Source organism: Bacillota bacterium, assembly GCA_023511485.1.
Lineage (GTDB): Bacteria > Actinomycetota > Aquicultoria > Aquicultorales > Aquicultoraceae > CADDYS01.
This window is the reverse complement of the sequence record JAIMBH010000003.1, coordinates 1-111452: the sequence shown is the minus strand read 5'-3', so window position 1 is coordinate 111452 and position 111452 is coordinate 1. Positions and strand designations below refer to the sequence as shown.

Here is a 111452-nt window from a genome sequence, read left to right as displayed (position 1 = left end):
ACCGGCGCGAGCACAAACATCAAAGCCGATTATGATAGCGATTCCCCATACGCCGGCCACCAAACCTCAAGCGAGGGTACGCAGACCATAGGCTGGAAGCCTCCGCCAAGCGGCAAGAAATACAACGCACACATGAAGATACCATGCATGGTATGCCATGACTCGCACGGTTCAAGTAAAGGCAACTATAAGATGCTTGCGGATGGCCTTTATGCGTATGCAACAAGCCCAACCGGAGGCAACTGGGCTGACCCAAATGAGAACGGTAAAATTGACCCCGGTGCTGAGGCATGCCTGGTTTGCCATCCAAAGAGTACAGAAACAAACCGAAATAGTATAATAGCGGGCATAAAGATGCCTTATCTACCGGTAGGCGGCTCAGTTAACCACGATACCGTAACTGGCTGTGACTGCCATAATACCCATAATCCGCAGCCCCCAAATGCTACCGAGTCAGTTGGGGGAACAGCGTGCGAAAGCTGCCATGCCAATATACTGAATTCAATGCAGAGCAGCTCTGGCTACCATCACTACGTAATTACTGCTGAGGCAGTGTATCCGACAGAGAGCCCGGCGGGCAATAATTACATGCTGCAGCCTGGGACACGCTCGTGCTTAATGTGTCATGTCGATCATGACATGTTCAGGCCGGATCTTAACTCAAACGGCAACCGAGCAAGAAACCTCCGTGCCGAGATTCAAACAGCGCCGTCAAAGAACGATATTAATTCCTACATGGCGACCGATTTTGACAACAACGCAATGCGTGGCGGCATATGCTTATCATGCCACGCCGCGGCAAGCTTTACTAAAGATACAAATGGTCAGACCGGCGGTAGCACAACAACACAGCTCTTAAACAAAAACGATTACAATGCGTCCGCGCACAACTACCAAGCCAGCTCCACATTTACTAAAGACACCTCAGCATTTAAGGGCAACTGCGTAAAGTGCCACAACGACACAACCAATAAACTGTATCAGAGCACCACACCCAAGTTTGCTAATCATAATTCAAACTTTAAGAGCTTACTAACAGATAACGGTACTGCAGGCGGCGGAACAGGAATCCCTACCGCCGAAGCAGCAGATATAGATAATTCCGGCCTTGAGGAAAACTTCTGCTACCTGTGCCATAGCGGTACCGGAGCCGGCGGCAACGATATCTACGGGCAGCTGATGAGTGGCAAAGCCAAGAACATCAAGGACCAGTTTGCAAAGGCTTATCGGCATCCGGTTGAAACGCCGGGTAAACATACTTCGGATGAGTTTGAGAAAGCAGCCCCGGGTTGGATGCCGGCAAACAATCGGCATGCAGAATGCGAGGACTGCCATAATCCGCATGCCGCAAAGGCCGGAGACCGCGCGGTTGGCGACCCAGCCAACGGCAACAAAGCTGGTCCAGCTATAGCCGGAATCTGGGGCGTCTCGGTTACCGATTGGGCAACTGGCGCTTTCGCAAAAACACCTTCAGTCACATTTGAGTATGAGCTTTGCCTTAAATGCCACTCCAGTTATGCTTGGGGTACAGGGCCGGCTCCCGCAACGACATGGCCAAACGGTGCAGCCGGTGCCACGCAGGCCGACCCGGTTCAGGATTTCAATCCAGGTAACCTAGGCTACCACCCGGTGGCAGCAACCGGGAAAACCGCGCCAACGGGCGGCGGTGCTACTAAGCTGCCGTTGACTTTTATAGCGCCGTATGCATGGAACTCACTCATCACTTGTAGTGATTGCCATGGTGACGACGGCTGGATTTCTAATGGCAGCGTAGCGTCCGGCCCGCATGGATCTAATTCTCGCTACATGCTTCGCCGGTACTATAACTCAGCGCAGGGTGTTTGGACAAGCAACTTCTGTTACGAATGCCATGACTACAAAGTATACGGCTTCCAGCAGCTGGGTCCAAATATAGATATCTATTCTGCTCCTATGGACCCATACAAGAGCTATTCACGCGTTGATCACCCACTTACAAGCAAAATGGCAAACGGAAGCTTAAATATGTTCAGGCTCAACCAGGATGAGTCTTCTGGACCGATGTGCTTTAACTGCCACGGAGCCTACGGCGGCACTATCCAGAACATGAGGCTTGGCGGTATTCACGGTTCCAACCAAGGTGTCGGCACTTACGGTACATCACCGATCGGCCAGCGATTGATGAACGGCTCTAATGTAATCGGATATACTGCACCATCAACAACATTATCGGGCAGCTGCTGGACTTCCGGCACAGCATCTAATCCGTCGTTATCAGATTGCACGCAGCACAGCAGCGGTGTTAGCATTAGTAACAGTAATTGGGATTACTAACGGAAGGACTATTTAAAAATCGATGATAAAAGCCAAACAGATCTTTACAACGATCTGGCGTTTTTTAACATCAAGGTTTCTGGCAATAGTATTGATGGCCGTAGCGGCATTTGCTATGGCCATCGCCAGTATAATCCCCCAGCAAGGGCGTGCACTACCGGAAGACATAATGCAGTGGGAAAAAGGGCCCGCTTTTTTAGTAAAGGCCGTAGAGCTTACGGGTCTTAACAACCTCTACTCATCAACATGGTTCTACGATATCTTCGGATTTATCATCGCTTCAATCCTTTACTGTACCACCCGGCGTATGTATCGCGAGGTCAAAGAGCACCGGCATCAGAGGGGTCTCTGGCCGTCGGTGTTTTTCCATATCAGCTTTATCATTATATTTGCCGGTGGTCTCGTCTCGTTTCAAACGAGGCAGACGGGCGCGGTTATCATCACCGAGGGAGACACTTATACCGGGGATATATATAGCCTTAACAACCGTGACTATCTCTATTTAAAAGAAAAACCGTACCTTTTTGACCCAACGCGGGAAATATCCATAACGCTTGAGGGTTTCAAAGTGACCCGGGATTCAAACGGTAAAGCCGTTGATTATGCAGCCAGTGTTTATGCCATCGATGGTCAAAACGAGAAGGAAACCGCTGTGCGGATAAACCAACCCCTGTCATTATCTGATGGAGAAAACCTCACGCTGCAAAATTACGGCCTGGCACCCCTTCTTCGTGTAATTGATAACAAAACCGGAGACGTGGTTGGCGAACAACACTATAAACTCCCCTCAAATATTGGTAAGCCTGAAAAAACTCCATACCGGCTGCCCTACACAGATATTAATATCCAGGCGGTGTTTTATCCAGACGTCGTCAAGGATGGATCAGGCTATGCGACTAAATCCCAGGAACCTAAAAACCCCGCCTTTTATATCCGGGTAACCGATGGCTATGGCAAGGAACAAATCAAGGGCCTGCTAAAGATGGGCGGTACCCTTAAAGGAGAGCATATCTCAATCACCCTGAAAGATATAAAATACTGGGTCAAATTTGGTGTGGTAAGAGACAAGGGTATCGGGATAGTCTATACAGGCTTTGCTCTGGCCACGCTAAGCATCATCTGGCGAATGCTCCCCCTCCTTTTAAGGGGAATGAAGGGTGGTGCCATGGAAGAGCCATTATCTTAATTAGATAACTTCTGCATTCAAATTTTAATTTTTAATTCCTTACTTATCTCCTATAATTGTAAACCCCTACCCACCAATGGTTTTACAATCCCTCAACCTTACATCCACCCTCTTAGTAGTTGTAAAACTGCCTGTTGATTGCTAAACTTCATAGTGGAAGAATGTGGATTGTGGCAAAGCTATTAGTAAGATTAGTAGATTATTCATAGAAACAACTTACCGAATACAGGTATCATTATGAAGCTCCCTGAATGGCCATCCAGCCGGTTTAGATATATTAGCTATATATTATTGATTCTTGTAGCTACAGCGGCAATATGCATCCTGCCACAGGCGGCGCTCGCGGCGCAGCTAACGGTTATTTCCGAGCCGGTTGCTCGGGGTTCGGTTACTACAAACGCATCGTCGGGACAGACCTATATACCGATGCAGGCGATCACCCTTATGGCGGACAGCGGAAGCATAACAGTGACTGCTATTCAAATTGCTGAATACGGTGATGGGGTCGCCAGCACAAATATAGCAAACGTCTGGATTTACAAAGAGACGAATTCAAGGGCTGGCTTCCAAAGCCCTAACGCCCCGGACATAACCCCGGATACTCTGGTAGCCACATCACCCGGGACGTTCCAATCCGGTGAAGAGACGACGACTTTTAGCTTTACCGTAAGTCAAACTGTAACAACTGAACCTTCAGTTTACTACATCGTCTATAAAATCAAGAATTCGGCAACGGTCGGCACAACGGTCGGCTCGCGGCTTGAAAACGAGAGTGCGATATTAGTATCCGGCGGCGATACCGTAGCGGCTTTCTCTAACCTGCAATCAAGGCTTCTGCCGATCGTCTCATCGCCGCACGGTACGTTTTCCACAACAAGCAACTTATGCCAGGTATGCCACACTGTTCATCTTGCCCCCGATTTTTCAAACGAAACGACGCTGTCGGCGGGCACCACTTTTATGATCTTAAACCGGTCTTATTTGAAGGACCCCGATACCGTAAACAACTACTCGCATACCGCATATAACTACCTGTGCGAGGCGTGCCATAACGGTACCGGCGCAAGCACGGATATCAAAGCAGACTATGACGATTCTTACTCGCCAGAGACAGCGGGCCACCTGACAAAACATGCGAGCACCTACGATGAGAGTACATCAAGTGGAACGTGGTCCCCACCCCCTGCCGGGAAGCATTACAACGCTGGTGTAAAAATACCCTGTTCAATCTGCCACGATGTTCATGTTTCAAACAAGGGCAACTCTAAAATGCTTGCAGACGGTCTCTACGATTATCAAACAAAGCCTGTTGCGCAGGGCGGTGGCGGTTGGACTGACCCTAATGGCGACGGCAAGATAACTGCCGGCACTGATGAGGTTTGCCTGGTCTGCCATGCAAGGCCAACCGAGTCAAACCGTAACAGCATCGTCATGGGAATAAAACTCTCGATTAACGTTACAAGCCCAAACCACGATACAAGAACAGGGTGCACTAAATGCCATAAGCCTCACACACCTTACGGCGAATCAAAAGGGGGCTTGGCATGCGGGGGATGCCATGATAGCATATATAACCCTATGCATGGGCAAACATCAAGCTATCACCACTATATGGCATCGGCAAGCACGGGCCATCCAACGGATAGCCCAGCAGGCTCTAACTATGATCTAGCTGACGGCAAGCGTACATGCCTTATGTGTCATGTAGACCATGACTATTTTAGAAGCGATATTAATGCAAATAACACAACCGGCAGGTCGCGAAATTTACGCGCTGCGATTCAAACGCCCCCCGTCAAAACGGATTTAAGCACCTACCTTGCAACGGACTTTGATAATTCGCAAACCTACGGCGGAATATGTATGTCCTGCCACAGCCAGGCTTCTTTTGAGAAGGATAGAACAAACCAGAAGGACGACAACAGCACTTCGACCCCGGTTCTCAACAAAGCCGGTTACAATAGCTCAACCCATAATTACACAACAGGTGTAACATCGAGTTACCCAAAGGATAGCTCGACTTATACCGGAAATTGCGTTAAGTGCCACAACGATTCGATGACTAAAGATTTTCAAACAAGCACATTAAAGTTTACGACCCATGACTCTACCTACAGGTATATCTTAACCAACAACGGTACTGCAAGCGGCGGAACAGGCAGCCCGACTGCATCAGCGGTCGAATCGACTTATAACTCGCTTGAGGAAAACTTCTGCTATGTATGCCATAGCGGCGGCACAGAATCTGGAGATGATATTTACGGCAAGAACATGAGCGCGAATGCCAAGAATGTATACGAGCAGTTTACGACAAGTAGCATCGTCTCAAAACATCCCATCGCATCCGCAGCCGGAAAACATTTTGCAGACGAGGCGTCTTCAACTACTTACAACTGGAACATGGGCACCAACCGCCATGTTGAGTGCACAGACTGCCATAATCCGCATGCCGCGCAGGCCGGCGTGCATAGCGTGCGCTCAAGTACAATCGGGGCGGCACTAATTGGCGTATGGGGTGTATCAGTTAACTACTCAGGCGTGAGTAACTTTACAAACCCTTCAACTTCCACCGCGTACTCTAGGGTAGTGCTCACATCAACAAGCGAAGAATGGCAGCTTTGTTTTAAGTGCCACTCCAACTATGCTTACGGAACTACTGTACCCAGTCTGCCAAGCGGCGGAACACAGACAAACATACCCAAGGAGTTTAACCCAGGGAACGCCAGCCTTCACGGCGTAACTGGGGCAAGCAAGATACTGTCGACGGTACCAAACAGCAGCTTCAATAACGGCTGGACCACCTCAAGCCGCATGACCTGCACAGATTGCCATACCGCATCATCGATGATAACCCGTGGGCCACATGGCTCAACTAACAAATGGTTGCTAAAGGCAAAATACAACCCAGATGAAAATACCTTATCCAACCTCGATATTTCAGGCCAAGGTGCGAACGGAAGCTTTGCGCTCTGCTTCTTATGCCACGCATGGAATACGTATGCTGGCAACGGCTCTGCCAACAGCACCGGCTATACGGACGGATACATGAATCTGCATGTAATGTATGAGCATAAATATGGAACCTCATATACAATTGACGGTTCGACCCACATTGTAACGTGCACGACTTGCCATAGCCGTATACCTCATGGCATGAACAAGGAGCACCTTATCGCTACTGCGGGATACCAAGCAGGTGCGCCAGGCCAACCTTACTGGAACGGCCAATGGGGTGCCGCATCCAGACCCCAAATAAACCGATTTATCCACCCAAGCAACCATTTATACTCAGAGAACAATTGCGGAACAAACTCAGGTTCCCCTAGCGGTGATTACGGGTGTGGCGAATGGGTCCATGACAACATACTTTCAAATTAATTGGCAAACACCGGTCTCTTTGACTTGCTAATCCCGCACTGTTAGACTTAAAGCGGAAGAAAGCGGGGATGAACACCGTTGGCTCAATTCCTCAACAGTACCTGGAGACTTACCCTATCAAGAAAGCTTGCCGTATGGCTCCTCGGCTTTCTCGGAGTGCTTGTTATTATCTCGCGCTTTATCCCACAGCACTATGGCGGTAACTTAAGCGTCTACTTAAGCTGGAAGGCATCGCATCCCTTCTGGGCTCTACTATTTGAAAAAATAGGCCTGACAAACATCTATACCTCATGGCTGTTTATCTTTCTGTGCTCAGCACTTTTTATAAACACTACCGCCTGCACACTTCAACGGACGTACAATTTACTTTCTGCACGCAAAAAGGAGTGCAGTATTGGGCTTGACAGCCTTAAGGCTTCAAAAACGTATTTTAAGATCGACCTAATTGACGCAGAGCCACAGGCTGCAGAAGATAAAATCACCGCACTTCTTAAGAAGCGTCTTTTTAGAGTAAAACGGTTAGAGTCAACTGCCGGCACAGCTCTTATTGCAATTCGGGGCCGCTTTGCCGAGTGGTTTAGTCCGCTTTTCCATTTTGCCCTGATCCTGATATTCCTTGGCGGCGCAATAACCGGTTTGACCCGCTTCTCAGGCATTCTTGAGCTTACCGAAAGCCAGATAGCAATTGAGGACAGTGCAAACTATATCAAAATATTTGAGAAGGGGCCTCTTTTTAATAATGCACACCGGAGTTTTGAAATCAAACTTGTCAGGTTTACACCGGTATACCTATCAACCGGTGAGCCAAAAAACTTCTACAGCACCATTGCTTTCAGCAACGGCTGGGAGAGAACTGACACCGACATATGGGTTAGCAAACCGGGTTCCTATCAAGGTGTATTAATATACCAAGGGCAGATAAACGGCATATCCGCTCTCCTTTCATTATCGAATACCAAAGGTGAACCAATTTCTTCATCATTTTTCCTTTTTGATAAACCTAAAGAGATCGGAAAACCGCTTGTTGCAAAGCACGATATTTCGGACGCTGGGGTTTCATTTGAAGGCAGACTCCTGCCTAACCCTGCCTGGAGAAAAGAAGGCAGCGGGGCTGCTTGGAAGATAAGAAACCCGGCGCTCGACCTTAAAATCCTCAAAGACAAAAGAACCCTCTACCATGGCCGGCTCTTACTTGGACAAACCGCCGAATTTGAAGGGTACCGACTAACATTCGAGGATGCTAAATACTGGTCAAGCTATAACATCGTGATAGATAAAGGCCGGCCAATCATCTTTGCCGGTTTCTGGCTCGGCCTTATCTCTCTGGGGTTACTATCTCTCTTGAACGAGAAAAGAATCTCAATTATCATACAGACTGGTGATAAACCAACGATACATGTTGCCGGCAATTCCAACAAGTACAAGGCCAGTTTTAGGGAAGAGCTTGTGTCTTTTGCTGCTGACCTAAAATCGGCATTAGGGGTCGTTAAAGAGTGATAAACGCAGAAGCAATTCTATTCTGGTTCGCAGTGGCTGCATATGTCTGCGCCACCTCGCTATACGGCATCGCCATCGCTTTTAAGCGCGGAAGACTTGTGCTCCCGGCAACGCTTATAACCGCATTAGGGCTTATCCCCCATTCTGCATCGCTTATCCTTCGCTGGATAAGGCTTGGCCATGGGCCATACCTACTCAAATATGAGGTCTGGGTATCTGACGCCTGGATAATCGTCGCCTTTTTTTTGATATCCCAGCTGGTCTACCCAAGAATCCGAGCAGCTGGCCTCATTGTTGCGCCGGTAGCTCTCCTGGTAATGGGCGCGGCAGTCACGTTTCCGGATTCGAGGGGCTACTTCCCGCCGACGTTTGATAGCCTATGGCTGGTCGTCCACGTTACCTTTGCAAAACTTTCATTTGGCTCGTTTATCATCGCAAGTGCGCTTGCAGCATTTTACCTGGTAAAGAGAAGGCTTGAAGCGGCTGGCTCAGCGGCAGGATTCTTCGACCGATTACCGCCGCTCGGCGTAATGGACGACCTGATTTACCGCTTTACCATCTTCGGTTTTTTTATGCTTGCGGTAATGATCATCGCCGGCTCATTTTGGGCCAACAAATCATGGGGTCGCTACTGGGGATGGGACCCTGTTGAAACCTGGTCGCTTTTCACCTGGATTGTCTACGGCGTGTACCTGCACTTAAGAAGAACCCTCGGCTGGCACGGGCAGAGGGCTGCTATGTTTTCACTTGCCGCAATAATCTTTGTAGCTGTTGCATATTTCGGAATTCCCTATCTGCCAGGCACAATTCACACCGAGTTCGGGAGGTAGCCATGCGTTATAGAAATCTACCCATCATGGTTATCTTGCTATTTGCCCTTGTGGTTGGTTTTGTATTTACACTTACAGGCTGTGGCAATAAACACGAGAGAGCACTCGAAAATGCAGTCCAAACATACAACCGTCTTATCCCCGTTGCCTTTGAATCTAAAGACCTTAAGAACCTATCCAGCATCGTCTCGCCAACCGAATATCACCGCATAGAGAGCTATATCGAGTATCAGGAACAGCAAGGAAAGCCAATTCGGGCAAAGCTTGAGCGACTAGAATTTGTAGAGAGCAAGTCAAAAAAGGATAAGGGCTATGTCAAAACACGCGAGTGGTGGCTCTACAGATATGAAGACGACCAAGATTCGGGCCAAAGTCCGCTAAAGATATATTATGAGGTGCGCTATGAGCTTGTAAGAAATAAGAAGTGGCTCATCGATAAACTAAATGTCACCAGGTCGGAGACCCCCTTAAACAAGAAATTTAACGGGCGCTATATCTCTTTTTCATACCCTGAAAACTTCGAGCCCGTCTCTCCTAAAAAATCCGGTTACCAAACCGGCGGCAACCTGGAATTTGTAACGCTTACCGACCCGGACAGAAAAGAAACAGAGATCGTGGTAGTTGTAAGCCCCAACAATACGGGACTGGAAGCTGATTATAAAGTTCTCAGCAATGAGATAAAACAACAATACGGGGAGCTTTATCCTGGGACCAAAGTCACCGGAACTGATGTTGTAAAGGTCAAAGGCAAAAAATGGCTAAAAGTTAACATGAGTTACACATTTGGTGAAAAAACCGGTATAAAAAAAGTACAATATGCCCACATCGGCAAATCCCGAATTTACTGGCTTACATTTTCAACCGCCCCCGAGGGACACGAAGACAGCTCCGGGATGCCCGAATCTATCATGAAAACAGTTACCCTTAAATAGCCCGCAACAAAACATAAGCCGCACCTCTTTATAGAATCCAGGCATTTGATTACCTTTTGCTGCCCGCATATAATCATATAAGCACGAAAAATTGCGGGGTGATTTTGCTGGAGTTTAAGCTCAACCAATCCTCTAAAAAGGTCCTACTGGTAACCCCGCCTTACCATTGCGGTGTGCTGGAATCCGCCGGGGTCTGGCTTCCGCTACCCTTTGTTTATATAGCCGGTGCTCTAAGAAAGGCAGGCTATGAACCTTCCATCCACGATGCAATGAGTCGCTTTGACGATTACAATGCTATCAGGGAGCGTATTGAGGCCGAGAAGCCTGCTGCGGTATGTTCAACCGCATATACAGCAACCGTGATCGACGCCATCCAGGTATTAAAGCTTGCTAAAAATATCGACTCCAGAATTATAACTATTCTGGGCGGTGTTCACCCGACCTTTTGCTGGGATGAGATACTAACCAATGATGCAGATGCGGTTGATTTTATTGTGCGCGGCGAGGGTGAGGAGACGCTGCCCGAGCTTCTTGCCGCTGCCTTTGCAAAAGGCAATCCTACTAAAGTGGCCGGCATCGCTTATGTGGAAAACGGCCGGCCGGTGGCAACACCCCCGCGCCCGTTTATCCGCGACCTTGACTCGCTTTCAGGAGCGTGGGATTTGCTGGACTGGCCACTTTACACTTTCCGTACAAAAGATAACTCCACTCTTGCCGTTATGCAAACATCCAGGGGATGTACTCAAGCCTGCACGTTTTGCTCGCAGCAGCTTTTCTGGGCACGCAAGTGGCGCGCCCGAAGCCCGCAAAGTGTTGTTGCCGAGCTTGAGTTCTTGCGCGATAGCTTTGGGGTTGATGTTGCGATGATAACCGACGAGGTGCCGACGCTAAACCGCGCAAGGTGGGAGCGCATCCTTAACCTTATAATAGAGCGAAATGTCGGAGTTGACATTCTGATGGAGACACGCGCCGATGACATCCTTCGCGACGAGGCAATAATGGACAAATACAGACGTGCTGGAATCAGTCATATATACGTCGGTGTGGAATCAGGCTCCCAGGAAACCCTTGACCGATGGAATAAAAATATAAAAGCCGAGCAATCCCGCCGGGCAATTGAGCTTATCAACAAAGCCGATATAATATCTGAAACTGCCTTTGTCCTGGGAATGCCGGAGGAAACTTCGAATTCCATTGCCAATACCGTTAGTCTTGCCAAACACTATAATCCCGACCTTGCCTTTTTTCTGGCGATTGCCCCCTGGCCTTACTCTAACCTCTACCCAGAAGTAAAAGAGCATATTGTGACACAGGATTATCGCAAGTATAACCTCGTTGAGCCGGTCGTCAAGCCTTTGGCAATGAATCTTGATGAGTTCTCGGCTGCACTAATGCAAGCCTTTCGTGAGTTCTATATAGATAAGCTAAAGCAATTGGATTTGCTATCGCCTTTCAAACGCAACTATATGGTCAAAGTTACCAGGCTTCTTACAGAGCACTCTTATCTTAAAGAGCAGATGAAAGGCCTTGGCGAGATGCCCCCTGAGGCTTTAGCTACAATCCTGACCAGCGAAATTCCCGATGTCCGTCTTGAAAACTATGAGACGATGGATTATAGTTGCCGCAGGCCGTAGAAAGCAGCCAACACCGAAGCTTTTTAGGGAGCTTGGTTATGACTGGAATTGAAACAGTGTTTTTCTGGATAACAGTTATTTTACTTGCCATAGCATCGAGCTTATTTGCAGGCGGCATATCCTTTAGGAGGACTCGCCCGATCGGGGTGGCCTACTGGCTAACCGTAGCGGCCGCAGCAGCCCTCACTATCGCAATTATTTCGCGAACGTTAGCGGTCGGGCATCTTCCGTTAACCAGTAAGTATGAGGGTTCGCTAACCACCCCCTGGCTAATGATATTGATTTACGTATGGCTGCAGTTTAAGATTAAAAACCTGCGTCCGTTCGGTGTCGCAATTGCCCCAATCGCCCTTATAATTCTTGGCGCCGGCGTCATGTCTGGCCCCAAGATCGGCCCGCTGACTCCACAGCTTAGAAGCATCTGGTTGTATGCACATGCAACTTTTTCGCAACTTACCGTAGTATCGATGCTTGTAGCTTTTGGTCTGGCAGTTCTCTACCTTTTTAAAGAAAGAGGGCTTCGTGCGGGATACGGTGCGGGCACTTCCGGATTAAACAAGCTTCCAGCACCCGAGGTTCTGGACGACTTGAGTTTTCGCTTTATCATTTTTGGCTATATAACGTCAACTATAATGATAATTACCGGCTCTATCTGGGCCAATCATCTATGGGGAAGCTATTGGAACTGGGACCCAATAGAAACCTGGTCGCTCATTAGCTGGCTTATTTATGGGATCTACCTGCATACCAGGTTTTCTTATGGATGGAAGGGACGCCGTGCCTCCTGGTTTGCTATAATAGCTACTATAAGTATTATCATTAATTTTTGGGGCGTCGCCTACTTAACACAAACATTTCATATCCTAAGCAGGCTCAGTTAGGGGGAAATTTATTTGTCAGTCGCCTTTTGTAGCCCGAAAAGCTACTGGGGCGAGAAAATTGCCCGCATTAAAAACCCAATAATCAAAAAGTACTTTCCCTTTTTCCTGGTTGCCGGCGTCGCTTTGGCCGTGGCTCTGACAGCCTACTATATCTATTATCCGACAGCCAGCCAGGTTCAGCTTCCAAAGAAATACTCAGATAGCTATATTTCTTTCAGCCATCCCAGAAGCTGGATGCAGGTAAAACCAGAAGAGGCCGGGTATAAAGCTGGAGATAGCAAGGTTTTGAAAGTTTTTACCGATGGGCTCAGGAAAACTTTCCTGGTCTACGTCGTTAAAGAAAACAATTTTAAAGCCCCTCTGGATTACAAGGCGGTCGAAAAGGAGATACGCAGCAGCTACGAAACCTTATACCCCGGAACAAAAATTGTATCCACTAGGCCGTATAAGATCGATGGCAAGAACGGCCTTGAAATAAGCATGGAATACAAGGTGAAAAACAGCGTCTTCAATAAGACCCAATATGTTACATCGACCAGTAGTTACGTATATTGGATAACCATCACCTCCACCACCGAAAAGACTGATACCAACCGGGAAATTATGTACCGGATTCTGGATACTGTGAAGCTAAAACCGCATTAAAAGGCCAATGATTGTTTGCTAATACCCATAGAAATTGCACATTTCCCAGATAGTTGTTCGTTTATTAGCTCGTTGCAGTGCTTGATTGGTTACCTTTTATTATGATAAAATTTACTAACAGGAGCGTTTTAAGGATTCATCAAGGGTTTTTTGTACAAGCTAATACATTTGACAGGCTCATAAAGGTATATGCAGGAAGTCATCCTGTTGAAGTAGATTAAAGTTCATCCTCACAGCAGTAATGCATAGCGCAACCATAATCCGCTATCCAATGCTTGACCTGCAAATAAGCTTGTTAGTATAATGTAAATAACTGGCAAAGCTAATTTTTTACAAAACTAACGCTTAATTTTCACAAACAGCATCGTCCAGAAGCTAGGAAAAGAAGGTTGGTATGGGCTTTACGAAAAAAGGATTGATTTTTTCTCTTTTAGCTCTAGTTATTCTATTGCTGGCACCGGCCGCAGTCTTTGCCGCCGGTTATAACGATCCGCTTCAATACACAGTGGCAAACGGTTACCCGCAAGGCCCACATGGGGGTTACACTACTACAACAAATAAATGTAAAGAGTGCCATGCAGTTCACCTGGCAACTGGTTCATATGTGTTGACCAGATCTAATACCGCAAGCGAAGCGTGTGATTTCTGCCATAACCCCAGCACAGGACTCGCCACTAAAAAAGTGAGCATGAATGCGAATGGGCACGGCATCAACGCAGGTGCACCCGAGCCGCTCGTAGCTCCGGATGATACTACCCCTACCGCATTTTCCATATCACAGAGTAATTGGGGTTGTGACAGCTGCCATTCAGTGCATAATAATAGCGTTGTAATACTTGCGGATGTCGGAACATCTAAGCTCTTAAAAGCCGATCCAAATCCAGGTAAGAACTACCTTTTCTATAATCCAAGCCTGATCGATACATCAACGCGTCAGACACCGCAAAAGCTTGCCGCGTGGTGCTCAGCCTGCCACAATGCAAACTTGGGCTCTCACAAAACTAGCAAGCAGGCCTGGACGGGCACAACAGCCATAACAGCTTACAGCCACGACTCGTCCGAAACTTCAACGTCGCTCGACGGAAGTGGGTTTGCGCTGGACGTGAACCCTAAAGATGAAATAAACAAAGGGCCTAATTGCAGGCAATGCCATCCCGCAGAAGGCGGCAGTTTCCCGCACAGCGGTGCGGCACCGAGCATGCTGGTATCAGGAGCAAGCCAAAGCGGTACGGATAAAAACTATCTGGATGCAGCATGCATAAACTGCCACAACACAGCGGCATTGCCGTAACGTAAGAACTGCCGTAACGCAGCAAGGGGATTTATGAATCAGTAAAATAATTAGTCATAAAGTAATGCCTCTAAAACGAGGCATTACTTTATTAAGGCATACCGGCGTTCTCTTTTGGAGAAGTTTTTGGAGCTGGTAGCTCTCTTTGTAGCCCATATCCTGCCGTATCCGTATGGCAAATGAGGCAAAAATCTGGCTTGTGGCAGCCGGAGCACCATGCCGGCGATGCCTTTACCGCTTCTTTGTGTCCCTTTACCCAATCATCGCCATGAGGCGAGTCCTGGTGGCATTTTCCGCATATCGCCTCGTCATGGCACTCAAAGCAGAGCTTTTTTTCGGTAAAAGCTTCAAGTGCGTGGGATTTTTTGGTCCAATCCTCAGAGTGAGGCAGCTGGAGTGTATGGCACTCCAGGCAGCTACTTGCCAGGTGGCAATTCTTACACGATATCTTATCCGGTAAGCTGACCATCGGATATTCGTCACGGTTAAGACTTTGCTTAGCTCCCCCTCTATCGGTATGACATGTGCTACAATTAGCCGAAGCCTTCTTCTCATTGTGGCAGTCGACACAGCGGCTCATTCCAAAGTCATCGAGCTGTCTTTTCTCTACATGAAAAAGCCCCTTGGAAAAGTGGCAGTCGATACATCTGTAGCCAGCATCAAGCGGCTCCTTATGCTTCATCCTTATCGTTCTGCTAACAACAACCGATTTTAAAACATCCGAGTGGCAGGTTAAGCATGCCTCGTTTGATACTTGCGCCGAGACCACATTCCCCCAAAGACCTGCCTTAGAAGCAAGCATGTCGACAAGCTCTAGTTTACCGGTGAAAGCGGCGACTATGCCTGGCTGCTGGTGACATGATACACACCTTACCTTTTTATGAACCGTAGAAGTAGATTTTTCGTAGGCAGCCTTCATTTCATGACAGCTCGTGCAGAAATCCGTCTTTGCCGAGTAAGCCGAGAAAACGCCCAGCAAGAAAATTACCGCTGTACCCAGTACCAAAATAGCAATTAATCTTTTCCTGATCTGTAACCTTAGCTCTTTCACTTCAACCGGTTTAGGAGTCTGCTTAACCGGGCGAACAAATATTATCGCTACGAGAACAAGGATAATAAATATCAGCAAGATACCTAAGCCAACAAGAATAGGAACCTCTCTCATATGCAGCTCAGGTTGTCTTATTACAGCTATTATATGCTGTAGGAGTTCGCTAAAGCTTGGTTGCCTCACTTTTTCTTCCCTATAACCTCGTTCTTGTGCACATGCTGGTCATGGCAGCGCTGGCAATCCTTTTCAAAGTGACATGACAGGCATACATTCTTGCCGGAAACTTCCACTTCCCATTTATGTACGACAATAAATGTCTGCGGGTGGGGCATTTTTATGCGATGGCACTGCATACAAAATTTCTCTTGTTTATGGCAGACACGGCAGTCACCCGGATTTTCCTTTGCATCCTCACCGTGGATATATGCCCAACCCTCAGGATGCGGAACTGTTGAGTGGCACCGCTGGCAATCCTTTTCAAGGTGGCAACTCTTGCATAAATAGAGACTTCTGGAGCCGTGAATTTTTTGCCAATTATCGCCGTGGGCGATGCCCCAAGTCCGATAGGGCTCCATGCCAAGCCATACTTTTCCTAAATGGCAGGTCTGACACCTTGACGAGGCCTCCCTGTCGTTGTGGCAACCGCTGCATTTTTCCATTAAAGAGATGCTCTTCTTGCCCGTTTTGTTTTGATGTGCCACCAGTTCATGGCACTCGGTACAGCGGATATCTGCGTCAATTACCTCGCGATGGCTCATCATGACTTTAAATCTAGTGACAATCCCGCGCCTTAAATCTTTGTGGCAGGTAAGGCACGCATCATTATCAACGTTTGCCGTAATAGGCTTCTTGTAGTTACCGGTTAAGTAACTAAAGATCATACCGGCCTGCTCTAGTTTCTGGATAGGCATGGCCGTAAGGTACGACTTCTTGTGGCAAGCTGTGCATTTAACGCTGCTGTGGCTTGAGGCGCTAAGTTCTTTTGCAGCAACCCTCATAGGATGGCATGCTTGACAGAACACCGGGTGCGACGATACCGATGAAAAGAATAGCAGCACTAAAAAAACAAGCAGCGCAAAAATCGGAACAGGCAATCTATATATCTTGGTTATGCCTAACTTCCTTAGTAAATCCCGTGAAACAAGCAGCAGGATTACGGTTAAAACAAGGGATAAACAAAGGGCAGCGATAACCAAGTGTGTATCGTTTATCTTTGTCAGCAATGCCATCAAGGATTTAGGCAATGTCACTTTATAAAATACCACCAATTTTATAATTAAGAATCCATTAAGAATCCAGAAGCCGGGTATCAGGAGTCGGAGTAACTGTTTATGTGGTTTGTTCCAGCCGCCGAATTCTGTATGCGGGCCCAAAAATCGGCCTATTTTTAAGCGCAAACAGGTAACGGTTCTAGACAATTTAATAGTATAATTCAATGAGTTACATAAAGCTAGACTGCAGATTTTATCAGGCTATATCCAGGTTACCGGGGGTTGGCTCGTATCCTGCCTCTGGCTTCTAGTTTCTTGCATCTGATATAATATGTACGCTATGAAGCAAATTAAGCCATGTTTGGGGGTATCGCGTTGGCCAGGCGTACAACCGATCAAGAAGATAATTTTTTAGACAACCCTTCAGATGACTTCCTAGATAGGTTCTCCAACAATTCTCTGGAGAAGTTTTTGCAAAAACTCCCCAGGATAGGTGATAAGACAAAAAGAGTCCTCATAATTGCAGCCTCTGCTATCCTTGCTATTTTAGTAATCGCCCTCGCCACATATTTTTTGCCCAAGGGTTCTACAAACAGCCATACAAGTCATAAGGCTAAAAGGAATTTAACAAGCGAATCAGAAATAGTCGCCGCATACAACAAGGGCAAATATAAAGATATTGTGCCCGGTTTGGAGAAGCTTGTTGAGGCCGATGGGAACAACTTAAAGCTGCGCGAGATGTTAGCCTCTGTGTATCTTCTGACCGGAGACAATAAAAAAGCTTACGACCAGTATCAGGCAATCTTAAAAATCAAGCCGGATGACGCGGAAACTCTTTACAAAACAGGTGTATTGCTTGAGCACACAAACAGAGAAAAAGAGGGCATCACTTACCTTATCCGGGCTACACAGGCGGCACCGAATGTGGTTCTTTTCCACATAGAGCTCGCACGCGCTTATACAAAGGCCAAACTATATGCCGATGCGGTCAATGAGTGGAAGAATGTGCTTAAACTGCTTCCGCCTGCCGATAAAACTAGAGCCAATGTACTAGCTGAAATGGCGGGTATCTATATAGGACAAAACGACTTTGCACAGGCTAAGGAGATTATCGCAACCGGTCTTGCTATAGACCCTGATAATCAAACCCTAAGAATGCTTGAGACAAAGATCGGTGGGCAGATCCAAACACCGCAGAGACGGAGCTGATCCGGTGCAGGTTAGAACCGCTTTGCCGGCCAACAGAATAACCAGTATATTTTCAATTGCAGTAAAACTAAAACTTATTATCCTACCTGCAACTTTTATCCTGGCATTACTTCTTTTACCTTCTACTGCACTTGCCGATCAAATCATGCTAAATGGTAACTTTGAAAAGAATCTCTCTGGGTGGAAGCTGACAAAGGCCTATCAAGGAATAAGTGTAGGTCGGGATATTTCTGGCTACAGCGATAGTGGTAGCCTGCGCTTTTCCACTGCAGGAAGAAGAGGCAAGGGTGAAGCTTATTTGACTAAGCGCACTGCCCTTCTAGTTACGGCAGGAAGCAGAGCTAAAGTCGAGTTTGCGTTTAAGAAAAACTGGTTCGGCATCACACCACTTAAACAAAAAGCCTATGTTAACCTTATTAAGCCAGATGGCACAGCGGTCAACATCTGGACTGACGAATGGGTATCCAACGACAATGTCTGGACAGTTCAATCGCTTGATATAACTCAATATATAGACCAAACGGGAATCTACGCGATACGTACCGGTGCGGCTGCTGAAAACGGCAACATGCCCGACGCGCAGACTCTAGTCTGGTTCGATAATGTAAGCTTTGATGTTCTTACTCTTGATAGTAAACCGCACACTGTGATCCTCAACCCAACCGGGATAGGCAATATTTCTGGCGACTCCTGCTCCATCAGCGGCATCGCTCAAGATGACCTCGGAGTTGGCTCGGTCGAGGTGGCCATTTTAAGAACTTATGATAACACCTGGTGGAACGGTAGCAGCTGGGTTAAAGATGAAGTATGGAATCCGGCATCTATAATTTCTGGTGCAGGAAGCCCGTCTGCCACCTGGAGTTATCCCTGGTCGCTTCCAACAAGTGATGGCCAGGGATTTCAAATCTTTGCTCGTGCAACCGATGTTACTGGGAACCGTGAGGTAATGGGCGCCCAGGATGCGATTGCAGTCGATAATGTTTGCCCGATCGGCAATATTTACATCGAAAATGCTGCAGCTTATACCAATAAAAAAGAGGTAAATGTCAATATCGACATAACCGGTGCAACCCAGATGCGTTTTAGTCCTGATGATGGTAAAACCTGGACCAATTGGGAGCCCTTTGCACCGGTTAAGACCGTCACCCTGCCTGGGGGTGACGGAGAAAAAATAGTGAGCGCCCAGTTTAAAGACGATACCCAAAACACCTATCGCGCTTCGGATAGTATCACGCTTGATACAAAACCGCCGGTTACTAAGCACATTTTTCCCTCTCCTAACGCGACAAAAGTGCTACCGGGCTCAAGCATAGGCGTTGTTTTTTATGAGGCAATGGATTCCTCTAGCTTTAAAAATGACGGCACAAAACAGGGGTCAACTTTCTATATCATGCAGAGTTCAAGATGGATTGCGGCAGACCTATCTTATGATGCAAAATCAAAGACCGCAAAGCTCGTTCCAAGAGAGAGGCTAGATGAAGGAACTAACTATAGAGTCTATCTAACTAAAGGAATCAAAGACATAGCTGGAAACTCCTTGGCTGCCAGCTATTCGTGGGAATTTACGACATCTGGCTCATATAAGGCGACATTTAAAGGTTCGGTTGGCAAATCAGGAGGAACGCTCGGTGGTGGCAACCTTTCAGTCTCTATAGAGATACCTGAGGGAGCGCTATCCCAAGACACCGAGATAACTATCGATGAGCTAAGAGAGGACCAAGAGGTACCGAGCACAAACGGGCTGATAAGATATAGTCCGGTTTATAAGTTTATCCCAAAAGATTTGACTTTTAGCGTTCCCGTAATGCTTACCATGAAATATCGCCGGGATGAGATGCCAGACCCAACCACCCTGCGCCTCGTATTTTATAACGAGCAGGAGAAAAAGTGGAAGCCCATTGGCAACGCACGTATCGATCTAGTTAATAATCAGATAATGGCTCCGGTAACTAATCTCACAATGGTCACCATTATTGCGGCCAACGACCTTGTCGCCCCGACAACAGCAATCCTTACCCCAACCGGTGCCAGCGATATTTCAGGATCATCATGCACGATCTATGGTTTCTCAAACGATAACGCAGGAGTAGTAAGCGTGGAGGTTTCAATCGTCGACAAATCTAACAACACCTACTGGAACGGTGGAGAATGGCAGAGTGAGGAGACCTGGGTCAAAGCAGATATAACCAAGGGCAAAGGCAGTAAAGAAGCAACTTGGTCTTACCACTGGGTTTTTGCTCAGAAGAAGCGCGGCAACTACGAGATAAGAGCACAGGCCACAGATAACGGTGGCAACGTCGAAGCAAGCCCAGTGGTTATTCCGGTCAGGGTCGTTGATTAAGGTCAAAAGGCTAATGATAGCAGAATCCGCCTTGGATCCGGCCAGAGACCCCACAGATATTCGACCGAAAAATTATCTCTAAATATTTTACAAATATCCGTCAAGTTGTTTTATAATATCCTTAAGTAAGTAGCACTAAATTCTGGAGCAAGTGCCAAAGCAACCATATAACACAGGCAGGAGCAGCCAATGGATAAAAAGTCCAGCAGGGTTGATTTTTGGCTCACCTTAGTATTGGTTATAGCAATAATTTTGGGTGCAGGCCTATTTATTGGCTTGCAAACAGATATTTCCCCTGGATTAACCAACCTAGTAACCAGTCCGTTTATATACCTACCGACATCAATTATTCTTGTAGCCCTTATTAGCTGGGCATTTACCCGCAGTGTTATGAGAAGAAAACTTGCCAGGGAGCAAAAGGAAATCGCCAAGAAAACGATAAGAAAAACATTTGAGATACTTCGGGTGACAAGCCGCACGCTGGATAATATCGATCTAAAGGCCGGGGCGATACTTACTGGCGGAACAAGTCCCCACCTGGATAGAGCCCTTGCGCACGAGTTCATGCAAAATGTGCGCAACCAGGTCGTCGAGATATACAACAGCCTGAGCATCTGCATCGAAGACTGGGAGGACATACTTGCCGAAGAGTTCGCCGAAATTGAAAGAAGAGAGCGGCAAATCGAAAAAGTTGGCATCGAGCAGGCTAAGAAGGCTAAGAAGTTAAAAGAGTTAGAACGAGATCCGTTTGAGCGCGATAAAGAGGTTGCTGCCGTAAAGGCCGATCTTCTAAGACTGGCCGAAAAGAAACGCATGTACCAGGCTGAGCTCCTAAGTGAGGCAAAAAGATTGGTTGGCGCCCCTATCACTAAAACAACTGATATCGCAAAACCAGTACCAGCACATGCTAGTTTTGAGCAGCTAATAAAACCGCCAGTTTACCTTGATGATTTTGAAACCGATGAGGTACCTGCTAAAAGAATCCAGAAGCTTTAAATTTTAAGTTTAAACTTCCAACCCCACGCCTGGGTCGGCACAGTTATCTCCAATTCAGCCAACCTTTTTTACCTTTCGCGGTCGATTAGTTTGCGTGTAGGTCGCAACGACACCCCCGCCTGCTTCTTCCTTTGCTAAGAATAAAGCCTCGCGAGCGCATTGAATAAGTCCTTCAGCATCGCTTGCATCGGCTGGGTATGTTGCAATGCCAATTGATATGCTAAGGTTAATAACTTTTCCATCTTTGGTTTTAAAGTCATGCCTTTTTAGCTCACCTTGAATTCTCTCAGCAAACTCAAGCGCATCGAGCTCATCAGTATCGGTAAGTATCAGGGCAATCTCATCTCCCCCATAGCGGTAGGCAAAGTCGGTGTCGCGAAGCATCCCTTTGATGATGTCGGATATTTTAGCAAGCGCACGGTTCCCAAACTGATAGCCGTTGATCTCATTAAACTGCCTAAATCCGTCTATATCAAGCATAAGCAGCGAAATAAGCTGCATATTACGCCTTGCCCTTGCTATATCCTTAACCAAATCCTGGTTGAATTTTCTGAAGCTGCCAAGCGATGTAGTTTGATCCACAAGACTTAACCTGCGAGCCGCTTTATAGAGACCATCGACGTCTCGGCCAATCCAAAGCCAGCCAATTACGGCGACAAGAAACAGTGGTAGGAAAAGTGCAAGCTGCTTTAGCAGCTCTTTTAAGGCCTGCGTGCGAACCATCACCTCTTCAAAGCACACTGCGACAGTCCACGGGGTGAGCCTGGTCTTGCGGAAGCTCATCACCCGAATAATTCCGTCGGGCCCAGGTCCGGTAATTGTGCCAGGCGCATTAGTTATGCGTGTAAAGCCTGCATAGCATTTCCCAACCCAACGGTTGGGCTCAATAGTGCGTGCGATAACAGTTCCATTTTGATCGAACACCGAAACTTCCGAGCCCTTTGCGGTCTTTATTGTAACTATCCTATCCTGCAAATGCGAAAGGTCGAATGCGACTGCGACAAACCCAATTCTTTTGTTATCTGTCCCAAAAACTGGATAGGTTATGTGAATGACTGGCTGTTTACTTAGCACAGCATACATAAAATCGCCGAAGGCCAAGCCACTTGCGCTGATGGCACGTTTATAGTACGCTGTTTGCTTTACGCTGGCGATGATTTGCCCGTCGGGTTTAGAGTAGGTGTGAGCAGCAGCGCGGATATTGCCATCCATATCGACAAAGATGATGTTTTTGTAATAGGGATATTTTTGGGCTATATCGCTAAACCACCGCTTCATCTCATTAAAGTCCTGCTCTCTTGCAGCATGGCTTCTAGATATAGCTACCAGCAGATCCTCGGTTGCCAGAACTAGCTCGTCGACATTGTTTGCCACCTCCAATGCGCTTCGGACATTGCCTGCCATTTTCTCCTGCATAAGCTGGTTGTAGCTCCTATAAGCCTGGTAAAGCGAGAAAACCACAAAAGGAATAAGCATCACAGCAAGAAGCAGCAGCAATCGCGGGCGCAGGCTGTAATCAAATGGGTTAGCTTTTGTTCTGGCACTATCACCCCTAAATATACCCATACCCGTATTATAATATATAGGAGCATAAATGAGCTATTTAGTAGGAATTTTTAGGCAGGAGCTAAGAAGCCACCAAGCACTAAATTTGAACCTAAGATACAACAAAGAGACCTGCCAGAATGCGGGTCTCTTTGTTCATCATGGCAATCCTTCCCCTAAAAGGAATAACTGTTAGTGATTGACTCCAATGCCGGTGTGGCACCTCAAGCAGACGCCATCGATTGCATCTTCGGTAACTGGTGTCGTAAGGTCATCAACAATATTGCCAGCATCGTCCATATCAGATTTCCAAACTCCAAGTAGCTTAATGGAGTTCGCCTGACCGGAGTGCGGGAAGTCGGAATTTACGGCTGGGTCATCATGATAGGCGTTGTAAGAAGTTGGACCAAAGTGGCATCTATTACAAGCAAGGCCAATAGGCATGTCATTTCGGTGACAACTGTAACATTGCCCTGGGCCACTTCCATCGTTGTTACCGGTAAATGGAACAGGATGGGTTCTATCGGCATGGCTCTTGTAGCCAAGCTCTTCAGTGGTAAGGGGTTTCCAATAGCCGATGTTTAAGTTATGGCAATCAGCACACCATGGAGATAGCGTGTACTGGTTGACTGTTTGTGGTCTATCTGTTTCCAGTGTAAGCTGGGTGCTGCCCACAAAAGCCGTGTAAATAGTATTCGGGGCACTTGGATCGCTTGAGCCACTCTCCACATCGTGACCGGTATTCGCAGGCGTCATGGTCTCTTGGGGCACGCTAATAACGTCGTCTACATCCCAGTAACCAGCTGTATTCGTAGTTTCACCCGGCTTAACAGAACCAGATGGCATGAGCCTCAGTAGCTTGTAACCTTCAACCCGGGTCGTTGGGTTGTTGAAGTCGGTTGGTCTCCATACCAAGTTCTCGGCATTATGTGGTTGATGGCAGTTTATACAGCTAAGTGCCAGGGGCCCAACCCTGTCATAACCTGCTTCACCGGTACTGGCAGCAACATGGCCATGGTGCTTTGCAAATCGGTACATCTCATTCTTGGCAGGGTCATAAGCACGAACCTGAACGCTCTCCGCTAGTTGATTGCCATTCTCGTCAACAGTAACGAGCGTTATGGTCTCAAGCCACTGATCGATTGAGCTGTCTGGAATGGTTGAGCCTGCACCGATGGTATGACCATTGGTGGCCTGCTTGCCGGCAGCGTTAAGGTCATAGACAATGTACGATGAGTGGGCGGAACCCCCGATATGGCAGTAATCGCAGGCATCGTCTTGGGTATCTGCCCTTAATAGGAAGTATGCTCCTTCAGTGCGGTGGACAGCATGGCAAACATTGCACTTATCGGTCGTGGTGTCGTAACCACCGTGCGGGTTATCATAGTCTCCTGTAAACTCGGTATTATTAAACGCTTTGTAACCACCCTCAGTTTTGGCAGTAGAATCCTGCAGGTCTTTGTAGGTCCAAACAGATGCGCCATCGCCTCCAATGACAGATGGGGTAGCAGCAAGTGCCGTGCCTGCAAATGCGAATACAAATAGAGCAGCAATGGCTACAACAAAAGCTTTTTTCACCCTCTCACCTCCCTTTACCTTAAAATGCAAAAAGCTATACGGTTCTGCAATTTACTACCCACTAAGTCTCTTTGGTTAACAACATATTTGGTTAATTTAAATACGATTTGCAGTTAACTAATAGCGGGGAAAGGCTATGCAGATTCAAAGTTTTTAGCCAGCTAATGCATGCTTGGCGGCAGCCTCATGTGAGATTTTGGATTGAGCAGAAGTAGATGCGATTTAGTCGGTAATCAGTTTTTCTATTTCCGATTCTCGGCAAAAAAGCCGGTCAAGAAACCGGCTTTTTATGTGGCCAGGGACGGAATCGAACCGCCGACACGGGGATTTTCAGTCCCCTGCTCTACCTACTGAGCTACCTGGCCATCATTTTCCCAGGCTAGAACCCCTATCCTGGTATGTTTATTACACAGATGCCATTTTAGCACACGGGTATTATAAATGGAATAGCTGGTCGCATGCGTCCTTACATTATAACATAACTTCAAAATTGATATAATCCTTCTCTTATTTCAATGGTGCGGTCAGATCAAACCGTTTGATCCAAAAGTCTCTTCATTAAAGACATCCCCGAGGCGTAGCGTTACCTAGCTTACTTGGTCTAGCGCAATAGTCTTGCCTTCAGGAGCATCAAAGAATATGACCGCAGACCTTTCCGCACCTGGTTGCGTTATCCCCGAAACGTCTCCCCGGGTTTCAAATATATCGGCCTCTATCTGCATACTGTCTATTGCAACAGTCCCTAAATCAGGATAAAGACTTAGTGGGTCACTGGCTTGGTTCCTGGCATTTATACCCTGTGCTAACCGAATTAAGTGCATAGCTCTTAAGATTCTAACTAAGTCCTCAAAGACTGTTTACCCGTACCCTTACCTTTCATGGGGGCCACTCCACCTACTTAAGCTACTTGGCCATTTTATGCAAATTTAGCAGCTCAAAGAGCAACTTCAATAGACGAAGGGAGGGAAATCGTGGGAAAACTGATCTGCAAACCCAAAACCATCACCCCAGAAGCGCACAGCCTTAAGAGTCTCTCATCTTGACTAAATCCTGCTATTATATAATCAGCTTGAAGTTTTATGGAGTTTTATGAGCATAGCCATCGCATTTATTGTGCAGAATTATAATAAGTATAGCTTTGCTGCCTTGGCAGGTGCGCTTGAAAGCATGCCAAAAACCAAGGATATGCCGATTTATTTCCTGCCTGGCAAGGATGTGGATAGGCTCGCCCAGGAGGTCAAAAGAGCCGCCACCAAATATGATACGCTTGCAGTTTGCTTCTCGTTTGCGACAACCAACATCGTCGAGGTTTATAAAACGCTTGCCAAATTAAGAGCAAACCTGGATAGCAACCAAGTCATTTATATTGCAGGAGGTCCACATGCCACCGGAGACCCTACTGAGACGCTTCAGCTTGGCTTCGATATCGCGGTAATAGGCGAAGCCGAGGAGACCTTCCCAGAGCTCATCTGCGCGCTCTCAGACGGCTTAGATTGGCGGCAAATAAAAGGGATAGCCTACACCGACCATGACGGCAGGTTTATGAGGACCGGAAAGAGGCGCCCGATCGATTTGAACCGCTTTGCACCGTTTTCAACCAAACATAACAAGCTCTCGCCCATTGAGATAAGCCGGGGCTGCCCACATGCATGCCGGTTCTGCCAGACGTCATTCATCTTTGGCGGCAAGATGCGCCACCGTAAGCTCGGGGAAATACTCAAATACATCTCTTTGAGCAAAGCCAACGGGACACGAGATTTTAGGTTTATTTCGCCAAACTCGCTTGCCTTCGGCTCTAATGATGGCAAAACGGTAAACCTCGCTGCAATAGAGGAACTTCTAGTAGAGGCCTCTAAAATCACAGGTAAGAAACATCTCTTCTTTGGTTCTTTCCCCTCAGAGGTAAGGCCAGAGGCTGTCTCAAAGGATGCGCTAAACCTCATCACCACCTACACGGCGACTAAACAGCTTGTCGTCGGAGCACAAACGGGAAGCCAGCGCATGTTAGATAAGTTACACCGAGAGCACACGGTGGAAGACGTCTACCGTGCGGTAGAGCTTATCCTTGCCTGCGGGCTTGATGTAAGCGTAGACTTTATCTTTGGCCTGCCCGGCGAGACAAAAGCCGACCGGGAATCCTCGATTAAGATGATTGATAATCTCACAGATATGGGGGCTAAAATCCACAGCCACACGTTTATTCCGCTTCCAGGAACGCCCCTTAGCAATGCTAAGACCGGAATTGTGGACAAGGAACTTAGCCGCTACCTAAGCAGACTTGCAAACAAAGGTCTGCAATTTGGGCAATGGCATACACAGCAAAGATTAGCCAAAGAAGCATTCATATTTAGAGCTAAAAGTGGCACTCAGTCTACCACCAACCCCGTAATCCGTAACTTGCAGTAGTTTTATTGGGCCGTTTCCCCCGGCCTAGGTTCTTTTCCGCTTTTGCCCACAGCACGCCTTACTATCTCTTGCTGCTCTTCTTTCGCAAGTTTCTCGGCCTCGCGCTCTTCTTTTATCCTTTTTTCTATATCCTCGGGTGTTTCTGGTATCTTTCTTTTCGGCCTTGCCATATCAATCAACTCCTGATATTAGTCGATAATAATTAAGTACCCGCGTAAGGCGGATTGAAAAATGCAGTTTGAAGATTGAAAAGCAGGGTGTTTACCCATGTGCGTAGTATAATGATAATGTAGCGCAGGGCTTTAGCCCTGCTATTTAGCAGCCCCTTTGACTTCGCTCAGGGCAGGCTCTAAAGGACGCACTACAATTTTGGTTTCAATAAAGCGGTGGTAAAAATTAAAGTAAGGCCGTCTATTATCTTAATAAGAAATCGTAAAGTCCTCTTGATGAGATACCGCTACGGCAAGGCAGATGTCTATGGTATCCCCGGGGGCGGTGTTGCTGACGGCGAGATGCTTACCGATACGTTGAAGCGCGAACTCGACGAAGAGCTTGGCGTAGCAATCAACATTGGCAAGCTTATCTGCCTGGTTGAGACGCCGTCCGCCGGCAAGGTAGCGCACACGCTTCACTGCGTGTTTGTTGGCGAGATCTTAGATGGGACGCCGAAGATAAACGCCGAGCACACCACCGCGAATTCCGTTGAGTGGGTGGACGAGTCGTCACTTGAGAACATGGTTCTTTATCCACCGATAAGTGATGTAGTAAAAGAGGCTTTAAGCGGAACTATAAGCGCAAAATACTTAGGTTTGCGCAAAAGGCAATGGTTTTAGTCGAGATCGCCGCCCTCTTCCCGCAGCTTTCTCGATTTTTCTGCAAGGAGCTGACGTGTTTCTTCTCGTTTCTCCTCAAGTTTTTTAGCGATCTCAGGGTTAAAGACCGATAGGATCTCGCAGGCAAGGTATGCCGCGTTTACTGCTCCATCGATGGCAACTGTCGCAACCGGAATACCTGGTGGCATCTGTACCGTTGAGTAAAGCGCGTCGACGCCCTCCAAAGCGCCTGACTTTAGTGGCACCCCTATTACGGGCAAGGTGGTATGAGAAGCAATGACTCCAGCCAGGTGGGCAGCCATTCCTGCGCCGGCAATAATCACAGCAAGGCCACGCTGCCGGGCAGTCCTTGCATACTCGGCGGTTTTATCCGGCAGACGGTGGGCAGATAAGATATCCATCTCGTAAGAGATACCCATATCTGCTAATACTTTAGCGGCTTTTTCCATAACCGGAAGGTCGCTGTCGCTTCCCATTATGATCCCAACCAGCGGCCCCTGCTTAGCCATTTACTATCACCCCAACCTATATGATTAGAGCACTATAATACCATAATCGGCCTAAATTTAAAGCTAGATTAGCGGAAGACTCGACAGCCTATGCCTTTTACATGGAACTAGCTCTAAAAGAAGATTAGCCCTATCTTTATACAACGCCTACACGCACCAATGCCGTTTAACTAGGATAATTATCCTAAAAGGTTAGGTTTATATAATATAACTGAAATTAAACAGCCCTCACCTCTTAAACTTTGCCCTCGATAACTCAATCGATTTTCGGCTTTTTATTTTCAATTCTTGGCAATAAAATAAGCCAGCTTTGAGCTGGCTTATTTCGCTGCGGGAGCGACGGGATTCGAACCCGCGATCACCGGCGTGACAGGCCGGCATGTTAAACCGCTACACTACGCCCCCAAAAACTAACAGAATTATACAGAGTTTCGATATGGTTTTCAACGTTTCTGCGTGTAAAAGCGCATATTTGGTGGGAGTTAGTGGATTTGAACCACTGACCCCCTGCTTGTAAGGCAGGTGCTCTCCCGCTGAGCTAAACTCCCATTTTGTGCCCCTATAGGAGGAATAACGTAAAGTAATTCCTCCTGGGCGCACTCCGCTTTGCTTCGTGCCCCCAGGGGAATTCGAATCCCCGCCGCAGCCTTGAAAGGGCTGTGTCCTAGGCCTCTAGACGATGGGGGCATGGTGAGCCGTGAAGGATTCGAACCTTCGACACCCGGATTAAAAGTCCGGTGCTCTGCCAGCTGAGCTAACGGCCCACGTTGCCAATTTACAGGCGTAAACAAAAATATTGTAGCGGAAACAACGGCGTTACCGCTACAGCATCTGATATGATACTACAGCTAAACCACGATGTCAATGCAAAAACGACCTGCTAAGACTGCTTACAACCGGCCAATCCATCATTGCGGAAAGTGAAACGACAAAGCAATCCGCGGATTAACCCCAACTGCGAAGATTGCTTCGCTTTGTCTGTAGTTATATCTATAAGCAAGCCCTTCTACGGAATTTATCCTGAGCGAAGCTGAAGGACCCAGGCGGGCTCTGGTACTGCGCACATTTAACAATAGTTCACCGGTCGATGGTTCTTAAATTCGGTATTTACTAGTGCCTAAAATGGCGTTTTCCGGTAAAGACCAGGGGGATACCATGCTCATTGGCGGCGGCGATGACCTCGTCATCGCGGATCGACCCACCCGGCTCGACGATTGCCGCCGCACCGGCTTCAACTGCTGCGTCCAGGCCATCCCTAAACGGGAAAAAGGCGTCGGATGCTACGACCGCCCCCTTGACCTTATCTCCGCCTTTGTGCGCTCCAAGCCAGGTAGAATCCACACGGCTCATCTGACCCGCACCAACACCTACTGTTGCCTGGTCTTTGACGTAAATAATGGCATTTGACTTAACGTGTTTTGCGACCTTCCAGGCAAAAGCCATGTCTTTCCATTGAGCTTCGGTTGGCTTAGCCTCACTTACAACGCGCCAATTGGCTATCGGCTCTTCGATATTGTCAAAATCCTGAATGAGGACACCGCCGTTTACACGCCTCAGGTCGTAATCAAAGTAATCGGTCTTGGTTATACCGCCGGTATCAATTAAGCGAAGATCAGCTTTTTTGGTCAAAATATCGAGTGCTTCTTGGTCGTAGCCTGGTGCGATAACAACCTCGATAAAAATCTTGGCCATCTCTTCCGCGGTAGCTTTATCCACCATCTGGTTTAGAGCAACGATGCCGCCAAATGCCGATACCGTATCGCACTCGTAGGCTTTAACATACGCCTCAGTGAGGTCACGCCCGAGAGCGCAACCGCACGGGTTGTTATGTTTTATAATGGCGCAAGCTGGCTCATCAAACTCGGTGACCAGCATCCAGGCTGAGTTCATATCGAGAATATTGTTGTACGAGAGCTCTTTGCCATGAATCTGCTTGAAGTTAACCAGAGTATCAGCCGGTGCCCCTGCTTGACGGTAGTAAGCTGCCCTCTGGTGCGGGTTCTCGCCATAGCGGGTATCCATGATTTTCTCAAAAGTATAAGTAACTAGCTCCGGAAAAGCGGTCTCAGCATCCTGCTTAAAGAGCCACTGTGCAATAGTTGAATCATACATCGCGGTGTGCTTAAAAGCATCTTTACAAAGCGCAAAGCGAGTGTTGCGGGAAAGCGCACCGTCGTTAGCACGCATCTCATCTAATATCTTTGCATACCAGCCCGATTCTACAACAACCGCGACCCCCTCAAAGTTCTTGGCGGCCGCACGAATCATTGTCGGCCCCCCAATATCGATGTTTTCAATTGCCTCATCCAGCGTGACGTTGGGTTTGGCGATAGTTTGCGCGAAGGGATAAAGATTTACGCAAACGAGATCTATTGGGTTGATGCCTGCCTCTTTGATTTGTCTCATGTGCTCTTCTTTCCGACGATCAGCTAGGATTCCGCCGGCAATCTTCGGATGAAGTGTCTTTACGCGACCCTCCATCATCTCAGGAAACCCCGTATAGTCGGATACCTCAACAACCTCTATCCCTGCATCCCTTAGGGCCTTAGCAGTGCCGCCGGTCGAGAGAATCTCCACGCCAAACTCTTTAAGACCTTTTGCGAACTCCACCACGCCGGTTTTATCGGATACGCTTATTATCGCCCGCTGGATTTTGATTTTATCTATCATGCACCGCCTCCATGTTAATTTAGCTCACAGCTGTAGACAGTAAATACACAGCCCTAATTATACATTATTATCTGCTACTATTTAAGCAAACAGTAAAATTTTTAGCGGCTAATCTGTAATAATTGAAATAAAAAGTGGAGCCTACCAAACTCCACCCTCAAGTCGATCTTTTGATTCGTCCTTTAAAAATCAAAAACTACCAATTAAAATCTAGACTGCTTTCTTAATAATGACCACAGACCACTTACGGGGCCTTGCCAGGTGTTTTGGCTGGTAACGCGGTCTTGCTGTTTTGTTTCGGATGTCAGGCTCAATAATTGCCTTCTTAATCTGCATCAACCTGCTAACAACGGCAAACACTCCAAGCGCCATGAGCAGGCTCCCCAGGTTAAAGACATCCCTAAATGGCAGCAATGAGATTTTGCTAGCTTGGTTAGATATTGCCAAATTAAGACTATCGGCTGCTGTAGCATAACCTATTTGACTTAGCTCAAAGCTACCATCTGCCATGATGGTGAAAAAGTTGAGCATCAGACCGGCTGCAATTATGCGCATGCCCGCGATCTGCCAATTAAGAATTAAAAATGCGGCTACCAGGAAATAGGTAAAGATATGCGCAGCTACAGCAAGCCTTGGTGATGCTGCCTCAAAGCGAAAACCTGAAATAACCAGGACCAGTTTAACAACAAAAGCTATAAGGATTAGTATGCCGTAATTAAACCTTACTTCTGAGATATTTCTCAACCTGCCGCCTCTTATGTATCCAATTGCCAGCGATAGTACAATAAAGATTAGCAGTAACATTGTTGCGTCTCCTTCACCAGTGTCCTTTTATTCTTTTTCGTCAAAATCTTGCCACGCTTTAACAAATGTTTCGCAAGCCCGCAAAACTTTGGAATATAGGTCACTTCGCCCTGATTGTTTATGGTCTGCTGGTTGAAGGAGTGCTTTTTTGTTTTAATGAGGTGAGGGCAGTACCGGCTTTAGGGAATATAAAATATCTACGGCGACTTGGTTGGGAGTAAAATGGGGGGATACGTTAGAATAATCATAGCGGCGATCATCTGGGGGTCTTTAGGGACCATTGTGCGCCTCATCGATCTTCCTGTCCCGGTAATGGTCTTCTACCGCACCTTTTTTGCCGCAATATCCGTCCTCGTCCTCATTGCGGGCCAAAGAAAGATAGAGAGGCTTGCAGTCGGCAAAAACATATACCTGCTTTTCTGCATAGGAGCACTTCTTGCCCTTAACTGGACATCTTTTTTCTATAGCGTCAGGCTAACCTCGATTGCAAATGCGGTCCTTATAACCTATACCGCCCCAATCTATGTCGCATTGCTTGCGCCTGTTATATTAAAAGAGAAGGTCGAGAGAATCACGATCGTAACCCTTTTAATTTCAGTAATCGGCATGGTGCTTATCGCATCTCCGGCCGCAATGGGCTTTGGCATGAGAGACCTAGCCGGAATTGCATGGGCTTTTGTCAGTGCCATAAGTTATGCAGTGCTGGTTATCCTCGCAAAACCGCTTACCGCAAGAATAAACATTCTTTCGATGATCTTTTTTGAAGAGACGTTTTGCGCCCTCATACTTAGCCCATCGCTCTTTCTTTTCAAGTTCTCCGTAAGTCCACCTACAATGCTTATCCTATTTGTGTTGGGTGCGTTTCACACTGCCCTCGCCGCAGCCCTGTATTTAAGTGGGCTGCGCACAGTCAAAGCCCAACAAGCCGGTATATTCACCTACCTAGACCCGGTAAGTGCAGTCTTTTTTGCCGCCGTTATTCTGGGCGAACTGCCTAGTCTGACCACAATAGCTGGAGGTCTTTTGATTATCGTCTCGGGTTTGATCCTGGTACTAGTAACCAGGCGGCGCATAGAGGCCGAGATTGTATCGGAATAAGTTTGGCCAGAAATTCGGTAGCGAAATTTACCAATAACAACGGCTATAGATAAAATATAAATGGCGTAAATAATGCTGGGTTAAATTTAAAGTTATGCTTTAACCAGCTTAACAGCACAAACCTTAAGCTCAGGTATTTTTGCAATCGGATCTATAGCCGTATTTGTAAGCTCATTTGCAGATGACAGAGCATAATGAAACGGCATAAAGATGACACCCTGGCGAATATCATCAGTTACAACAGCCCTTGCTACTATGCGGCCACGCCTGCTGGCAACCGTAATTTTCTCGCCATCTACCACACCGTAATTCTTAGCATCAACCGAATTTATCTGAACATAGTTTTCCGGCGCTAGTGCATTAAGCCCTTCCGACTTTCCGGTCATCGTACGCGTATGATACTGCCAGGGGTTTCTTCCCGTGGTTAAAACCAGGGGAAATTCTTCATCCGGCTCCTCCGCTGGCGGGCGATAGCGAGTCGGAGTAAAGAGCCCCTTGCCCCTGAAAAAGTTCTCGGTATGAAGCATTCTCGTTCCGGGATGACCCTCTGTCGGGCAGGGCCATTGTAATCCGCCTAGTAGATCCAGCCGCTGATATGTAATTCCGCCATAAGTCGGCGTAAGTTCACGTATCTCAGACATTATCTCCTCAACAGAGCTATATCTCATAGGATATCTCAGGGCAAGGGCAATTTCACAGATTATCTGCCAATCGGCCTTGGCTTCTCCCGGTGGCTCAGTTGCTTTCCTAACCCTTTGAACCCTGCGCTCAGTGTTTGTAAACGTGCCATCTTTTTCGGCAAAAGACGCCCCAGGAAGCACGACGTCCGCGTACTTGGCAGTCTCAGTTAAGAAAATATCCTGGACAACCAGGAAGTCCAGCTTCTGAAGTGCTTCAATTACATGCTTGGTGTCTGGATCAGATACAACCGGATTTTCACCCATTATATAGATTGCTTTGATCTTTCCTTCCAGCGCTCCTCTTGAGATTTCTGTAAGCGTTAGACCAGGCTCAACAGGGAGCTCAACGCCCCATCGTTCTGCAAACTCTTTGCGCGCTTTTTCGTTGTCCACCCTGCGATAGCCGGTAAACACATCGGGAAGCGCTCCCATATCACAGGCTCCCTGAACGTTGTTTTGTCCCCTCAAGGGGTTAACACCAGAGCCACGACGTCCAACATTTCCGGTCATCATTGCAAGATTTGCAATTGCAAGCACATTATCGGTGCCTGACGTATGCTGTGTTATCCCCATAGTGTAGAATATCGCGGCTCTACCTTCCCCGGCATAAAGTCTTGCGGCAGCTCTTATGTCCTGCGCAGGAACACCGGTAATTTTTTCGACATCCTCGGGCCTGCACTCGGGAAGAATTGCTTTTAGGTCCTCAAATCCTTCAGTTCTCTGTGCAATAAAGCTCTCATCAATAAGGTCCTCTTCAAGAATTACATTCATCATCGCGTTAAGCAGAGCAACATCGGTACCCGGTTTTGGGCTAAGCCACACATCTGCGAACTCTACCAGCTTTGTTCGCCTGGGATCTATAACAATAAGGCGTGCCTTATATTCGGTTACCGCCCGCATTATGTGATAGCCAATAATCGGATGGGCATCAGTAGTATTAGATCCGATAACGAGGATTACCTTTGCATCCTCAATATCTTCGATTGACATGGTCATTGCTCCAGTTCCGAATGCCTTGGCCAGACCGGCCACAGTCGGGGAGTGTCACAACCTTGCGCAATGGTCAACATTATTTGTGCCGATTACGGCACGCATAAATTTCTGAAAGAGGTAGTTCTCCTCGTTGGTACACCTTGCGGATGCCAGCCCGGCAATTGAATCAGGTCCATGAGCCTCTTTTATCTCAAAAAGCCTGCTTGCAACTAGATTTATTGCCTCATCCCAAGATGCCTCAACAAATTGCCCGTCTTTCTTAATAAGCGGCTTTTTAAGCCTATCCGGATGGTTAATAAATTTAAAGCCAAAGCGAGCCTTCGCACAGAGGTTTCCTTCATTTACACCGCGGCCCGACTTGCTGGTAACCCTAAAGACCTTGCCAGCGCCGTCTATATTTAGCTCAAGCTGGCAGCCCACACCACAGTAGCCGCAAGTGGTCTCAACTACTTTAGGGGGCCAGAAGTACTCCCGGGTAAAATCCTGCCTGTTTGCAATCATGGCAGCTGTTGGACATACAGACAGGCACTGTCCGCACGCTTCGCAGCTTGTTTCAAGAAGCGGTACGCCGCCAGCTGTCGTGATCTCATCGTTTATCTCATCATGGACAAGCGCATCGGCCTGCACAACCTCACCGCAGATACTTACGCAATTCAGGCAGCGTATACACTTGTTCATATCTCTTAGAATCACCGGATGGTGGTCATCCACCTTAAAATGCCGCATGGATTCTCCATCCAGGTTGGGTTCGATCTCATACTCAACTGCAAGTTTTCTTAAGTGGCACTGGTTTTGTTTAATACAGCCACACTCCATGCAGCGCATCGCTTCTTCGATAGCTTGCTCATCAGAGTATCCCAGCTCCACCTCTTTAAAGTTATTTCTCTCAGTTAGAGGGATAGTTGGCATGGGAACGCGCATCTTCTCTTCTCTCGGCAATAAGTCGTCCCGCGTAACACCGCTCTTTACAGCGCTAAACGGTTTGTCGGGACCCAGCTTTATCTTTTCACCGTTTAAGTACTGGTTGATAGCAATAGCAGCTTTTCTTCCGGCAGCTATAGCATCGATTGCTGCTCTTGGCCCGGTTACCGCATCACCTCCAGCAAACACGCCTTCTACGTTCGTTTGCATAGTAGAAGAGTCAATTGCTATTCGCTTTCGCTCACTCAGGAGCCCGTCAAGAGAGTTCCCATCGATGGCTTGACCAACCGCAGCAATGACCATGTCGACATCGATGACGAATTCGCTTCCTTCAATCGGCTCAGGCCGCCTCCTCCCGGAATTGTCCGGCTTGCCCAAAGCCATACGGATGCATTTAAGCCCTTCTACCCGGCCGTTTCCCAATACCTCAACCGGACTAGCAAGCAGCGTTAGCTTTACCCCCTCGCGCTCAGCTTCCTCTATCTCTATATCATGTGCGGGCATTTCCTCGCGGGAGCGGCGGTATATCAAATTGACTTCTTTGGCTCCCAGTCGAAGCGCGCTTCTTGCGGTATCGATTGCGGTATTGCCGCCCCCTATAACTGCAACCCGCTCGCCAACCTTAAGTTTCTCGCCAAGTCCAATATTTTTTAAAAAGTCGACTCCGCTTAGAACACCCTGGGTATCTTCCCCGTGGACCCCCAAGCTTACACCCTTCTGAGCGCCGATTCCTAAAAATACCGCATCATAACTACGCTTTAAGTCCTCAATGGTGAAATTCCGACCTAGTGATTGGTTGGTTTTTACCTCAACCCCTAAATCGATAATCGTCGAGATCTCCCTATCAAGGACATCCTTGGGCAGCCTGTATGCAGGGATGCCATACCGAAGCATTCCGCCAAGCTTCGGCATGAGCTCAAAAATGGTCACCTTATGTCCTTCAATGGTCAGGTAATAAGCGGCCGATAGACCCGCAGGACCTCCGCCTACCACCGCAACTTTTTTGCCTGACGGGGGCTTTATCTCGGGTCTGAATCTATCATTGGATAGTATATCTTTATCAGCAACAAATCGCTTTAAAAAGCATATGGATACTTTCTCATCGATTAAGGCCCTGCGGCAACTATCTTCACAAGGCCTGGTGCAAATCCGCCCAATAACCGAAGGCATTGGGTTGGTCTGCTTGATGAGCCTTACTGCATCACGATATCTCCTCTGGACGATCAAGCCGATGTATGCCTGCGCATCCGTTCCAGCAGGACACGCCAGGGTGCACGGAGCTATACAGTCTGCCCAGTGGTCTGCAAAAATCTCATTCAGCCTTTTCTTTCTGCGTTCAATTATAGTATCGCTTTTGGTCTTTACATGCATGCCATCGACAACCCTGGTCATGCAGGCTTTTTGAACCACGTTATCTATCTCAACCAAACAAAGGCCGCAACCGCCCGTCGGTTTCAACCGTGGGTCATGACACAGATATGGTATATGTATCCCGTTTTCCAGCGCAGCCGCAAGCACCGTCTGCCCACGGCGGGCTGCAACACAGATATTGTCTATTTGCAGCTGAATATACGACATTCAATCCTCCTACCGATTTCTTGATTTCCAAAAAGCCGCTTATTGTAGACCATCGGCATGAATAATCTCCGGTGAAAATATTTAAATTATCTTATTAAGCCTTAACTAAAATATCGTCTAAGTAAGACGCCGCATAGAGCATTTCGTTCTTGAGCACCTCGATGGTCTTTGCAACTGCCATCAAGTCTTTGTCGAGCGAATCGGCTATCGCTGCAGTTAAGCCAGCAGCCCCCAGCATGGTTAAAAATGTGTAGCCAAAGCGGCTGTGAAGCTCTTTCGGTGTGCCATTGTAAATATTGCTCAAACCTACAACCGATTTCATTGGAGGGTCATTTAGAACCTGGAAACTGCGGATAGTCTCGACGACTTCCATGGCATCCTGTTGTGCAACGCCTATCGGTAAAACCAGCGGGTCGAGATAGATCCTATCAAGAGCTACGCCGTGCTCCATTGCTTTCATCATGATCGTCGCTGCGTTTTCGAGACGCTCATTGTGATCACGCGGAATACCGGCCGATGTCATAGTAAGGGCGATAATATCTGCGTCAAAAGTTGCAGCCATTGGCATGTACTGGTCCAGTACATCCGGGTCGGCGTTGGTTGAATTAATCATCGGCTTGTGCTTGGTCACGGCTTTGAGCCCAGCCTCCATGGCGACGATGTTTTTGGTATCGAGGCAGAGCTGAATGCTGTCATCGACAACTTCCTCGACGGTTTTGACAAGCCATTCCATCATTTCCGGACCATCTTTGGTCCCTGGTCCCAGGTTAAGGTCAAGCGCTTTTGCGCCGCCCTGAACTTGTGCGAGCGCGAGGTCCTGTATCGGCTGCGCATTGCGCTCCCGCATGGCCGGACCGATTGTCTTTGACATGATGTTAATTTTCTCAGCGATTATAAGCATTCTTTGTTTCCTCCTGTTCAGATACCAGAAACCAGAACGTGCAAAGCACCTTCAGAGACCTGATAAACAGTGGCCTCTAATTTCTGATTTCTAAGCCTTACATAAACTTTAGAAGCTAGCTTTTAATTCTTTCTGCCGTCTCTTCAAAAAGTACCTGGTCAAGATTTTCCTTGATTCTTGCGATATCGTCGACAAATGATTTATCTATATCAAACGGCGACCTTCCATCCAAATCGGCAAGTCTGATCGTGTCCCGCTCGGCGACTGTACCGATTATCGGAAGTTCTGGCAGATAAGTTTTCAACCGCTCTTCCTCATCCTGGCTGTGTAGTTTGTTTAAGATTAAAAACACCTTTTTTATGGACAAATCTTTTGCCAGTTTCTCGATTGCCTTTGCGGTCTGCACGCTTCGCTGGCCCGGTTCGATAACAACCAAGAGGGCATCTACTGACTCAGCAGTGCCTCGGCCTAGGTGCTCAATTCCGGCCTCCATATCAAGGATAACCGCTTCGTTTCGCCTTACGATGACGTGTTTAAGAAGCGCCCGCAAAAGCGTGCTCTCGGGGCAAATACAGCCGCTACCACCCTTTTCAATAGTGCCCAAAACAAGAAGTTTAATCCCATTGACGTCAATGCTTAAGCTATCGGGTATATCATCGACCCTTGGGTTTAGCTTAAAATATCCGCCAATTGTTCCAGGCTGTGCTCCAGTTCGCTCCGCAATAAGCTCATTCATCCTGGCAATCGGGGTAATCCCCATCGCCAGCTCTGGGTCTACGCCTAAAGCCGCCGCAAGATTTGCATCCGGGTCGGCATCGATTGCAATTACTTTATATCCTTCTTTGGCAAGAAACCTTGCTAATCCAGCTGCTATAGTCGTCTTACCGACGCCACCCTTGCCGGTTATAGCTATTTTCAATCTTAATCATCCTAACTTACTAATATTGGTAGTTCGAGTTTAGCGTAGTGCAGCCCTTTAGAGACCGGCGGCCTCTAAAATATCGGGCACCTTATCTTCCGCTCCAATCGCCATGACATGCACTCCGGCGCAAACCTCTTTTAGCTCGCGGATTTGTCGCCCAGCAATCTCGATTCCCTTTTCAAGCGGCTTCTCCGCACTTGCTAGCTCCTGGATCAAATCGTCAGGAACGGAGATGCCTGCTACAAATTTATTCAGGTACTTGGCCATGCCGGCTGATTTAAGCAATAAGATTCCGGCTAGGATTGGCACGTTATATTTACTTGCGCGCTCCATAAAGGAGTGGAACTTCTTCAAGTCGTAGACTGCCTGGGTCTGGAAGAACTTTGCGCCAGCCTCGACCTTTTTCTCAAACTTGGCCAACTGGGGCTCAAGTGGATTTGCCTCCGGTGTCACGATCGCTCCAGCAAAGAAATCAGTCTTCCCCTGAAGCTCGTTTCCGGCCATATCGAAGCCTTCGTTTAGGCGTTTAATCACCTGCAAAAGCTGAACTGACTCGAGGTCAAAAACCGGCTTTGCGTCCTTATGGTCCCCAAGCATCGTGTGGTCCCCAGTTAAAGCAAGCACATTTTTTACACCGAAGACGGCCGCTCCAAGCAGGTCAGATTGCAGTCCTAAGCGGTTACGGTCACGGCAGGTCATCTGAAAAATCGGCTCGACGCCAAGCTCAAGCAGGACCTTAGTAACAGCAATAGTCGAGACGCGCATGACCGCACTTTGATTATCGGTTACATTTAATGCATGCACTTTATCTTTTAGCACCTTTACATGGTGAACCATCTCTGATATGTCGGTACCCTTAGGTGGGCCAACCTCAGCTGTTACAACAAATTCTCCGCTTGCTAGAGCTTCTTTAAATCCCATCTCAATCGCCTGCCTTGCGCAAATCCATAGAGCGGATGTTGCCTGCCTTGGCAAAATCCTTTGGGGTTATGATTTGCTTGAATTGCTCAATATTTCCTTGTTTCTCAAGCGCGTTGTAGATTAAAACCCAAGCGCAGTCTTTGTCTTTGCTTATCTCGCACTTGCCATTGTTGGTGCCGCCGCAGGGCCCGTTGAGCAGGCCTTTAGCGCAGCGTGCGATTGGGCAGATGCCTCCAGTTAGATGGAGGATACAATCTCCACAGGCCTTGCACTGCTCAGTATAATATCCAAACTCCTCATTAAAGCCGATGAATTGGGTATTTACTCCGGGCAGCACAGGCTTCTCGGGAAAACTTCTCGCAACACCCTGAATACCTGCACCACACGCCAAAGACACGATCGCCTGGTAGCTATCGACATCTTTCAGCTCATCGATATATTCGAAATCGCACTGGCGAAGGATCGTCTGCTCACCTACTTCGATTTCTCTTCCCTCGACTTTTCTTGCCAGGCGAAGCGCGGTCGCCATAAGTTTGACTTCACGCTCACCCCCGGTCAAGCAAACGGTTGTGCAAGTCCCACACCCGACCATGAGTATCCGGTCGTACTTATCAGTCATCGCCTTTATCTCGTCCAGACTTTTTGGTTCTGCAACAATCATATCTTCTAAACTCCTTTACTTGCTCGGAGTCAGCTGTTTACTTAATGGGCTTGGACCCAGCTCTTCTATTTTATCTTTAAACTCGTTGACTGCCCTTGTAAGGTCATCGGCTGAGCCTTTTGTGACCTTGGCAAGCTCGAGCCGGTCTGCACCGAGACCTATCTCATTTAACGTATCTTTAACACGAGCAACCCTAATCTTTGGCCAATCAATACCTTTATTGTGCCTGCATTTTTCATCCGGGCACGCGGCGACGAGCACACCATCTGCCCCCGCCTCAAAGGCAGCTAAAATATGCGCCGTATCAATACGGTTGTTACACAACATGCTTACCTGGTTTACTCCAGCCGGAACTTGAGTTCTTAGCCTCTCAGGATTTAAAACCTCTGGCACCGAGTACTGGCATGTAAACACGGTGATAAAGGGCTCATCAAGGCTTCTTGACGCCCGGGTCATAATACCTGTCGACTCGTTTAGCTTAATATCTATGGCCAGTGCAGGGCACTCGGCAGCGCATATGCCGCAGGCCTGGCAGTTTTCAAGCGCAAAGTTTGCAACCCTTGCTTCTCTGACATACGGCGCACCATACGGGCAGACACGAACGCATGTCAAGCATGCTGCGCATTTCTCCTCGATAAGCTGCGCACCCGCTCCGCAGTTCATACAACGGCGTGCCTCATACATCGCCGTTTTCTGGTCGAAGCCAAACTCCACTTCATTAAAGTTCTTGATGCGCTCTTTTGCGTCGGCAAGCTCGGCTGCTGTACGTGGCAGCTTGGTCACTATCTCGGCAACTTCACCCGGCATCTGGCCAATAGCTTTTGGCTCGCTTATATGTAGCGCAGACACCTTGCCGGTATCTAGATACTTTGCTATAGCAGTTGCTGCCCTGTGCCCACTTTTCATAGCAGCAACTGCTGCTCCGGGGCCGGTTACGACCTCGCCGCAGGCAAAGACACCCTCCACGTTAGTCTGCATTGTCATTGGGTTAAACGCGATGCGGCCGCGCTCATCTATCGCAAGCTCGGTTCCCGTAAAGCCCGATGTGTCCGCGCCTTGGCCGATTGCAAAAATCACATTATCGGCTTCTGTCTCGGTAAGTTCGCATTCGTCAAACTTTGGGTTAAACATACCGTTTTCAAAAACTGAGAGGCATTTCTTAAAAACCATGCCGGCAACTTTTCCATCCTTGACTTTGATCTCCTTCGGGCCCCAGGAAGGATATATCTGTATCCCTTCATCTATTGATTCTTCAATCTCCCAGGGAGAAGCCGGCATTTCCTCATCGCTCTCCAGGCAGAACATCTTGACCTCTTCGGCACCTATCCTTCTTGCGGAGCGAGCAACATCAGTTGCAACGTTTCCGCCACCGATAACTATTACTCGCCTGCCAATCGTGGCATTATCGTCAAAGTTAACCATCTTTAAAAAAGGAAGTGCAAGAAGAACTCCTTGAGCGTCAGCTCCAGGGATAGGTAGGCTGCGGCTAACCGAGAGACCGATCGCTATAAGAACCGCATCATAATCCTTTATGAGATCGGAAAAGGCGATATCTTTTCCGATCTCGGTGTTCGTCTTTATCTCAACCCCTAAAGATTGAATAGCCGCAACGTCCCAGGCAACGATATCTTTAGGCAGTCTATATTTGGGAACACCAGTGTAGATGGCGCCTCCGCAGGCATCGTTTTTCTCAAAGATAGTTACGTCAAAGCCGTCCTTTGCCAAATCATAAGCCGCGGTGAGCCCACTTGGCCCCCCACCGATTATTGCGACCCTTTTCCCTTTTGTTTTTGGGATGGGATCGGGATGTGGTAGGTCCATGCAGACATCGGCAGCAAATCTTTTTATCGAGCGGATTGAGACTGCCGAGTCAACTTTATTTCTGCGGCACTCTCCCTCGCAGGGGTGATTGCAAATCCTGCCCAGCGAGCCGGGAAGAGTACACCTCTCGCGCACTGTCTCAAGCGCTTCTTTAAATCTACCCTGTCCAACCAAACTAACGTAGGACTGGATGTCGGCATTAACCGGACACGCGACTACGCAGGGAGGCTTCACTGGGGCCTCCAGCACCCATCTCTCGAATTTTTCAGCCTGAGAAATAGAATCTTTGTCCTTCATGGAAACTTCCTTGTTCCTAAGTCCATTCATGGTTTAGCATTTATGGTTTATAGTTTAAAGTAGCTAAGCTCTATAGAGCGCTTTTAGTGCCAATGTTCCAACGTGCTACAGTGCCAAGGTCAATAAATAAAGACATTGGCACTTTGGCATATCTAGACCCTAAAACGGAGCTTCAGATATTGTAAAACTATAGACCAACATATATGGCTTTGGTTTCTAAACACCAACTGGCTGGTAATTTTTGAGGAAGCTTGCGACATCGCTTGCTTCGCGTGGGCCAACCGTTACTTTCCAGTCTCCCAGTTCATCCTCTAGCTCGCCAGATAGCTGCGCGACATAGCCCGGGATAACAACCTCACGGTGCTTTACCTTCTGCTCAATGTCGCTCTTTTTAATAAATGCAGCAATGCGCTCAGGCACAAACTTTCCGGCTGCCCAAGCAGTAAGCACTGATAATCCCTCAACATCAACTACACCAAGCCAGGCCGGTTGCTTGCTCCCTTCAACTTCTGAGGAGAGGATAAAGTAGGTAAGCGAGAAATTCGTTGTAACAAGAACCGGCGAGTTTTCATCTGGTGAGTTAACCGGATAGAACCCTTGTTCGACCTGCATCGGCCTCTGTGGGTCGGTGTATATGTTCTGCCTCAACACGAAAAGCGGATAGGCCTTCTCGGCAGATAGGTCGCGCATGACGATAAGGCCACCGTACTTCATGACGTAGACCGCTGCGTGTACCGCCTCCATCATGTCGTCCTCTGTCTCTTCCGCCGGTACGGTGATCGTTGGATAACCATATGGGCGAAGTTTCTTCTTAAGCGCCGCCCTTCTTAAGTAAATAAGGTTCTCAAACGTCTCTTTAAGCGTACGGGTGCCCGGATCGATAACAAGGTCCTTAACACCTGCCGCATCTAACTTAGTCGTAAGCTCACCTAGAGCATCAAGAGACGAAGCCTTAACAGCAAGTGGAGCCTGATACTTCTTAGCTAGCTCGGCAAAAGCATCAGCATTCTCCTCGGTTGCCGCATAGATAAGCGGCTTGGACGCACCGGCAACCTCAAGCGCCTTTTCCATCGCCCCGGCATCCTGGGCCATTAAAATAAGCGGAAGATCAGTTGCTGCCTGCACCTTGGTTACAAGGCTGGCAAACTTCGCCGCATCACCGGATGCATTTTTAACGGCTACAAGATTTGCCTTCAGAACCTGCCCAACACGCTCCCACTGGGTACTTGCCAGCGCCGAGATTTTGGCCATGGCCTCACCCTCATCCATTGTATCATCGATGAGCAGGGCAAAGCCCGGTGCGTTAAAGAACGTTTTCTCATGGCGGAAAAGCACTAGCTCCTCACCAACTTTTATCGCGCTCTCACCGGTTCCGATGGTAACTCCCCTCATCGGAGGAGCCGAAGCAGATGACAAAGCGGCTTTTGCCTCATCTGTAACATCCGGGCAAGCATCAAGTGTTGCTCCGCCAGCGGCAAGTTTCATGGCAAATGCTAGGCATGTTGGCACCCCGCATTTGCCACAGTTTGTCTTAGGTAATTGCTTGAAAATATCTAAGCCTGTTAAAGCCACATTAACACCTCCAAATTAGCTCTGTGCTCTGAGCTGCTAGGAACTTTTTTCTGTAGCACGGCCGCACAGCAGCACGGAGTAACTTAATTATATTACATCAGCGGATCCATCTGCATAGCTGGATGGTTTACGCTCTTTAAGAATACTGCTAGCTCTTCCATTGTTGTTGCAACCGTCTCGTCTCCAATTTTATCAATAAAGTCTGGGTCGCCTATTCTCTCACATTGTTTCTCAAGAAGCGGCCTGAGCTGCTCTTTCATATCTTTTGGCAACCAGACAAGCCGGGCAAATCCGCCGTCTGCAGAGACGAATTTCTCACTTGTAACATAGTATTTTCCGATTCCCATCAAGCCTGGGGTCTGGACACCTCCGCCAACAAGACCAGCCATTGTTGAGAACGGCATTCCAAACGGCGTCATGCCCGCATAATCGCGGTTTACAACCATGAATCCGCTCCTAATGTCCCCGGTCTCCATGTCCATTAGCGGCAGGTGAGCAACAATTGCCTCAAAGCATCCGCAGGAGGTCATCGGGTTCTCCATGATACTATAGGCAAATAGCCTCTCGACATTGCCCTGCGTAGCCTTGGCAAGATACTCATTAATACCCTGCCACTCGCCTTTTTCTTCGCTAAGGAGCGCGCCTTTTTCGACCGGCTGGTTTGGGCCAGTAGGATTGATCTCATAAGACGCTTTGCCATCAAGCCAGTTATAGGCTCCGCAAAGTCCAAGCCTCTGCGGCGAGATGATACAGACATGCTTCGGCGCAAACGACTGGCAAAGCGTGCAGGAGTAGAAGACATCGACTGAATTGTCAGTTAGTCCTGCTACACGCTCATCACGCTCTGCGTAAGCTGCTCTTGCCTCTGGCATGAGCTCAGTTACCTTATCCTGATCGGTAATTATCTTTACCTGAACCTTATCAACAATCGCCGGGAAATCCGACATTAATTTGGCGTGGAAGATCTTTCCGAAATCGGCAAGCGAGAAGCCCTTCTCAACAGCTTTCTTTCCAATGCGGATCCACGCGGTGTCTCTCTGTCCGATATGCATGACGCCTTCGGCTCCGTTTACCATATGGTGAAGCTGCCTCTCAAGAATCGGCTCGAAGTCTTTTTGCATCTTGCGTCCTGCCACCTCAACGATGACTGCAAGCGGCAGCCTTGATTTCTCCGGCATGTCGGCGATTTGCGGTCCAATGACTTCAATCTTGCCGTCCTCGACCTCTTCCATATCCTTCATTGAGAGAAACTCAAAGCAGTCTGTCTTCGAGCCACCAAATTCAATATAGAGATCGTCTTTGCGAATACGCTCGCCCTCAAATGCCGGGCTATAGGCGACTGGGATATCGATTTTATCGACTTTGATCTTAAGACCACGGACCTCAATTGCCTTCTGAGCAATTTTGTCAATCGGAATATTTGAGACCACATGCTCATACGTGCAAACACCGGTCGGCAAGATCTGCGGAATATCGGTGTTTGCAATTGCCGGGAAGCCGTAGTTAATGGCGCCGGCGGCCGCCGCGTACTTAATTGGGTCAACCTCACCAAGCGCGATGACAAAGGCGAACACGCGATTCTTGTTGTATCTTAAGATACGAGAGTAGTCGCCTGGCTGAACACCGCCAAATGACATCGCGGCTCTCGTTGCAAAACCAAGCGAATAGATCTGGCCGTAGACATGCGGGTCAAATGGGACAAGCCTTGTTTCCCAGCCAAGCTGCACGCCTTCTTCAGCAAGCTGGTCGGCAATGCACTTGCCGTCAGTTGAGCCTGCCATAAAGACGTAAAGGTTTTTACCCTGAAGCTCGCGGGCAAGGGCAACTGCCTCCTCGTTTGTAGGTGCTGCTCCGACAACTGCGGCAAAGCCAGGTGCGGAGCCGTCTACAAACTCAACGCCGCGGGCGCGCATGATAACATCGTCTGCCGCACCGAGGTATAGATCGGTTACCGGTGGGTCGCCAATGCCTGCATAACGAAGAGCCATAATTATCTCTGCGCCAAATAGCGTTGCTATACCAGCATCAAGCGTGTTGCCTAAATACGGCAGCCATAGCTTATCCGCCGGCTCTTCAGGGAGCAGGTCCTTTGCTATCTTTATGATTTTCTCCATATCGGAGACTTTCTCTACTTTTTCTCCAGTTAGGCCATAGATAACTGGCAGAAAGTATCCGGTGTTTGGAAACGCAACTTCTTGGTTTGGCCCTTTGGTATCAATTGCCTCTCTAACCTTGGCTTCGGCCAGGTTAACCGTCTCGTGTGCGCCCCTGATGGCAGCTGTTGCAATGATCTTAGACACTTAACTCCCTCCTCATTTCCATATCGAAGAGGACTCTTTCTTGCTGCGTATCGATGCCTAAAGCCTTTCTCTTCTTCTGGATGTGCTCCATAGACGCCTTAAAGATCTCCTCTTTGTCCTTGATAAAGTAGAACCCTGCACCAAACTTCTCCTCGTAGCCTTCGGTAATCAGCCGTGTAGTCTCTTTGCTTGCGCCTACCGGTGAGCCGACGCCTCCAAAAATAACTGTTGCGCCGCTCGCAACCGCATAAACTGCTATCGTCAAGGCCTTCTCGGAATACCACTCTGGGGCAAGGCCAATTGCCGGCAGGTCGCTTATGTCTTCACCAAGACCGCCTTCATTTACAATCTCAGTAAGAATGGTTAGAACTCTTGAGTTATCAACGCATGAACCAAGGTGTAGGACAGGTGGGATACCAACGGCCTCACAAATTTCCCTAAGCCCTGGTCCGGCTTCCTCCATCATCTCAGGCTGCATGTAGCCGTGCTTTCCAGCAGCAATTCCGGCGCAACCGGTCATAACTACCAACACATCATTTTTAATGAACTCTTTGACCAGGTACATGATATTTTCATCATGTACTGTCCTTGGATTATTACAGCCAACAATTGCTGCTGCACCCTGGATGCGTCCGGAAATTATTGCATCATTCAAAGGTCTAAATGATGCGCGGAACTTGCCACCCAGCATATAGCGGATGTACTCATGGCTAAATCCAGCAACAAGCGGGTTTTTGTATTTCGGAATGTGTATCTCACCCTTGCGATTTGCAAAGTTGTCAACCGCCATTTTAATGATGCTGCGGGCATTTTCTTCCGCATTGTGTTCCTCAAACTGCATATGCGTAGCACCGGTAATCCTCATGCGCTCATTTGTTGTAATGAGCTTGGTATGATGCCTTGCCGCAGCAGCCTCTAAGCCCTGGAAGACGCACTGCACATCGACAACCATTGCATCTACTACGCCGGTCTCGATAGCAAGCTCTGCCTGCAATACGTTTCCGGCCGGATTAACGCCTCGGCGCATCAGAACCTCGTTTGCGGTGCAGCAAATACCACCGAGGTTGATTCCTTTGGCGCCTTTTGACTCGGCGTATTTTATCATCTCAGGATCGGTTGCCGCATCAACAATTTTCTCGGAAAGAAGCGGCTCGTGTCCATGAACAATGATATTTACCTCATCTTCTTTTAAAACACCTAAGTTTGCCTCCGCTGTTAGAGGCTTCGGTGTGCCGAACATGATATCTTGCAGGTGGGTTGCCAGCATCGAGCCGCCCCAGCCATCGGCCAGACATGCCCGCACCAGGTGAGTCGTTATATGCTCAGCATCCTGGTCGTTTCCGGCATGCGAGCTATGCATTAACTCAACAACTTCACGGTCGACCCCGCGTGGGAAGACGTTGTATTTCTCCCAGATCTCCTGGCGCTTCTTGGGAGCATATTTTACAAACATTAGCGGTTCATCATCTTGCTTGCCAAACTCGTTGAGAGCTTTTTCGCCAACATCGATGGCAATTTCTTGAATGGACCTGCCTTCAGTTTGAACTCCCATGAATTCAGCTACTTGATACAGTTTATCTATGTCTTTGATCTTATAGCCCGGTGCCTCGCCTTTGGCTGCCGCGAGGAACGTCTTCGCGACGCTTCTTCCGTGGTCGGAGTGTGATGCCGAGCCAACCGCGACCTGGCGGGCAAAGTTGCGTGCGGTAACCGTTGCAAGGGTTGCTCCGCAAACCCCCCGTTTCTCTTTACCATCCTTGGTAGTTCCCAAACGGCAAGGACCCATGGCGCATACGCGGCAGCAGCTCCCCTCAACGCCAAAATTGCAGGGCTTCATCTCATCAGCCCGGCTAAACATGGTAGAGATACCTTCAGCCCGCGCAAGCATCTCCAACGCTGCCGGGTCGATACTTCTCTTTCTCTCCTCTGCCATAATCTCTCCTTCGTTCGATCTAGTGATCTTGAGGCCGATTTCGACCGGCCACATCGTCCCCTACATTAATTCACGCCGAATTCGGATAAGGTCTGCTTAACAAGCCTAACCGATTCAGGATGCCTCATAATGAGGATATCTGCTCCTGCTACAAGCAGGCTTACCGCGGTAATTGTCTCCCAGAGGATGCCTCTTTTTGCTGGGTCTCCCCACTCTGGGGCCTCCTCCTGGCTAATCTTGGCCTCTTTGGTCTTCCAGACCTCTTTGCCCATGTTGGCGATGATCGGCATCTGCATCATCGCATCGTTTTGCTGCAGGGCAGCAAGCCTATCTCTCTCGATAACCGAGTAGGCATACTCAAGACCGTAGCCAAGAGCACCTACCGCTGGGTCGATAAGAATCTTCTCAGCATTAAGGCCAAGGTTTGTTATAAGAATGTTTAGCTGCTTTGCCATGTTGACATCGATTGGGGTCTCACCGGCTACAACCTGGTTAAAGCCCATTGCTGCAGCTGCAACGCTCTTATAGTTATCCTCAACAGCCGGACCGATGACAATATTTTGACCCTGGGCAACCTCAGCCACTTTCTTTAAAACCTCACTATCTTTGTCTGCGTTTCCGCTCCCGTAAACAATTAGCGGGATAGAGATGGCATCGAGTACCGCTTTTACGGTCTCTGCCGCCTCATCAGCACTCTTGTCTGCGCCGTTAGGGTCGGTGCTTGCAAGTTGCAGGCAGATAAGGTCTGCGCCAAATTCGTCCTGGCACTTTTTGGCCCAGGCTACCGGGTCGCTCCAAACATCGCCAAGCACATCTTTTAAGGCAACCGCCCACTCCTGCGGCTCGGTATCATACACTTCCATTGCAATCAGTGGACGACGGGGCATGCTGCCCTCGAAATTATAAAAGTTAAGCGTATTCTGACCGCCGGCTACAACTTGGTTGTCACCGACACCGATTGTAACTTCTCTAATCTTCCCGCTATATTGCTCAGTCGGCGCTTGAAAGGCCATTCATATTCCTCCTTTAGCTGCTAGCATTTGGTCCAATAATTACATTGCCTAAGGTTATTCAATTCCCCGGTCCCGGGACCCAGGTCCCTGGACCCTTAAACTTGAACCGCAATACCCGCCCTCTTTTTTGCGGATTGCACGGTATTATACATAAGCATTGCAATTGTCATCGGCCCAACACCGCCCGGAACCGGTGTGATAGCCGATGCTTTCTCCCTTACGCCGTCGAAGTCGACATCCCCGACAAGTTTTCCACTATCCAAGCGGTTTACTCCAACATCGATGACAACAACGCCATCTTTTACCATATCAGCAGTAACCGTGTTCGGTCTGCCAGTTGCAACAACCAAAACGTCAGCTCTCCTTGTTACTTCTGCAAGGTCCCTGGTTTTGGAATGTGCAATGGTAACTGTAGCGCTCTCCGCCAAAAGCATTAGTGCAATCGGCTTGCCGACGATATTGCTCCTTCCGACTACGACAGCTTCTTTGCCAGCAAGCTCTACTCCGGTCCTCTTGATAAGCTCCATTATACCGGCTGGAGTACATGGCCTAAAGCCTGGAAGACCGATGACCATCTTGCCAACGCTTACCGGATGGAAGCCGTCAACATCCTTCTCCGGAGCGATCGTCTCAATGACCCTATTCTCATTAATGTGGCTTGGCAGCGGTAGCTGGACCAAAACGCCATCTATATCCGGGTCATCATTAAGATTTCTTACTAAACCAAGCAGCTCTTCTTCGCTCACCTCAGCGGGTAGAGTGTGCTTTTGCGAAAATATCCCTAGCTCAGCGCAGGCCTTTTCCTTTTGCCCAACGTAAACTTTAGAAGCCGGATCTTCACCAACCAAAACAACCGCCAAACCGGGTGTTATATTGCTTGTCTTTTGCAGTTTTGCAACCTCTTGAGCAAGCTCAGCCTTTATCTGGGAGGATATTTCCTTCCCATCGATTAAACTACCTGCCAATTGCACATTCCTCCTTGTCCTATTTGTTAGGCTACATACTTAATGATCATTTCATTGACGGCCTTTACCGAAGGAGCATCGTCCGGCATCAAGATAGCGGGTTTCCGTTGCCAGCTAAAATCAACAACAGTGTTATCGGCCGGTACAACACCGGCTAACTCAAGGCCGTATTTTTCCGCTTCGCTTTTAAGGACTTCGGGCAGCTCTCCATTTACACGATTGATAACCAGACCGACCTTTCTCACATCGATCTTTAAATCCCAAGCAAGATCCCGAATTCTTGCTGCAGTCATGATACTGATGGGATTGGGCTCAGATACTACAAGTAGAAGATCGATCTTTTGAGTTGTCCTTCTGCTTAAATGCTCCATTCCCGCTTCATTATCTATTACAACATATGGGTAATTCTTCGCCAATACCTCCATGTAGCGACGAAGCAAGTTGTTCGCATAGCAGTAGCAACCTGGGCCTTCCGGGCGGCCCATAACCAAAAGGTCAAAACCTTCGGATTCAATTAGAGAATCTTGCAGTTCGTACTCCATGTATTGCTCTTTAGTCATGCCAGCAGGCATATCTTCAATGCTTACTCTTTGTTTCATATCTTCTCTGACTTCACCAATGGTCTTTTCAACCTCAACCCCAAGTTGCTCATTTAAGTTGACGTTCGCATCTGCATCAACTGCAAAGACAGGGGTTTTTCCCTGCTTTAAGAGATTTCTGATTATAAGGCTCGATATGGTAGTTTTCCCCGTACCACCCTTGCCAGCTATGGCAATTGTAAAACTCAATTCGTATACCTCCCGGGCTAAAAAGCCCTTTATAATTTCTATACGCTAACTTATATAGGGGCTTTAACCCTATTTTCTGTGCTAACCTGCCAATGTGCTGCAGTGCCAAAGCCTAATAATGAGACATATGATAATATATTGGCACCTTAGAACTTTAGCGCATCTAGATTTTTTCACCTTCTCACTATCTTCTATGCGCTTAAGCTTGCCTTCATCCGCCTCATAACTGATGGGAATGAGTCACGGTTGGTATGCGGCAAGAAAAGAGCCGAGACATAGTGATCCATAAAGCTGGAATTCGTACTCAAGTCCATATAGGTCATTTTTCGGGCAATATCGACCGCAATATCTTTTGCTTCTCTTGAGAGAAGAATAAGACGCGCACCCAAAAGCGACCCGTTACCGACATACATGACCTTTTCGCTTTCGATCTCGGGCAAGAGACCAATGGTTATTGACTGGTCGATCTCTATATAGCGGCCAAAGCCACCAGCGATTAGAATTTCCTCAATAGCCTCAACCGGCATCTGCATTGACTCAAGCAAAGTCGTGATGCCGGCGTAAATCGCACCCTTGGTGCGAATCAGGTTGTCGAGGTCGGCCTCTGTAATAACGATATCCTTCTTGATGGCTGTATCAGACGCCCAGGCGAGCACGTACTCAGCCTGGCCGTCAATCTCTCTGATTCTGATTCTGGGATGATTTATTTCAGTGTTAAAGCGGCCCTTCTCGTTTATAATGCCGGTCAAGAAAAGCTCGGCTACCGCATCAATTAACCCTGAGCCGCAGATTCCTTTTGGCTTTGTCTGCCCGATGGTCAGGATCATGGGCTCGAGTGTTTTAGGGTTGATACGAACCTGCTCGATCGCACCCTTGGTAGCGCGCATTCCGTGCTTGATGGAGCCACCCTCAAATGCAGGGCCGGCAGAGCACGAGCAGCTCAAGAGCCAATCGGCATTTCCGAGCGCCATCTCACCATTTGTTCCAACATCTATATAAAGTGTCAATTTGTCAGTCTTAAATACGCCTGAGGCAAGAAGCCCAGCGGTAATATCGCCGCCGACGTAGCTTGCCTTGCTTGGCACGGTGTAAACTCGGGCACCAGCCGGCATCTTTAGACCCAAATCGGTTGCCTCAATAACAGGCGTAAAAGTTACAGTCGGTATGTAGGGTTCCTCGCGGATATATTTGGGTGAGATGCCTAAGAAGATGTGCGTCATCGTGGTATTGCCAGCGGCTACCATGTAGACGATATCTTCAAGTTCAACACCTGACTTCTCAATTACCCTCTCGATAAGCTTGTTTATAGTCCCAACAACAAGCTCTTGAAGCTTTTGTAAACCATCTTTCTTTAATGAGTATACAATTCGGCTTATGATATCCTCGCCCGCACTTACCTGCGCATTATATTCAGATGCCTTGGCCTTTGTTTCACCAGTCGCAAGGTCAACCAGCTCGACATAGATACTCGTTGTCCCGATATCAACGGCAAGCCCATAATGCTTGTCTGAGCGATTTCCTTTGTCCAGCTTAATTAACCTGTCGCACTCACCGCCACCCGGTGAGAGAATGGTTGCAGTGACCTTCCAATCTGCTTCGCGCAATAGTGAACCCATCTGCCTTAAAACCGAGATATCGATATTAAAATCAAGAACTCCGTACTGCAGAGCAAGCTCGCGCCTAAGCCTTTCAAGGTCGCTTATGTTGTCTTCAAGATTCGGCGGCGTAATCTCTACATAGTATCTTCTCGTTGCCGGGTTTATCGTAAACTCACCAAATAAATCGGTAAGATTTTTTGCAGATAAAAATCCCGCACTCGATACGGTTTCAAGCTCACGCTCAAGGGCCGCCTTGGAGTCACCCATCTGGGACTCGATCGGGATACGGACCTCGATGTCTTCCTTAACCGTAGCGGTACAGGCTAAAACGTAGCCCTGGGCGATATCAGCATCTGATAGCTTTGCGGTATGGCGCGCATCAACCGAGCCCTGCTCGACTATAACTCGACACTTGCCGCAAGTGCTGCTTCCGCCGCATGATGCATTAACGTGAACGCCGGCCAGCATAGCTGCCCGGAGCACATTTTCACCACTTTCTACTTCCACTACCCTGTTGTCGGGATAGAAATGAACCTTTGGCATTAGATCAAACCATCTTTCTATGTATTTAGCTGTCAGCTATCAGCTTTCAGGTATCAGCAATTAAAAAGCTGATAGCTGATCGCTGACAGCTGACGCTTTAAAGCTTCTAAAAGAGCCCTGTCACCTCACCGGTTGCCGTATCGACATCGATCCTGCGGTATGCCGGGTCGGATGCAGTGCCCGGCATCAAGCTAATGTCTCCTGCCATCGGGCACAGGAACTTAGCACCGCTATAGACCAAAACATCGCGAATCGGAAGCGTCCAGCCTTTCGGCACCCCTTTAAGTGTGGGGTCATGAGATAGCGATAGATGCGTTTTTACCATCATCGTCTGATAATCCGCAAACTGCGGGTCAGACTCGAACCTCTTTGCTTTGGCCTCAGCGGCAGGTGACCAGGACACGCCGTCGGCACCATAGACTTCTTTTGCTATCATCTCAACGCGTTCCCTTAGTGGCATCTCAAGCGGATAGAGCGGCTTGTAATTAGACGGCTCGTTTGCCGCATCCATAACGGTCTCTGCCAGGTCTGCTGCACCTTCGCCACCATACATCCAGTGGTGAGATACCGCTGCGCGAACACCCATCTCCTCGCAGAGCTTCTTGACAAGGTCGTGCTCAGCTTTAGTGTCGGTGTAGAAAGCGTTTATTGCTACGACCGGCACAATACCGGATTTTTTGACCACACCAATCATATGACGCAAGTTCTCAAAGCCCTTCTCAACTAGACCGAGGTTCTCTTTAGTATATTCCTCAGGAAGCGGGCGTCCTGGAGCAACCGCCGGGCCTCCACCGTGCATCTTAAGCGCCCTGATCGTTGCAACGATAACCGAGACGTTTGGAATATTACCGGAGAGACGGCACTTTACATTCCAGAACTTCTCAAAACCGATATCGGCGGCAAAACCGGACTCGGTGATGGTGTAATCGAATAGTTTAAGAGCCAGACGGTCAGAAATGATCGAGTTCTGACCGATAGCAATGTTAGCAAATGGACCGGCATGGATAAGAACCGGCTGACCCTCAACTGAATAGCAAAGCGTCGGGTTTATTGTGTTTCTCATCCAGGCGGTCATGGCCCCAGCAACATCCAGATCAGAGGTTGTAATCGGTTTGCCAGTCCTATCATAAGCCACAGTAATATTTCCAATGCGCTCACGCATATCAGCAAGATCTCGAGACACGGCAAGAATCGCCATTAGCTCCGAAGAAACGGCGATCCCGAATTTTGATTCCATCGGATAGCCGTCTTTCTTGCCGCCTAAACCGATAACTATTTTTCGTAGCGCCTGTGCGCAAAAATCAATAATCCAGCCCATTTCAACATTTTTCGGGTCGATATCAAGGCGGCGCAGGCCTCTCTTTGCAAGCTCTTCATCGGTATAATTGGCCTCGTGCTGCATCCTGGAGGTTAAAGCGACCATAGCCAAATTGTGTGCGTTCATAATATCGTTTATGTCGCCGGTGAGGCCAAGTGAGAACTCGGTCATCGGGATAAGGAGTGCATTTCCGCCTCCAGCTGCGGTTCCTTTAACATTCATGGTAGGTCCGCCCGAGGGCTGGCGCAGAGCGCCACCAACATTTTTACCTAAATAGCCAAAGCCCTGAACAAGGCCCATGGAAACAGTTGTTTTCCCCTCGCCAAGTGGAGTTGGCGTGATAGCGGTAACCTCGATATACTTGCCGTCCGGCTTATCTTTCAGACGATTCATGATCTTAATGAAATCAAGCTTAGGCGTCCTGCCGTGCGGAATCATCTCGTCCTTCTCGATACCAAGCTTGTCAATCCACTCATCGGGGCTCGGCAAAAATTTCATTGCCTCTTGAGCTATCTGCCAGTCCTTATACTTGGTCGGATCCATTGACCTAGGATCGTAAGTTGTTTTAGTTCCCATGAAACCTCCTTGTAACCCTTGCAAATATCAATCACTATAGACTAAAACACTCCAGCCTACCGGCTGAATGTTGATGGAATACTGGGTTTTACATCAACTGTAAGTCATTACCAATATTACCTTGCCAAAACTCCTCGTCAAGATAAAAATAACAGACTTTCTTCTTGGCTTATTATATATGTTTCGTTACTTTAATAACTACTGCCTCTTGAGCCTTTTGAAAGGCTCTCTTTATAACAAAAAATTCAGGAGTCAGGAGTCAAAATCCAGAAGAATTTTTTTTTTGCCTTTTTCCTCTGGCTCCGGGCTTCTGGCTCCTGAATTCTACATATAACCGCCAGTTTATGCTGTATGAACCATGCTATCCAAAGCTAATTAAACGGACCGGTAGTAGCTAATACCTATTGTTAAGTTTTTAGCTTATTTAAAGAATTACAGCAACTTAAAAGACGTAAACGGTCTTGGTAGAACCGTCAACGTTTAAAAAATAGCACTAAACGGCACTTAAACTTGATAACTTTTCACTATATATAGCGGGGTTTAAGGCTATATGCCCAACATAGCTTTCAGCTTCTGACCCCTGCGTCGGCTGACCGGGATCTCGTTGTTCTGGTTGCACCGCACCTTTAACACATAGCTGCGACCATACATCGGCACGATCTCTATTACGTGACGCAGATTTACGATATAGCCACGATGAACCCTTAAGAAGGACTTGCTCTGGAGACGCTCCTCAAGAGTTTTCAAAGTAAACCGGGTGATATATGTACTATCTACCGTATGGACAAATACTATATCATTGCGGCTCGATATATACACTATATCTTTTATTGGAAGAAGCAAGGTCTTGCCTCTACTCTCAACTGGTATCCTATCTATATCAATCAGCGACTTCTCGATAGTCTGCTCCGGCTTAGAAGTAATGGCCTGCTGTGAGCTAAGGAGTTTTTCAACCTTGGTGACGGCACGGGCCAGCCTATCCTCATCTATAGGTTTTACCAGGTAATCCACCGCATCCAGCTCAAAAGCCTTGACTGCGTGCTCGCTATAAGCGGTAACAAATACAACAGCCGGCATATTTGGCAGCTGCTTTAGTGCTGCAACCACCTCAAGGCCGGATAGCCCAGGCATCTGGATATCCATAAATATAAGGTCGTAGTTGAGCGCCTTGATAAGTTCCATAGCCTCGGTCGCATTGGTAGCTTCGCCGATCACCTGGACATTCGGTATCTTATCAAGTAAATATCTTAATTCCAAACGGGCCGGAGCCTCATCGTCGACTATTAAGGTTTTAAGCGTCATTTTCTTCCTTGCTCCTTGAGATCGGAATCTTTATATACACTCTGGTTCCAGCACCTTCGGTGCTTTCAAGTTTAACCTGGTATTCCTCACCATAGAGACTTTTCAGCCTTTCATTTATATTGCTTAAACCTATGCCACTACCTTTACCATAACCAAATTTTAACACTTGGTCTAGCTCTTCTTCAGAAATTCCGCAACCATTATCGACAACTGTAATATACATGTCATCGCCATTTAGCCTTGCAATAATCTTTATCTCAAGGGGGCGATCTTCACAAAAACCATGTTTTACCGCATTTTCAACGAGCGGCTGAACTGTAAGAGCAGGTAAAATGCAGCTTTGCGCATCGTTATCGATGTAAAATTCTATATCAAGTCGATCGCCAAACCTGGCCTTTTCAAGGACAAGGTAAAGAGAAACATAATCCAGTTCCTGAGCCAACGTGATAAAGCCATCCTTCCACTCAAGCGTCTTTCTGAAAAAGTCAGCAAATTGCACGAGAAGCTTGCGCGCCTTTTGGGGGTCGGTCCTAATAAAAGCCGTAATCGTATTTAATGTATTAAATAAAAAATGCGGATTTATCTGCGCCTGAAGTGCCCTTAACTCCGCCTTGTAAAGCATCTCCGCCTGCCGGTCAAGCTCTGAGAGCTCTATTTGGGTGCTAAGAAGCTGGGCCAGGCCTTCAGCCACAGCGATTCTGCTCTCGGTAAGCTTTTTTGGATTGTCGTAGTAAAATTTGAGCGTGCCTACCGCTTTTCCTCTCTTCTCAAGGGGAACGACAATTGCGGCTTTCAGCCTGCAGTTTACCATCGGGCAGCCGATCTCAGTTTTCGAGGCAAGGATACGCGATGTGTTGGTTTCAATGGTTTCTTTGGTAGCACGCGTTAGAATCGGCTTTCCAACCAGATGATGGTCGCCTCCTATGCCATGGAAGCCTAGAACCGTTTTTCTATCGGTAATCGATACCGCAATTGCATCTGCCTCGCTATGGATGATCTTTACTACCTCCGAGGCAGACTCAAAACTAAGCCCTTTTCTTAAATATGGAAGGGTCTTTCTTGCTATCTCAAGCATCTGGTGTGATTGCTTGGCCTTATTATGCTCTGCCTCGCTGGTAAACCTGAAAAGAGTAAGGGCCGCAAAAACTGTTGCTGTCGAAGGAATAGCAAGAAGAAAAAATATCAGGGCACTTGATGGCATTTTAAGCAAGTATGCGTTAAGATAAACGACTGCAAGGGCAGATATGCTGCCAAAGATAAGACTGCCAACAAAATAATAAAAGGTGGTTGTATGATTATCTTCCCACTTTTTCATAATTTTCATAAGTGCCGCCAGACCGTCAGTGTGGGCTTTGTTTGCTTTTACTTGGGATGACTATGATTATAGCTGAATAGCCTTTAGCAGTCAGCCGTAATTAGCAATCAGCTATTAGCTTAAAGACGAAGAAATATAAAGCTAGTAACTGAAAGCTAATTGCTCTACTTAAGCAGCACGCTTATCTCAAATCCTGCAAAGTAAAGAGAGACAAGTAGCAAGAAGATACCAAAGAGTTTGCGAAGAAGCGCTTCTGGAAGGCTGATAGCAACCCTCGAACCCAGATAAGCTCCCGGGATGATCCCAACTGCCAAGAGTGCCGCAAGAAGGAGGTCTACGTGACCAAGAAGAAAATGGGTGGCGGCAGCGGGAATCGAATAGGCAATTATAACCAGAAGCGATGTGCCAAGCGATGTTTTCATATCTTTCTTGAAGATAATAGAAAGCGCCGGCACCAACAAAAAGCCCCCGCCTAGACCCAGGAATCCAGCTAAGAATCCGGCAATAAGGCCGGTAAGCAAGGCCGCTACCGCACCTCTACCGCTGCTTTTGGCAGGCGGACTTACGTTCTGCGCAGATTTTTCAATGCTCAGGATAAAGCGGAGGGCCGTTACAGCAAGTGCAACCGCCGTAATAAGTAAGATAATGTCTCCGTTAATTACCCCGGTAGCAAGCGACCCCAAAACAGAGCCTGCAATGCCGGAGATAGATAGATAGGGGGCAAGTTTTATGTCGATGTAGCCGCCACGGTAGTAGTTATAAGAACCGGTAATACCGGATAAGACAATAACCGGTATGGGAGTGCCAAGCGATATTAGGGCAGGCATTCCCAATAACAAGCGAAGAGCGGGCTGCATCAAGAAACCGCCGCCGATACCAAAATGCCCAGAGAGGTAACCGGCAACCAATCCTATTATTACTGGTGCGATATAATTCATGTTTAAAGAATATAGGGTCTGGCGGCGCGGGTCTAGAAGTGCCGAGGCATCAATGTTCTTTTATTCTTTAACCTAGCGCTTTGGAACATTAGCACATTAAGGCCTAACTCGCATCTCAACACCGTCTCTTGATAGCCTTATGCGCCCTGCAACCAATCCGCGGATCTCTACCTTATCAGGATAAGGCGCAAATATAGCGACCGAATTGGCATCGACAGACTCGATTATGCCAATAGCTACCGTATCCCACCGCTCATCCTGCAGCCCTACGAGTAACCCAGTTAAGTCCGTGTCCATCTTGCGATCCAGGAAATTTGTTGGATAAAGGCAAAGCTTATCAAACTCAAATTCTCTTAGTGACGCATTTTTAAAGTACTCAAGATACTTTTTTTGCCGGTATTTTGCCCTCTCTTCAGGCGATCGCTTTCGGGCCTCTTCCGCAGGCCGGGTATGGACCACCTCTATGCCCCAACAGTTAACAAGGAAGGAGAAGATGGGGGAGAGTTCGTCTTCTTTCTCAATCGCGATAACGTAGCGGGGACGCAAAAGCTCGAATTTGTTGTATTTAAGGACGGTGCCATAAGGAGGAGCAACAAGTCCGCTGCTATTAAAAATTATTGTATCAGCGTGCATCTCAACCGCTTTGTCAACCATGCGCTTGCTTCCAACCACTACTTCAACTGTAAATCCGACCGGGCTGTTATTCCCTACAAAATAAATAGCCTGCGTATGCGAGAGATCCGGCAGTGAACCTTCGGCCATTACCATGCCAACTACCGTCGGAGGACCTATCACGGATTGACCCACATCGGAATCGATAAGTCCAACCCGCAGACCAGCCTTGAGATATGCTCGTGCTAATTCTTTAAACAAAGTCGTCTTTCCTGTATCTGGTTCTCCGAGGATAAAAACCAAGCCCAGTGGCTTCTCGGCGAATATGCGCGGGATGTCTGTAAAACGAAGGCTCTCGCTCATCTTTTGGGCTTCTCCAGCATTTCTTTTGCTTTTTCAACAACCTTTTTCTCGTCTTTGTATGCCAGCTTTTCTATCGCCTCACCGATTGGAAACCACCGAACTTCTCTTACCTCCCAATCGTGTTTCGTTATGTCCCCACCGATGCACCTTATAAGATAGAAGTAAACAAACTTGTGATAGCGGGTGCTGTCGGGATGCCAAAAATACCAGTAATCGATTCTGCCAATTTTATCGATAATTTCACCAGTGAGACCTGCCTCTTCGTTTACCTCGCGAAGTGCGGCCTCCTCTAAACTTTCACCCTTCTCGACCAACCCCTTTGGCAGAACCCATATATTATCCTCTCTGGCCGTCAGTGCCACCTCAATTCTGCCGTCCGCTTTGCGAAAAACTACGCCGCCTGAGGATACTACAGTTTCGGTCTTAATATGCTTCTTTGCTTGAGCCATGATAACCACCGGCATAATTAGTAATTAGTAAGTCATATAGATATAACCGGAAATTTAAAATTTTAAATTTCCGGTTATATGTGATAGCTATCAGCATTTAGCATTTTATTCCCTTTTCTTTAAACTGGCGGCCGGCATCTAACAGCTATATACTCGATACCGCCGTCTGGTTGCGGCCTCCCTGTTTTGCTTTATACAGCGCCTCGTCGGTCTTTTGTATTAGAGCTAGCGGTTCAGACATTGAGGGATCGTAAGAGGCAATCCCGATGCTCAATGTCACTCTGATTACAATATCGGGATTGAGTACAATTGGGTTGGACTCAACTGTGTGGCGGAGCTTCTCACCAACTTTATAGGCCTTATCTAAGTTAGTCTCCGGAAGGATCAGTGCGAACTCATCCCCGCCATATCTTGCAGCAAAATCGGACTGGCGGGTGTTATTTTTTAAAGTGCTTGCAATCGCTTTCAGTACCGAATCGCCTGTGACATGACCAAAGGTATCGTTAATTTCTTTAAATTTATCAATATCAATCATCATAAGAGAAAGGGCTGGGCCGTACCGTTCTGCCCTGTTAAATTCAACAGAGAGCCTCTCGAGAAAACTTTTATGGTTGTAAAGACCGGTCAAACCATCGGTTACAGCGGTCTCCTTAAGCTCATTAATTATACGGTTGTAAACCTGCCGGCGGAACGGAAAACACATGTCCCAATCAGCAATACCCTGATAAATTGCGATGGCCTGCTCGCGGCAGGTCTTATAACCACAGGCACCGCAATCAAGTTCATCATCGCGGGAAAACTTCTCCCCCTCAGCAAGTATCTCGAGGATTGCCTCCTCGCTTGGCATAGCAAGTTTTACCTTTCTGTTGGTAAACGTCTTTTGCATATCGATCTTTGGCAGGTATGGCTCAATCTGGTCAAAGGTTATCTGTTTAGATGCATGGACTAGCCGATTGTTATAAACGTCATCTATAATGCTCTTGCGAAGGTGTATGCTGAGGCTTGTATCTATCCCAGGCCCATCAATGCATCCGTCACAAACCAATAAATCAATAAATTTAGCCTGAAGCTTGCCGGATAAAACCGCTTCTTCAAGGTCATCTAAATCATCTACACCCCGCAAGACCATAAGAGTCGGATCGAGCATATTATATTGAGCAATCGTCGGACGGGGAAATCCCCCCGGCACAGAATATCTCCTTCTAATCTCCGGCCTGGGATTTTTCTTCACCACATGGTCGTCTTCAAAACCGACAAGCCGCAGTGTCAGCAGGTTCTTAAACTCACTAAATGTCAAAACCGCATCGATCGCGCTGGAAGTTAAAGCCTCTTTTTTTGCGGCAATACAGGGCGTGACATAAACAACCGCTACATCCGCTCCGTATATACTTTTTACAAGCCGCGCCTGCGCTTCTGCAGGCGTGATAACCGGGGCTAGATGCTCGTTCAGCTCGGGATAGTATTTCTCAATCCAGATGGTAGCAGCCGGACAGGTCGACCTGATCACTGGGTACTCATCTTTGCTTGCAAAATAACGTAGATAGTGCCTCGCCACCATCTCTTCGGCAAGCACAGTATCCTCATGTCCGTAAAACCCGGCCCGCTCTATTAGATAGGTAAGCTGCTCTGTCGTCATCGGGTAGAACGAAGCCGCATACTCGGGAGCAAGAACAGCAACAACCTTTTTATCTGAAGATAGAAGTTCAAAGGTGCGCTTGAAATCACCGTCAAGCTCAACTGATCCCTTTGAGCAAGCCAGCACGCAACGGCCACAGTATATACAGCGCTCATCTAATATCTCAATCTGGCCATTGGCCATTTTAATAGCTTTTACCGGACACGCACGTATACAAGAGTAGCACTCTTTGCACTGTCCCTCAGCCACAGATAATATACTCATTGTTAGCTCCTGACCATGTTCCGTGCTACTTATGCAGAAGGTCATAATAACAGCTTCAACCCAGCATATTAATAAAAAGGATCGATGCGACGGAAAAGATGGTAACTATTGGCTTTTTTATAATAATACATGAGACGGCATAACTACAAGATTAAATAACAGTGCTGCAGTTTGTTGGTGCTGCAGTGCTGCAGAACTTTGGGTCTAGGCATGCCAAAGTGCCAAGGTCGGGATAGGGTCCAAGGGCCAGGGCCAGGGTTAAAAGAAGGCCAAAAGGTGAAAGAGGTGCCATCCTAGGTCCTTTGACTCGCTCAGAGCAAACTTCGCGTAAGCGAAGTCGAAGGACCTAAAAGAGCAACTATTACACTCTCCCGTCGTCTGCAATATCGACGATTTGAGCATTTCCGGCTGCAATAAGATCAGTCGGCTTTATTTTTAAGAATGCGTTGTTCTGGCCACCACACGTGTAGATCAGTGGGACGGCAAGTAGCCGGTGATCCACATAGATAGGCATCTCATTTGCGTGTGCAAGTGGTGGGATACTCCCAAGAAAGTACCCTGTGAGGCTCACCAGCTCTTCTGCATCGGCCAGTTTTATCTTGCTCGCCCCGGTAATTTTTTTAAGCTTGCGGGTATCTAACCTGCGGTCACCCGGAATCATAACGACAACCGCTTTATCATCGGCTTGAACTATTAGCGTCTTGCCGATCTCTGATTCATCCAGCCCAAGCGTTGCCGCCGCCATGGAAACAGTTTTAGCAGGTATTTCTACAACGCTGATTTCGTGCGGAACTTCACGAGATTGAAGGAAGTTATGTAAGTCAACGCTTGTCCTCATTTTTGCCCCCCATTAGCTCTATAAGAGATCGTACCACTACCGCCCGTATACAACAAGGCTAATTCGATTTAATTTGCCGGTTTTACATGCTTTTCCCAGCGTTTGATCGGTATCGAATTTAATTAAATTCTTTATCGGCAAAATTTTAAGTTGCCATAGATTCTTGACTAAGAATTTTTCTGGTTTTTTCTGGATGTTCATATAGGCTGTTTGTCTAATAGCTAGCAGTTGGCGTCGATAACCTGATTGCAATATCAACGGCTTCTTCTGCGGTGGATGCGTAGACTATCCCGGCATCCTCTTTGCCTTCACGATGCAGGCTCCAAGTCCTCATGCCAATGACAGGCTTTCCCATCTTAAGCGCAAGTCCGATTTCAGAGAGCGTCCCGTAGCCCGCCCCGATTGCAATAACCGCGTCTCCGGAGCGTACAACAATCGCATTTCTAGCGTGCGCCATGTCGGTTGGTATCGCGATGCTAAGACACGGTGATGCGCCAACTCTATCTGGGCCAGGAAGGATGCCGACTGCAACCCCACCAGCCTCCTTTGCCCCACAAGCCGCAGAGTGCATAATGCCACCTAGACCACCGCAAACAAGTATCGCCCCGCGCTTGGCAATAAGCCTGCCGACTTCGTAAGCTATCTGGTTTAAGTCCTCCCGTTCTACACCAACTCCTATAACCGATATATAGATAGCCATGTTAATCCTCCGGATTAATAGTTACCTAGTTGCCAGCTAATATTTCAATATTTCTTATCTGCAGCACGAGAGCACTGATAAGCTGCAGCACTATTTACTGCCTGCTGCTTGCTTCCCACTGCCCACTATTTGTTTAAGTATCCCAATAGCAGCACGTTTATCCAACGGCTCGTTCCAGTTGCCGCACTTGGGTGACTGGATGCAAGATGGACAACCATCTTTGCAGGGACACCTCTCGATAACCTCAAGGGTCCTTCTTAAATGCTCTTCGGCGACCCAGAAACCACGGCGAGCGATACCAATACCGCCTTCAAAACCATCGTATATAAAGATAGTCGCCTCACCGGTGTGCAGGTGAAACGGCGTCGAGACGCCGCCGATATCCCAGCGGTCACACATTGCAAACATAGGGAGCATTGCGATGCCGGCATGCTCGGCGGCATGAATTCCGCCAGCCAGTTCGCGCTCATCAAGACCGAGTTTGACGATGACCTTATCGGGCACGGTATACCAGATAGCCTCGGTTTGGAACCGCACCGGGGGCAAATCTAGCTCTTCGATACCAATGATTCTTCCGTCGGGTGCCTTCTTCTGGAAGGCAACAACGTGAGTCGTTACTTCGACTTGGCCAAAATTAAGTCGCGTCCTTCCAAGCGCGCGCGTCTCAAGCTCAGAGAGGACGCGCACCTCAGTATCCTCTCGCGGCTCGGTATAATACTCATCAGCTGTCTTTTTAACAAGCGCCACTCGATTTTTTATATCGAGTGATTGAACAGCATACGGATCACCCTGATGTAGATAAACCGCCCCAGGGTAAATCTCAAAGAAGGCTCGCGTGCCTTCAGTTGTTCCAAGAAGCTGGCCCGTCTCTATATCCACAATATCGTAAGTCGATTGTGAGGCAGAGCGGATATTTACCTCTTGGGCTGGGAAGCACATCTGCGCAAGGTACCATTTCCCTTTTCGCTCTTTGAGATCTCCTGATTGTATAAGTGAGTTGGCGGCCACCTCAAAGCCTTCGCCGAAGAAAAACCGGTCATCAATTGAGAGCGGCTTTTCAAAGGCGGCGCAGCGCAAATGCTTGCCCAGTATCTTCTGATTATCAAGATCGATTATCGCTTCTTCAAAGTTTCGTCCAAAGAAATACTCCGGATGATTTACATAATATTGGTCAAGCGGGTCATCGGCTGCAATCAATACTGCAAGCGATTCGCCAACAGTTCGTCCGGCCCGGCCAGCCTGCTGCCATGTAGAAGCTATCGTTCCAGGAAAACCGTTTATGATCGCTGCATCAAGTGCGCCAACATCGATGCCTAACTCAAGCGCGTTGGTAGCCGATACTGCTAAAAGCTCGCCCGAGAAGAGCCGGCTTTCGATCTCCCTCCGTTGGGAAGGCAGGTAGCCAGCCCGGTAAGAAGCAATTCGTTTGATAATATCGGGGCGGTCGCTTAAATTTCGCCTTGCATAGCTTAATACCAACTCGGCAAGTTTTCGCGACTTGCTGAAAACAATCGTCCTGAAATAATCTTTGGACAACTCACCCAAAAGCCAGGTTACCTCCCAGGTTATACTTTTTCTTTTAGCCTGAGTCTCGTCTATAAAAGGTGGATTCCAGAATACCCAGGTCTTCGGGCCTTGTGGAGCGCCATCCTCGGCTACCACCTCTACTTCAAGACCGGTAAGTCTCTTGGCAAGCTCTTCAGGATTTGCAATTGTGGCTGAAGCCATAATAAATTGCGGATGGCTCCCATAATGATGACAGAGGCGGCGAAGCCGCCTTATAACCTGGGCTACATTTGAGCCAAAGACCCCCCGAAGAACATGTACCTCGTCGATCACCACATATTTTAAGTTTAAGAGAAAAGTTGCCCAGTGCTTGTGAAAGGGCAGAATTCCCTGGTGCAGCATATCCGGGTTGCTTAAAATAATTGAAGCTTGGCGGCGAATACGGCTGCGCTCCTCACGCGGTGTATCGCCATCGTAGGTCGAAACTGTAACCGGAAAGTCAAGCTCACCAATCGCGCGTAGCTGATCCTGCGCAAGTGCCTTTGTCGGAAAAAGGTAAAGCGCCTTTGCTCTTTTGTTGGTTAACATCTCTTCCAAAACAGGAAGATTGTAGCAAAGGCTTTTACCGCTTGCCGTCCCACTTACAACAAGAACATGCTTGCCCTCTTTTGCCAGATCAAATACCCTGGCTTGATGGGTGTAAAGGTCATTTATTCCTGCAAGAGAAAGCCTTTGCGCGGCCTCGCTTAAAAGCCCGTGTTTAGGAGTGGCAAAAGACGCAGATTTCGCAGTCAGCTTTCGCTCATGAATTATTTGTCCCCTGTAGCCAGGTTGATCTTTAATATATCTAAGAAAACTTGCAACTTCGCCCATGACTCACATTATAGTAGGGTCGAGACCCTACTAGCCAGTGAGTAGAAATTTGAAAGTAGATGTTAGACTGAACTTTATCTATCTCTAGGAGGCAAGAGGTATACTTGTACTACTTGCCCTTAATCTGCTCACCGCTTCTGCTGCTATCTTCTATGTGCTATCTGCTACCCGCTATCTGCTATTTTACGACCCCGGCTTCTTTTTCTTTTATTCTGGCTATATATAAACCGAGGTGTAATTATGAGACCCAGGCGCACAGAATCGCTAATAGAAAGGTTTGATTCTTTTCTACTGAAGCGTCTTGTCCCAAATTACGAGAACGTGCAAAATATCGACGTCCGCGCATCTTACGGCTACTTAGAGGGAATGCTTGGTGCAGCTATAGAGATAATCCTCTTTACTTCTAAACTCCTTGTAGGGTATCTCATTGGAAGTATCGCTTTAATAGCCGAGGCTATCCATAGCCTCTCAGATATCTTTGCATCTGGTATTGTTATTGTCGGTTTTCGTGTAGCAAAACAGCCCCCCGACCCCGAACATCCCTACGGGCACGGGCGATTTGAGTCGATCGCGACTCTGGTCACTGCGACAATACTTGTAATTCTCGCATTTGAGATCGCCAGAGAATCGATATCACGGTTGTTTAACCCGGTTCCCATTGCCGTAAATATCTATGCCATCGGGGTCCTTTTTCTTACCATTCTTTTAAAAGAGTTCCTCGCCCGTGTCGCGATTGACCTTGGCCGGCGCATTGAGGCCGGCATATTAGTTGCCGACTCGGCAAATCAGCGGGTTGATAGCCTTTCAGCTATTGTGGTTCTCATCGGCCTTGGTGGAGTTGCTCTTGGCTTCAACCGTCTTGATGCCATAGCAGGTCTTGCTGTTGTAGGCTTTATTCTTTACACCGCTTACGGGATTGCCCGTGACGCCTCAAGCTTCTTGCTGGGCCGCGCGCCCAGTGAAGACACTATCGACCTCATACGCTTTATCGCCCGCTCGGTAAAGGGAGTAAAAGGCGCACATGCAATATTTGTCCACGACTACGGCGCGCGAAAAGTGATCACACTGCATATTCTGGTCGACAAAAATCTTTCGGTTGAACAGGGACATGCAATTGCCGATATGGTTGAGAAAAAAATCAGCGAGACGATAACCGGAGCAACCGCCGATGTGCACGTCGGACCAGCCTATGAGCTTAGAACCCGTTAAGGAAGCTGATTAATTGTTAAATTTTGCCTAAGCCTTTGTAAACAAGGCTTGTAAAACCGTTTAACACCTAAATTATGCCGTTTATTTTTATTTTAGACCGTTTACTAAAATTAATGTTTAAGATAGTGAAAAATGGTGCAAACTATACTTAGTATGACGCCGGTCGGTCTTTTAGGGGAGGGAAAGGCAATGAGAAAAACCAGGGGTCTCTTTAAACTGCTTGGCGGGGTCTCTTTTGCACTCTTACTCTTGCTAATCTATGTCGTGGTCCCACTAGGAATACTCTACCTAATACTTAGCGAGCCGGTAACCCGACTTACAGCATCCATGCCAAATGCAACCAGCGCAAACATCTTATCGGGGGGTATTTTTGCCATCGCTATTGCTGTTATCTTTTTAATAATTTACTTACCGTTCAGAAAATGAATATCGGGGCTCTCCGCTTCAAAACAGGGGATACAGAGCTTTTTGCCTTGGAACAACCTAATTCTAGTCTCCATCGCGGCCTCACCGCAGTTATCGCAGACTACTGACTGCAAAACTTGTGCCCTTGGCGGAAGCTCTATCATAACTTCACGCAGATCAAAGAGGTCTTCTTTTGGCGCACCCAAAAGCCGCTTTACCCTCTCTTCGCGAGTCTCTCCTTCTTTAGAAAAGCGCTCCTTGGGCTTAGTTGAGATGCGAAGTGCTTTTCCTGTATTTCTATTTGCGATTGTATACACATGTTTGCCGTAGTCCTTTATGAAGAAGTTTCCCTTGCCCGCAGTAGTGCCCAGCATGTACTGGATGGCGTCTATCCCGCAAGCTCGGTTCTCAACAATGGCGATAACTTCCTCATCTTCTGCCCGGTGGTTTTCAAGCCACTCTAAAGCCACTAAAGCAGCACGATATCCAAGAACAAGCCCTGGGCAGAGATGCCCATGAAATTTTGCGACTTCATTAATATCTACGTTATTTAACATATAGCTTAGTCTCCAAAGTACCGTCTGGATAAAGCTTTACTTAATAAGTTCCTCGGCTATCTGCACAGCATTCAATGCCGCGCCTTTTCTTATCTGGTCGCCTACCACCCAGAAATTAAGACCATTTTCGCAGGAGATGTCTTCCCGGATACGCCCAACGAAGCAATCATCTTTGCCAGCGGCAAAGAGCGGCATTGGGTACTCTTTGTTAGCTGGGTCATCGATAACTTTTAGTCCCGGAGCCCTAGCAAATAGCTCGCGCGCTTTATCCGGTGTGATCTTTTCCTCAGTCTCGATATTTATCGACTCAGAATGCGCTCGAATAACTGGTACGCGCACGCAAGTTGGACTGACCAAGATATCTGGATCGCCCATTATTTTTCTGGTCTCGTTTACCATCTTCATCTCTTCCTTAGTGTATCCGTTGTCTTGGAAGACATCGATATGCGGGATGAGATTGAAAAGAAGCTGGTAAGCAAAGAATTTGACGTCTATATCCTTGCCGGCTACAAATGACTTTGTCTGCTCAATGAGCTCGTCCATACCTTTTGCACCGGCACCTGATGCCGACTGGTAGCTTGAAACAACTACTCTTTTTATCCGGCTGTAGTCATATAGCGGTTTTAGCGCAATAAGCATAATGATCGTCGTGCAATTAGGATTGGCGATAATGCCATTATGCTTCTTTATATCCCCCGGATTTACCTCAGGCACAACAAGAGGCTTATCTGCGTCCATGCGAAATGCACTTGAGTTATCCACAACAACTGCGCCGGCCTCAACCGCCGTCGGGGCAAACTCTTTGCTAATAGACGCACCAGCCGAGAAAAGTGCGATATCAATGCCGGAAAAAGAATCCTTGGTTAGCTCTTCTACAGCGATATCCTCTCCCTTAAAAGAAAACTTCTTACCAGCTGAGCGTGCGGAGGCTAAAAGCTTTAAGTTGCCGACAGGAAAGTTCCGCTCCTCCAGGATGAGGCGCATCTCTTCGCCAACTGCGCCAGTTGCTCCAACTACTGCAACGTTATAGAGTCTCACTCGTGATTGCCTCCTCGCTTAGCTGGAAATGCTCATGCAGTTCGCGTACTGCTATCTCAACCTGTCCAGCCTCAATAACACAGGCAATCTTGATTGGAGATGTAGATATCATCTGAATGTTTATCCCGCTGCGGGCTAAAACATCAAACATCTCAGCCGCTACGCCAGGGTGGCTCTTCATTCCGGCGCCTATAATCGAAACCTTGGCGATATTTGTGTCGGTGTTATATCCCTTGGCACCAAGTTCCTCAACAATACCTTTGATAACAGACTCGGCTCTGGGAAGGTCATCATCGCTAACTGTAAAGGAGATATCGGTCAGACCTTCAGTGCTCACATTTTGCACAATCATATCAACGTTGATATTTGCCGCAGCCAGCGGCCTGAACACCTTCGCCGCTATGCCGGGTCTATCCGGCACACCAAATATCGTTATCTTTCCTTCACTAGTATCGTGTGTTACTCCACTTATAATAGGTCTTTCCATCCCCTCATCTTCCTCCTTGACAACCGTTCCACCGCTGTCAACAAAGCTGCTCTTGACATGTATGACAACGCCGTGATTGCGGGCATATTCGACCGAGCGAAGCTGCAACACTTTCGCGCCGGTTGCCGCCATTTCAAGCATTTCCTCATATGTTATCTCCGGGACGAGTGAAGCCCCAGGCACGATTCTAGGATCGGCAGTGAAAACCCCCTCGACATCGGTATATATCTCACACTTGTCTGCCTTTAAAGCCGCAGCCAAAGCGACAGCCGTGGTGTCTGAGCCACCGCGACCCAGAGTTGTGATGTCATTGTCAACAGTTACGCCCTGAAAGCCGGCAACGATTACAATACATCCTCGGTCAAGTTCGCTTATGATGCGCTCAGATTTGACATCAACGATTCTTGCTTTAGTATGGGAATCATCGGTTAATATGCCAACCTGATAACCGGTAAAAGATATCGCCTCATGACCCATAGCATCTATAGCCATAGCAAGAAGCGCCACTGAAATCTGCTCGCCCGTTGCAAGCAGCATATCCATTTCTCGTTCCGGCGGGGTAGCCGAGATTTGCCTGGCAAGTTTAACCAACTCATCCGTAGTATCACCCAATGCAGAAACTACTACTACAACCGAGTGACCATCCAGTTTTGTTGCAACAACTCTTCTGGCGACATTTTTTATCTTCTCGACGTCGGCTACCGAGCTGCCGCCAAATTTTTGCACAATAATACCCAAAGATTTTCCTCCGTAACTTTATAGCTATTGTACCAGCTAAAAGGCCTCGTATCAACGGCCGAGAAACATAGGCGGTAGAAATTACCATATAATTTTGCTATTTATCCCTTGGTCTTTGCCTTCCAACTCTTGTATTCTTACTTTATCAGACCAAACTATTTTATTATGGTTTTGCCGGTTGCGTAAATCCCAAAGTTAATAAAATTAACTGGCAGGAGAATGCACTTTTGGAAAAAATGCCTAAATTTTTAGCTACAAGAAAGCTATTTATCATTATAGCCGCAGTAGCCGTACTCTTCGTGCTGGCCTTAGTAACGGGCGCATCCATGGTCGCCAACCAGAATCCACGCAAAGCCGTTGCTCTTACCTTCGACGATGGCCCTGACCCCAGATATACGCCCAAAATACTAGCGATACTGGAAAAGAATCACATTAAAGCTACGTTTTTTTTGATCGGCAGCCGGGTCAACATGTTTCCAAATCTAGCACGCCAGGTGGCCAGCCATGGGCATTTAATTGGCAATCACACCTATTACCATGTTAAACTTAAAGGCCTGACCGAGGATCAAATCAAAGAAGAGATCGACTGGTGCGAGAAGACCATTTACCGGGTAACTGGAGAGAAGCCGCAGTATTTTCGCCCACCAAAAGGTTATTTTAATGATGAGACAATTCAAGTAGCCTCTAAAGCAGGATACAAGGTAATTCTGTGGGATATTGCCGTAGAACATAGGAGGTCTCATACCCCAGAGCGTGAGGCTGAACGAGTTTTGCGAAAGGTAAGACCGGGTGACATCATACTAGCACACGATGGACTTCTTAACCGTGAAAAAACCGTAAAAGCCCTGCCTCTAATAATAGAGGGCTTAAAAAAACAAGGATACGATTTCGTAACTTTAGATGAGCTACTTAAAATACGAACCAGCGAACCAGGACAGGATAAGTTTATCGGACATAGTAAAGAAGACGAATCTATTGTCAGGTAAGCAAGCGCTAGCGTCTTTTAATTAATTTTCGTTAAACGTATAATGAAGTATCATGTCATATTGCCCAAATTGCGGAAGTAAATTTGAATCCGGGAAATTTAGATGTCCTAACTGTGGCTCACTTCTGGTCTACGAGCCACGGCGAAGCGGACCTTCATTCTGGTTTAGGGTCAAGGGTTATAAAAATATTTTTATATTGATTGCCCTGGCCGTTTTAATCGCCACAGTAAGAGCCGCCCTTGTCGTGACCAACTATGTTTTCTTGCTGCTTATAGTAGTAATTGCTGCCATGGCACTCATGCTATGGTTAAGAAACAAAAGACCCAGAAAGCCACATATCCCGTACCAGCAGAACCGATTTCAGCAAAATAACCCTGGCGGTACCAGGTCTAGAAGTGCTCAACAGTCAGGAACAAAAGCAAAAGTAATCCCATTTAGAAAGAGGAAAGAAGACCCAAGAACAAGGGCTAAGGAGGATTAATTCACGTCCTTTTCTTCCTCTAAAAGACGCTTGGCAATATCCCGCATATAGCCGATGTTTGGCCCATATTCTTCCAGATATTCATGAAGAAGCGTTCCCTCGTAGATAAGCTCATGAGCATCTTCGCCCATAATATCGCCTATGTAATTGTCGGTAAGGTAAGTATGGAGAATAAAATAGGCGTCGCGTGCCTTCCAGGGTTCGAGCTTTCCCGCCTCAATCTGGTCAAGAAACCAGAGGGTGAGTCTGCCCAGCATATGGCGTGCGTCCTCAATCTCGCCTTCCTCAATTTTTAATGCGATCGGCTCAACAACGATAAAGACATCGCGCGTTGTTAGCTTCTCATATTCTTTAAATGGTATGACTGGCCGCATAGTTTAATCCTTCGAATTTGCTGACCGCTAATAGCTCTTAAGTAACCAGCGATTTATAATTTATCCAACTACCAAAGGCGGCAGCTGATTGCTAATATACCCCTTTTGAGGAGTTCTGTCGAACCCGTCGAAAAGCCAGCCCCCTTAACAATAAATCCTAGTAAAACGCTAAAGATTCTGACTTAAATTCCGATACGTATATTGTGTATATATAATATATGGTATGTTTGCCAATCCCTTATGCAGTGGGAGGTATAATGATGAACTGCTGGGAGTTTAAGGGGTGTGATGCAAATAGGGCTAAGGATTGCCCTGCTTACCAGACCGGCAGATCCTGCTGGATGGTATCTGGAACACTCTGTGATGGTAAAGTACAGGGCTCGTTCGTACAAAAACTTCCCTATTGTAAGGAGTGTGACTACTTTAAGACACACGGCATCCTAACTTAAAACGTATCCATCAGGCATCCGCAGTCCAATAAAAAGCCGGGGCTTCTTGAAGAAACCCCGGCTTTCTCTACTCATCTACTCAACGCCACAGCGCTTCTTAAGTTGCGCCCAGTTCTTATTAATCTGCTCCTGGTATTCCTCAAGCAAATGTTCATTTGCCGGTTTGAAAAGATGTGCAAATCGCCCCTGTGGCTTCAAAAACTCAGTAATCGGCTTTAGTTCCTTCGGCTTGAAGTTTAGCTTCCACTCACCGTCTTCAACTTCATAGAGGGGCCAAAAGCCGGTCTGAACACCAAGCTTTGCGATCTCGACCGTCTCGTCGCTTTTAATCCTCCAGCCGCGCGGGCACGGGGCAAGCACATTCAAAAATGCCGGGCCCTCGACTGCAAATGCCTTCTCAGCCTTTTCAATCAAGTCTTTCCAGTGGCTGATGCTTGCCTGCGCAACATATGGGATGTTGTGCGCCGCCATGATCTGCGTAAGATCTTTTCTCTGCTGCGGCTTGCCGGCACGAACCTTACCCGCCGGCGAAGTCGTGGTTGCTGCACCAAACGGGGTTGCGCCAGAGCGCTGGATGCCGGTATTCATATAAGCTCCGTTGTCATAACAAACATAGACCATGTTATGTCCGCGCTCCATAGCGCCAGAGAGCGACTGCAGACCGATATCATACGTTCCGCCATCTCCACCGAACGCAACAAATTTTATATCTTTATTGATTTTGCCTTTTCTCTTAAGCGCCTGGTAAGCTGCCTCAACACCAGAGATTGTTGCCGCTGCGTTCTCAAAAGCATTGTGAATAAACGGCGTCTTCCAAGCAGTAAACGGAAACGGTGTCGTTGAGACCTCAAGACACCCGGTAGCGGAACCCGCCACAACTGGAGCATTTGCCCCAAGCAGTACCTGTCGCACTGCAATGGAGGCACCGCAACCGGCACACAGTCTGTGGCCGCCGCTTAAGAGATCCTCTCTTTTACTTATCTCTTTAATAGTTGCCATTTGCCTCCTACTCCTTTACTCCCAGGAATGTAACTTGCTCACGCGGTGCCTCCGCACCCCTTGCGACCTGTCTGAGATCGTTGATTACCGTCTCAATTTGGTCTGGGCCGGTGTCTCTACCACCAAGTCCGTATACATAGCCCTGAACATGCGGGCGTTTCTTGTGGTTGTACAGAGCGGCCTTTACCTCCATATATACCGGGCCGCCAAGTGCACCAATTGAATCTGCACGATCCATAACCGCTACTGCCTTAAGATGAGACAGGGCTTCTGCGATCTCTGCTGCCGGGAAAGGCCTAAAGAGCCTGAGTTTTAACATACCGACTTTTACGCCTTTTGCTCTTGCCTGGTCGATAACATACCTTGTAGTTCCGGCAGTCGAGCCCATAACTACAATGGCGATACGGGCATCGTCTAGTTTGTATTCTTCAAAAAGACCGTACTTTCGTCCTGTTAGCCTGCCGTATTCTTTAGAAACCTTCAGCACAATATCCTTTGCTCCATCAAAAGCGGCACGAAGTTGCCTTCTCTGCTCGAAGTAGTAAGCTGGCATTGCAAACGGACCGAAGGTTTTGGGGTTATCAATATCAAGAAGAGCCTGCTTTGGCTTGTACTCGCCAACAAACTCCTTAACTACATCATCCTCCAGAACATCAAAGCGGTCAATCGCATGGCTGGTAATAAAACCATCGTGCAAAATCATAACGGGAAGGAGAACCTTTTCATGCTCAGCAACTCTTACTGCGATAATCGTGTTGTCGTATGCCTCTTGCGCGTTTTCACCAAAAATCTGCACCCAGCCCATGTCACGTGCACCCATTGAGTCGGAGTGATCGCAGTGGATGTTAATCGGTCCAGATAGTGCACGGTTTACGTTATGCATGACAATGGGCAGTCGCATTGCAGATGCGATGGAGAGCTCCTCCCACATAAGTGCGAGACCCTGAGACGAAGTCGTCGTCATGACACGCGCACCGGCAGCCGATGCACCGATACAGGCACTCATCGCGCTATGCTCGGATTCCACGTTGACATATTCGGTATCTACAACGCCGTTTGCCACATAACTGGCAAATTCCTCAACAATTGTTGTCTGCGGCGTGATTGGGTATGCTGCAACGACATCCGGGTTAATCTGTTTCATAGCAAGCGCACAGCCCGCATTACCGGTCATCGCAACAGTTATCGCCTTTGCTTTACCGGAACTTGTTTTAGTTGTCTTTGGCTTTGTCGCAACTTTTGCCACTATTCCTCGCCCCCTTCCGGCTGCATCTCAATTGCCTTCGGTGCACACACCTTGGCGCAGATACCGCAACCCTTGCAGTGGTCATAATCAAAGCCTTCCATCTTGGCATCGTTGACCATGATGGATGAGTCGGGGCAGTTGATCCAGCAGATGAGGCAGTTTGTGCATTTCTCTTTATCTAGTACTGGCTTGTCTGTACGCCAGCCGCCGGTTCTGTAGTAAGCGGCGTTTCCAGCCTCTTGGATGGTGGCACCCATCGGAACCTTCTTCCAGCCCCAGTTATCTATATCTCTAATGTCCCACTTCATTTTCGTTTTCTCAGCCATTATTCCGCCTTCACCTCCGCGTAGGCACGCTTAACTGCCGCTATGTTACCCTCAATGATTTCGGCCGCAAATTTCTTGCCAAAGGATTTGCGGATGTAATCGGTTAGGCTCTTTAAGGGCATCATGTCCGTGACTTTTACAAGCGCGCCCATCATGGGCGTATTGGGTATCGGTCGACCAATAGTCTCTTGTGCAATCCTCGTCGCGTTAACAGTAAATACCTTACACCCTTTAAGTTTCATTGCCTTGCGGATATCAGCGGGCTCTTCATCGGTATTGATGATTAAAATACCATCCTCTCCCATCCCCACAGTAACATCGACTGTACTTAAAAGCGTAGGGTCAAGGACTACTGCTATATCTGGATTTGTAATGCTGCTTCTAATATGGATGGGCTCGCTGCTAATCCTGGTAAATGCTAGAATCGGAGCACCCATCCTTTCCGGACCATATTCCGGAAAAGCCTGAAAATACTGGCCCTGCGAAAGAGCGGTCTCAGCCAAAAGTTTTGCAGCCGTAACCGCACCTTGGCCACCCCTTGCATGCCAGCGAATCTCGGTAAGATTACCTTCTCCCATTGTCACCTCCGAAAATATATGGCTCTACTAGTTAGAAGACCAACAGAAGTATTTTAATTGTGATACTAATCACCTGTAAATAGAATTACCGTAAGCGGTACATTTCTGGCGGTAAGCAGCCGGATTAGCGGTTTAAAGCTCTGCGCCAAGCCACCGCAAGCATTCTGCTGGAACATCCTTCCAGTAGAAGTAAACTACATTTCACGTCTGCCTTCAAGGGCGCGGCCCAAAGTTACTTCATCCGCGTACTCTAAATCCCCACCTACGGGAAGACCACTGGCGATCCTTGTTACTTTTATTCCAAGCGGCTTTATGAGCTTGGCAAGATACATAGCGGTTGCTTCACCCTCGATATTGGGGTTGGTGGCAATGACTACTTCTCGTACATCTTTCTCTTGCAGTCTTTTTAGCAGTTCCTTTACCCGGATATCATCCGGCCCGATGCCATCAATTGGCGAGATTGCTCCCTGAAGTACGTGGTAAAGCCCTTTGAACTCCCCTGTTTTCTCAAGCGCGACAATATCCTTAGGCTCCTCTACAACACAGATAACGGCCTGGTCTCGTGTAGGGTCGCCACAAAACTCGCACTTGATTTTATCTGTTACATTAAAGCACTCTTCGCAGAACCTTATCTTGTCCTTTACCTCGTCGATTGCCCGCGCAAGTTTTTTTGCATCACCAACCGGGGCTTTAAGGAGGTGAAAGGCTAGTCGCTGGGCTGTCTTCGGCCCAATTCCTGGAAGCTTAGCCAGCTCTTCGATGAGGCCGGCAACAGGTCCCGCATAATAGGACATCGTTTATGTTTCCACCTTTACTTTCTTATTTGTAGCTATCGGCTTTCAGTCACCGGCTACCAGCCTTTGAGGCAAATCTTTTATATTGATTTACTGCAGAATGCTAATTTGCTGACAGCTGATAGCTACTTTTATTATAACTTATTCTTATGGAGAATTCTCGAGCCGGCTAGGCATAGCTAGCCGACCCAGCTTTCAGCGTTTATGGATTATTGTTCACGGAAGCGAGAGTATAAAGCGAGGTCATAGAGATTGCCAGGTCGCCTTCGGCCCCCTCGCAACGACACACCATTGGCTACTTGGCTATTAGCTATTTTAGTCGGCAGCTCGTTTTTAGAGTCAGTTTACTGACTCTAAAAACCGGGCAGTCCTAACCCGCCGAGCCCGCCAGCAAGCGGACCGGTTACTGCAGTGAGTTTTTTCTGGGCGATTTCATGCGACTGCCTGAGTGCCTCATTTACCGCGGCAACTACCATGTCCTCAAGCATCTCAACGTCATCCGGGTCAACAACCGAGGGGTCTATCTTAACTTCCAGCAGTTGTTGCTTTCCCGACACAACAGCCTTGACCGCACCACCGCCCGAACTTGCTTCCACCTTGATTTCCGCGAGTTCCTGCTCAACTTTGGCCATCTCTGCCTGCATCTTTTGAATCTGTTTCATCATATTTCCCATGCCGCCGCCGCCAAATCCTGGACCCTTCATTTATTTATCCTCCTGATCTTTAATCTGGTTAATGGAAATATCCTCAACTATCTTAGCACCAAATGTATCTTGAACCAATTTGATGTAGTCGTCGGCGGCAAGCAAACTTTCCTCATCCTCCTGCGAATCCGTCACTGCCACGGTTTTAACTGCCTCCCGGTCAAGTTCGCACGTGACCGGAATATTGTAGCCCGTTGCAATCTTTAACGCGCTCTGCAGTAATTTTAAGTTCTCCGCGCTCTCAACAAATACTTTATCCCCCTCTTTAAGCGCGATTATAAGTTTGCCATCCTTTAAGTGGCGCAACTTGGCTGCAGCATAGAAACCATATCTTGAGGGTTTCTTATCTTTTATAAGTTTCAACACTTGCGGCCAGGACTTTTTAATCATCTCAAATGTTACGTCGCCGCCAATTTTTGGGACTGCCGAATCCAAACCAGGCCGTGACACCGTCGCCTCCCCAGAAGCTGCAGCCTCTGCTTGTTTTTTAGCTTTTTGGGATTTTTCTACCCTTACCTTATCTTTTGCCTCATCTTTTGTCTCGTCTACTTTTGCGGTCGGCAAATTTGTCCCATTTAAAAGAATACTCTCAAGCCTTTCTATCCTGTAGAGTATTCCCTCCATCGATATGTTGTCGCTTGCATTGGCCATCTTAAACAACGCAATTTCAAAGAGCAGCCTAATATCGGTAGCCCACCTAGCTTGAGCATACACATCGCTTAGTGTGTTTATAAAAAACATAAGTGACTTGCCAGGGACCTTTGCTGCCTGCTCGTTAAATTTCTGTGCAAACTCATCAATGATACCGCCTACCCTAATGCCAGGCGCATTCTGAATTAGAAGAAGGTTTCGGAGGTGGCTTAGCATATCCTGAATAAACTGGCGAAGGTCTACACCCTTCTCGATTAGCTCATCTATAAATAATATCCCCTCGGCAAGTTTTGCATCGGCCAGTATATCCGTGAAGTTCAACAGAAGCTCGCTGTCAGTCAGCCCTAGAAGTGAGGTAGCATGGTGTAAAGTTATTGTCTCTTTTGAGTAAGAGGATAGCTGCTCCAGCGCTCCAAGCGCATCGCGAAGAGACCCCTGTGAATGATAAGCAATTAAAGAGAGTGCGGCTTCATCAATATCTATCTTCTCGGCCTCGGCAACCAGGCCTAGCCGGGCCTTGATATCCGCAACAGATATACGCCTGAAATCAAAACGCTGGCACCTTGAGAGAATTGTAGGTAGCACTTTATGGGGCTCTGTTGTTGCGAGCACAAAGATGACATGTTCTGGTGGTTCCTCAAGCGTCTTAAGTAGTGTGTTAAACGACTCGGGAGTAAGCATATGAACCTCATCTATGATATAGACTTTTTTGCCGCCCTGAGTCGAGCTGTATGGTATCTTTTCGAGCAAGTCGCGTATTTCGTCTACTTTGCGGTTTGAAGCGGCATCGAGTTCAAGCACATCTATTGAGCTTCCATCGTTTACCGACTTGCATGACTCACACCGATTGCACGGTGTAGGCGTCGGGCCCTTCTCGCAATTTATTGCTTTAGCTAATATCCTTGCGGTAGACGTCTTCCCGGTACCACGAGGCCCGGTGAAGAGGTAGGCATGAGATATTCTTCCCTTGTCGATGGCATTTTTCAAAGTCTGGACGACATGTGGTTGGCCGGCAATATCATCGAAGGTCTGGGGTCTCCATTTGCGATAAAGCGATAAGTAAGCCAATGTGAGCCTCCGGGTTAATTTGCTGCACGTTACAAGCAAAAATTAGCAGAGTTTGCCAGGGAAGTCAAAGGTAAAAAATAGGATGACCGTGCACCTGCTGTTGACATCCGGCCCCAAGCGTTGCTGCGTAGTTAGCTCCAGCCAGGCTTCCCTGCGGCACACGAAATAGCCCGCTTACCGCTGCTTCCTCCCGGACCTGACGGGGTTCACGAGTTTTCGTTGCGCAGGACCCAACCTTCAACACCACTTGCGCAACAACCGACCTCACAACCGGGGAGCCTCGAGCAGGAATTCAGCCCCGCTATAGCGGATTGCGAGTACAGGGCACCGCTACCTCCCCGCTTAGCACGGTCATCTGCGGAGGAGGAGGGATTCGAACCCTCGAGGCGGTGGTATCCGCCAACGCGATTTCCAGTCGCGCGCACTAGGCCAGGCTATGCGACTCCTCCAGATATTTGGTCAATTATGTTGCACCAGGAAATTTTACCACAAGACGGGTAATTTTCACACAGGTTGAAGGAGCGCTGCTTCAAGAATCGGTTCTCCGCAAAATCAATACGCCACCTCTTCAGCGGCGTATTGATTTTGCGGAGGAGGAGGGATTCGAACCCTCGAGACCCGAAAGGGCCTAACGGTTTTCGAGACCGCCGCACTCGACCAGACTATGCGACTCCTCCAGCTAAATTCTGGGCAAGCGTTGTGCATCTAAATCGCGTTCTAATTTTACCAAGATATTAGCACCAAAACAATTCCGCCCAATGTGATTGAAGCTTAGCAGATTTGCGTATAATATATAATGGTTAGTACATTTAATAAGGAGTACTGAAGCACATCACCTTTACACCAAGGTATTTTTAGCAAACCATAATACAGTACTTGCTAATTATATAAAGTAGTAATTACCGGATTAATTAAGCACAAGTAAAGTAGGAAGGTATGTCCCAGACAATCATAGACCTAAGACACGATGGTGATTTTACCGTTATACGGCTGGCCGGTGAGCTCACATATTCTAAACTATTTTGCTTAAGTCTATTATCGGAGCAATACACGGATCAGGAAACAAAGATAGTCGTCATCGAGGTGACAGATGACTTTACCATTTCAAACGAAGCGAAAAAACTGCCAAAGAAAAACCTGAAGTTTTCGCTTGGCAACATTAATGTTATTGTCGCCGGCCCGAAAGCTCAAACAGAGAAACTTATGCGCTTTTTATCAAGGTTTACAGAATAGGTTTTATTGCTCGCCCTTACGGCGCTCGCGAAAAAAATCCTGAAGTAGCTTTATGTTCTCTTCCTCAAGAACGCCTGATTTGACTTCGAGCTGCCAATTAAGGCGCTTATCCTGGACGATATTGTAAAGCGTTCCTGCCGCGCCGGATTTCTTATCCGCAGGCCCGTAGACCAACCTTTTCATCCGCGCCTGAAATATCGCACCAGCGCACATCGGGCAGGGCTCTTTTGTGACATAAATCGTGCAATCCGAAAGCCTCCAGCGGCCGAGCTTTCTCGAAGCCTCCTCAATTGCAAGAATTTCAGCGTGCGCAATTGCCGATGCACGCTCTTCACGCTCATTTCTTGCCCTCGCTACTACGTCATCGTCACAGACGATGACCGCACCAACCGGTACTTCACCATTCCGCGCTGCGCGCTTTGCCTCCTCAATCGCCATCTTCATATAATTAATATCTTTGTTAACCATCTTAATCAACTTTGTTAGGTTACCTTTTTGGAGATATCTAGTTTTGGATATCCATGTCTGGGGCTAAATCGAGACAGCAAGTATCGCCACATCATCGGATAGTTTTGACCCAGTGCACTCCATTGCCTTATCGAATATCTTTTGCGGCAGCTCCCCGGCCTGTACCGATTTCAATCCCTGGACAAACTCGACCAGCCTTTTCTCACCGTAAAAACCGCCGTTGCACCTTGCCTCGATCAAGCCATCAGTATAAAGAAGTAAAATATCGCCACTTTCTAGCGTTACCTTACCACTTCTGTAATGGAGCTTGGGAAACGCACCAATTATTGGTGAGTGCTTGTCAAGCAGCTCTACCTTACCACTTCTCCTCTTGATTATTGCAGGTGGATGGCCAGCATTACAATAGGTTAATTTACCTGTATCTGTATCAAGTATACTGAAAACCACCGTAACGAATACAGAGGGTGGCGATGACTTCACCACAAGGTCGTTGGTCTTGGCTATTACAAGTGCCGGCAAGCGGTCCTCATAGGCATGGGCCTTGATGGTATTTTTAACTAGTGATGTAAGAGCTGTCGCCTCAATACCCTTGCCCGAAACATCGCCGATTATTATACCGATCTTGCCGTGCTCAATCTCAAATATATCATAGAAGTCGCCGCCAACCTTAGCAGCCTCAGTTGCCGAGCGATAAAGATAGCCAAAGCTTACCCCTTCAATGTGCTCGGGCATAATAAGAAGTGATTCTTGCAGGGTATCTGCAATTTTGTGTTGGGCCTCATAAAGGCGCACATTCTCCAGCGCAAGCGAGATAGAAGTCGCCAGTTTAGTCGCAAAATCGATTTGGATTTCGCTAAAAACCACTGATTTCGAGCGGTAGTAAAAACTGAGTACGCCGATGACCTCATTTTTTACGATCAAGGGGATTGATAAGAGCGAGCGGATACCGTACTTTTCCATCTCCTCCCCATTGACTCGTGCGTCATGCTGCGCGTCATTTGCTGCAACCAGTCTTCTTGTCTTTGCGGCAAGCACAAGAGCTCTGGCTTCATTGTCGGTAAAGCGCATGCCTATAATACTTGGCGGGAACCCAAAGACATACTTTGCAACCCACCGATCGCCCTCATGCATGATTATTGCCGCCGCCTCAGAGCCTATAGCTTGCGTGGACTCGATGACAACTCTTCGCATGACCTCATCAAAATCAAGGGTCGAGTTTATCGCCTCATTTATGTAATTAAGCGCATCGCTTAGCTCTTTTGCCCGCTTGCTCTCGGTTATATCCCGATCAAAGGCCTGTATATACTTACGACCGCCAAATTCAACCAGACTGGCGTGAACTTCCACAGGAAAGACTGTGCCGTCTTTTCTTCTATGCTCACCCTCAAACCTGATCGTTTCTCCGGCAAGTATGCGCTCCACCCTTTCCCTGCTATGTCTTGCAGTCTCCGGCGTATCAAGGTCGGTAATATGCATCTTAAGGATCTCATCAATCGTCATGCCGTGCATATCGGCCGCCGCCTGGTTGGCAGCAACAATCCTGCCGGGTCTCTCTCCCCCAATGTCCAGTATAAATATGGCATCAGTCGCAGCCTCAAAAAGGGTTCTATAGCGCTCCTCGCTCTCCCTAAGTGCTTCTTCAATTCGTTTTCGATCGGTGATATCAGTCATGATTCCCTGGTAGAAAAGCGGTTTGCCAGACTCATCGCGCACCAGCAAAGCCTCATCCCTAAACCATACAACCCTTCCGTTGCTGGCTATCATACGGTACTCTATTGCGAGCGGCGTGCAATTTGCGTGAGCGCGACCGACTTTAGCTACTACCCGCTCCCTATCATCCGGGTGAATGCGGTTCGCCCAAAAATCTGGATTTTCTATGAACTCATTCGGTTCGTAGCCGAGCAGCGATTCTATTTTTGGACTTATATAAAGAGTTGTATTTGACCCGTCAATTGAAGCGATATATGTTACTGCCGGTATCTGTTCAACAAGCATGCGGTACTTGGCTTCGGAGCTACGCAGAGCCTCCTCTGCTTTTTTGCGCTCAGAGATATCCTCAATCATACCAAGCCCATATAGTGGATTTCCTTGCTCATCGCGTATCAAGCTTGCACTTAGACTAATCCAGAATATCTCTCCACTTTTTTTGACATAACGCTTTTCGATATTAAAAAAGGGCACCTCGCCCTTAAACAGCTTGCGTGCCAGCTGAACATCCGTATCTATATCCTCAGGGTAAGTTATATCAGCAAAGGTCATTTTCGTGAGCTCTTCTTCGGTGTATCCGGTCATCTCGCAAAGCCTTGGGTTTACCCTCAGAAACTTAAAGTCATGCCCAGTGATTGCCATGCCAATTGGGCCCTCATCAAAGACTTTGCGGAACCGGGCCTCGTTTTCCTTAAGGGATTCTTCCACACGCCTACAGGCAGATACATCTCTTACTATTGCCTCGGCTATTTTTTTGCCATCGAGCTCGATTAACTTTCCGGTCAAATCCACCGGGATTGTTTTGCCATCTTTTCGCAGTATCGAGATATCGGTTAGCGACCATGACCCAACCTTAACCGCCTGCTTAAAACCAGCAATGATTCTCTCAACTTGCGATTTTGGACAAAGCTGAGGGAATCTCATCTTTAGGAGTTCGTCTTTTGTGTAGCCGGTAAGCTCTTCGGCAGCCTTGTTTGCACCAATAAAGTTACCTTCAAGGTCAATGGTAAATATGGCATCGCCAGCATTATCTATGAGGCTGCGATACATCTTTTCAGATGCCCGCAAAGCAGCTTCGACTTTCTTTTGTCTGGTGATGTCGGTAAAAGATAATACCGCACCGGTTAGGTTTCCCTGTTCATCGCAAAGAGGAGCGACATTTACAGAGATCGCAATTTTTTTGCCGTTAAGATGCTCAATTTCAAGCTCTATGTTATATATTGGTCTTCCGGTGTCAAAGACCCTAGCAACCGGGAGTTTTTCGCTCGGAAGCGGTTTGTCATCAATAGCTGTAATCTTCCAGGGTGGATCATCGTATGCACGACCGATAATTTTCGAGCGCTCAACACCTAATATTTTTTCTGCGGCAGCGTTAGCAAAGGTAAAACGACCATTTATATCCACAGTAACAATACCATCGGGAATAGTTTCGATGACCTTGTCCAGATTCCGCATCGTGGCCGCTTCCTTAAACTTTTCTTGCTGTGCTGAATTTTGCGCATCCATAACTTTTCTATCTATATTGTCCATATTTTTCTCAGCTGCGCGAGAGACTATCGGTTTGTATATGAGACTGTTATCCCTAGCAAGAAGCTGTACTTAAAGATTCAGTTGGATTCCAGGCAAAGCTAAGCATACCGTACCGTTATTTCCTGGAGAATGTAGAGAAAATGGTGGCCACCTGCCGGATAACTGACTGATCTATGGCTCATAAAGTGATAATCATTATAATGTATATTTAGCTGACGCACTGCCGTAACTAAAATACCCTTGATATCCATTCCCCAACGTAGTTGGCCACAATAACTACTGCTATTGCAACAGCCAGATGTTCCGCAATAACTTTTATCGGTTTTTCTTTTTCATTCTTCGCAATAATAAAACTAGCGATTCCCAAAACAACCAAACCCGCAAATACGCTTACAATAACGGCTGCTACAAGCGGCAGAAGCAAAACAGGAATAATAAAAGCAGATGCAAAGGCAAACTTAGCTAAAAAGGTAGCAAAAGTAGCCTGCCATATCTCTTTGGCGGTATGCTCGGCCTCTGATTCCTGAGATATGTGAATACCCAATGCGTCGGAGAATGCGTCCGCAATAGCAATCGTCAGTATACCGCCAATGACTACCATTTTTGAACTCGTCCCGGCGTTCAAACCGACCATTAAACCCAGGGTCGTAATAATTCCAGATGTCAGACCGAAGCTAAGCCCAGTTCTAAACGACTCGTTGACCATGGTTATCTAGCCTATCATCACCCAATTAGATACAGCTTTCAGCGTGCCTTTTGTCGCCATGCCCGCAAGAAGACGCATATTATAGGTCATGAATTTATTCTTCCGCAAAACAAAAAAGCAAAACCCAGCGAGCAACAGGCTAGCGGGATTTGCTAATTTTGCGTGCCCGGAGGGATTCGAACCCCCTCTGTCGGCTCTCACGAGCCTCCCTGGAAAGAGAACTCACAGTTCCCCTTCCAGAACCTACCCCTCCTAAGTTAGACCATGGGGGAATCCTTCCCCCATGAATAATGCCCCTGGGTCGGGGCTTAAACTTAGATAAAAATAAGGCACTAGAGCTTCATCTGCCCTAGTGCTAATTTTGCGTGCCCGGAGGGATTCGAACCCCCGACCTTCTGATTCGTAGTCAGATACTCTATCCAGCTGAGCTACGGGCACATTCTAGATACTAGAAACTAGACTAGACCTGTCGGTCCTAACTAGAAACTAGATAAAACCATCAAATGCAAAACGCTTTTATCTAAAGCTTTGCTAGCATTCTAAACCTTCACATCTAGTCTCTAGTTTCTAGTTTCTAGTTGGCGGAGAGAGAGGGATTCGAACCCTCGAAGGGAGTTTATTCTCCCTTACTCGCTTAGCAGGCGAGCGCCTTCGACCTACTCGGCCATCTCTCCAGTCTCAAAATCCAGGCTTTAAATATACCGTAGAGGATGGATTTTGTCCACCCGCGCAACCAGATAAGACGATTTAAAGAGCAAGTAAAGAGCAAGAATAGATAAAAGCCCGTTACGGGCTTTTATCTATTAGACCCACACTCTAGACCTTCAAATCTAGTCTCTAGTTTCTAGTCTCTAGTCTCTAGTCTCTAGTTGGCGGAGGGAGAGGGATTCGAACCCCCGAGGGACTTACGCCCCTAACGGTTTTCAAGACCGCCGCATTCAACCGGACTCTGCCATCCCTCCGTATGAACAGCGCGACCAACAAAGTTTTAAGCCGCGCCTTTTCACTGCGTAGTTTACCATATTCGTTTTCAATTTGGAACGGCAATGGTCGACCCTTAGAACTTCTTAGGCGTTATGACCTCAGCTCCACCCATGTAGTCCTTTAATGCCTCCGGTATCTTAACCGTGCCGTCGGCTTGCTGATAATTCTCAAGTACCGCCGCGACAGTTCTGCCGATTGCAAGTCCTGAGCCGTTTAACGTGTGCACGAACTGTGGCTTTGCCTTCGGGCTTTCTTTAAACTTTATGTTGGCGCGGCGCGCCTGAAAGTCCTCAAAATTTGAGCAGGATGATATCTCCTTGTAGCCGCCAAAGCCTGGTAGCCAAACCTCCAGGTCGTATGTTTTTGCAGAGGAAAACCCAAGGTCCCCGGTGGCCAAAGCAACCACACGGTAGTGTATCCCAAGTCTCTGCAAAACCGCCTCGGCATTTGCAGTAAGCTTTTCAAGCTCCTCATAAGACCTTTCGGGGTGGACGAATTTTACAAGCTCCACCTTATTGAACTGATGATGGCGTATAAGTCCCCTCGTATCTTTTCCGTATGCCCCCGCTTCGCTTCTAAAGCATGGCGTGTAAGCACAGTAATAGCGCGGCAAGTCATCAGCCGATAGCGTCTCGTCCCGGTGGATATTGGTAACGGGGACCTCAGCCGTCGGTATCAGGTAAAGGTCCTCGCCCTCAATTTTAAACAGGTCCTCAGCAAATTTTGGCAGTTGTCCTGTGCCGGTCAAGCTCGCGCTGTTTACTAGAATCGGCGGAAAGACTTCTGTATAGCCGTGCTCTTTCGTATGAAGGTCAAGCATAAAGTTTAAGAGGGATCGCTCAAGACGAGCACCTAAATCCCAGTAAAGGACAAAACGGGCTCTGGCGATCTTTGCCGCCCGCTCAAAATCAAGAATGCCAAGATCTATCCCCAAATCCCAGTGGGGCCGAGGCTCAAAATCAAACTTCGGCTTCTCGCCCCATTCGCGCACAACAACGTTTGCACTTTCATCCGGACCCACGGGAACGCTACTGTGCGGGATATTGGGAATATCAAGCATAAGCAGGTTTAAATCGCGCTCGATTTCCGAGAGTTTTGCGTCGAGATTTCTGATCTCCTCACCGAGCTCGCGCATTGCCGCAACCTTATCTTCAGCACTCTCTCCGGCCTTTTTTAGTTTTGCGATTTCACCCGAGACAACGTTTCTCCTATTTTTGAGCCGCTCCACCTCAGCAATTATTTTACGTCGGTTCGAATCGAGCTCTTTAAACCGCGATAAGTCTATTTTGGCGTTGCGTTTCTCCAACGCCTGCTGGACCTCGTCCAGGTGGTCGCGAACCCATTTTACATCAAGCATTAGCTTGTCACCCCATTTGCAGCCGGATATGACCCCAGTATTTTTACTTCTCTTACCTTGCAGCGCAGGCATCTGATTGTCGAGGCGATAACTTCATCTTCGATATGGCCTTCAAAATCTATAAAAAAGCAGTAATCTCCAAGCGCCTTCTTTGTGGGTCTTGATTGTATCTTCGTTAAGTTTATGTATCTATAAGCGAACTCCTGCAAAATCAAGAGAAGGCTTCCTGGTCTATCTTCATGAATAAAGCAGACTATCGAAGTCTTATCGCGGCCGGTCTTCCGAGCCGGCTCCTTGCCAACCAGCACAAAACGGGTTTGATTGTCGCCAAAGTCTTCGATGCCGGTATCTAAAATATCGAGCCCGTAGATCTCCGCTGCAAGGCTAGGTCCAATTGCGGCAAGTTTTCCGCTTGTTTCTGAAACAATTTTTGCTGCACCTGCATTTGAGCTTGCAACTTCAAGCTTTGCCCACGGCAGCTTCTCAGAAAGGTAGCTGCGGCACTGAGCCAGGGACTGTGGATGCGATATAACAGTCGCAATGTCTTTAAGCTTCATCCCGGGTCTGGCCATTAAACTGTGATTTATTGGTATCACGATTTCTCTTTCTATAAATAGATTTGTCTCAAAAGCTAAAACATCAAGCGTAGCATTAACGGACCCCTCTATCGAGTTCTCAATGGGAACCATACCCTTTCCGACCTGACCTTTTTCAACCGCCTTGATAACATCAGCCTCGGTCGTATAGGGAACAAGGTCTTCTTCGCTTACTGGAAGCAATTTTAGAAGCGCCTCCTGTGTGTAGGTGCCCCATGGGCCCAAAAAGCCGATTTTTTTATTTTGCTCTGCTGGCAAGTACCTTACATCCCTTTCTGTCAGACCAGTTCTTTACTGGCTTCGGTGAGCGCTTTAGAAATCGCCTGTTTTTCCTCAACCGTTAGGTTAAATTCAGAGCGCCCCTGCTTTATAAACTTGGCATAACTTCTGCCCTCATTTCGCCCGTTTATAGCACTTATAACGACACCGTCACCACGGTCGTTTAGTAGAGCTACCGCAAAGCTCTGCCTGCCACCAACGTCTTCGAAAGCGTCAAAGCGCACCACCCCGACTCGCTTAATGGCCGTTTCAAGCATGGCCGAGAGCCGTTCTTGGTTGGACCTGACTATGTTTAAGTTATCGTTCAAAACCGAGATTTCGTTTAAACTATTCTCGACTTTACTCACAAAATCGGCATTTTCCCCTGCTTTCGCGATTGCCCTTGCACGTCGATTAATTTTACTTATACTTACAGTAACGTAAAGAAGCCAGATTGCCAGTACAAACCAGCTGACTCCGACAATTGCCAAAATCGCGCCGTCAGTTAAACTTATAGTCATTTTAATGCGTCCCCTTGTTCGCAGTAAAACTTCCGCCACAATTGTCACAGATTATACAATAGAAATCTGGCCTTTGCATTAGGGTAGAACTATGTAAGCAGCAAAAATGAAACTATCGGCGTTCAGCTTTTGCTTCTTTGTCTTCAAGCTAATAACTGATAGCAGAACGCTGATAGCTAGCGCAATCACAAAAAGAATACGCTTTACTTTAGTTGTATAGGAGGACTGTTAGATGAAGATAGCTTATTTTAATTGCTTTGCCGGTATAAGCGGAGATATGGTGGTGGGAGCGCTTCTTGATTTGGGGCTCCCGATTGAGGTGCTTGAGGAAGAGCTTTCCAAGATCGCCATCGGTGACTATGAGATAAAAGCAAAACGGACAACCAGGCAACATATCGGGGCGGTTAAATTTAACGTTTCCGCCGACGAGCAAAAAGTGGTTAGAACCTGGAGCAGCATTCGTGAACTCATCGAAGCCAGTGCGCTATCGGATAAAGTTAAAACCGACTCCCTTCTTATATTCAAACGGATAGCTGAAGCCGAAGCGAAGGTCCACAGAAAATCAATTGACCAGATACATTTTCATGAGGTAGGTGCAATCGACTCGATAGTTGACGTCGTTTCGAGCGTAGTCGGCCTTGATTATCTTGGAATAGATAAAGTCTACTCGTCACCAGTTGCTACCGGCATCGGAATGGCAAAAACCGAACATGGTATGATTCCCCTTCCTGCACCGGCAACTCTTGAAATACTAGAAGGTGCGCCGATATATAGCTCAGGAATAGCATCTGAACTTACCACACCGACCGGCGCGGCAATCCTTATGCAATATGCGACATTTACTGAGGAAATTCCGCAAATGAGGCTAGAGAAAACCGGCTACGGCGCCGGAGCCCGTAACCTTGAGATACCCAACGTCCTTCGGGTCTTGCTTGGTGAAGAAGCCGAAGCCGTCGGGGAAGTCATTCTTATCGAAACAAACATCGACGATATATCCCCCGAGGTCTTAGGATATACAATGGATTCCCTCCTTGAGAACGGTGCTCTCGACGTATGGTTCACTCCTATCGAGATGAAAAAGAATCGGCCGGCCGTGATGCTTAGCGTGCTTGCCTCTGCCGGCTTAGAGGAAAATATGATCGACAAAATATTTTCCGAAACCTCAACGCTTGGAGTTCGAGTTTCCAAGCAGTCGCGCAGAGTCGCAGAACGAGACATCATAAGCGTGGAAACTCCCCTTGGTAGAATACACACAAAGGTGGGCAAATATAAGGGAAAGATTATTTCTGTCGCGCCTGAATATGACGATGTAAGCAGGATTGCTATGTTAAAGGAGAGACCGCTTAGAGAGGTCTTCGACATGGCGCGGGAGGCAGCGATTGAAAAACTAAAGAGAGGCTGATAGAATTTGCCCGCATGGAATGTATTTAATGAGGCCGCCAGAGAGCTGAAATCCGCCGGCATCGATTTTGTGCTCTGTGGAGGAATAGCGGTCAGTGTCTATGGGCGGCAGAGGGAGACAACCGATGTTGACTTTCTCGTGCGGGAACAAGATGTTGACAGGGCCCTTGAAGTCCTGGGTAAGGCAGGGTTCACCATAAAGCGAACCGACACAAGATGGCTATTCCAGGCCTTTAGAAACGGGGTCAAAGTCGACCTTATCTTTGAAGCCATGGGGGCGGTAAGGCTTACTCCAGAAGTAGAAGCGCACACTAGAGAAAGAGAGCTCGGCGGATTTATCTATAAAGTCATCGCCCCAGAAGACCTCCTTATTATGAAAGCTCACTCACTAAGTGAGGAAAGATCAAGAGACCTTTTTGATGCCCTCTCAATTCTAAAAAGAATGAACGGACAGCTCGATTGGAATTACCTGATCACAAGATCGCGTCCCAGGGTAAGAAGGATGCTAGGGCTTCTCTTTATTGCTCAATCCGACCCGGAGATTGGAGTATTTGTTCCTGATTGGGTAATCCACCGGCTCCTGGCTTATCTACCTGATTAGCGAGTATACTGCATATGGTCTGCCCATAGTAGGAATTGCCACATTCCTGACCGGAACACCGCCCGGTGTCATACCTTTCTCAGTTCCATAGTGGGCATGTCCATGCAAAACGAGGTCTGCCCCTAACTTGTCGATCGGCTCTGCCATTATTGATGCTCCTAAAAACGCATAAACCTCGGGCGGCTCGCCAAAAAGAGTATCCTTTATCGGTGAATAATGTAAGAGGACGATTCTGAAATCGGTCTCAAGCGCTGCAAGGCCGCGACGTATCCGTTCGGCCTCATTTGCACCTTCTCTGTACATCATGCGGAATATCTCCTCGCCGAAATCCGGCAGCGCCCTTATGCCAAATCCCCCGCCAAAGCCCTTAGTCCCGATAAAGCCAACCTGGTATCCACCGATCTCAAAGACAGCGGTATCTCCATCAAGAACCGTAATGCCTGCTTTTGTGAGTACCTCTTTTATCTGCTCCTGCTGCTTTAGGTGAAAATCATGGTTCCCAAGAACCATAACGATCGGTATCTTCACATCCTGAACAATGTGTGCCAGCACCTCGGCCTCCTCAGCAAGTCCATGCGCAGTCAAGTCCCCGGCAACCGCCAGGATATCGGCCTTTGAAGCAATATTTGCAAAGCCCGCTTTAAGCATTGACGCGGCGCCTGCTTGTGCATGAACATCGCCTACAGCCGCGATTCTTACCATAGATCACGTCTCCCTGATGAAAATATTCCACTACTTAAAGATTATTATTGCCGGTGGAGGTAAAGAGGTTTGTGGGTTAGTTATTTATGTGGTTGGTTGGGGGCAAAAATCGACACTCGATAAAAAAGTCAGCTTTAGAGCTGACTTTTTTCTGTGCGAGAAGGGGGACTTGAACCCCCACCCGGGAACCCGGACTAGACCCTGAACCTAGCGCGTCTGCCAATTCCGCCATTCTCGCATCTTTGCATCTTATTAACTTGGCGCAAATCTGCTAACATCAAAGCATACTCGCGCAGAATAGATTATACCATTTTTGTTTTATACGCAACACAGCCAAGGAATAATCGCATCAGCTGAAGAAACAGATTATCATGCTAAAGACAGAAGAACTTCTGCTAAACCGCTATAGGGTAATCGAGCAACTCGGAAGAGGCGGCTTTGCCGATGTCTACAGAGCATTTGACACACGAATGGAGCGCGAAGTCGCCATCAAGCATATGCATATCAAGCGCCATTCTGCTGATCGTATGCTACGCGAGGCGCGAACCGTCGCGCTTTTAAACCACCCCAACATCGTAACGGTTCACGAATTTGAGGAGGATGGCGACGATTGCTACCTTATCATGGAGCTTCTCGAGGGTGTTCCGCTCTCCAAAATCCTCTCCCGAATCGCACCCCTTGAGCCCAAAGAGGCGATCGCGATTGCTATTGAGATATGCCGGGCCCTTGAGGTAGCGCATTTAAACGGGATCGTCCACCGGGATATCAAGCCAGAGAACGTTATGATTCTTTTCGACGGCCGCCTTAAAGTTATGGATTTTGGCATTGCGCATCTTAAAGGGGCAGCAAGCACAACAAGTGACGATGTAATTGGTACTTTTGCCTATATGTCGCCCGAGCAGGCACGTGGCGACACAGTTGATGAACGAAGCGATATCTATTCACTTGGTACCGTACTTTATGAGCTTCTAACGGATTGTATCCCGTTTAGCGGCGAGTCGGTCGCCGAGACTTTAAATATGGTACAGCACCTGCAGCCTTTCCCCCCAAGCTCGATCAACCCCGCTTTGGACGAATACGTAGATGCATGCGTCATGACGGCACTTGCAAAAAACGGGCATGAAAGGTACCAGTCGGCAGCTGAGTTTAGGGAGAACCTCGAGTACCTTCGCGCCCCCGGCGAAACTGCCGAGCGCGTGCTACTTAACCTAATAAACAGGTACCTGAACTTAGACGCTGAGTCTGCCCAGGTAACAGATACCAATTGGCGCAGCCGCTTCTGGCGATTTATCGAAGAGCATAAGGAGTCAATTACTAGGACTCCTGCCGCACTTGTCCTGGGTGCCCCTTTCTTGCCAATACTCCGTTATTGGTACGGTATCCCAAGAAGCATAGCCCTATTTGGTGCAACTGCAGTTTACCTTGTGGTGCTTCTCAGGCCCGATTACGGAGTCGGCATCGCTTTTCTTTTCCTTTCGCTCTCTGTAATCAAGTACTCTCTCGGCTTATTTTTTATCATGTTTTTATTGCTCCTGCCCTACTGGTTCCTAGTTGGCAAGCGCTTTCCGATAATTTCCGTCTCACCGGTGGCTGGAGCCGCATTTGGTATAATACAGGTTCCTTTTATCTTTCCGGTTTTAGTCGGTCTGTTGGTCAACCCAATTGCGGCAGCCATTATAGCTGGTTTGGGCTGCCTTGCCTTTGAGTTTATGAATATAGCTCTTAATGAGAGCACTGCCCCGGAGCTGGTTAAAGCTTACAATCTCTGGGCAATGATAAGGGGGCAATCCAACCCAATTAATATTATCCAGCTCTTAAGCGGACCGTTTATAGAAGACAAACTTTTGCTTCTGCAGCCCGTGCTCTGGGCAATAGTTGCCGCCACGGCGTCAGCTGTTGGAGGTAAAAGAAGGTGGTTCTTTGGAACACTTGCCGGATTTACTGTTCTTTTTATGGGTTACCAGGGTCTGCTTACAAATATCAGCGGCAGGGCACATGAGATGGGCAGGTTGATGCAGTCTCTGTCTTTTTCCCTTATAATACTATTGCTGCTACCCATCTTTCGGCCCCCAGCCAAGGTCGTGGAAGCAGAACCTGGGCCGACCGAGATCGCGGAATAATCCTTTTGGAGGGATAATTTGAGCTTGTTAAGAGATTTTGAGCAGCGAATCGAGTCACTGCTTGAGGGTTTTTTTGTAAGACAATTTAAATCCGGTGTTCAGCCGGTTGAGATTGCCAAAAAACTCGTGCGCGAGATGGACACTCACCGCTCAATAAGCGTATCAAAAGTCTATGTTCCCAACCGCTATACCATTATAATCAGCGAGAAAGATGCCGAAAGGCTAAAGCCATTTGAAAAAACGCTTATATCCGAGTTCCAAGATTTTTTGTTAACGCATGCAAAAAGAGAAGGTTATGAGATTGTGGGCACTCCCAGGATTGATTTTAATAGCTCTCCTGAACTTACCCTGGGCGAGATAATCATAAAAAGCAGCCTTGAGAGCAGGGACACAGCAGCCTCTCAAGTCGATGCTAAGGCGCACCGGAAGACGCAACCTATAGAAAAACATGTATACCTATTAAGAGCTGGCGGGGGTAGCGATAGCAAGTTTTTGCTCCCGGAAACTACTACCAAAATTGGCCGCTCTTCAGACAACAGCATTGTTATTCCTGATCCAAATGTGTCAAGACACCATGCTACAGTTGAGAAAATAGGTTCGCAATATATACTTAAAGACCTGGACAGTACCAACGGGACTTTTGTTAATGGGATGCGTGTCGGCGAGCGCATTTTAAAACATGGAGACGTGATCACAATAGGTACAACAAAACTTCAATTTAGGAGAGAGAGTGGTGTTTAACGAGCTAACTCTACTGCTTCATATCTTACTTTTGGCTTTAATCTACGTCTTCTTGTTTATGGTTATAAAGGTAGTCTCACGCGATTTGTCGTCGGCGATTGGGGCTGAAGGTGCCGAGGAAGAGAAGATACCGAGGGTTACTGTTTTAAAGGGTACAGGATTTAACGAACCTATCGATTTTATAATTACCGACCAATTAGTGATTGGACGTGCGCCCGATTGCGATATTATCCTTGATGATAACTTTACATCCAGCCACCATGCCAGAATCTACAGCGCAGATTCTGCCTACTGGCTAGAGGACTTAAAAAGTACAAACGGCACAACTATAGGCAACCGCCGAATCGATAAACCAGTTAAGCTTAAGAAGGGAAGTAAATTCAAAATAGGCCAAAACGTTTTTCAGTTTAATGAATAGCCATTAGCAATCAGCTATCAGCCTAAAAAACAAAGAAATAAAAAGATAATAACTGAGTGCCAATAGCTTTGCATAATTTTTAATTGCTTGTAGTGCAATCTAAAATAGAAATATGAGCAATCAACTAACCTTGAGCTAAAATGAAGTACTGCGCACTAACCGATGTCGGCAAAAAAAGAAGTTTAAATGAAGACGGCTATATCGCAGACGGCAATATTTTTGCGGTTGCAGACGGCATGGGCGGCCACCGTGCAGGCGAAGTTGCAAGCATAATGGCGCTTGATATAGTAAGGTCAGAGCTTACCAAGCGGTCTAAAGAACCGGTTGAGCAAAGAATAACCAATGCAATAAAGCATGCAAATCAGGCTATCCATAAGAGGGCGACAAAAGACCTGGACATAAGAGGCATGGGCACAACCCTTACTGTTGCTGTGCCAAGTGACGGCAAACTCTATGCCGGACATGTTGGCGACTCCAGGCTCTATCTGCTACGGGATGGCAAGTTAAGCCAGCTTACTAATGACCATTCCCTTGTTGCCCAGATGGTAAAGAGCGGCCATCTCAAGCCTGAAGAGGCAGAGGTCCATCCGCAACGAAGCATAATCACTCGCGCTGTCGGAAGCGAGGCCGAGGTTAAAGTCGATACGATAGTTGAGGAAATCCTGTTTGGAGACAGGTTTCTGCTCTGCACAGACGGCCTTAATGCCATGCTCTCAGATGATGAGATTGCCGAGGTATTAAGGGATAAAACCAACATCACTGAAGCATGCCGGGAATTAATCAGTTGGGCAAATGACCGCGGTGGCAAAGACAACATTACGGTAATTTTATTTGAGCCAGACACAGGTGCGTCCTCTCGTTTCGGCCGCCTGTGGCGAATGGGGTGGTGATGTTTCCTGAGCCGGCGAAATATAGAGCTCTTTTTACTCCTTTTGGTTCTTGCTCTTGTATTTATCGGTTTTTATTTGCTCTCGCAAACAATTCTGCAGCCAATTGCCGATTCACTAAGAATCGCAGGGCTTCTCACCGCCGCGATTCTTATCATCCATGTTGCTAACCGGTATTTTGTCCCGGAAGCCGATCCGGTGCTACTTCCTCTTGCAGCCTTTCTGTCTGGCCTGGGCCTTATTGTAATCTGGCGTCTTAAACCCGACCTTGCGGTAGCTCAGTCGGTATGGATAATTGCAGGCACAGTTGCAATACTTCTATCCTTTGTCCTGCTCAGACGTTACCAATCAATAAAAGACTATAAGTACTCATTGGCTGTCCTTGGCATTATCCTGCTTTTTGCCCCGATATTTATCGGTGTTGAGCGCGGTGGTGCCCGCCTTTGGTTAAATATCGGGGGAATCTCCTTTCAGCCTGCCGAGATGGCCAAGATACTTTTTGTATTTTTCCTTGCTGCCTACCTTGAGGAGAAACGTGAACTCCTTGCCATCTCAACTAAGCGTATCTACGGGATTTGGTTGCCCGAGCTAAAACATTTAGGTCCGCTGGTTGTGATGTGGCTTATCTCGCTTTTAATACTGGTTCTGGAGCGTGACCTGGGAACATCTCTTCTCTTCTTTGGGCTATTCCTGGCAATGTTGTATGTAGCAACCGGTCGGCCGGTGTACGTCACTCTCGGTACCTTCCTGTTTATCGCCAGCGCTGCCGCATGCTATTTTTTATTCTCTCACGTGCAAACCCGAGTTGACATCTGGCTTGATCCCTGGATAGACCCATCGGGCAAAGGATACCAGATTGTACAATCCCTGTTTGCGATAGCTAGCGGTGGTCTAACCGGGGTAGGGTTAGGGCTTGGGTACCCGACTCTTATCCCTGCGGTTCAGACCGATTTTATCTTCTCAAGCATCGCGGAGGAACTCGGTTTACTTGGAGGGTTTGCGGTAATTCTAGCCTTCCTGCTCTTTATCCTGCGCGGGCTAAAAACCGCTCTTTTAGCCAAGGATGATTTTGGAAGGCTTGCTGCCGTGGGGCTCTCTAGCGTCTTTGCGCTGCAGAGTTTCTCAATTATTGGCGGCACGACTAAACTTATACCATTAACCGGTGTTACCCTTCCATACATGAGCTACGGCGGAAGCTCGATCCTGATGAACTTCATACTGCTCGCGCTTCTACTTATTATTTCAGCCAAGGGGGCGGATAGATGAGCAAGCGAATTGGAAGGCTTGCCGCGATTATTACCGCAACCTTTGTTCTGCTTGTTGCCAATCTGACCTATCTTCAGTTTATCGCGGCAAGCGAGCTCACTGCAAAACCAGAAAACGTCCGCCCGATTCTTTATGAGCAAAAATTTCGCCGAGGCGATATAATAAGTGCCGATAACAAGGTCCTTGCAACAAGCAAGAAAGTTGCCGACTCCTATAAAAGGTATTATGCGGAGGGCAGCGTTGCAGCGCCGGTAACCGGTTTCTACTCTACTAAGTACGGCCGCTCCGGGCTTGAGTTGACTTTCGACGAGCAACTCTCAGGTCAGAGCTATCTCTCTTCAGTCGATGCTTATATAAAGCGGCTTCTTGGAAAAGACGTGCCGGGTAACAACCTTTATCTTTCAATTAACATGGACATCCAAAGGCTGGCAGACAAGCTTTTAGGAGATAGAAAAGGTGCTGTTATCGCTCTTAACCCAAAAACTGGTGCGGTTATCGCTCTTGTCAGCAAGCCAAGTTATAACCCAAATGATATCGATAATAACTGGAGCATCCTTGTCAAAAGCCCTGACGGGCCCATGCTAAATCGGGCAACCCAGGGCAAGTTCACGCCCGGATCCTCATTTAAAATCATAACAGCAGCGGCAGCGTTAGAAAATTCCATCCTTACTACCGATACTGTTTTCGATGCGCCGGCGAATATAAAAATCTACGGTGGTAAGGTCACCAATTATGAAAAGAAAGGCTTTGGTAAGATCACGTTTGCAGATGCGTTCGCCAGGTCGGTTAACACCGTTTTTGCCCAAGTTGGAAAGAGCTTAGGCGGTGGAAAGCTGGTCGATGCCGCAGAAAATTTTGGATTTGGCCGCAAAACTCCATTTGATATACCAGCCGGCATAAGCCATATTCCACGGCCGTCTGATATGGATGAGCTTGAGGTAGCCTGGATGGCGGTCGGACAGGGCAGGATTCAGGCAACCCCGCTTACTATGGCACTTGCCTGCTCAGCCATCGCAAACAATGGCAAGATCATGCGACCCTATCTGGTTGAAAAAATCCAGGAACCGAACGGCAATGTTGCCTTTCAGCGCGAGCCGAGGGTCTGGCTCTCCCCGATAAAGCCGGAAACCGCGCAGGTGTTAAGAGGCCTTATGGAAAAAGTCGTGGATGAGGGTACCGGAAAGGCCGCAAAGATACCTGGAGTGCGGGTTGCCGGCAAAACCGGTACCGCAGAAGTTGGTAACGGCGAGCCTCATGCATGGTTCGTCGGGTTTGCCCCGGCGGAAGACCCGCAGGTCTTAGTTGCGGCTGTCGTAGAAAATGGCGGCACCGGCGGGAGAACCGCCGCACCGATCGCAAGAGAGATAATGATGAGGGTGTTGGGTGCAGGCCAATAAAGTGCCGAGGCCTTGTAAGAACCAGAGCGCCAATATCTTTTACTTGCTTGAGCATTTTAATTACTTGACTTTGGCGCACTGGCACATTGGCTCTTAAATATCTTCTTGCTCTTGGATTCTGGCTTCTGGCTCCCTTTGATTTATGATAATATGTTAGTTGCCGGAAACTTGATAAACTTGAAACAACAGGAAATTCAAAGTAATAGATAGAATTGTTTAGAAACGGGTGTCCCAAAGGCAGCAAATGGAGCAGCAGGTTTTCAACGATAGGTATAAGATTATCGCTAAAATAGGGTCCGGCGGTATGGCCGATGTTTATAAAGCCATTGACACTGTTCTCGACCGGCCGGTAGCGGTAAAAGTCCTCCACAAATATTTTGCTGAAGACGAAGATTTTGTATCCCGCTTCAGGCGCGAAGCCCAAGCAGCGGCAAGCCTTAATCACCCCAACATAGTTAACATCTACGATTGGGGAAGCGAAAACGGTACCTATTTTATTGTGATGGAGCTTCTTGAAGGACAGAGCCTTAAGAAATATATAAGCTCCAAGGGTACTATAAAGCCAAGAGAAGCCGTTGAGATTGCAAGAAAGGTACTCTCCGCATTAAACTTCGCGCACAAGCATAACATAGTGCACCGCGATATAAAGCCGCACAATATAATTCTTACCCGCGGGGGCGAAGTTAAGGTAACCGACTTTGGCATCGCCCGAGCCGGCACCTCGACCATGACCCAAACCGGAACAATCCTGGGCACAGCCCATTACCTGTCCCCAGAACAAGCGCGCGGCCAGGACGTCGGTGTAACGTCTGATATTTATTCAATGGGCGTAGTACTATACGAGATGCTGACCGGCAGAGTTCCCTTTGATGGAGACAATCCGGTGGCAATCGCTCTGAAGCATGTCCACGAATTTCCGATCCCACCGCGGGATATTAATCCCGATATTCCGGACGAGCTGCAAATTATTGTTGCAAAGGCAATGGCAAAAAATCCCGACAGCAGATACCAGAGTGCATCTGAGATGCGAAATGACCTTATGCGCCTCTTAGAGGGAATGCCAATTGCCGCAACTCCCCCGGATGAGCAAGAGACGCTGGTCATGGCACCGCCAGGCAATACGGCACAGGTAGATAGGACAATGTATGCCAACCGAAATGCAAGAGGCCCTAGGCCGATTGTAATAGATAAGCCAAAGCGGCGTGGCCGCGGGCCATTGATGGTTGCTGCGGTTATCCTGATTCTTGTCCTTGCTGGGTGGCTTGCTTATGCAGCCGGGCTGGGCCAGAAAAAAGTCGTTGAGGTTCCAAATGTTCAAGGTAAAACTTTCGAGGAAGCCGAGAGCATTCTTAAAAAGGCCGGCCTTAAGATTGCAGAGAGAGACCGTGAGTTCAGCAATACAATGGAGCCAGGCCGCATCATCAGCCAAGACCCCGGCCCGGGTGAAAAGAAAGACGCAGGAAGCACCGTCTATGTCGTCTTAAGCAAAGGCAAGAACATGAAGAAAGTGCCGGACGTAACCGGCGACCGAGAAGCAACTGCAGCATCAAAGCTGATGAAGGCCGGGTTAGATATAGGCGACACAAAGAATGAGTTCAGCGATGAAGTCGACGAGGGTACCGTTATTCGAACCGACCCGGAAGCCGGCCAGGAGGTGCCCGAGGGTACCAAAGTAGACCTCTATATAAGCCGAGGGCCAGAAACCGCCCAGGTGACAGACGTTTACGGGAAAACTTCAACCGAAGCGCAAGAAATTCTTAAGGAAGCCGGGTTCAACGTGGCAATCGCAGAGGAATTCAGCGACTCGTATGCTAAGGGTACAGTTATAAGAACATCCCCAGCAAGTGGTACCGAGGCTAAGAAAACCTCAACCGTTACCATTTTCGTTAGCAAAGGCCCGGAGATGATAACCGTGCCAAACGTCATTGGAAAGCAGGAAGAAGATGCGGCAGAGACCTTAGAAGGTGCCGGCTTCGAGGTCAAAGTGGAAGACATTAAGGCACCAAGTCAGGACCAAGATGGTAAAGTTATAAGCCAGGATCCAAGCGCCAACCAACAAATTAAGAAAAACGGCGCCTCTATCACCATCTATGTCGGACAGTGGCCGTAGTTGGGTAGCCAGGTCACCTCTACAGCCCTCAGCAGAGCTCTAACAATATTGGAACTCTTCTTCTTATTTTCTGCGGGCGATCAAAAGACGGTAGAGCGAGGCAGCATAAGGCACGACAATCCACTGCGCAAATAGCAGGCCAAGCATCAGGTAGACGTAAAAAGAGCTAATTTTTTTCGGGCTTAACTGTACAATCGATAGCTCCATAGTTCCTCCAGCTCCATTTTAAACCACTTGCCATATTTTGGCAAATAATGGTAGGAATCCCCAGGTAAATTTATCAATTATAGCTCTCAAGGATACCCCACCAAATGCCGATATAGCTTAAGTAATTAGTAACAAAGTCTTTACCATGCAAAACATAATGGCTTTAGAGAGGGCTATTTAATGGACCTGGCGACGATAATTGGTATAGCGCTCGCGGTTTTCTCATTATTATTTTCGGTCGTATTAGAAGGCGGACACTTAGTTTCACTTATTAATATACCAGCCGCAGTAATTGTTATAGGTGGTACGCTTGGCGCTACCATGACCTGCTTTTCTTTACGCGATGCCATGAAACTACCGTCCTGGCTATCAGTAGCCCTCAAGGATAAGAAAATTGATTCTGCTGAAATTATCAGGGTGGTCGTCACATTAGCCGAAACGGCAAGGCGTGAAGGAATCTTAAAACTCGAGAACATGCTCGAGGAAATCGATAACGACTTTCTGCGCCAGGGCGTGACTCTGGTTGTAGACGGCACCGATTATGAGATTACTAAAAACATTCTCAGAACAGAGCTTGACCTTATGCAAGAGAGACACCAGACCGGCATAAAATTTTTTGAAGCAGCTGGCGGGTATGCACCTACCATGGGAATTATCGGTACAGTTATGGGTCTGGTTCATGTATTAGGGAAACTAAGCGATACCGGCAACCTGGGTTCTCTAATAGCCACCGCTTTTATCGCAACATTTTATGGTGTATCTTCAGCAAATATCTTCTGGCTACCTATCGCAGCAAAGCTCAAAGCCCGCAACAACCAAGAGAGCATTGCAAGGGAAATAATTATCGAAGGTGTGCTCGCTATCCAGGCCGGCGAGAGTCCTCGTATCATCGAGGACAGGCTCAAATCGTTCCTGCCCCCAGTCGAGCGAAATAAAATGGACGAGCAGGCGGTTTTAGCTTAAAGCTGCGAAGGAGCATCAAATGGAAAGAAAGAAGAGTGAGGGCGAACACGGCCCCAGCATGGAGCGCTGGCTTCTTACCTACGCCGATTTAATCACGCTTCTCATGGCATTTTTTGTTATCATGTATGCCATGTCAACCGTTGATGCATCAAAATACCAGGCATTGGCCCAATCATTAAAATCTGCACTCGGCCTCGCCCCGAGCGCTTCTGCGGTAATCCCGAATAACTTATCCGGGGCTAAGGCCAAGACCGGAAAAAATAGAGAGGCAACGGATATCGAGGTATCAAAAAAAGCAGTTCTTGGCTTGAAAAACGCCCAGGAGGAGCGCAAGTTCTCAGAAATGATGAAGCAAATAAATGAATTCTCGAAAGCCAACGGTATCTCAACAAGCCTTGAGGTAAAAGAAGATGTTCGCGGCATCGTGATAAACCTCTCTGACAAAGTGCTGTTCGAGTCCGGCAAGGCAGACTTATCGCCACAGGCTATGGCCATACTTGATAACCTGGCCAATATTCTTCTTCCATCGGGCAAAGCCATAAAGGTCGACGGTCATACAGACAACGTCCCTATCCATAATGAGCGGTATCCTTCAAACTGGCATCTATCAACCGATAGGGCTGTTAGCGTTATAATGTACTGGATTGCAAAGTACCCGGCCGCAAGCAGCAGACTTTCTGCGTCCGGCTATGGTGAATACCGCCCGGTCGCCACAAACAATACCCCTGAAGGCAGGGCTAAGAACCGCCGTGTAGAGATCATCGTCCTACGAGACATCGTAAGCATGGGTGAACCTGGCGCTTCCGAAGAGGCCACAAACCCGGTAGACCATGGGGATAAGCTACCAAAGTAAAATCGGCATTGCATATCCGTTATAGCTGCAGCATTTCACTAAAGACTCCTTTTCGAAATGTCGATATATATAGTGGATATAGGGATTAAAGCAATCGGAGAGTGGTTTAATGCTAAGAAAACCAAGGGTCTTTGTCCATAAAAGAAATCCTGGCGAGACCCTGTATTATTTCCACGTTGCCCTTTCAAACTCCCTGAGACACCAAATCTCACATGAGATTTCAGACCGTATAAGGAGTGATTTTAAACCAGGAGTCAATTCAAGGCAAATGGTGATTTAATCACATTAGGTAATTTAGGTAACGGCAACGAAAACAGCCCTCTAGAGGAGGGCTGTTTTCGTTCTTGCTTTCCGATCTTGCACATGCTTTATCCAGACCCTAGCCATGCTAACCAGCAATCGGCAGTTACCATAAAAGTCGTCAAGCCTGATTATGCCGCTTCCGCCAGTCCTTTAAGGTCTTCAATAAGGCGATCTACCTCTATTGCAGGCATTGTTAGTGGCATAATTGTTCCTCGTGATCCAAGCTCGATCGCCATCTTCATAATTGTGTCGTTGTCTGGCGCCTCAATGAGATTAATAAAATCATATGGTCCCATTAAGGCATACTGCGACATGATCTTTACGCCGAACTTTTGGCTAACCTCTTCATTTACCTGCTTGATTCTCTCAGGATTCTTCGTAAGGGTCTCCATCCCTTCCTCTGTTAATTTGGTGAGCATCACAAACATCGCCATAAAGCAATCTCCCCTTCCAAAAGCCCTGGACTAAATTTTCTTAAAGCGACTTTAACCTGGCAGTTGTTATAATATTTCTTGTTTGCTCATGGACTGCATCGCTTTTGTCATCTATTTACCCAAAAACTTGGATGGTGTGCGTAGAATGCTCTTAACGAAGAAAATTATTTACGGGTGGAGTGGGGTTGATCTCTTAAGCTAATCGTGTTACCCACTTAAAATAAAACAACCCCTCTCGGAGGCTGTTTATTTTGAGCGGGCAACGGGACTCGAACCCGCGGCCCTCAGCTTGGGAAGCTGATGCTCTACCAACTGAGCTATGCCCGCACAATCAGTAACTAGAAAACTTAAAACAAGAAATCAGACAAATACTTTAATCCCGACATTGTTTCTTGTTTTTGCTTCTTTTTATCTGAATTATACCCGATTCGCCCGTATCTGTTAAGAAGTGACAACTGTGCGGTTACTCTTAACAATTTGTAGGTACATCTCATCGGTTTATGCAAATGCCCTTAACCTAAGCGCCGTCTCGCAAAACATTGACCCATGGATGCTTGCCATGTGGCTTGTAACAGCCGTAAAGCAGAAGATTTAGACTCTCCATCTTCTAGTGGCCTGCAGATAGAATTAATAATGTTTTCCATATTAAGACCTCTTTATACGTTTATTGGTTCTAAACGAGATAATGTGAGGTCTTGATTTATTTTGTAAGCCCTCTACCTACAAAGCCAACTGTACGCCTCTTCTGAATACGGTTGACAGTAAAAAGTGTTAGGGCTAGCAGTGAAAGGGCTCCTCCTACTAAAACCTTTTTCACATCAACGGAGTGAGCCACCTTGCCTCCTGCTTCAACGATTTTCAAGCTCTCGGCATGGATATCGATCTCACCCTCATGCTCCTTGCAATTCTGGCTGAATACACCCTCGACTTCTACAGTATCGCCTCGGTGGTCGTAGTCGCCAGTGTATTTTATCTTTTCAAGCATTCCAACCGGTGCCCAGACGCCGACGGCAATTTCCTCGTCGCGCAGGTTCACCCACCCGTAAGAGCCGCGTTTCATGACATCGCCTATAGCCTCGCCCTGAAAAATAATTCTCTTGCCCGTATACTTCTTCCCATCTTCTAGAAGTTCGGTGCTCGAAGTCAAGCCATATGCCGGCAACTCAAGCGCAAAGAGAATCATTATAACAAGCAGTACCTTAACCAACACACGGATCATTTACCCCTCACCACCGACAGCGCATAACCTACCAGAGCCATGATAGATAAAAACTCAAGACGGCCCACCCACATCTCGATGATGTAGACGACCTTGAGTGCATCCGGCATACTTGGAGCGGTAACTCCGGATGTCAAACCAACATTTGCCGCAGCTGAGATCGACTCAAAGAGGGAGTTGACGAATGGATATCCTAAGTAAGTGCCAATCACACCGCCCGACACGTAGGTTAAAATATAAGCAGAGCTGATAAAGAATGCATTCAAAAGAAGCCTCTCCTCAATAACGTTCTCCTTTAAGTGATGGTATTTTTCAACTATAACTGCTGATGGTGGCAGAACCATTCTTTTGATTTCTAAAACGAAGGACTTCCACATCGTCACAACCCTTAACGCCTTTATGCCGCCCGCGGTTGATCCGGCGCTCGCTCCAAGACCCATAGCAAAGGCCACCCCCAGCATTGCAAATGGCCCCCAGAGATTGGGGAACTGCGCTCCGTATATAGTCATAAAACCGGTTCCGGTATGCGCGGATATGATTTGATAAAAACCTCTTCTAAACAGCGACACCGTATCCCCGTACACACCCAGTTGCGAAAGACCTCCTGCAGTCAAAGCAAAGAGCAGCGCAATCGTTATAGCTAGGGTGAGCGTCTCAGCATTTTTGAATATCTCACGGTGGTTGCCGGTAAAAAGCGCATAGTGTAGAGCAAAGTTGAGGGCACCAGCAACCATGAAAGGTATCGTTGCGAACTCGTACGCGATGCTGTGGTAATAGAGGATGCTTTGCGACTGCGGGGAAAATCCACCGGTATCAAACGCAGCCATGAATACCATCATGCCGTGAAACAACGCCCTTAGCGGGGGCATACCGGCTTGCCATCCAACCAGCCACAGTGTGATCGTCCCAGTGCCAAGAAATATAAAGCTTACGAGCCAGATAACTCGCGCCGTTTGCACGAGGTTCGGCAATATCTTTTCTTCACGTGCCTCCCCTATATACATACCATAGATACCCGATGCACCACCGGCGATAAGAGTGATCGTGATAACGACTATCCCCTGCCCGCCGATAAACATCGTAAGGTGCCGCCAAAAGTTATGTCCGTAAGATAGGTGATCCAGATCTTGAATAAGCGTGAGGCCAGTGGTGGCAAAGCCGCTCATCGTGTCAAACAACGCATCGAGAAACGACAAAAAATGCCCGCTTAGATAAAGGGGAACTGCTCCTAAAACCATTGCGGCAAGCCAGGCAACCGGTACGACTAAAACGCCATGGATCCAGCCAATATCCCGCCCAGTTCTGCAGACTAAAAGCAGAAGATAGCCAATTGAAAGGGAAAGGCCAACCCCGATAACAAAATCTAGCGCTGACGCCCACTCCTGATTAAAAAGGGAGATAAAAAGCGGAATAGCCATCATATAGCCAATACCCAGAATGATCTTTCCCAGGTAGTAGCCGATTATTTTAAAATCTACCAGCCTTGGCCTAACAAGAAACACCTAAGACCACCTCAATACTAGAGCACTGATAGCGAAGGCCACGGCTGCTAGCAAGACCGCATAAAAAACCTCGATTGCTATACCTGCAACACATTGCGTGACTTGACTTAACTTGCTGATCTTTTTGGGCATTAACTACCTCGCGCCGGTTAAAATATCCCTTAATACCTGCTCCTTATCTGGACTGGTAACAGCGATTATCGAGTCCCCAGCACTGATGATAGTGTTTCCCCTGGGGATGATTACCTCTTCGTTTCGAATGATGGATACCAGGACGATCTCTTTGGGAAGTTTTACGTCCATGATCTTTTTTCCGCTCACAGGAGTATCGCTAGGGAGGTCCATCTCAACCAAGACCAGATTGCCCTTTTTGAGTGCCTGGAGGGTGACTATGTCTCCAATGGTCGCCTCTTCTTCAATAAGGCGAGTTATTATGGTGGTGCTTGAAAGTGCATTAATGCCAAGTGCATGAAATATGCGCTCGTTTCTTGGATCGTTTACCCGGGCAACAGCTTTAGGGATATGGAAGCCTTCCAGAGCAAGTTGGCACATGACAAGATTGTCATCGTCGTCTCCGGTCACAGCGGCAAGCACATCTGCCCGCTCTGCGCCAGCTTCTTCCATGTACCGAACGTCGCAGGCATCACCATTTATTACAAGTATATCGTCGTTCTCAACTGCAAGTCGCTTGCACTTCTCTTCATTCTTCTCAACCAAGACGACGGCATGTCCTCTTTTTGATAGCTTTCGCCCAAGTGCAGCTCCGACTTTTCCGCCGCCCCCAATAATAATATACATATCTTCACCTTATTAGTTAGACAGGGCATGAGAACCATTCCGGCTCATTCACGTATATGTCCACGCCGTAAAGCTTCGATAGCTTCTCAACCGCACGAGAGCTTATAGCAGCGATTATCAGGTCGCCGGCTGCGATCTTGGTATCGGCTGAAACAACTATGCTTTTCCCTTCTCTGATGATGATCGCCGGTCTAAACTCGCCCGCGATTTCTATGTCTGCGACCCTCTTGCCAATGATAGCCGGGACGGCTTTCAGCTCGATGATTTGTGAGTTTAAGTCAAGCTCGACCTCAGAAACAAGCTCTCTTCCCAGCACCAAGTTCCTAATCCTTCGAGCAACCAGGGTTGTTCCACAGACAGTCTCTAAGCCAAGTTTATGGTATGTTTTTTCTCTATCCGGGTAATAGACTCTCGATATGACCTTAGGAACATCGAAGAGCTTCTTGGCTACTTGACCTGCCATTATATTGGCGTTGTCTAAATTGGTGACCGCCACAAAAATATCGGCGTTTTTTATTCCCGCCTTCTCAAGAACCTGCTCGTCAAAACCGTTTCCCACAACTGTTAAACCGTTAAAACTAGCCCCCAGCCGGCGAAATGAACCTGGATTGGCATCAATTACAACCACGTTGTGACCGTCATCTGAGAGCATAGTTGCTAGCTGAGCACCTACACGGCCGCATCCGCCTATGACTACGTACATAGCTCATCCCTTTGCGTTACCCAAAAGATATAGCAATGATAATCTTGTACCTGCTTTTAGTCAATGTTAGCTTATTTTGATTTGGTGATTACTCGGTCTTCTCGAAGTAGTAGGCTCCGATGGTTAGCATAACTGCACCGAAACAGACGATGATCAAAAGGTCAAGCCAGATCGGAAAAGACCCTATGCCTGCCAGTACATTCTTTCCAACCAGTGTCTGCCTTAGGGCATCGACTCCATAGCTTAAGGGATCGATGCGCACAAGTGCCTGCATCCAGATGGGAAGTCGTTTCCCAACGGGAAACATCGCTCCCGAGAGGAAAAACATCGGCAGAAGAATAAAGTTCATGATTACCTGAAATCCCTCGTGAGTCTGCATACGCGCAGCGACTAAAATGCCAAATGATGTCATCGAAAACGCAATTATAAACATAATCAAAAACGCGCCCAACAGTTGTAGTACACCAAAGGATACGTGAACTACCGGTGCAAACAGAAGTATTATCGCACCCTGCAAGACCGCAACCGTACTTCCGCCAAGAGCGCGCCCAACTGCGACCGACCAGCGTGGTATCGGTGCTACCAGGACCTCTTTTAAGAAGCCAAACTCACGGTCCCAAATGATGGAGACGGCAGAAAATATCGATGTAAAAAGAACCGACATCGAGATGATGCCCGGGTAGATAAAGCGAAGATATTCAGGACTGCCGTTCCCGCCGCGCATAAAAGCTGTGGAAATACCCATGCCCAGGACAAACAGCCAAAGCAGCGGCTGTGCCGCCGAGCTCACAATCCTTGGTTTATCCTTCAAGAAACGGGTTATGTCTCGCAGCCAAAGGGTGTAGATACCCATGAGGGCGACTCTCATCTTGTACGCCCCCTTTTTGCCCGCATCCGCGTCTTAGCCTGGTCGATTCCTTCCACCTTCTCGTCTCTAATTCTCCGCCCAGTCATTTTAAGGAAGACATCTTCAAGCGTAGGTTTCCTAAGCGAGATCGAGAAGACCTCGGTCTCAAGCCCTCTAACCAACTTGGGCATAAAGTGGTTGCCGTCTGTGGTTTGAAGCGAAAGCTCACCATTTATCTCGATGCAGGAGATGCCAAATTTATCTTTTATCTCAGCAGCCGCCTTTTTATTGTCTCTAGTTGTCAGCATGATAACCTCGCCGCCAATGCTTTCTTTGAGCACCTCCGGCGTATCGATTGCAATGAGAAAGCCGTGGTCTATAATGGCAATGCGGTCGCAATTCTCTGCCTCATCCATATAATGGGTCGTAAGAAAGATGGAGAGCCCCTCCTCAATTTTAAGCTGGTTGACATAGTCCCATATATAGTGCCTTGTCTGCGGGTCGAGCCCCAGTGTTGGCTCGTCAAGAAAGAGGACTTTTGGGCGATGCAGAAGACCCCGTGCAAGCTCAAGCCTTCTTTTCATGCCACCGGAAAACGTCTTTACTGGGTCGTTTTGCCTGCCAGCAAGCTCAACTAGCTCGAGCACCTCCGGGATGCGCCTGTTGCGGTCGGATTTAGGTACGCCATATATCATAGCGTGAAACCGCAGGTTCTCAAGTGCCGTAAGTCTCTCATCAAGGCTGGGTTCCTGAAAAACAAGCCCGATGGATTTTCGCACTGAAAGCCTTTCCCTTGAGACATCAAAACCGTCTACAGTGGCACGTCCGGCCGTGGGCTTAAGAAGTGTACAGAGCATATTGATAGTCGTTGTTTTTCCAGCACCGTTTGGTCCGAGGAAACCAAATACCTCACCCTGGCCAACGTTAAAAGAGATTCCCTTAACCGCTTCAATACCGTTAAATTCTTTTCTGAGGTTTTCAACTTCAATTATCGTTTCAGATCCCTGCCTAAAGTACTAAATGCAGAATTAATTTAACCTATTCTTAGATGTTTTACAAAACATAGATGCCCTAATTGCCGGGCATCTATACGCTCTATTTACCTGGTAGGATAAAGCCCTGCCTACATTTAGATCATTCCAAAAATCATTTCAACCAGCAATTCTTGGACACTTAATCCAGAAACGACGCTTCAGGCTCTTCATTAAGGGAATCCGTGCTCTCGCCTGCCGCAACCCTAGCTCTAGACCTTCCTATGCGCCTGTTCGCAGAAAATGTCTCGTATAGACCTGCCAGCAGCATAAGTGAAGCCGATCGTGGCGGTGACTGATCAATCGGCTCAGGAGGATTTTCATGGGTCTGCACATAGCGCAATGCCGGTTCGGCTGCAAGCATTCCTGCGCCCTGTGCATAATCGTCAACTTCAAGATCTGTTGCTGTATGAAGAAGTGCCTCTTTTATAAGTTGCGGCGAGGCTTTTCTATTGGCCTCAAGGAGCAGGGCCGCAACGCCACTTACATGCGGTACTGCCATACTGGTTCCGGTTGCAGATGTATAATTGGCATCAAGCGGCTTTCCGGCCCTCGTGCCTTTGGCGCGCACTGAAATTATATCTACCCCTGGAGCAACAAGCTCTGGCTTTAAGCGATCATCGGCCGTTGGCCCCCGTGATGAAAACTCCGCAACAAGCCCGTTAGCTGTGGCAGCTCCAACTGCTATCACGCGTCGCGCGGCGGCAGGGCTGCCGATAGTTCTTCTATCAGGGCCCTCGTTTCCAGCAGCGGCACAAACAACTACGCCTGCTTCAACCGCCATATCGCATATCTCGCATAACCCATCATTGCCGTCAGACGGCTCACCTGTGCTTAGTGAAAGATTGATTATGTCGGCCCCAAGATTTACGGCCCACTCCACAGCGGCCATGACATCGCTCATCCGCCCAGTCCCATCAGCTTGCAGGACTTTGCCCGCAATTATTAGAGCGTCAGGAGCAATGCCCTTGTAGCGGCCCCCGGAGGCCACACCGCTTCCTGCAGCAATGCCGGTAACGTGGCTTCCATGCCCATTGCTGTCCTTAAACCCCTCGAGCGTAAAGTCATTTATGGCAATGATGCGATTTGCAAAATCGGGATGTCGCCTATCTATCCCCGTATCAATAATGGCAAGCTTAACTTTCTTACCAGAAAAACCAAAATCCCAGGCAGATGGTGCGCCAATCATCTGAACCGATTCATCAAGAACAGCATAAACCTTCTCGTCTTCTTCAATCCGCTCAATCCACGGCTCTGCTGCGATCTTTTCGATCTCACCGGCGGGAATTGCAAGAGCGATCGCCTTTGCCATTCCAATAACCTGACGGATACTTACATGGGGACGTATTAGAAGCTCTGAAACAAGCTCCCGGTCAAAAACACGCAGTTTAATTATAACGTTTATTAACTCTTCGGGCTTTACGATTGAAATCTTATCAGCCAGCTTAGCTGTTATTCGCATTTATACCTCCTATGAAATGAATCTACTTCATGTTGTATTTATGTATTTTACGCTTGTCTCCTTTGAAGAGTAGTGGGTATATTAGAAAATCATATCACTTAAGGCTTATTAATTTTAAGAACACACCGATGGCTGAAGAAAGCAGCCAAAAGAAAGATACAATAGCAAAAGCATATCTATAACCCAGCCACCTACCTGCCGCCAAAAAAACTGGAAAGTTAACAAGGGGAGCAGCCAACATTAGCGAAACAACGACTGCTAGATCTACTCCTTTTTTTAAAAGAACATATATAAGCGGCACATCCGTCCCGCAGGCGAAATAAAATGGTATACCGAGTAGGGCAGCTTTAAAAGGTGCAAACGGGCCACTAAATACCGACCTAGCTGCTTCACCAGATACAGCCGTGCTTACAATCGACGCAAGCAAGAGGCTTAAAATCATCCAGGGAAGCGTAACTCTTGCCAGGTTCAGAAAATTGACCCATATATTTTTTGCCTCTACTATTGTGCCCAGCTTCGTTATACCGCTTGTTGGCAATTCGCAGAATTCTCTATCGCATAGCATCTCGAGGTCAGACTCAATATAAGCAGCATTAAGTTGTGGCTGCATAAACCGCATGGCTGTAACCCCCAAAAAATAAGCAAACAAAACGGAGAGTATCAATCTTAAGAAAGCTACCGGCAAGCCGACAGCAGTTGTCATAAGAAGCGCGGGGGCACCCGCGCCAGCAGCGGCAATGAAGGTGAGTATGGGTGCCCAACCTGCACCGCCTTGCCTGGCATATTCCGCCATTAGGACACGAAGGGCCGGCGTTGCCGGCATTAGCGCCCCAAAAAGGCCCGTAAATAAAATAGAGCGCTTGCCGATCTGCTTTTGCAAGTTATCTAATGAACGTAGCGGGAAATATTCAGCCAATACGGCTGATAATGTAAGTGCTATAATAAATAGCGGGAGCGTATTTGCGGCAAGATTGCGAAATATTTGCAATATCTGTAGAAAGATCAAGGTATAACCTCTCCCGTAAATAACTTTTCAAAAACGCTCTATTAAATTTAACCGCTTTTTAGCAAGGCTTTCAACTAAAAAGAGGCCGACTTTGGC

Annotated in this window: 93 protein-coding genes, 12 tRNA genes, 1 other RNA gene and 1 pseudogene; 33 read left to right on the top strand and 74 right to left on the bottom strand. The window is 47.7% G+C overall.

The genetic code is table 11. The features are described 5' to 3' along the window. The 10 genes from K6T91_02005 to K6T91_01960 form a co-directional block, all read left to right on the top strand. Positions 1 to 2313: hypothetical protein (locus K6T91_02005; protein MCL6471567.1), on the top strand; the 2313-nt coding region annotated here is incomplete at its 5' end. Positions 2314 to 2335: 22 nt separating this feature from the next. Then, complete coding sequence (locus K6T91_02000; protein MCL6471566.1) at positions 2336 to 3499, top strand: cytochrome c biogenesis protein ResB; 1164 nt, start codon at positions 2336 to 2338, stop codon at positions 3497 to 3499. 237 nt (positions 3500 to 3736) lie between these two features. Further along, positions 3737 to 6877, top strand: coding sequence for a cytochrome c3 family protein (locus tag K6T91_01995; GenBank protein MCL6471565.1), 3141 nt, complete (start codon positions 3737 to 3739; stop codon positions 6875 to 6877). Positions 6878 to 6955: 78 nt separating this feature from the next. Further along, on the top strand, positions 6956 to 8374 hold the full coding sequence (locus K6T91_01990) for a cytochrome c biogenesis protein ResB (GenBank protein MCL6471564.1): 1419 nt from the start codon (positions 6956 to 6958) through the stop codon (positions 8372 to 8374). Beyond that, positions 8371 to 9204 carry a cytochrome c biogenesis protein CcsA gene (gene ccsA / locus K6T91_01985; GenBank protein ID MCL6471563.1) on the top strand — a complete coding sequence of 278 codons (834 nt, stop codon included), beginning with the start codon at positions 8371 to 8373 and terminating at the stop codon, positions 9202 to 9204. Before K6T91_01990 ends, ccsA begins: the two co-directional genes overlap by 4 nt. A 2-nt stretch (positions 9205 to 9206) precedes the next feature. Next, entirely contained in the window at positions 9207 to 10136 is a 930-nt protein-coding gene (locus tag K6T91_01980; GenBank protein ID MCL6471562.1) for a hypothetical protein, read from the top strand. A gap of 104 nt (positions 10137 to 10240) precedes the next feature. Then, positions 10241 to 11770 carry a B12-binding domain-containing radical SAM protein gene (locus K6T91_01975; GenBank protein ID MCL6471561.1) on the top strand — a complete coding sequence of 510 codons (1530 nt, stop codon included), beginning with the start codon at positions 10241 to 10243 and terminating at the stop codon, positions 11768 to 11770. 38 nt (positions 11771 to 11808) lie between these two features. Beyond that, positions 11809 to 12651 (top strand): c-type cytochrome biogenesis protein CcsB, encoded by an 843-nt coding sequence (gene ccsB / locus K6T91_01970; GenBank protein ID MCL6471560.1) that lies wholly within the window; start codon positions 11809 to 11811, stop codon positions 12649 to 12651. 12 nt (positions 12652 to 12663) lie between these two features. Next, positions 12664 to 13296, top strand: a complete 633-nt coding sequence (locus K6T91_01965) for a hypothetical protein (GenBank protein ID MCL6471559.1) — start codon at positions 12664 to 12666, stop codon at positions 13294 to 13296. A gap of 394 nt (positions 13297 to 13690) precedes the next feature. Then, positions 13691 to 14587, top strand: a complete 897-nt coding sequence (locus K6T91_01960) for a hypothetical protein (GenBank protein MCL6471558.1) — start codon at positions 13691 to 13693, stop codon at positions 14585 to 14587. Between the two features lie 91 nt (positions 14588 to 14678). Here the strand turns inward: K6T91_01960 and K6T91_01955 are convergent, their stop codons facing one another. Both K6T91_01955 and K6T91_01950 read right to left on the bottom strand, forming a co-directional pair. Continuing rightward, positions 14679 to 15821, bottom strand: coding sequence for a NapC/NirT family cytochrome c (locus K6T91_01955; protein ID MCL6471557.1), 1143 nt, complete (start codon positions 15819 to 15821; stop codon positions 14679 to 14681). After that, a complete protein-coding gene (locus K6T91_01950; protein MCL6471556.1) occupies positions 15818 to 16888 on the bottom strand; it encodes a NapC/NirT family cytochrome c in 1071 nt (356 codons plus the stop codon). The genes K6T91_01955 and K6T91_01950 overlap by 4 nt, the downstream gene beginning before the upstream one ends. 336 nt (positions 16889 to 17224) lie before the next feature. Between K6T91_01950 and K6T91_01945 the strand changes: the two genes are divergently transcribed. The 3 genes from K6T91_01945 to K6T91_01935 all read left to right on the top strand — a co-directional run bounded on the left by K6T91_01945 (position 17225) and on the right by K6T91_01935 (position 21395). After that, the gene (locus tag K6T91_01945) at positions 17225 to 18058 is read left to right on the top strand and encodes a tetratricopeptide repeat protein (protein ID MCL6471555.1); all 834 of its coding nucleotides are present in this window, start codon (positions 17225 to 17227) and stop codon (positions 18056 to 18058) included. Positions 18059 to 18062: 4 nt separating this feature from the next. Beyond that, positions 18063 to 20399: an Ig-like domain-containing protein gene (locus K6T91_01940; GenBank protein ID MCL6471554.1), complete on the top strand. Its 2337-nt coding sequence runs from the start codon at positions 18063 to 18065 to the stop codon at positions 20397 to 20399. Positions 20400 to 20588: 189 nt separating this feature from the next. After that, the gene (locus tag K6T91_01935; GenBank protein MCL6471553.1) at positions 20589 to 21395 is read left to right on the top strand and encodes a hypothetical protein; all 807 of its coding nucleotides are present in this window, start codon (positions 20589 to 20591) and stop codon (positions 21393 to 21395) included. 54 nt (positions 21396 to 21449) lie between these two features. Here the strand turns inward: K6T91_01935 and K6T91_01930 are convergent, their stop codons facing one another. From K6T91_01930 to K6T91_01915, 4 genes are all read right to left on the bottom strand, one after another. Beyond that, a complete protein-coding gene (locus K6T91_01930) occupies positions 21450 to 22961 on the bottom strand; it encodes a sensor domain-containing diguanylate cyclase (protein MCL6471552.1) in 1512 nt (503 codons plus the stop codon). A gap of 171 nt (positions 22962 to 23132) precedes the next feature. Beyond that, the gene (locus K6T91_01925; protein ID MCL6471551.1) at positions 23133 to 24518 is read right to left on the bottom strand and encodes a hypothetical protein; all 1386 of its coding nucleotides are present in this window, start codon (positions 24516 to 24518) and stop codon (positions 23133 to 23135) included. Between the two features lie 292 nt (positions 24519 to 24810). Next, positions 24811 to 24883: transfer RNA gene (locus K6T91_01920), tRNA-Phe, on the bottom strand. Positions 24884 to 25105: 222 nt separating this feature from the next. Further along, the gene (locus K6T91_01915) at positions 25106 to 25339 is read right to left on the bottom strand and encodes a hypothetical protein (GenBank protein ID MCL6471550.1); all 234 of its coding nucleotides are present in this window, start codon (positions 25337 to 25339) and stop codon (positions 25106 to 25108) included. A gap of 268 nt (positions 25340 to 25607) precedes the next feature. On the opposite strand from K6T91_01915, the gene K6T91_01910 reads away from it, so the two are divergent. Beyond that, entirely contained in the window at positions 25608 to 26924 is a 1317-nt protein-coding gene (locus K6T91_01910) for a TIGR04013 family B12-binding domain/radical SAM domain-containing protein (GenBank protein MCL6471549.1), read from the top strand. A 2-nt stretch (positions 26925 to 26926) separates the two neighbouring features. Here the strand turns inward: K6T91_01910 and K6T91_01905 are convergent, their stop codons facing one another. Further along, the gene (locus K6T91_01905; GenBank protein ID MCL6471548.1) at positions 26927 to 27094 is read right to left on the bottom strand and encodes a hypothetical protein; all 168 of its coding nucleotides are present in this window, start codon (positions 27092 to 27094) and stop codon (positions 26927 to 26929) included. 216 nt (positions 27095 to 27310) lie between these two features. Here K6T91_01905 and K6T91_01900 point away from each other — a divergent pair, with 216 nt between their 5' ends. Then, a complete protein-coding gene (locus K6T91_01900; GenBank protein MCL6471547.1) occupies positions 27311 to 27757 on the top strand; it encodes an NUDIX domain-containing protein in 447 nt (148 codons plus the stop codon). On the opposite strand, the gene purE is transcribed toward K6T91_01900, so the two are convergent. The 7 genes from purE to K6T91_01865 all read right to left on the bottom strand — a co-directional run bounded on the left by purE (position 27754) and on the right by K6T91_01865 (position 31740). After that, positions 27754 to 28266 carry a 5-(carboxyamino)imidazole ribonucleotide mutase gene (gene purE / locus K6T91_01895; GenBank protein ID MCL6471546.1) on the bottom strand — a complete coding sequence of 171 codons (513 nt, stop codon included), beginning with the start codon at positions 28264 to 28266 and terminating at the stop codon, positions 27754 to 27756. The two genes, K6T91_01900 and purE, sit on opposite strands and share 4 nt — an antisense overlap. A gap of 331 nt (positions 28267 to 28597) precedes the next feature. Next, positions 28598 to 28671: transfer RNA gene (locus K6T91_01890), tRNA-Asp, on the bottom strand. Between the two features lie 68 nt (positions 28672 to 28739). Then, positions 28740 to 28814: transfer RNA gene (locus K6T91_01885), tRNA-Val, on the bottom strand. Positions 28815 to 28880: 66 nt separating this feature from the next. After that, positions 28881 to 28953: transfer RNA gene (locus tag K6T91_01880), tRNA-Glu, on the bottom strand. Between the two features lies 1 nt (position 28954). Then, positions 28955 to 29030: transfer RNA gene (locus K6T91_01875), tRNA-Lys, on the bottom strand. Between the two features lie 346 nt (positions 29031 to 29376). Beyond that, positions 29377 to 30936 carry a bifunctional phosphoribosylaminoimidazolecarboxamide formyltransferase/IMP cyclohydrolase gene (gene purH / locus K6T91_01870; protein ID MCL6471545.1) on the bottom strand — a complete coding sequence of 520 codons (1560 nt, stop codon included), beginning with the start codon at positions 30934 to 30936 and terminating at the stop codon, positions 29377 to 29379. 210 nt (positions 30937 to 31146) lie between these two features. Beyond that, positions 31147 to 31740 carry a DUF5317 family protein gene (locus K6T91_01865; GenBank protein ID MCL6471544.1) on the bottom strand — a complete coding sequence of 198 codons (594 nt, stop codon included), beginning with the start codon at positions 31738 to 31740 and terminating at the stop codon, positions 31147 to 31149. Between the two features lie 222 nt (positions 31741 to 31962). On the opposite strand from K6T91_01865, the gene K6T91_01860 reads away from it, so the two are divergent. Further along, positions 31963 to 32838, top strand: a complete 876-nt coding sequence (locus K6T91_01860) for a DMT family transporter (GenBank protein ID MCL6471543.1) — start codon at positions 31963 to 31965, stop codon at positions 32836 to 32838. Between the two features lie 92 nt (positions 32839 to 32930). Here the strand turns inward: K6T91_01860 and fdhF are convergent, their stop codons facing one another. From fdhF to K6T91_01740, 24 genes and pseudogenes are all read right to left on the bottom strand, one after another. Next, positions 32931 to 35012 (bottom strand): formate dehydrogenase subunit alpha, encoded by a 2082-nt coding sequence (gene fdhF / locus K6T91_01855; protein ID MCL6471542.1) that lies wholly within the window; start codon positions 35010 to 35012, stop codon positions 32931 to 32933. A 279-nt stretch (positions 35013 to 35291) separates the two neighbouring features. After that, a pseudogene (locus K6T91_01850) lies at positions 35292 to 37010 on the bottom strand (FAD-dependent oxidoreductase). Between the two features lie 94 nt (positions 37011 to 37104). Further along, positions 37105 to 37911, bottom strand: a complete 807-nt coding sequence (locus tag K6T91_01845) for a dihydropteroate synthase (protein MCL6471541.1) — start codon at positions 37909 to 37911, stop codon at positions 37105 to 37107. Positions 37912 to 38026: 115 nt separating this feature from the next. Continuing rightward, positions 38027 to 38830, bottom strand: coding sequence for an AAA family ATPase (locus tag K6T91_01840; protein MCL6471540.1), 804 nt, complete (start codon positions 38828 to 38830; stop codon positions 38027 to 38029). Positions 38831 to 38887: 57 nt separating this feature from the next. Continuing rightward, positions 38888 to 39754 carry a methylenetetrahydrofolate reductase gene (locus K6T91_01835; GenBank protein MCL6471539.1) on the bottom strand — a complete coding sequence of 289 codons (867 nt, stop codon included), beginning with the start codon at positions 39752 to 39754 and terminating at the stop codon, positions 38888 to 38890. A 1-nt stretch (position 39755) separates the two neighbouring features. After that, the gene (locus K6T91_01830; protein ID MCL6471538.1) at positions 39756 to 40415 is read right to left on the bottom strand and encodes a methylenetetrahydrofolate reductase C-terminal domain-containing protein; all 660 of its coding nucleotides are present in this window, start codon (positions 40413 to 40415) and stop codon (positions 39756 to 39758) included. Positions 40416 to 40430: 15 nt separating this feature from the next. Next, positions 40431 to 42533 (bottom strand): FAD-dependent oxidoreductase, encoded by a 2103-nt coding sequence (locus K6T91_01825; protein ID MCL6471537.1) that lies wholly within the window; start codon positions 42531 to 42533, stop codon positions 40431 to 40433. Between the two features lie 216 nt (positions 42534 to 42749). Further along, positions 42750 to 44105, bottom strand: coding sequence for an acetyl-CoA decarbonylase/synthase complex subunit gamma (locus K6T91_01820; GenBank protein ID MCL6471536.1), 1356 nt, complete (start codon positions 44103 to 44105; stop codon positions 42750 to 42752). Between the two features lie 92 nt (positions 44106 to 44197). Further along, positions 44198 to 46405, bottom strand: a complete 2208-nt coding sequence (gene cdhC, locus K6T91_01815; protein ID MCL6471535.1) for a CO dehydrogenase/CO-methylating acetyl-CoA synthase complex subunit beta — start codon at positions 46403 to 46405, stop codon at positions 44198 to 44200. Further along, positions 46398 to 48338, bottom strand: coding sequence for an anaerobic carbon-monoxide dehydrogenase catalytic subunit (gene cooS / locus K6T91_01810; protein ID MCL6471534.1), 1941 nt, complete (start codon positions 48336 to 48338; stop codon positions 46398 to 46400). The genes cdhC and cooS overlap by 8 nt, the downstream gene beginning before the upstream one ends. Positions 48339 to 48403: 65 nt before the next feature. Next, entirely contained in the window at positions 48404 to 49351 is a 948-nt protein-coding gene (locus K6T91_01805) for an acetyl-CoA decarbonylase/synthase complex subunit delta (GenBank protein MCL6471533.1), read from the bottom strand. 95 nt (positions 49352 to 49446) lie between these two features. Continuing rightward, a complete protein-coding gene (gene folD, locus K6T91_01800; protein MCL6471532.1) occupies positions 49447 to 50316 on the bottom strand; it encodes a bifunctional methylenetetrahydrofolate dehydrogenase/methenyltetrahydrofolate cyclohydrolase FolD in 870 nt (289 codons plus the stop codon). A 26-nt stretch (positions 50317 to 50342) separates the two neighbouring features. After that, entirely contained in the window at positions 50343 to 51104 is a 762-nt protein-coding gene (locus K6T91_01795; GenBank protein MCL6471531.1) for an AAA family ATPase, read from the bottom strand. A 191-nt stretch (positions 51105 to 51295) separates the two neighbouring features. Then, complete coding sequence (locus K6T91_01790; protein ID MCL6471530.1) at positions 51296 to 53245, bottom strand: ASKHA domain-containing protein; 1950 nt, start codon at positions 53243 to 53245, stop codon at positions 51296 to 51298. A gap of 106 nt (positions 53246 to 53351) precedes the next feature. After that, on the bottom strand, positions 53352 to 55139 hold the full coding sequence (locus K6T91_01785) for a formate--tetrahydrofolate ligase (protein MCL6471529.1): 1788 nt from the start codon (positions 55137 to 55139) through the stop codon (positions 53352 to 53354). A 546-nt stretch (positions 55140 to 55685) separates the two neighbouring features. After that, complete coding sequence (locus K6T91_01780) at positions 55686 to 56441, bottom strand: response regulator (protein MCL6471528.1); 756 nt, start codon at positions 56439 to 56441, stop codon at positions 55686 to 55688. Beyond that, positions 56431 to 57765 carry a histidine kinase gene (locus tag K6T91_01775; GenBank protein ID MCL6471527.1) on the bottom strand — a complete coding sequence of 445 codons (1335 nt, stop codon included), beginning with the start codon at positions 57763 to 57765 and terminating at the stop codon, positions 56431 to 56433. The genes K6T91_01780 and K6T91_01775 overlap by 11 nt, the downstream gene beginning before the upstream one ends. Before the next feature lie 155 nt (positions 57766 to 57920). Beyond that, on the bottom strand, positions 57921 to 58664 hold the full coding sequence (locus tag K6T91_01770; protein MCL6471526.1) for a sulfite exporter TauE/SafE family protein: 744 nt from the start codon (positions 58662 to 58664) through the stop codon (positions 57921 to 57923). Positions 58665 to 58790: 126 nt separating this feature from the next. Continuing rightward, positions 58791 to 59669 carry a hypothetical protein gene (locus K6T91_01765; GenBank protein MCL6471525.1) on the bottom strand — a complete coding sequence of 293 codons (879 nt, stop codon included), beginning with the start codon at positions 59667 to 59669 and terminating at the stop codon, positions 58791 to 58793. Beyond that, the gene (locus K6T91_01760; GenBank protein ID MCL6471524.1) at positions 59666 to 60118 is read right to left on the bottom strand and encodes an NUDIX hydrolase; all 453 of its coding nucleotides are present in this window, start codon (positions 60116 to 60118) and stop codon (positions 59666 to 59668) included. Before K6T91_01760 ends, K6T91_01765 begins: the two co-directional genes overlap by 4 nt. 145 nt (positions 60119 to 60263) lie before the next feature. Then, positions 60264 to 62018 carry a diguanylate cyclase gene (locus tag K6T91_01755; GenBank protein MCL6471523.1) on the bottom strand — a complete coding sequence of 585 codons (1755 nt, stop codon included), beginning with the start codon at positions 62016 to 62018 and terminating at the stop codon, positions 60264 to 60266. Positions 62019 to 62379: 361 nt separating this feature from the next. After that, positions 62380 to 62856, bottom strand: a complete 477-nt coding sequence (locus K6T91_01750; protein ID MCL6471522.1) for a hypothetical protein — start codon at positions 62854 to 62856, stop codon at positions 62380 to 62382. A gap of 214 nt (positions 62857 to 63070) precedes the next feature. After that, entirely contained in the window at positions 63071 to 63556 is a 486-nt protein-coding gene (locus K6T91_01745; GenBank protein ID MCL6471521.1) for a TIGR00725 family protein, read from the bottom strand. Positions 63557 to 63646: 90 nt separating this feature from the next. Then, on the bottom strand, positions 63647 to 65935 hold the full coding sequence (locus K6T91_01740; protein ID MCL6471520.1) for a DEAD/DEAH box helicase: 2289 nt from the start codon (positions 65933 to 65935) through the stop codon (positions 63647 to 63649). A 240-nt stretch (positions 65936 to 66175) separates the two neighbouring features. On the opposite strand from K6T91_01740, the gene K6T91_01735 reads away from it, so the two are divergent. Then, the gene (locus K6T91_01735; protein ID MCL6471519.1) at positions 66176 to 67144 is read left to right on the top strand and encodes a cation diffusion facilitator family transporter; all 969 of its coding nucleotides are present in this window, start codon (positions 66176 to 66178) and stop codon (positions 67142 to 67144) included. 189 nt (positions 67145 to 67333) lie between these two features. Next, entirely contained in the window at positions 67334 to 67570 is a 237-nt protein-coding gene (locus tag K6T91_01730; GenBank protein ID MCL6471518.1) for a hypothetical protein, read from the top strand. Here K6T91_01730 and K6T91_01725 read toward each other — a convergent pair. The 3 genes from K6T91_01725 to K6T91_01715 are packed head-to-tail and all read right to left on the bottom strand — an operon-like array spanning position 67549 to position 70369. Beyond that, positions 67549 to 68106: a TraR/DksA C4-type zinc finger protein gene (locus K6T91_01725; GenBank protein MCL6471517.1), complete on the bottom strand. Its 558-nt coding sequence runs from the start codon at positions 68104 to 68106 to the stop codon at positions 67549 to 67551. The genes K6T91_01730 and K6T91_01725 overlap by 22 nt on opposite strands. Before the next feature lie 36 nt (positions 68107 to 68142). Then, the gene (locus K6T91_01720; GenBank protein ID MCL6471516.1) at positions 68143 to 69144 is read right to left on the bottom strand and encodes an aspartate-semialdehyde dehydrogenase; all 1002 of its coding nucleotides are present in this window, start codon (positions 69142 to 69144) and stop codon (positions 68143 to 68145) included. Beyond that, positions 69131 to 70369: an aspartate kinase gene (locus K6T91_01715; protein MCL6471515.1), complete on the bottom strand. Its 1239-nt coding sequence runs from the start codon at positions 70367 to 70369 to the stop codon at positions 69131 to 69133. Before K6T91_01715 ends, K6T91_01720 begins: the two co-directional genes overlap by 14 nt. Positions 70370 to 70596: 227 nt before the next feature. Between K6T91_01715 and K6T91_01710 the strand changes: the two genes are divergently transcribed. Beyond that, positions 70597 to 71355, top strand: coding sequence for a polysaccharide deacetylase family protein (locus K6T91_01710; GenBank protein ID MCL6471514.1), 759 nt, complete (start codon positions 70597 to 70599; stop codon positions 71353 to 71355). Between the two features lie 52 nt (positions 71356 to 71407). Beyond that, positions 71408 to 71836, top strand: coding sequence for a hypothetical protein (locus K6T91_01705; protein MCL6471513.1), 429 nt, complete (start codon positions 71408 to 71410; stop codon positions 71834 to 71836). On the opposite strand, the gene K6T91_01700 is transcribed toward K6T91_01705, so the two are convergent. Continuing rightward, positions 71833 to 72210, bottom strand: a complete 378-nt coding sequence (locus K6T91_01700; GenBank protein MCL6471512.1) for a hypothetical protein — start codon at positions 72208 to 72210, stop codon at positions 71833 to 71835. The genes K6T91_01705 and K6T91_01700 overlap by 4 nt on opposite strands. A 257-nt stretch (positions 72211 to 72467) precedes the next feature. On the opposite strand from K6T91_01700, the gene K6T91_01695 reads away from it, so the two are divergent. After that, on the top strand, positions 72468 to 72659 hold the full coding sequence (locus K6T91_01695; GenBank protein ID MCL6471511.1) for a hypothetical protein: 192 nt from the start codon (positions 72468 to 72470) through the stop codon (positions 72657 to 72659). A 75-nt stretch (positions 72660 to 72734) separates the two neighbouring features. On the opposite strand, the gene K6T91_01690 is transcribed toward K6T91_01695, so the two are convergent. The 10 genes from K6T91_01690 to K6T91_01645 form a co-directional block, all read right to left on the bottom strand. Next, a complete protein-coding gene (locus tag K6T91_01690) occupies positions 72735 to 73658 on the bottom strand; it encodes a pyruvate ferredoxin oxidoreductase (GenBank protein ID MCL6471510.1) in 924 nt (307 codons plus the stop codon). A 7-nt stretch (positions 73659 to 73665) separates the two neighbouring features. Further along, complete coding sequence (gene porA, locus K6T91_01685; protein MCL6471509.1) at positions 73666 to 74832, bottom strand: pyruvate ferredoxin oxidoreductase; 1167 nt, start codon at positions 74830 to 74832, stop codon at positions 73666 to 73668. Between the two features lie 71 nt (positions 74833 to 74903). Beyond that, positions 74904 to 75212 (bottom strand): 4Fe-4S binding protein, encoded by a 309-nt coding sequence (locus K6T91_01680; protein MCL6471508.1) that lies wholly within the window; start codon positions 75210 to 75212, stop codon positions 74904 to 74906. Positions 75213 to 75229: 17 nt separating this feature from the next. Then, on the bottom strand, positions 75230 to 75808 hold the full coding sequence (locus tag K6T91_01675) for a 2-oxoacid:acceptor oxidoreductase family protein (GenBank protein ID MCL6471507.1): 579 nt from the start codon (positions 75806 to 75808) through the stop codon (positions 75230 to 75232). 194 nt (positions 75809 to 76002) lie between these two features. After that, a complete protein-coding gene (recR, locus tag K6T91_01670; protein MCL6471506.1) occupies positions 76003 to 76602 on the bottom strand; it encodes a recombination mediator RecR in 600 nt (199 codons plus the stop codon). Between the two features lie 353 nt (positions 76603 to 76955). Further along, positions 76956 to 77306 (bottom strand): YbaB/EbfC family nucleoid-associated protein, encoded by a 351-nt coding sequence (locus K6T91_01665; protein MCL6471505.1) that lies wholly within the window; start codon positions 77304 to 77306, stop codon positions 76956 to 76958. Then, positions 77307 to 79025, bottom strand: a complete 1719-nt coding sequence (dnaX, locus tag K6T91_01660; GenBank protein MCL6471504.1) for a DNA polymerase III subunit gamma/tau — start codon at positions 79023 to 79025, stop codon at positions 77307 to 77309. It abuts the gene before it with no gap. 86 nt (positions 79026 to 79111) lie between these two features. Next, an RNA gene (ffs, locus tag K6T91_01655) (signal recognition particle sRNA large type) lies at positions 79112 to 79376 on the bottom strand. A 7-nt stretch (positions 79377 to 79383) separates the two neighbouring features. Then, positions 79384 to 79474: transfer RNA gene (locus K6T91_01650), tRNA-Ser, on the bottom strand. A gap of 139 nt (positions 79475 to 79613) precedes the next feature. Beyond that, positions 79614 to 79702, bottom strand: a tRNA-Ser gene (locus tag K6T91_01645). A gap of 259 nt (positions 79703 to 79961) precedes the next feature. Here K6T91_01645 and K6T91_01640 point away from each other — a divergent pair. Then, positions 79962 to 80258 carry a hypothetical protein gene (locus tag K6T91_01640; GenBank protein MCL6471503.1) on the top strand — a complete coding sequence of 99 codons (297 nt, stop codon included), beginning with the start codon at positions 79962 to 79964 and terminating at the stop codon, positions 80256 to 80258. A gap of 3 nt (positions 80259 to 80261) precedes the next feature. Here K6T91_01640 and tadA read toward each other — a convergent pair whose 3' ends face one another. The 9 genes from tadA to K6T91_01595 form a co-directional block, all read right to left on the bottom strand. Continuing rightward, positions 80262 to 80726, bottom strand: coding sequence for a tRNA adenosine(34) deaminase TadA (gene tadA, locus K6T91_01635; protein MCL6471502.1), 465 nt, complete (start codon positions 80724 to 80726; stop codon positions 80262 to 80264). Positions 80727 to 80789: 63 nt separating this feature from the next. Continuing rightward, positions 80790 to 83963: a PAS domain S-box protein gene (locus K6T91_01630; GenBank protein MCL6471501.1), complete on the bottom strand. Its 3174-nt coding sequence runs from the start codon at positions 83961 to 83963 to the stop codon at positions 80790 to 80792. 229 nt (positions 83964 to 84192) lie between these two features. Next, complete coding sequence (locus tag K6T91_01625) at positions 84193 to 84669, bottom strand: hypothetical protein (GenBank protein MCL6471500.1); 477 nt, start codon at positions 84667 to 84669, stop codon at positions 84193 to 84195. 364 nt (positions 84670 to 85033) lie between these two features. Continuing rightward, positions 85034 to 85107 (bottom strand) — tRNA-Arg (locus K6T91_01620). Positions 85108 to 85248: 141 nt separating this feature from the next. Beyond that, a tRNA-Ser gene (locus tag K6T91_01615) sits at positions 85249 to 85343 on the bottom strand. 196 nt (positions 85344 to 85539) lie between these two features. Further along, positions 85540 to 85631: transfer RNA gene (locus tag K6T91_01610), tRNA-Ser, on the bottom strand. Between the two features lie 95 nt (positions 85632 to 85726). Next, entirely contained in the window at positions 85727 to 87010 is a 1284-nt protein-coding gene (gene serS, locus K6T91_01605) for a serine--tRNA ligase (protein ID MCL6471499.1), read from the bottom strand. Further along, on the bottom strand, positions 87010 to 87864 hold the full coding sequence (pheA, locus tag K6T91_01600) for a prephenate dehydratase (GenBank protein MCL6471498.1): 855 nt from the start codon (positions 87862 to 87864) through the stop codon (positions 87010 to 87012). Before pheA ends, serS begins: the two co-directional genes overlap by 1 nt. Before the next feature lie 20 nt (positions 87865 to 87884). Continuing rightward, positions 87885 to 88385: a DUF4446 family protein gene (locus K6T91_01595; GenBank protein ID MCL6471497.1), complete on the bottom strand. Its 501-nt coding sequence runs from the start codon at positions 88383 to 88385 to the stop codon at positions 87885 to 87887. 232 nt (positions 88386 to 88617) lie between these two features. Between K6T91_01595 and larC the strand changes: the two genes are divergently transcribed. Continuing rightward, entirely contained in the window at positions 88618 to 89787 is a 1170-nt protein-coding gene (gene larC / locus K6T91_01590; protein MCL6471496.1) for a nickel pincer cofactor biosynthesis protein LarC, read from the top strand. Positions 89788 to 89793: 6 nt separating this feature from the next. Beyond that, entirely contained in the window at positions 89794 to 90387 is a 594-nt protein-coding gene (locus K6T91_01585) for a nucleotidyltransferase family protein (protein MCL6471495.1), read from the top strand. Here the strand turns inward: K6T91_01585 and K6T91_01580 are convergent. Continuing rightward, positions 90376 to 91089 (bottom strand): metallophosphoesterase, encoded by a 714-nt coding sequence (locus K6T91_01580; GenBank protein ID MCL6471494.1) that lies wholly within the window; start codon positions 91087 to 91089, stop codon positions 90376 to 90378. The genes K6T91_01585 and K6T91_01580 overlap by 12 nt on opposite strands. A 154-nt stretch (positions 91090 to 91243) precedes the next feature. Continuing rightward, a tRNA-Leu gene (locus tag K6T91_01575) sits at positions 91244 to 91327 on the bottom strand. 133 nt (positions 91328 to 91460) lie between these two features. On the opposite strand from K6T91_01575, the gene K6T91_01570 reads away from it, so the two are divergent. The 7 genes from K6T91_01570 to pknB all read left to right on the top strand — a co-directional run bounded on the left by K6T91_01570 (position 91461) and on the right by pknB (position 100028). Continuing rightward, entirely contained in the window at positions 91461 to 93209 is a 1749-nt protein-coding gene (locus tag K6T91_01570; GenBank protein MCL6471493.1) for a serine/threonine protein kinase, read from the top strand. An 18-nt stretch (positions 93210 to 93227) separates the two neighbouring features. Continuing rightward, a complete protein-coding gene (locus K6T91_01565; protein MCL6471492.1) occupies positions 93228 to 93950 on the top strand; it encodes a DUF3662 domain-containing protein in 723 nt (240 codons plus the stop codon). Then, positions 93940 to 94368, top strand: a complete 429-nt coding sequence (locus tag K6T91_01560) for an FHA domain-containing protein (protein MCL6471491.1) — start codon at positions 93940 to 93942, stop codon at positions 94366 to 94368. The genes K6T91_01565 and K6T91_01560 overlap by 11 nt, the downstream gene beginning before the upstream one ends. Positions 94369 to 94508: 140 nt before the next feature. Continuing rightward, positions 94509 to 95258 carry a Stp1/IreP family PP2C-type Ser/Thr phosphatase gene (locus tag K6T91_01555; protein MCL6471490.1) on the top strand — a complete coding sequence of 250 codons (750 nt, stop codon included), beginning with the start codon at positions 94509 to 94511 and terminating at the stop codon, positions 95256 to 95258. Between the two features lie 42 nt (positions 95259 to 95300). Then, positions 95301 to 96521 carry an FtsW/RodA/SpoVE family cell cycle protein gene (locus tag K6T91_01550; protein ID MCL6471489.1) on the top strand — a complete coding sequence of 407 codons (1221 nt, stop codon included), beginning with the start codon at positions 95301 to 95303 and terminating at the stop codon, positions 96519 to 96521. Further along, positions 96518 to 97918 (top strand): cell division protein FtsI, encoded by a 1401-nt coding sequence (locus K6T91_01545; protein MCL6471488.1) that lies wholly within the window; start codon positions 96518 to 96520, stop codon positions 97916 to 97918. Before K6T91_01550 ends, K6T91_01545 begins: the two co-directional genes overlap by 4 nt. A gap of 244 nt (positions 97919 to 98162) precedes the next feature. Further along, the gene (gene pknB, locus K6T91_01540; protein MCL6471487.1) at positions 98163 to 100028 is read left to right on the top strand and encodes a Stk1 family PASTA domain-containing Ser/Thr kinase; all 1866 of its coding nucleotides are present in this window, start codon (positions 98163 to 98165) and stop codon (positions 100026 to 100028) included. 63 nt (positions 100029 to 100091) lie between these two features. Here pknB and K6T91_01535 read toward each other — a convergent pair whose 3' ends face one another. Then, the gene (locus K6T91_01535) at positions 100092 to 100235 is read right to left on the bottom strand and encodes a hypothetical protein (GenBank protein ID MCL6471486.1); all 144 of its coding nucleotides are present in this window, start codon (positions 100233 to 100235) and stop codon (positions 100092 to 100094) included. 180 nt (positions 100236 to 100415) lie between these two features. Between K6T91_01535 and K6T91_01530 the strand changes: the two genes are divergently transcribed. Together K6T91_01530 and K6T91_01525 are read left to right on the top strand one after the other, a co-directional pair. Then, positions 100416 to 101198, top strand: coding sequence for a flagellar motor protein (locus K6T91_01530; GenBank protein MCL6471485.1), 783 nt, complete (start codon positions 100416 to 100418; stop codon positions 101196 to 101198). 19 nt (positions 101199 to 101217) lie between these two features. Beyond that, positions 101218 to 102051 (top strand): flagellar motor protein MotB, encoded by an 834-nt coding sequence (locus tag K6T91_01525; protein MCL6471484.1) that lies wholly within the window; start codon positions 101218 to 101220, stop codon positions 102049 to 102051. Positions 102052 to 102482: 431 nt separating this feature from the next. Here the strand turns inward: K6T91_01525 and K6T91_01520 are convergent, their stop codons facing one another. The 10 genes from K6T91_01520 to K6T91_01475 form a co-directional block, all read right to left on the bottom strand. Then, entirely contained in the window at positions 102483 to 102788 is a 306-nt protein-coding gene (locus tag K6T91_01520) for a GYD domain-containing protein (GenBank protein MCL6471483.1), read from the bottom strand. A gap of 254 nt (positions 102789 to 103042) precedes the next feature. Then, positions 103043 to 103115: transfer RNA gene (locus K6T91_01515), tRNA-Gly, on the bottom strand. Positions 103116 to 103488: 373 nt separating this feature from the next. Further along, positions 103489 to 104007: a DNA-binding protein gene (locus K6T91_01510; protein MCL6471482.1), complete on the bottom strand. Its 519-nt coding sequence runs from the start codon at positions 104005 to 104007 to the stop codon at positions 103489 to 103491. Continuing rightward, complete coding sequence (locus K6T91_01505; protein ID MCL6471481.1) at positions 104004 to 105509, bottom strand: TrkH family potassium uptake protein; 1506 nt, start codon at positions 105507 to 105509, stop codon at positions 104004 to 104006. The genes K6T91_01510 and K6T91_01505 overlap by 4 nt, the downstream gene beginning before the upstream one ends. Positions 105510 to 105644: 135 nt before the next feature. Next, positions 105645 to 106307, bottom strand: a complete 663-nt coding sequence (locus K6T91_01500) for an NAD-binding protein (protein ID MCL6471480.1) — start codon at positions 106305 to 106307, stop codon at positions 105645 to 105647. A 16-nt stretch (positions 106308 to 106323) separates the two neighbouring features. Further along, positions 106324 to 107010 (bottom strand): TrkA family potassium uptake protein, encoded by a 687-nt coding sequence (locus tag K6T91_01495; GenBank protein MCL6471479.1) that lies wholly within the window; start codon positions 107008 to 107010, stop codon positions 106324 to 106326. A gap of 88 nt (positions 107011 to 107098) precedes the next feature. Next, positions 107099 to 107878, bottom strand: coding sequence for an ABC transporter permease (locus K6T91_01490; GenBank protein ID MCL6471478.1), 780 nt, complete (start codon positions 107876 to 107878; stop codon positions 107099 to 107101). Continuing rightward, positions 107875 to 108849 carry an ATP-binding cassette domain-containing protein gene (locus K6T91_01485; protein ID MCL6471477.1) on the bottom strand — a complete coding sequence of 325 codons (975 nt, stop codon included), beginning with the start codon at positions 108847 to 108849 and terminating at the stop codon, positions 107875 to 107877. Before K6T91_01485 ends, K6T91_01490 begins: the two co-directional genes overlap by 4 nt. Positions 108850 to 109030: 181 nt before the next feature. Then, positions 109031 to 110350: a S8 family peptidase gene (locus K6T91_01480; GenBank protein MCL6471476.1), complete on the bottom strand. Its 1320-nt coding sequence runs from the start codon at positions 110348 to 110350 to the stop codon at positions 109031 to 109033. A 94-nt stretch (positions 110351 to 110444) separates the two neighbouring features. Beyond that, positions 110445 to 111356 carry a permease gene (locus K6T91_01475; protein MCL6471475.1) on the bottom strand — a complete coding sequence of 304 codons (912 nt, stop codon included), beginning with the start codon at positions 111354 to 111356 and terminating at the stop codon, positions 110445 to 110447. Positions 111357 to 111452 lie beyond the last annotated feature (96 nt).

Excerpts from the sequence above, each read along its gene's own strand:
- K6T91_02000 (MCL6471566.1), top strand. The coding sequence starts at position 2,336 with ATGATAAAAGCCAAACAGATCTTTACAACGATCTGGCGTTTTTTAACA.
- K6T91_01995 (MCL6471565.1), top strand. The coding sequence starts at position 3,737 with ATGAAGCTCCCTGAATGGCCATCCAGCCGGTTTAGATATATTAGCTAT.
- K6T91_01980 (MCL6471562.1), top strand. The coding sequence starts at position 9,207 with ATGCGTTATAGAAATCTACCCATCATGGTTATCTTGCTATTTGCCCTT.
- ccsB (MCL6471560.1), top strand. The coding sequence starts at position 11,809 with ATGACTGGAATTGAAACAGTGTTTTTCTGGATAACAGTTATTTTACTT.
- K6T91_01960 (MCL6471558.1), top strand. The coding sequence starts at position 13,691 with ATGGGCTTTACGAAAAAAGGATTGATTTTTTCTCTTTTAGCTCTAGTT.
- K6T91_01935 (MCL6471553.1), top strand. The coding sequence starts at position 20,589 with ATGGATAAAAAGTCCAGCAGGGTTGATTTTTGGCTCACCTTAGTATTG.
- K6T91_01930 (MCL6471552.1), bottom strand. The coding sequence starts at position 22,961 with ATGGGTATATTTAGGGGTGATAGTGCCAGAACAAAAGCTAACCCATTT.
- K6T91_01915 (MCL6471550.1), bottom strand. The coding sequence starts at position 25,339 with ATGCACTTAATTCGGTTAGCACAGGGTATAAATGCCAGGAACCAAGCC.
- K6T91_01910 (MCL6471549.1), top strand. The coding sequence starts at position 25,608 with ATGAGCATAGCCATCGCATTTATTGTGCAGAATTATAATAAGTATAGC.
- K6T91_01905 (MCL6471548.1), bottom strand. The coding sequence starts at position 27,094 with ATGGCAAGGCCGAAAAGAAAGATACCAGAAACACCCGAGGATATAGAA.
- purE (MCL6471546.1), bottom strand. The coding sequence starts at position 28,266 with ATGGCTAAGCAGGGGCCGCTGGTTGGGATCATAATGGGAAGCGACAGC.
- purH (MCL6471545.1), bottom strand. The coding sequence starts at position 30,936 with ATGATAGATAAAATCAAAATCCAGCGGGCGATAATAAGCGTATCCGAT.
- K6T91_01865 (MCL6471544.1), bottom strand. The coding sequence starts at position 31,740 with ATGTTACTGCTAATCTTTATTGTACTATCGCTGGCAATTGGATACATA.
- K6T91_01860 (MCL6471543.1), top strand. The coding sequence starts at position 31,963 with ATGGGGGGATACGTTAGAATAATCATAGCGGCGATCATCTGGGGGTCT.
- K6T91_01845 (MCL6471541.1), bottom strand. The coding sequence starts at position 37,911 with ATGCTTATAATCGCTGAGAAAATTAACATCATGTCAAAGACAATCGGT.
- K6T91_01835 (MCL6471539.1), bottom strand. The coding sequence starts at position 39,754 with ATGGGATTTAAAGAAGCTCTAGCAAGCGGAGAATTTGTTGTAACAGCT.
- K6T91_01830 (MCL6471538.1), bottom strand. The coding sequence starts at position 40,415 with ATGATTGTTGCAGAACCAAAAAGTCTGGACGAGATAAAGGCGATGACT.
- K6T91_01825 (MCL6471537.1), bottom strand. The coding sequence starts at position 42,533 with ATGAAGGACAAAGATTCTATTTCTCAGGCTGAAAAATTCGAGAGATGG.
- cooS (MCL6471534.1), bottom strand. The coding sequence starts at position 48,338 with ATGGCAGAGGAGAGAAAGAGAAGTATCGACCCGGCAGCGTTGGAGATG.
- K6T91_01805 (MCL6471533.1), bottom strand. The coding sequence starts at position 49,351 with ATGGCCTTTCAAGCGCCGACTGAGCAATATAGCGGGAAGATTAGAGAA.
- K6T91_01790 (MCL6471530.1), bottom strand. The coding sequence starts at position 53,245 with ATGCCAAAGGTTCATTTCTATCCCGACAACAGGGTAGTGGAAGTAGAA.
- K6T91_01785 (MCL6471529.1), bottom strand. The coding sequence starts at position 55,139 with ATGGGAACTAAAACAACTTACGATCCTAGGTCAATGGATCCGACCAAG.
- K6T91_01780 (MCL6471528.1), bottom strand. The coding sequence starts at position 56,441 with ATGACGCTTAAAACCTTAATAGTCGACGATGAGGCTCCGGCCCGTTTG.
- K6T91_01775 (MCL6471527.1), bottom strand. The coding sequence starts at position 57,765 with ATGAAAATTATGAAAAAGTGGGAAGATAATCATACAACCACCTTTTAT.
- K6T91_01765 (MCL6471525.1), bottom strand. The coding sequence starts at position 59,669 with ATGAGCGAGAGCCTTCGTTTTACAGACATCCCGCGCATATTCGCCGAG.
- K6T91_01760 (MCL6471524.1), bottom strand. The coding sequence starts at position 60,118 with ATGGCTCAAGCAAAGAAGCATATTAAGACCGAAACTGTAGTATCCTCA.
- K6T91_01755 (MCL6471523.1), bottom strand. The coding sequence starts at position 62,018 with ATGAGTATATTATCTGTGGCTGAGGGACAGTGCAAAGAGTGCTACTCT.
- K6T91_01750 (MCL6471522.1), bottom strand. The coding sequence starts at position 62,856 with ATGAGGACAAGCGTTGACTTACATAACTTCCTTCAATCTCGTGAAGTT.
- K6T91_01745 (MCL6471521.1), bottom strand. The coding sequence starts at position 63,556 with ATGGCTATCTATATATCGGTTATAGGAGTTGGTGTAGAACGGGAGGAC.
- K6T91_01740 (MCL6471520.1), bottom strand. The coding sequence starts at position 65,935 with ATGGGCGAAGTTGCAAGTTTTCTTAGATATATTAAAGATCAACCTGGC.
- K6T91_01735 (MCL6471519.1), top strand. The coding sequence starts at position 66,176 with ATGAGACCCAGGCGCACAGAATCGCTAATAGAAAGGTTTGATTCTTTT.
- K6T91_01730 (MCL6471518.1), top strand. The coding sequence starts at position 67,334 with ATGAGAAAAACCAGGGGTCTCTTTAAACTGCTTGGCGGGGTCTCTTTT.
- K6T91_01725 (MCL6471517.1), bottom strand. The coding sequence starts at position 68,106 with ATGTTAAATAACGTAGATATTAATGAAGTCGCAAAATTTCATGGGCAT.
- K6T91_01705 (MCL6471513.1), top strand. The coding sequence starts at position 71,408 with ATGTCATATTGCCCAAATTGCGGAAGTAAATTTGAATCCGGGAAATTT.
- K6T91_01700 (MCL6471512.1), bottom strand. The coding sequence starts at position 72,210 with ATGCGGCCAGTCATACCATTTAAAGAATATGAGAAGCTAACAACGCGC.
- K6T91_01695 (MCL6471511.1), top strand. The coding sequence starts at position 72,468 with ATGATGAACTGCTGGGAGTTTAAGGGGTGTGATGCAAATAGGGCTAAG.
- K6T91_01690 (MCL6471510.1), bottom strand. The coding sequence starts at position 73,658 with ATGGCAACTATTAAAGAGATAAGTAAAAGAGAGGATCTCTTAAGCGGC.
- porA (MCL6471509.1), bottom strand. The coding sequence starts at position 74,832 with ATGACCGGTAATGCGGGCTGTGCGCTTGCTATGAAACAGATTAACCCG.
- K6T91_01680 (MCL6471508.1), bottom strand. The coding sequence starts at position 75,212 with ATGAAGTGGGACATTAGAGATATAGATAACTGGGGCTGGAAGAAGGTT.
- K6T91_01675 (MCL6471507.1), bottom strand. The coding sequence starts at position 75,808 with ATGGGAGAAGGTAATCTTACCGAGATTCGCTGGCATGCAAGGGGTGGC.
- recR (MCL6471506.1), bottom strand. The coding sequence starts at position 76,602 with ATGTCCTATTATGCGGGACCTGTTGCCGGCCTCATCGAAGAGCTGGCT.
- K6T91_01665 (MCL6471505.1), bottom strand. The coding sequence starts at position 77,306 with ATGAAGGGTCCAGGATTTGGCGGCGGCGGCATGGGAAATATGATGAAA.
- K6T91_01640 (MCL6471503.1), top strand. The coding sequence starts at position 79,962 with ATGTCCCAGACAATCATAGACCTAAGACACGATGGTGATTTTACCGTT.
- tadA (MCL6471502.1), bottom strand. The coding sequence starts at position 80,726 with ATGGTTAACAAAGATATTAATTATATGAAGATGGCGATTGAGGAGGCA.
- K6T91_01630 (MCL6471501.1), bottom strand. The coding sequence starts at position 83,963 with ATGGACAATATAGATAGAAAAGTTATGGATGCGCAAAATTCAGCACAG.
- K6T91_01625 (MCL6471500.1), bottom strand. The coding sequence starts at position 84,669 with ATGGTCAACGAGTCGTTTAGAACTGGGCTTAGCTTCGGTCTGACATCT.
- serS (MCL6471499.1), bottom strand. The coding sequence starts at position 87,010 with ATGCTTGATGTAAAATGGGTTCGCGACCACCTGGACGAGGTCCAGCAG.
- K6T91_01595 (MCL6471497.1), bottom strand. The coding sequence starts at position 88,385 with ATGACTATAAGTTTAACTGACGGCGCGATTTTGGCAATTGTCGGAGTC.
- larC (MCL6471496.1), top strand. The coding sequence starts at position 88,618 with ATGAAGATAGCTTATTTTAATTGCTTTGCCGGTATAAGCGGAGATATG.
- K6T91_01580 (MCL6471494.1), bottom strand. The coding sequence starts at position 91,089 with ATGGTAAGAATCGCGGCTGTAGGCGATGTTCATGCACAAGCAGGCGCC.
- K6T91_01570 (MCL6471493.1), top strand. The coding sequence starts at position 91,461 with ATGCTAAAGACAGAAGAACTTCTGCTAAACCGCTATAGGGTAATCGAG.
- K6T91_01555 (MCL6471490.1), top strand. The coding sequence starts at position 94,509 with ATGAAGTACTGCGCACTAACCGATGTCGGCAAAAAAAGAAGTTTAAAT.
- K6T91_01545 (MCL6471488.1), top strand. The coding sequence starts at position 96,518 with ATGAGCAAGCGAATTGGAAGGCTTGCCGCGATTATTACCGCAACCTTT.
- pknB (MCL6471487.1), top strand. The coding sequence starts at position 98,163 with ATGGAGCAGCAGGTTTTCAACGATAGGTATAAGATTATCGCTAAAATA.
- K6T91_01535 (MCL6471486.1), bottom strand. The coding sequence starts at position 100,235 with ATGGAGCTATCGATTGTACAGTTAAGCCCGAAAAAAATTAGCTCTTTT.
- K6T91_01530 (MCL6471485.1), top strand. The coding sequence starts at position 100,416 with ATGGACCTGGCGACGATAATTGGTATAGCGCTCGCGGTTTTCTCATTA.
- K6T91_01525 (MCL6471484.1), top strand. The coding sequence starts at position 101,218 with ATGGAAAGAAAGAAGAGTGAGGGCGAACACGGCCCCAGCATGGAGCGC.
- K6T91_01520 (MCL6471483.1), bottom strand. The coding sequence starts at position 102,788 with ATGGCGATGTTTGTGATGCTCACCAAATTAACAGAGGAAGGGATGGAG.
- K6T91_01510 (MCL6471482.1), bottom strand. The coding sequence starts at position 104,007 with ATGATCCGTGTGTTGGTTAAGGTACTGCTTGTTATAATGATTCTCTTT.
- K6T91_01500 (MCL6471480.1), bottom strand. The coding sequence starts at position 106,307 with ATGTATATTATTATTGGGGGCGGCGGAAAAGTCGGAGCTGCACTTGGG.
- K6T91_01495 (MCL6471479.1), bottom strand. The coding sequence starts at position 107,010 with ATGTACGTAGTCATAGGCGGATGCGGCCGTGTAGGTGCTCAGCTAGCA.
- K6T91_01490 (MCL6471478.1), bottom strand. The coding sequence starts at position 107,878 with ATGAGAGTCGCCCTCATGGGTATCTACACCCTTTGGCTGCGAGACATA.
- K6T91_01480 (MCL6471476.1), bottom strand. The coding sequence starts at position 110,350 with ATGCGAATAACAGCTAAGCTGGCTGATAAGATTTCAATCGTAAAGCCC.